The sequence below is a fragment of the Vibrio sp. C8 genome (genome assembly GCF_054051265.1).
The window spans coordinates 115344-230686 of sequence record NZ_JBPAOE010000044.1 but is presented as its reverse complement, the minus strand read 5'-3'; the positions used below and the strand labels follow the sequence as shown (position 1 = coordinate 230686).

At 43.4% G+C, this 115343-nt stretch carries 92 protein-coding genes, 2 tRNA genes and 1 riboswitch (2 of these 95 cut by a window edge); of the genes, 36 read left to right on the top strand and 58 right to left on the bottom strand.

Annotated features, from left to right (window positions below):
- A protein-coding gene (locus tag ACRQQK_RS16510) for a transglycosylase SLT domain-containing protein (RefSeq protein WP_457513173.1) crosses the window boundary here: on the bottom strand, positions 1 to 18 show its start. It extends 1926 nt beyond the left edge of the window; only the first 18 of its 1944 coding nucleotides appear in the window; the start codon lies at positions 16 to 18; its stop codon lies off the left edge, out of view.
- A 263-nt stretch (positions 19 to 281) separates the two neighbouring features.
- Here ACRQQK_RS16510 and ettA point away from each other — a divergent pair, with 263 nt between their 5' ends.
- Positions 282 to 1949, top strand: a complete 1668-nt coding sequence (gene ettA / locus ACRQQK_RS16505; RefSeq protein WP_457513171.1) for an energy-dependent translational throttle protein EttA — start codon at positions 282 to 284, stop codon at positions 1947 to 1949.
- Positions 1950 to 2058: 109 nt separating this feature from the next.
- A complete protein-coding gene (locus tag ACRQQK_RS16500; RefSeq protein WP_457513169.1) occupies positions 2059 to 2433 on the top strand; it encodes a PilZ domain-containing protein in 375 nt (124 codons plus the stop codon).
- A 79-nt stretch (positions 2434 to 2512) separates the two neighbouring features.
- Here the strand turns inward: ACRQQK_RS16500 and tyrA are convergent, their stop codons facing one another.
- Both tyrA and ACRQQK_RS16490 read right to left on the bottom strand, forming a co-directional pair.
- Entirely contained in the window at positions 2513 to 3649 is a 1137-nt protein-coding gene (tyrA, locus tag ACRQQK_RS16495; RefSeq protein ID WP_457513167.1) for a bifunctional chorismate mutase/prephenate dehydrogenase, read from the bottom strand.
- A gap of 12 nt (positions 3650 to 3661) precedes the next feature.
- Positions 3662 to 4735: a 3-deoxy-7-phosphoheptulonate synthase gene (locus ACRQQK_RS16490; RefSeq protein WP_457513165.1), complete on the bottom strand. Its 1074-nt coding sequence runs from the start codon at positions 4733 to 4735 to the stop codon at positions 3662 to 3664.
- 243 nt (positions 4736 to 4978) lie between these two features.
- Between ACRQQK_RS16490 and ACRQQK_RS16485 the strand changes: the two genes are divergently transcribed.
- Positions 4979 to 6655: a LytS/YhcK type 5TM receptor domain-containing protein gene (locus ACRQQK_RS16485; RefSeq protein WP_457513163.1), complete on the top strand. Its 1677-nt coding sequence runs from the start codon at positions 4979 to 4981 to the stop codon at positions 6653 to 6655.
- 26 nt (positions 6656 to 6681) lie between these two features.
- A complete protein-coding gene (gene btsR, locus ACRQQK_RS16480) occupies positions 6682 to 7398 on the top strand; it encodes a two-component system response regulator BtsR (RefSeq protein WP_457513161.1) in 717 nt (238 codons plus the stop codon).
- A gap of 49 nt (positions 7399 to 7447) precedes the next feature.
- Here the strand turns inward: btsR and nagZ are convergent, their stop codons facing one another.
- Positions 7448 to 8437, bottom strand: a complete 990-nt coding sequence (gene nagZ / locus ACRQQK_RS16475; RefSeq protein WP_457513159.1) for a beta-N-acetylhexosaminidase — start codon at positions 8435 to 8437, stop codon at positions 7448 to 7450.
- A 99-nt stretch (positions 8438 to 8536) separates the two neighbouring features.
- Here nagZ and ACRQQK_RS16470 point away from each other — a divergent pair, with 99 nt between their 5' ends.
- The gene (locus ACRQQK_RS16470) at positions 8537 to 9649 is read left to right on the top strand and encodes an anhydro-N-acetylmuramic acid kinase (protein WP_457513157.1); all 1113 of its coding nucleotides are present in this window, start codon (positions 8537 to 8539) and stop codon (positions 9647 to 9649) included.
- 62 nt (positions 9650 to 9711) lie between these two features.
- Positions 9712 to 10035, top strand: a complete 324-nt coding sequence (locus ACRQQK_RS16465; RefSeq protein ID WP_457513155.1) for a hypothetical protein — start codon at positions 9712 to 9714, stop codon at positions 10033 to 10035.
- Positions 10036 to 10104: 69 nt separating this feature from the next.
- Here the strand turns inward: ACRQQK_RS16465 and ACRQQK_RS16460 are convergent, their stop codons facing one another.
- Together ACRQQK_RS16460 and ACRQQK_RS16455 are read right to left on the bottom strand one after the other, a co-directional pair.
- Positions 10105 to 11895 (bottom strand): cation:proton antiporter, encoded by a 1791-nt coding sequence (locus ACRQQK_RS16460; protein ID WP_457513153.1) that lies wholly within the window; start codon positions 11893 to 11895, stop codon positions 10105 to 10107.
- Between the two features lie 60 nt (positions 11896 to 11955).
- Positions 11956 to 12297 carry a DUF2799 domain-containing protein gene (locus ACRQQK_RS16455; RefSeq protein WP_457513151.1) on the bottom strand — a complete coding sequence of 114 codons (342 nt, stop codon included), beginning with the start codon at positions 12295 to 12297 and terminating at the stop codon, positions 11956 to 11958.
- Between the two features lie 268 nt (positions 12298 to 12565).
- Here ACRQQK_RS16455 and ACRQQK_RS16450 point away from each other — a divergent pair, with 268 nt between their 5' ends.
- A complete protein-coding gene (locus ACRQQK_RS16450; RefSeq protein ID WP_457513149.1) occupies positions 12566 to 14050 on the top strand; it encodes a carbon starvation CstA family protein in 1485 nt (494 codons plus the stop codon).
- 80 nt (positions 14051 to 14130) lie between these two features.
- Here the strand turns inward: ACRQQK_RS16450 and ispH are convergent, their stop codons facing one another.
- From ispH to murJ, 6 genes are all read right to left on the bottom strand, one after another.
- Complete coding sequence (ispH, locus tag ACRQQK_RS16445; RefSeq protein ID WP_457513147.1) at positions 14131 to 15093, bottom strand: 4-hydroxy-3-methylbut-2-enyl diphosphate reductase; 963 nt, start codon at positions 15091 to 15093, stop codon at positions 14131 to 14133.
- A 22-nt stretch (positions 15094 to 15115) separates the two neighbouring features.
- Positions 15116 to 15547 carry an FKBP-type peptidyl-prolyl cis-trans isomerase gene (gene fkpB / locus ACRQQK_RS16440; RefSeq protein WP_042484279.1) on the bottom strand — a complete coding sequence of 144 codons (432 nt, stop codon included), beginning with the start codon at positions 15545 to 15547 and terminating at the stop codon, positions 15116 to 15118.
- Positions 15548 to 15690: 143 nt separating this feature from the next.
- Positions 15691 to 16197, bottom strand: a complete 507-nt coding sequence (gene lspA, locus ACRQQK_RS16435) for a signal peptidase II (protein ID WP_457513145.1) — start codon at positions 16195 to 16197, stop codon at positions 15691 to 15693.
- 14 nt (positions 16198 to 16211) lie between these two features.
- The gene (gene ileS, locus ACRQQK_RS16430; RefSeq protein ID WP_457513143.1) at positions 16212 to 19073 is read right to left on the bottom strand and encodes an isoleucine--tRNA ligase; all 2862 of its coding nucleotides are present in this window, start codon (positions 19071 to 19073) and stop codon (positions 16212 to 16214) included.
- A gap of 63 nt (positions 19074 to 19136) precedes the next feature.
- Positions 19137 to 20072: a bifunctional riboflavin kinase/FAD synthetase gene (ribF, locus tag ACRQQK_RS16425; RefSeq protein WP_457513142.1), complete on the bottom strand. Its 936-nt coding sequence runs from the start codon at positions 20070 to 20072 to the stop codon at positions 19137 to 19139.
- A gap of 71 nt (positions 20073 to 20143) precedes the next feature.
- Positions 20144 to 21706: a murein biosynthesis integral membrane protein MurJ gene (gene murJ, locus ACRQQK_RS16420; RefSeq protein WP_457513140.1), complete on the bottom strand. Its 1563-nt coding sequence runs from the start codon at positions 21704 to 21706 to the stop codon at positions 20144 to 20146.
- A 259-nt stretch (positions 21707 to 21965) separates the two neighbouring features.
- Between murJ and rpsT the strand changes: the two genes are divergently transcribed.
- Positions 21966 to 22226: a 30S ribosomal protein S20 gene (gene rpsT / locus ACRQQK_RS16415; protein ID WP_042484294.1), complete on the top strand. Its 261-nt coding sequence runs from the start codon at positions 21966 to 21968 to the stop codon at positions 22224 to 22226.
- Positions 22227 to 22309: 83 nt separating this feature from the next.
- Here the strand turns inward: rpsT and ACRQQK_RS16410 are convergent, their stop codons facing one another.
- Both ACRQQK_RS16410 and nhaR read right to left on the bottom strand, forming a co-directional pair.
- Positions 22310 to 22603, bottom strand: a complete 294-nt coding sequence (locus tag ACRQQK_RS16410; RefSeq protein WP_167410844.1) for an ArsR/SmtB family transcription factor — start codon at positions 22601 to 22603, stop codon at positions 22310 to 22312.
- A 256-nt stretch (positions 22604 to 22859) separates the two neighbouring features.
- Complete coding sequence (gene nhaR, locus ACRQQK_RS16405) at positions 22860 to 23750, bottom strand: transcriptional activator NhaR (RefSeq protein WP_167410845.1); 891 nt, start codon at positions 23748 to 23750, stop codon at positions 22860 to 22862.
- 397 nt (positions 23751 to 24147) lie between these two features.
- Here nhaR and ACRQQK_RS16400 point away from each other — a divergent pair, with 397 nt between their 5' ends.
- Together ACRQQK_RS16400 and ACRQQK_RS16395 are read left to right on the top strand one after the other, a co-directional pair.
- Positions 24148 to 25293, top strand: coding sequence for a Na/Pi symporter (locus tag ACRQQK_RS16400; RefSeq protein ID WP_457513137.1), 1146 nt, complete (start codon positions 24148 to 24150; stop codon positions 25291 to 25293).
- Positions 25294 to 25474: 181 nt separating this feature from the next.
- A riboswitch (purine riboswitch) is annotated at positions 25475 to 25574 on the top strand.
- A gap of 113 nt (positions 25575 to 25687) precedes the next feature.
- Entirely contained in the window at positions 25688 to 26695 is a 1008-nt protein-coding gene (locus ACRQQK_RS16395) for an adenosine deaminase (RefSeq protein ID WP_457513135.1), read from the top strand.
- 61 nt (positions 26696 to 26756) lie between these two features.
- On the opposite strand, the gene ACRQQK_RS16390 is transcribed toward ACRQQK_RS16395, so the two are convergent.
- Positions 26757 to 27851, bottom strand: a complete 1095-nt coding sequence (locus ACRQQK_RS16390) for a GNAT family N-acetyltransferase/peptidase C39 family protein (protein WP_457513133.1) — start codon at positions 27849 to 27851, stop codon at positions 26757 to 26759.
- 475 nt (positions 27852 to 28326) lie between these two features.
- On the opposite strand from ACRQQK_RS16390, the gene ACRQQK_RS16385 reads away from it, so the two are divergent.
- The 4 genes from ACRQQK_RS16385 (at position 28327) to ACRQQK_RS16370 (ending at position 32809) form a co-directional block, all read left to right on the top strand.
- Positions 28327 to 29778, top strand: coding sequence for a RimK family protein (locus ACRQQK_RS16385; RefSeq protein ID WP_457513131.1), 1452 nt, complete (start codon positions 28327 to 28329; stop codon positions 29776 to 29778).
- Positions 29779 to 29924: 146 nt separating this feature from the next.
- Positions 29925 to 30863, top strand: coding sequence for a zinc transporter ZntB (locus ACRQQK_RS16380; protein ID WP_457513129.1), 939 nt, complete (start codon positions 29925 to 29927; stop codon positions 30861 to 30863).
- Positions 30864 to 31055: 192 nt separating this feature from the next.
- Positions 31056 to 31607, top strand: coding sequence for a gamma-glutamylcyclotransferase family protein (locus tag ACRQQK_RS16375; RefSeq protein WP_457513127.1), 552 nt, complete (start codon positions 31056 to 31058; stop codon positions 31605 to 31607).
- Between the two features lie 182 nt (positions 31608 to 31789).
- A complete protein-coding gene (locus tag ACRQQK_RS16370) occupies positions 31790 to 32809 on the top strand; it encodes a substrate-binding domain-containing protein (RefSeq protein ID WP_457513125.1) in 1020 nt (339 codons plus the stop codon).
- A gap of 105 nt (positions 32810 to 32914) precedes the next feature.
- Here ACRQQK_RS16370 and galM read toward each other — a convergent pair whose 3' ends face one another.
- The 4 genes from galM to galE are packed head-to-tail and all read right to left on the bottom strand — an operon-like array spanning position 32915 to position 37239.
- Positions 32915 to 33979 carry a galactose-1-epimerase gene (galM, locus tag ACRQQK_RS16365; protein WP_457513123.1) on the bottom strand — a complete coding sequence of 355 codons (1065 nt, stop codon included), beginning with the start codon at positions 33977 to 33979 and terminating at the stop codon, positions 32915 to 32917.
- A gap of 12 nt (positions 33980 to 33991) precedes the next feature.
- Positions 33992 to 35143 (bottom strand): galactokinase, encoded by a 1152-nt coding sequence (gene galK / locus ACRQQK_RS16360; RefSeq protein ID WP_457513121.1) that lies wholly within the window; start codon positions 35141 to 35143, stop codon positions 33992 to 33994.
- Between the two features lie 11 nt (positions 35144 to 35154).
- Positions 35155 to 36207, bottom strand: coding sequence for a galactose-1-phosphate uridylyltransferase (gene galT / locus ACRQQK_RS16355; RefSeq protein ID WP_457513119.1), 1053 nt, complete (start codon positions 36205 to 36207; stop codon positions 35155 to 35157).
- A gap of 21 nt (positions 36208 to 36228) precedes the next feature.
- Entirely contained in the window at positions 36229 to 37239 is a 1011-nt protein-coding gene (gene galE / locus ACRQQK_RS16350) for a UDP-glucose 4-epimerase GalE (protein ID WP_457513117.1), read from the bottom strand.
- Between the two features lie 337 nt (positions 37240 to 37576).
- On the opposite strand from galE, the gene ACRQQK_RS16345 reads away from it, so the two are divergent.
- Complete coding sequence (locus ACRQQK_RS16345) at positions 37577 to 38731, top strand: HD domain-containing phosphohydrolase (RefSeq protein WP_457513115.1); 1155 nt, start codon at positions 37577 to 37579, stop codon at positions 38729 to 38731.
- Positions 38732 to 38748: 17 nt separating this feature from the next.
- Here the strand turns inward: ACRQQK_RS16345 and ACRQQK_RS16340 are convergent, their stop codons facing one another.
- The 14 genes from ACRQQK_RS16340 to ACRQQK_RS16275 are packed head-to-tail and all read right to left on the bottom strand — an operon-like array spanning position 38749 to position 51358.
- Positions 38749 to 39747 (bottom strand): tetratricopeptide repeat protein, encoded by a 999-nt coding sequence (locus tag ACRQQK_RS16340; protein WP_457513113.1) that lies wholly within the window; start codon positions 39745 to 39747, stop codon positions 38749 to 38751.
- 13 nt (positions 39748 to 39760) lie between these two features.
- The gene (locus tag ACRQQK_RS16335; protein ID WP_457513111.1) at positions 39761 to 40708 is read right to left on the bottom strand and encodes a type II secretion system F family protein; all 948 of its coding nucleotides are present in this window, start codon (positions 40706 to 40708) and stop codon (positions 39761 to 39763) included.
- Positions 40709 to 40710: 2 nt separating this feature from the next.
- On the bottom strand, positions 40711 to 41679 hold the full coding sequence (locus ACRQQK_RS16330) for a type II secretion system F family protein (protein WP_457513109.1): 969 nt from the start codon (positions 41677 to 41679) through the stop codon (positions 40711 to 40713).
- 10 nt (positions 41680 to 41689) lie between these two features.
- Complete coding sequence (locus tag ACRQQK_RS16325; protein WP_457513107.1) at positions 41690 to 43180, bottom strand: CpaF family protein; 1491 nt, start codon at positions 43178 to 43180, stop codon at positions 41690 to 41692.
- 17 nt (positions 43181 to 43197) lie between these two features.
- Positions 43198 to 44418, bottom strand: a complete 1221-nt coding sequence (locus ACRQQK_RS16320; protein WP_457513105.1) for an AAA family ATPase — start codon at positions 44416 to 44418, stop codon at positions 43198 to 43200.
- Between the two features lie 16 nt (positions 44419 to 44434).
- On the bottom strand, positions 44435 to 44923 hold the full coding sequence (locus tag ACRQQK_RS16315; RefSeq protein WP_457513103.1) for a TadE/TadG family type IV pilus assembly protein: 489 nt from the start codon (positions 44921 to 44923) through the stop codon (positions 44435 to 44437).
- Positions 44920 to 45360 carry a TadE/TadG family type IV pilus assembly protein gene (locus tag ACRQQK_RS16310; protein WP_457513101.1) on the bottom strand — a complete coding sequence of 147 codons (441 nt, stop codon included), beginning with the start codon at positions 45358 to 45360 and terminating at the stop codon, positions 44920 to 44922. The genes ACRQQK_RS16315 and ACRQQK_RS16310 overlap by 4 nt, the downstream gene beginning before the upstream one ends.
- Before the next feature lies 1 nt (position 45361).
- Positions 45362 to 46762, bottom strand: a complete 1401-nt coding sequence (locus ACRQQK_RS16305) for a TadE/TadG family type IV pilus assembly protein (RefSeq protein WP_457513099.1) — start codon at positions 46760 to 46762, stop codon at positions 45362 to 45364.
- 12 nt (positions 46763 to 46774) lie between these two features.
- The gene (locus ACRQQK_RS16300; RefSeq protein ID WP_457513097.1) at positions 46775 to 47029 is read right to left on the bottom strand and encodes a hypothetical protein; all 255 of its coding nucleotides are present in this window, start codon (positions 47027 to 47029) and stop codon (positions 46775 to 46777) included.
- A 12-nt stretch (positions 47030 to 47041) separates the two neighbouring features.
- Positions 47042 to 48496, bottom strand: coding sequence for a type II and III secretion system protein family protein (locus ACRQQK_RS16295; protein WP_457513216.1), 1455 nt, complete (start codon positions 48494 to 48496; stop codon positions 47042 to 47044).
- Between the two features lie 8 nt (positions 48497 to 48504).
- Positions 48505 to 49236, bottom strand: a complete 732-nt coding sequence (gene cpaB / locus ACRQQK_RS16290; protein ID WP_457513095.1) for a Flp pilus assembly protein CpaB — start codon at positions 49234 to 49236, stop codon at positions 48505 to 48507.
- Entirely contained in the window at positions 49233 to 50585 is a 1353-nt protein-coding gene (locus tag ACRQQK_RS16285) for an AAA family ATPase (RefSeq protein ID WP_457513093.1), read from the bottom strand. The genes cpaB and ACRQQK_RS16285 overlap by 4 nt, the downstream gene beginning before the upstream one ends.
- A gap of 30 nt (positions 50586 to 50615) precedes the next feature.
- Positions 50616 to 51146, bottom strand: a complete 531-nt coding sequence (locus tag ACRQQK_RS16280) for an A24 family peptidase (RefSeq protein WP_457513091.1) — start codon at positions 51144 to 51146, stop codon at positions 50616 to 50618.
- 35 nt (positions 51147 to 51181) lie between these two features.
- A complete protein-coding gene (locus tag ACRQQK_RS16275) occupies positions 51182 to 51358 on the bottom strand; it encodes a Flp family type IVb pilin (RefSeq protein ID WP_457513089.1) in 177 nt (58 codons plus the stop codon).
- Between the two features lie 514 nt (positions 51359 to 51872).
- On the opposite strand from ACRQQK_RS16275, the gene ACRQQK_RS16270 reads away from it, so the two are divergent.
- Together ACRQQK_RS16270 and ACRQQK_RS16265 are read left to right on the top strand one after the other, a co-directional pair.
- Entirely contained in the window at positions 51873 to 52619 is a 747-nt protein-coding gene (locus ACRQQK_RS16270) for a helix-turn-helix transcriptional regulator (protein ID WP_457513087.1), read from the top strand.
- A 124-nt stretch (positions 52620 to 52743) separates the two neighbouring features.
- Positions 52744 to 54429, top strand: coding sequence for an AMP-binding protein (locus ACRQQK_RS16265; protein WP_457513085.1), 1686 nt, complete (start codon positions 52744 to 52746; stop codon positions 54427 to 54429).
- Between the two features lie 213 nt (positions 54430 to 54642).
- Here ACRQQK_RS16265 and fusA read toward each other — a convergent pair whose 3' ends face one another.
- On the bottom strand, positions 54643 to 56730 hold the full coding sequence (fusA, locus tag ACRQQK_RS16260) for an elongation factor G (protein ID WP_457513083.1): 2088 nt from the start codon (positions 56728 to 56730) through the stop codon (positions 54643 to 54645).
- A gap of 198 nt (positions 56731 to 56928) precedes the next feature.
- Entirely contained in the window at positions 56929 to 58308 is a 1380-nt protein-coding gene (gene radA / locus ACRQQK_RS16255) for a DNA repair protein RadA (protein ID WP_457513081.1), read from the bottom strand.
- A 128-nt stretch (positions 58309 to 58436) separates the two neighbouring features.
- Here radA and ACRQQK_RS16250 point away from each other — a divergent pair, with 128 nt between their 5' ends.
- Complete coding sequence (locus ACRQQK_RS16250) at positions 58437 to 60785, top strand: PilZ domain-containing protein (RefSeq protein WP_457513079.1); 2349 nt, start codon at positions 58437 to 58439, stop codon at positions 60783 to 60785.
- Positions 60786 to 60864: 79 nt separating this feature from the next.
- Here the strand turns inward: ACRQQK_RS16250 and nlpI are convergent, their stop codons facing one another.
- The 15 genes from nlpI to rlmE form a co-directional block, all read right to left on the bottom strand.
- Positions 60865 to 61788: a lipoprotein NlpI gene (nlpI, locus tag ACRQQK_RS16245; RefSeq protein ID WP_457513077.1), complete on the bottom strand. Its 924-nt coding sequence runs from the start codon at positions 61786 to 61788 to the stop codon at positions 60865 to 60867.
- A 117-nt stretch (positions 61789 to 61905) separates the two neighbouring features.
- Positions 61906 to 64038, bottom strand: a complete 2133-nt coding sequence (gene pnp, locus ACRQQK_RS16240) for a polyribonucleotide nucleotidyltransferase (RefSeq protein WP_457513075.1) — start codon at positions 64036 to 64038, stop codon at positions 61906 to 61908.
- Between the two features lie 467 nt (positions 64039 to 64505).
- On the bottom strand, positions 64506 to 64775 hold the full coding sequence (gene rpsO, locus ACRQQK_RS16235; protein WP_093273742.1) for a 30S ribosomal protein S15: 270 nt from the start codon (positions 64773 to 64775) through the stop codon (positions 64506 to 64508).
- Between the two features lie 164 nt (positions 64776 to 64939).
- The gene (gene truB / locus ACRQQK_RS16230) at positions 64940 to 65884 is read right to left on the bottom strand and encodes a tRNA pseudouridine(55) synthase TruB (protein ID WP_457513072.1); all 945 of its coding nucleotides are present in this window, start codon (positions 65882 to 65884) and stop codon (positions 64940 to 64942) included.
- On the bottom strand, positions 65884 to 66279 hold the full coding sequence (gene rbfA / locus ACRQQK_RS16225) for a 30S ribosome-binding factor RbfA (RefSeq protein WP_042484387.1): 396 nt from the start codon (positions 66277 to 66279) through the stop codon (positions 65884 to 65886). Before rbfA ends, truB begins: the two co-directional genes overlap by 1 nt.
- Positions 66280 to 66421: 142 nt before the next feature.
- A complete protein-coding gene (gene infB, locus ACRQQK_RS16220; protein WP_457513070.1) occupies positions 66422 to 69127 on the bottom strand; it encodes a translation initiation factor IF-2 in 2706 nt (901 codons plus the stop codon).
- A gap of 22 nt (positions 69128 to 69149) precedes the next feature.
- Positions 69150 to 70637, bottom strand: coding sequence for a transcription termination factor NusA (nusA, locus tag ACRQQK_RS16215; RefSeq protein ID WP_457513068.1), 1488 nt, complete (start codon positions 70635 to 70637; stop codon positions 69150 to 69152).
- A 34-nt stretch (positions 70638 to 70671) separates the two neighbouring features.
- Complete coding sequence (rimP, locus tag ACRQQK_RS16210) at positions 70672 to 71127, bottom strand: ribosome maturation factor RimP (protein WP_457513066.1); 456 nt, start codon at positions 71125 to 71127, stop codon at positions 70672 to 70674.
- A 216-nt stretch (positions 71128 to 71343) separates the two neighbouring features.
- Positions 71344 to 71420 (bottom strand) — tRNA-Met (locus ACRQQK_RS16205).
- Between the two features lie 54 nt (positions 71421 to 71474).
- Positions 71475 to 71557, bottom strand: a tRNA-Leu gene (locus tag ACRQQK_RS16200).
- Between the two features lie 27 nt (positions 71558 to 71584).
- Positions 71585 to 71923, bottom strand: coding sequence for a preprotein translocase subunit SecG (gene secG / locus ACRQQK_RS16195; protein ID WP_457513064.1), 339 nt, complete (start codon positions 71921 to 71923; stop codon positions 71585 to 71587).
- A 258-nt stretch (positions 71924 to 72181) separates the two neighbouring features.
- Positions 72182 to 73522 carry a phosphoglucosamine mutase gene (gene glmM, locus ACRQQK_RS16190; RefSeq protein WP_457513062.1) on the bottom strand — a complete coding sequence of 447 codons (1341 nt, stop codon included), beginning with the start codon at positions 73520 to 73522 and terminating at the stop codon, positions 72182 to 72184.
- Between the two features lie 37 nt (positions 73523 to 73559).
- Positions 73560 to 74393 (bottom strand): dihydropteroate synthase, encoded by an 834-nt coding sequence (folP, locus tag ACRQQK_RS16185; protein ID WP_457513060.1) that lies wholly within the window; start codon positions 74391 to 74393, stop codon positions 73560 to 73562.
- 86 nt (positions 74394 to 74479) lie between these two features.
- Complete coding sequence (gene ftsH / locus ACRQQK_RS16180; protein ID WP_457513058.1) at positions 74480 to 76444, bottom strand: ATP-dependent zinc metalloprotease FtsH; 1965 nt, start codon at positions 76442 to 76444, stop codon at positions 74480 to 74482.
- 98 nt (positions 76445 to 76542) lie between these two features.
- Positions 76543 to 77172, bottom strand: coding sequence for a 23S rRNA (uridine(2552)-2'-O)-methyltransferase RlmE (gene rlmE / locus ACRQQK_RS16175; RefSeq protein ID WP_457513056.1), 630 nt, complete (start codon positions 77170 to 77172; stop codon positions 76543 to 76545).
- 119 nt (positions 77173 to 77291) lie between these two features.
- On the opposite strand from rlmE, the gene yhbY reads away from it, so the two are divergent.
- A complete protein-coding gene (gene yhbY, locus ACRQQK_RS16170; RefSeq protein WP_042484407.1) occupies positions 77292 to 77588 on the top strand; it encodes a ribosome assembly RNA-binding protein YhbY in 297 nt (98 codons plus the stop codon).
- Positions 77589 to 77677: 89 nt separating this feature from the next.
- Here yhbY and greA read toward each other — a convergent pair whose 3' ends face one another.
- Complete coding sequence (gene greA / locus ACRQQK_RS16165; protein WP_457513054.1) at positions 77678 to 78151, bottom strand: transcription elongation factor GreA; 474 nt, start codon at positions 78149 to 78151, stop codon at positions 77678 to 77680.
- A gap of 565 nt (positions 78152 to 78716) precedes the next feature.
- On the opposite strand from greA, the gene ACRQQK_RS16160 reads away from it, so the two are divergent.
- Both ACRQQK_RS16160 and dacB read left to right on the top strand, forming a co-directional pair.
- Entirely contained in the window at positions 78717 to 79739 is a 1023-nt protein-coding gene (locus tag ACRQQK_RS16160) for a porin (protein ID WP_457513052.1), read from the top strand.
- Between the two features lie 180 nt (positions 79740 to 79919).
- Positions 79920 to 81320 carry a serine-type D-Ala-D-Ala carboxypeptidase gene (gene dacB / locus ACRQQK_RS16155; RefSeq protein ID WP_457513214.1) on the top strand — a complete coding sequence of 467 codons (1401 nt, stop codon included), beginning with the start codon at positions 79920 to 79922 and terminating at the stop codon, positions 81318 to 81320.
- A 92-nt stretch (positions 81321 to 81412) separates the two neighbouring features.
- Here the strand turns inward: dacB and tyrS are convergent, their stop codons facing one another.
- On the bottom strand, positions 81413 to 82600 hold the full coding sequence (gene tyrS, locus ACRQQK_RS16150; protein WP_457513050.1) for a tyrosine--tRNA ligase: 1188 nt from the start codon (positions 82598 to 82600) through the stop codon (positions 81413 to 81415).
- Between the two features lie 130 nt (positions 82601 to 82730).
- Here tyrS and ACRQQK_RS16145 point away from each other — a divergent pair, with 130 nt between their 5' ends.
- A complete protein-coding gene (locus tag ACRQQK_RS16145) occupies positions 82731 to 84020 on the top strand; it encodes a peptidoglycan DD-metalloendopeptidase family protein (RefSeq protein WP_457513048.1) in 1290 nt (429 codons plus the stop codon).
- A gap of 99 nt (positions 84021 to 84119) precedes the next feature.
- Here the strand turns inward: ACRQQK_RS16145 and ACRQQK_RS16140 are convergent, their stop codons facing one another.
- From ACRQQK_RS16140 to erpA, 3 genes are all read right to left on the bottom strand, one after another.
- The gene (locus tag ACRQQK_RS16140) at positions 84120 to 87206 is read right to left on the bottom strand and encodes an efflux RND transporter permease subunit (RefSeq protein WP_457513046.1); all 3087 of its coding nucleotides are present in this window, start codon (positions 87204 to 87206) and stop codon (positions 84120 to 84122) included.
- 8 nt (positions 87207 to 87214) lie between these two features.
- Positions 87215 to 88348: an efflux RND transporter periplasmic adaptor subunit gene (locus ACRQQK_RS16135; RefSeq protein WP_457513044.1), complete on the bottom strand. Its 1134-nt coding sequence runs from the start codon at positions 88346 to 88348 to the stop codon at positions 87215 to 87217.
- A gap of 104 nt (positions 88349 to 88452) precedes the next feature.
- Positions 88453 to 88794, bottom strand: a complete 342-nt coding sequence (erpA, locus tag ACRQQK_RS16130) for an iron-sulfur cluster insertion protein ErpA (RefSeq protein ID WP_042484430.1) — start codon at positions 88792 to 88794, stop codon at positions 88453 to 88455.
- A gap of 292 nt (positions 88795 to 89086) precedes the next feature.
- Here erpA and hemL point away from each other — a divergent pair, with 292 nt between their 5' ends.
- The 14 genes from hemL to ACRQQK_RS16060 all read left to right on the top strand — a co-directional run bounded on the left by hemL (position 89087) and on the right by ACRQQK_RS16060 (position 111826).
- Complete coding sequence (hemL, locus tag ACRQQK_RS16125) at positions 89087 to 90382, top strand: glutamate-1-semialdehyde 2,1-aminomutase (protein WP_457513042.1); 1296 nt, start codon at positions 89087 to 89089, stop codon at positions 90380 to 90382.
- A 240-nt stretch (positions 90383 to 90622) separates the two neighbouring features.
- Positions 90623 to 91708, top strand: a complete 1086-nt coding sequence (locus ACRQQK_RS16120) for an AI-2E family transporter (protein WP_457513040.1) — start codon at positions 90623 to 90625, stop codon at positions 91706 to 91708.
- Positions 91709 to 91795: 87 nt separating this feature from the next.
- Entirely contained in the window at positions 91796 to 92821 is a 1026-nt protein-coding gene (rsmC, locus tag ACRQQK_RS16115) for a 16S rRNA (guanine(1207)-N(2))-methyltransferase RsmC (RefSeq protein WP_457513038.1), read from the top strand.
- 162 nt (positions 92822 to 92983) lie between these two features.
- A complete protein-coding gene (locus ACRQQK_RS16110; RefSeq protein WP_457513036.1) occupies positions 92984 to 96370 on the top strand; it encodes an ATP-binding protein in 3387 nt (1128 codons plus the stop codon).
- A gap of 794 nt (positions 96371 to 97164) precedes the next feature.
- Positions 97165 to 98835 carry an ABC transporter substrate-binding protein gene (locus ACRQQK_RS16105; RefSeq protein WP_457513034.1) on the top strand — a complete coding sequence of 557 codons (1671 nt, stop codon included), beginning with the start codon at positions 97165 to 97167 and terminating at the stop codon, positions 98833 to 98835.
- A 145-nt stretch (positions 98836 to 98980) separates the two neighbouring features.
- Positions 98981 to 99967 carry an ABC transporter permease gene (locus ACRQQK_RS16100; RefSeq protein ID WP_102968084.1) on the top strand — a complete coding sequence of 329 codons (987 nt, stop codon included), beginning with the start codon at positions 98981 to 98983 and terminating at the stop codon, positions 99965 to 99967.
- A 2-nt stretch (positions 99968 to 99969) separates the two neighbouring features.
- A complete protein-coding gene (locus tag ACRQQK_RS16095) occupies positions 99970 to 100995 on the top strand; it encodes an ABC transporter permease (protein WP_102968083.1) in 1026 nt (341 codons plus the stop codon).
- 1 nt (position 100996) lies between these two features.
- Complete coding sequence (locus tag ACRQQK_RS16090) at positions 100997 to 101980, top strand: ABC transporter ATP-binding protein (RefSeq protein ID WP_457513031.1); 984 nt, start codon at positions 100997 to 100999, stop codon at positions 101978 to 101980.
- Between the two features lie 50 nt (positions 101981 to 102030).
- Complete coding sequence (locus tag ACRQQK_RS16085; protein ID WP_042484453.1) at positions 102031 to 103026, top strand: ABC transporter ATP-binding protein; 996 nt, start codon at positions 102031 to 102033, stop codon at positions 103024 to 103026.
- A gap of 125 nt (positions 103027 to 103151) precedes the next feature.
- A complete protein-coding gene (locus tag ACRQQK_RS16080; RefSeq protein ID WP_457513029.1) occupies positions 103152 to 104915 on the top strand; it encodes a glycoside hydrolase family 9 protein in 1764 nt (587 codons plus the stop codon).
- Positions 104908 to 105783 carry an N-acetylglucosamine kinase gene (locus ACRQQK_RS16075; RefSeq protein WP_171138233.1) on the top strand — a complete coding sequence of 292 codons (876 nt, stop codon included), beginning with the start codon at positions 104908 to 104910 and terminating at the stop codon, positions 105781 to 105783. Before ACRQQK_RS16080 ends, ACRQQK_RS16075 begins: the two co-directional genes overlap by 8 nt.
- Before the next feature lie 24 nt (positions 105784 to 105807).
- Positions 105808 to 107721, top strand: coding sequence for a beta-N-acetylhexosaminidase (locus ACRQQK_RS16070; RefSeq protein WP_457513027.1), 1914 nt, complete (start codon positions 105808 to 105810; stop codon positions 107719 to 107721).
- A gap of 118 nt (positions 107722 to 107839) precedes the next feature.
- Positions 107840 to 110242 (top strand): GH36-type glycosyl hydrolase domain-containing protein, encoded by a 2403-nt coding sequence (locus tag ACRQQK_RS16065; protein WP_457513025.1) that lies wholly within the window; start codon positions 107840 to 107842, stop codon positions 110240 to 110242.
- A 171-nt stretch (positions 110243 to 110413) separates the two neighbouring features.
- Positions 110414 to 111826 carry a phosphoglucomutase/phosphomannomutase family protein gene (locus tag ACRQQK_RS16060; protein ID WP_457513023.1) on the top strand — a complete coding sequence of 471 codons (1413 nt, stop codon included), beginning with the start codon at positions 110414 to 110416 and terminating at the stop codon, positions 111824 to 111826.
- Between the two features lie 165 nt (positions 111827 to 111991).
- Here the strand turns inward: ACRQQK_RS16060 and ACRQQK_RS16055 are convergent, their stop codons facing one another.
- The 3 genes from ACRQQK_RS16055 to ACRQQK_RS16045 all read right to left on the bottom strand — a co-directional run.
- Positions 111992 to 113020: an ABC transporter ATP-binding protein gene (locus ACRQQK_RS16055; RefSeq protein ID WP_457513021.1), complete on the bottom strand. Its 1029-nt coding sequence runs from the start codon at positions 113018 to 113020 to the stop codon at positions 111992 to 111994.
- Positions 113020 to 114645, bottom strand: a complete 1626-nt coding sequence (locus tag ACRQQK_RS16050) for an ABC transporter permease (RefSeq protein WP_457513019.1) — start codon at positions 114643 to 114645, stop codon at positions 113020 to 113022. Before ACRQQK_RS16050 ends, ACRQQK_RS16055 begins: the two co-directional genes overlap by 1 nt.
- Positions 114646 to 114741: 96 nt before the next feature.
- On the bottom strand, positions 114742 to 115343 hold the 3' portion of the coding sequence (locus tag ACRQQK_RS16045; protein WP_457513017.1) for a Fe(3+) ABC transporter substrate-binding protein. The gene runs 412 nt beyond the window's last position; only the last 602 of its 1014 coding nucleotides appear in the window; its start codon lies beyond the right edge, outside the window; the stop codon is at positions 114742 to 114744.

Below are 115343 nucleotides of genomic sequence, written 5' to 3'. Positions count from 1 at the left end.
GGAATGCAGGGGCGCCATGAACTCTAATCCTTTACTGAGTGCTACTTACCAACCATTACGCTAATTCTAGTGGTAAATGTAAAGAGGGTGGATGTAAAGTTGATGTGAATAATGTGACAAAAACACTAATTGGCCAATATATACATTCACACACTGAATAATTAGCACTCTATTACCTGAGACATCGAATAACAAAGGTCAACAGCCCCTAGTAACAAATGAGATAACTTTGGTATAGAATAGCGACTTTATTCTGAACGATAGATTAGGAACAATCGGCAATGGCTGAATACGTATATAGCATGTCGCGGGTAAGCAAAATCGTCCCGCCTAAGCGTCAAATTCTAAAAGACATCTCTCTAAGTTTCTTCCCAGGTGCCAAAATTGGTGTTTTAGGTCTAAACGGTGCGGGTAAATCTACCCTACTACGTATCATGGCCGGTATCGATAAAGACATTGATGGCGAAGCACGTCCACAACCAGGCCTAAAAGTGGGGTACCTGCCTCAGGAGCCTGTTCTTGACGAATCAAAAACGGTACGTGAAGTAGTTGAAGAAGCAGTAGCCGATGTCGCTGGTGCTTTAACTCGTCTAGACGAAGTTTACGCCGCTTACGCGGAAGAAGATGCAGACTTCGACGCACTTGCGAAAGAGCAAGGTGAGCTGGAAGCACTGATTCAAGCTAAAGATGGTCACAATCTGGAGAACGCTTTAGAGCGTGCTGCAAACGCACTTCGTCTACCGGACTGGAATGCAAAAATTGCTGTACTTTCTGGTGGTGAACGTCGCCGTGTTGCTATTTGTCGTCTGCTTCTTGAAAAACCAGACATGCTGCTACTTGACGAACCAACCAACCACTTAGACGCAGAGTCAGTAGCTTGGTTAGAGCGCTTCCTTGTGGATTACACAGGGACAGTAGTGGCTATCACGCACGACCGTTACTTCCTAGATAACGCAGCGGGCTGGATTCTGGAACTTGACCGTGGTGAAGGTATTCCATGGCAAGGTAACTACACCTCTTGGCTAGAGCAAAAAGATGAGCGTCTAAAGCAAGAATCTTCTCAAGAGAGTGCTCGTCAGAAAACTATCGAGAAAGAACTGGAATGGGTACGTAAGAACCCTAAAGGTCGTCAGGCGAAATCTAAAGCTCGTATGGCACGCTTTGAAGAGCTACAAAGTGGCGAACACCAGAAGCGTAACGAAACTAACGAACTGTTCATCCCGCCAGGTGAGCGTTTAGGTGATAAAGTTCTTGAAGTTCGCAACCTGACGAAATCTTTTGATGATCGCGTACTGATCGATAACCTATCTTTCAGCATGCCGAAAGGTGCTATCGTCGGCATTATCGGTGCCAACGGTGCGGGTAAATCTACCCTATTCAAGATGTTAAGCGGTGTTGAGAAGCCAGATTCAGGTGAAATTGAATTGGGTACTACGGTTAAACTGGCGTCTGTTGATCAGTTCCGTGACAGCATGAACGACAAAAACACTGTGTTCCAAGAGATTTCTGAGGGTGCTGACATCATTAAGATCAACAACTTCGAAATTCCTGCACGTGCTTACTGTTCTCGCTTTAACTTCAAAGGCGTGGATCAACAGAAAGTGATTGGTGAGTTGTCTGGTGGTGAGCGTAACCGTGTTCACCTAGCTAAACTGCTAAAAGCAGGCGGTAACGTACTGCTACTCGACGAACCAACCAACGACCTAGACGTTGAAACGCTACGTGCTCTTGAAGAAGCGCTACTAGAGTTCCCAGGTTGTGCAATGGTTATCTCGCACGACCGTTGGTTCCTAGACCGTATTGCAACGCATATTCTGGATTACCGTGATGAGGGCCAAGTGAACTTCTACGAAGGTAACTACACCGAATACATGGATTGGTTGAAGCAAACGCTTGGCGCACAAGCTGCAGAACCACACCGTATTAAATACAAACGTATTTCTAAGTAACCGCTAAATGATTCAAGGCCGCTTTTATAGCGGCCTTTTTAATCTATGTATCTGTTTAATAGCCTAACCTTTGCTATGCTTTTGAATATGCTTAACGAGAGATACATTTATGATTGAACGCCGACGTTTTTCACGCATCATTTATCAAGCACCTGCTACGCTCACTCAAGGCGATTATCAGTTGGTCACTTGCATTCAAGATTTATCATTAAAAGGGCTTTTGCTGTGGGCGGTTGATGAACCAGAACTGGATAAAAACAACATTATAGACGTCACTTTCACACTCCCCGATAGCGATATCACCATCAATCTCTCCGCAACACTTATCATGCAAAATGAACGTATATTGCATCTCAAAATCGACCATATCGATATAGAAAGCATTGGCCACTTGCGCCGTCTGGTTGAACTCAATGTCGGCAATGATGAACTACTGCATCGCGAGCTGGAACACTTAGTGGATTTAGCTGACTACGCTGAGTAGCAAGAGTTTAAGTTTCATTAACACCAACAAAAAAGCGCTAACCAACAGGCAGCGCTTTTAGGTATTAGTGGTTATCACTTTAACTTGAATGAGGGCGATGAATTGAATCGTTCGCTTGTTTCAAAAGATTCTGGCTTTCCGTCATAAACTGCTGAGAGTAATCGCCAAACCACTCACTCACCTGTTCGAAACTTGCTACAAATCCGGCCTTATCGCGACTTTCAATCAGACTAACCGCCTCCCCAAAACTACGCTGGAAACGCTGGATCATCTCAATGTTTTCGTCAGACGACAGAATGATATCGCCGTACAGATTTGGGTCCTGACCAAACAAACGTCCAACCATTGCCAGTTCAAGGCGATAAATTGGCGAACTCAATTTCAGCAGTTGAGCAATATTGGGTTTTACTTTCGATAAGTGGTAACCGTAAGCAAACGATGTAAAGTGACGCAACGCCTGAATCAGTGTCATGCCATGATCGTGCTCTTCAGCATCAATATTGCACAGACTCGCTCCCCAAATAGAGAACTGCTTTAGCAGCCATTCATACTGCTCTTTTCCACGACCATCACAATGAACAATCACCTGTTTCGCCAAGCTCGGTACATCAGGACCAAACATTGGGTGCAAACCTACCACTGGGCCTTTGTGCACGGCCATCATCGCTTTTAGAGGCTTACACTTGATCGAAGTTAAATCACACAGAATGCAATCTTCAGGTAGATTATTAAGCTTATCAATTACACCAATGGTTTTGTGAATTGGCACCGTGACCACGACAAGACCCGCATCTTTCAGCAGTTCATCTGCGTTGCCCCAATCTTGGCTGCCGAGTAGTTTCACTTGGTAGCCTGACAGTCTGAACATGCGACCAAACAAGCCGCCTAACTGACCTTTACCACCAATAATAACCACTGAACGTAGTTCCGGATTCAAACACTTAAAACCGGAATCTTTTTCGCTGGCATAAGATTCACGCATGGTGCGACGAAGAATGTCTTCAATTAATTGCGGAGGTACGCCTCTTTTCTCAGCTTCTTCACGACGAGAAGCTAACATTGCCGCTTCGCGATCTGGAGCATAAATTGGAAGGCCATGTTGGCTTTTAACTTCACCCACTTTTTCCACTAATGCCAGTCGACGAGCAAGCAGCTCTACCATCTGCTTATCAACCGCATCAATTTGATCACGCAATTCATTCAATTCAACAGCCATGGTTTATCCTTTTTATCCTTTCAGGCGGTTTTCGAGAAACGGAGTCAGCTCTTTGTGAGCCTTACGCAATAGTGCCTCAGTTGCATCCCAATTAATACATGCGTCTGTAATAGAAACGCCGTACTTCATCTCACAAATTGGTAGATCTGAAGACTGGTTACCTTCATTAATATGGCTTTCGATCATCAAACCAATGATTGATCGGTTACCTTCACGAATTTGGTGGATTGCATCTTCGGCTACCAGCGGCTGACGGCGGTAATCTTTGCGTGAGTTCGCATGGCTACAGTCGATCATCAGAGCCGCGTCTAAGCCCACTTTAGCTAAATCTTCTTCACACTCAGCCACAGAGACTGAATCGTAGTTGGTTTGCTTACCACCACGAAGAATCACGTGACCATTACCATTACCTTGAGTCGTCAATAGCGCCACTTGCCCTTCACGATTTATACCCATGAAGCGGTGGCTTGATGATGCAGCTTGCATTGCATTAATTGCGGTAGAAAGGCTGCCATCGGTACCATTTTTAAAACCGATCGGCATTGAAAGACCACTCGCCATTTCGCGGTGAGTTTGAGATTCCGTGGTACGTGCACCAATAGCAGCCCAGCTAAAGGTATCTGCTAGGTATTGAGGGCTGATAGGATCAAGCGCTTCTGTCGCTAGAGGGATATTCATTTCAGCCAGATCCACCAGCAGTTCACGCCCCACATGCAAACCGTGTTCAATATCGAAAGTGCCATCCAGATGCGGATCGTTAATCAAGCCTTTCCAGCCAACCGTAGTGCGCGGTTTTTCAAAGTAAACTCGCATGACAATGTAAAGCTGATCTTTCAACTCTTCTGACAATGTTTTCAAACGCTTAGCGTACTCTTTAGCTGCTTCAACATCATGGATAGAACAAGGACCACAAACCACAAGTAAGCGATGATCGCGTTTATGAATAATATCTGCGATAGTCTGACGAGATTCACGGATGAAACGACGGCTATCATCACTTAATGGTAATTTCTCTTTTAGCGCGTCTGGTGTGATCAATACCTGTTCATCAATAATATTGATATCACTTAATTCACTTTTTTTCATCTCATCACCTGTATTAAAAAATTTACACTAAACTTATACATTGAAGCTCAAACTCAATAGAACACAACTTATCAGGCTATAAAAAGATTTCAAGTGTAAATTTAAAAAAACACATATGTACAAAATTATTTACACAAATATAAATACAGGCTTTAGGTCACTGAATGCGATTAAATCGTGTTTTATTGTCGATAACTTTCATAAAATACTCCCATTCTTCAACATTTGCTTGCTGGCTGAACTATGGATTTGATCCTTTCATTATTACAACAGATGTGTGTCTACTTAGTTTTAGCTTACATGTTGAGTAAGACACCGTTGTTTCTCCCGCTGCTTAATATTTCCAGCCGTCTTGATCATAAGTTAAGTGTCTATACCCTGTTTTCACTGTTCTGCATAATGGGAACCTATTTCGGTCTACAAATTGATGATGCCATAGCCAATACTCGTGCAATCGGAGCAGTAATGGGTGGCTTATTCGGTGGTCCTGTGGTTGGTTTTTTCGTTGGCCTAACGGGCGGGATTCACCGTTACACTCTAGGTGGTTTTACCGATTTAGCCTGTGCTATTTCCACAACTGCGGAAGGTCTCATCGGCGGGTTACTGCACACTTACCTGCTGAGAAACAGTAAAGGACGACTGGTTTTCAGCCCTAGTATCGTTTTTGCGATCACTCTGTTTGCTGAAATCGTGCAAATGCTACTGATTCTACTTGTAGCCAAACCGTTTGAGGAAGCTTATGACTTAGTTTCCACCATCGCAGCACCAATGATCATTGCCAACTCAGTAGGTGCAGCGCTGTTTATGAGTATTCTGCAAGACAGAAAAACCATATTTGAAGAGTATTCCGCGACCTTTTCTCGCCGTGCGTTAAATATCGCCGAGCGCTCTGTCGGTATTCTTGCTCAAGGCTTTAACCCTAAAAATGCAGACAAAATTGCACGTATTGTTTACGAACTCACCAACGTTGGCGCAGTCTCCATTACCGATAGAGAAAAAATTCTCGCTTTCGTTGGAATCGGCGATGATCACCACAAACCGAATACTCCAATATCTTCTCAAAGCACGCTTGATGCGATTTCAGGAAACGCCATTATCTATCTCGATGGTAAAGAACAACCTTATCAATGTTCGTTATCGCCAACCTGTAAGCTAGGTTCTGCGTTAATTATTCCACTTAGAGCGGGTGACAGAGTGATTGGCACCATTAAGTTGTATGAACCGAAGCGCAAGCTGTTCTCGACCATTAATATGTCAATGGCACAAGGTATCGCTCAGTTACTTTCCAGTCAGATTTTGTATGGTGAGTATCAACAGAAACAAATCCTGCTCTCCAGAGCTGAAATTAAGCTGTTACAAGCTCAGATTAACCCTCACTTTCTGTTTAACGCTCTCAATACCATCAGTGCCGTTATCCGCAGGGATCCGACAAAAGCACGCGAATTAATTCAGCACCTATCGCAGTTTTTCCGCAGTAACTTGAAGCAGAATATCGAAACCGTGACACTCCGCGACGAGATCGCTCATGTCAACGCATACCTGACGATAGAAAAAGCCCGTTTCAGTGACCGACTCGATGTCGAGATCGATATCGATAACTCATTATTGGAACGCAATGTGCCCACTTTCACCTTACAACCTTTGGTGGAGAATGCGATAAAACACGGTACATCCAACCTGCTTGAAGATGGCAAAGTTCGTATATACAGCGAACCAGTGGAAAGCGGCTACCGAGTAGTGGTTGAGGACAATGCTGGCAGCTATCAACCTCCAAGTGATGATCATGATGGGCTGGGTATGCAGATAGTGGCGAAACGGCTAACCAATAAATTCGGCGACAACTCCGCTTTGAAAATCGAAGTTGAACCGGGCCAATACACACGAATGAGCTTCCTCATTCCTAATCTAGAAAATTCTTAATTTAGAAAAGAAGTAAGGGTTTAGAAATGCTTTCAGCACTTGTGATTGACGACGAACTATTCGCGCGTGAAGAACTGATGGAATTGCTTGAAGAAAGTGGCGAAATCAACGTAATTGGCCAAGCGAACAACGCGATTGAAGGTCTTAAAAAAATAAACCAACTCAAACCCGATGTTGTCTTTCTCGATATTCAAATGCCACAGATCACTGGTATTGAAATGTTAAGCATGCTCGATCCAGAAACCATGCCCAAGGTTGTGTTTGTCACCGCCTATGACCAATATGCGTTACAGGCATTTGAAGACAATGCGTTTGACTACTTACTTAAACCGATTGAAATTGCACGTTTGAATAAGACCATCCAACGCCTACAGCGCAGCACGACACAGAAACAGGACTATTCTTCGATTGCGCCGGCTATGCTCGACCAAGTGCCTTGTATCGGTTTGAACCGCATCATGATCATTCCCACCACTGAGGTAGAATACGCGTTTACTGATATCAGTGGCGTACATGTTCAAACCCATAACCAAAGAGCCACCAGCCAGCTTACGCTCAAGGTTCTGGAAGAGAAAACTCAGCTTCTGCGTTGTCATCGCCAGTATTTAATTAATCTCAAAGCGATTAAAGAGATAAAGCTGCTTGAAAATGGTTTAGCGGAAATCATTACCCGTTCAGAGCATAAAGTACCGGTCAGCCGTCGCTATCTGAAAGAACTGAAAGAAAAACTCGGATTTCATTAAAAAAGGCTCCTTATGGAGCCTTTTCTTTACCACACTGATCGCATGCTGATTAGCTGTGTTGCTCTATGATTCTTTGCATTGCCGAAACCGCTTGTTTCCACTCCTGCATCGCTTTTAAGTCTTGATAGCTAAAGTTTTTCTTCTTCAATAACTGAAGTGCTTGAGGAACGTCAACAATCGCCAAGTTATCCAGCACTTCAATCGCAGCTTCACGCTTATTGCACATCAGAATCATGTCACACCCTGCATCCAGCGCTTGTTGTGAACGCTCTGCTGGCGATCCCATGATTGCCGCGCCTTCCATACTTAAATCGTCAGAGAAGACAATGCCTTTAAACCCCATCTCTTGGCGCAATACCTTTTTCAACCAGTAAGGAGAACCACTGGCAGGTTGGTTATCGAAATGCGGGTAAATAACGTGAGCAGGCATCATGGCATCAAGAATATCAGCCTCAATCTGCGCTTTAAAAATCGAGATATCATCACTGATGACTTCACGTTCATCGTAAGGGGTTTCTAAATGAGAATCTGCAATCACCGCTCCATGACCAGGAAAGTGTTTTCCTGTTGTTGCCATCCCTACCGATTTCATTCCCTGCATAAAGGCACTGCTGTATTTCAACACAGTCGAGACATCATCACCGAATGCACGGTTGCCAATTGCGCGACATTCAAAGCCTTTATCTAGTACTGGCGCAAAGCTCAAATCGACATCGTGAGCAATCAACTCCGCTGCCATTAGCCATCCACCTTGCTTTGCCAGCTCAACTCCGTTGTCACTCTTTGCATACAACTGAGCAGCCGGAATCTTGCTAAAACCTTCGCGAAAACGCTGAACTCGGCCGCCCTCCTGATCAACACCAATTAAGATAGGACGCTTTGCCGCTTGGCGAATCGCTTTGTTTAACGCCAACAACTGTTGGTTATCATGATAATTGCGAGCAAACAATATGACGCCACCAACCGTAGGGTGCTGCAAAATCTCGCGATCTTCTGCGGTTAATTCATAGCCTTCCACATCAAGCCATAACGGTCCCATTATTTCTCCTAATTTCAAAATTTGTCACTGCGGGTGAGGTTATTCAGTTTATTTTTCAATTACAATGAGTTTGTTTAGATCTGACGGCGAGATTACATAATGAGTGAGCGTGAACTGTACATAGGAATTATGTCTGGAACGAGTCTGGATGGCGTGGATACCGCTTTGGTGGCGATACAAGACGATAAAATAGAACTCATCGACCACGATTTCTTTCCTTTTCCCTCTGAGCTCAAATCGCGCGTTTTGAATATTTGTATTGGTCAGGCAACCCATTTACCTGAAATTGGCGAAATCGATCATGAGCTTGGTCACCTGTTTGCTGACGCAGCTTTAGCTCTGATAAATAAATCAAATATTGATAAACAACAGATTCGTGCCATTGGCAGTCATGGACAAACAGTGTTCCACCAACCTAATGGTGCGAAACCATTTACGATGCAGTTAGGCGACAGCAACATAATTGCTGCCAAAACGGGCATTACCACCGTTGCCGATTTCAGACGAAAAGACATGGCATTGGGCGGTCAAGGCGCGCCTTTGGTTCCTGCTTTTCACCACACGATTTTCCAAGTCAAAGACTCCTGTGTTTTAGTACTCAACATTGGTGGCATCTCAAACATCTCGGTTCTTAAGCCTAATGGTGAAGTTATGGGATATGACACAGGTCCGGGCAACATGCTGATGGATGCTTGGTGCCAAGTGAACTGGAATGAAAGCTATGACAAAGATGCTTCCAGAGCCAAACAAGGCAAAGTTATACCTGAGTTGCTTTCACGTTTTTGTCAGGAGCCCTATTTGTCTGAACCCGCTCCGAAAAGCACAGGACGTGAGCTGTTCAACATGCCTTGGTTAGAACAACATCTTGAAAACACCCATTACTCACCAGAAGACGTTCTTCGTACTTTGTGTGAATTTACCGCTGTGACTATCTGTGACGAAGTGGCTAAGTTCGCGATTGGATCACAACCCGAATTGTTAGTCTGTGGCGGGGGCGCGCAAAACCCTCTGCTGATGGAAAGAATCCAATCTCTTCTGCCAAATTGGGGCGTTGCTCCAACGATTAGCAAAGGAGTAGACAGTGACTATATGGAAGCCATGGCCTTTGCTTGGCTTGCCCAGCGCAGAATGCATAATTTGCCAAGTAATTTGCCTGCAGTTACTGGAGCCTCTCGCCTTGCAAGCTTAGGCGTCGTATACTTTTCGAATTAATATTCGAACTCAAAAATAGCAGTAACCATCACGGCTTAAATTAGAGGTTATTGAGGTGATTCATGGCTAACGACGCACTTTTATCCGCGCTTTCTCATATTGTGTCAAAAGAACAAGAGCTCAATGATTTAGAGCAACATTTTCAGTCTCCAAAACCTCACCACAGAGCTGAAAATGAACAAGAAAAATTAAAAAAACGTGCCGTGCGAATCGTCATGCAAGCCACAGACTGTGATACCCAAACCGCACAGTCTCTGTTACAGGAATGCGGATATAGCGCCAAGGTGGCGATTTTGATGTTGCTGACTGGTGTTGATGCGGATCTGGCAAAAGAAAAGCTCTCTGAATCTGACGGTGTTCTGCACAAAGTAATCAAAGATCAGTAGCAACTTGCTACTCTGAAGAATCGAAAGCGAGCCTAATATTAGGCTCGCCTTTTATCAATGCTGTTCGTCCTAAGACTGGGCTTTAATCAGCGACACCACGGTTTCACCTTCTTTCGGCTCGAACGCGTTGAGATCAGAGCAGATCTGCACTCTATTGCGAGCATTAACCAAGAAAAGCGGTAGCACATAACTCTCCTGATGTTTCTTCAAGTAATCATCATAAGTGAAGTTTTCGCTCAGTTTGGTGTGCTTGATCTCTCCCCCCTGATTGATCAGACTTGCCAGTTTCTTATAGCTGACATCAGCGCCTAGAAATGACAAACCATGGTATTCCTGCGCCACCACGTGTTTATCTTTGGTATTACCGTTAACCTTATCATGCAGGCAAAAAACTCGTTTCTCACCAAAGTCTGATAAGAACTGCATACACGCCATGATATTAAAGTGCTTATCTGGGCTGAGAGCCACGACATGCCCAATACCAATTAAGTTCAGATACTCATCTGCATGACTTGAAATTGGATTGCCATAATAGTTCTCCAATCCAGCCATCCTAGCTTGGCGGATATAGTCCCAGTTCGAATCGGTGAGCACAACACGGCAATCGTACTTCATGATCGCCAAGCCCAACTGACGAGCCACATCATTCGCCCCAATAATAAGAAAGCCTTTAGGAGCCGGCTCAGCCACTTTTAGCGCTAATGCCATCGGTCGTGCAGTGGCACTTTGCAAAACAACAGTACCAATAATCACCATAAAGGTCAGCGGCACCAGCAATTCGGCCTCAGTCATACCAATAGAACTAAGTTTAATGGCAAACAATGATGATATAGACGCTGCAACAATGCCTCGCGGCGCTACCCATGCAAGAAAGAGCTTCTCCTTGAAGGCTAGATTGCTGCGCAAAGTAGAAAGCAAGATAGATACAGGTCGAGAGATAAGCTGCATGACAACAAACAGTAATAACGCACTCCAACCCAATGTCATGAAGTCACTCAATTGAATGCGCGCCGCCAACAAAATGAATAAACCTGTTATCAGCAAGATAGTCAGGTTTTCTTTAAAGTGCAGTATGTGGCGGATATTGACGTCTTTAGCATTGGCAAGCCACATCCCCATCACAGTCACCGTCAACAAACCGGATTCGGATTCAATGTGATTTGAGAGTGCAAAAATCCCCAACACCACACTCAAGACACCAAAAGGTTGGAGATATTCCGGTATCAGCCCTTTGCGTAACACGTAAGCAACCGCGGCTCCCGACAAGACGCCAAACGCTAAGCCGACTGCGATGATAAGAGCAAAGACGTGTAGGCTATGCGCTTCACTGCTGGAGACAATAAATTCATACACCATCACTACGAACAATGCGCCTAGAGGGTCAATCAGAATGCCCTCCCAGCGCAGTATGTTCGACAACCTTGTATTTGGCCTTACCGTCCTGAGCAGTGGAACAATAACGGTAGGTCCCGTCACCACAGTCAAACTGCCGAATAGAAATGCGAGCGTCCAATCAAACCCAAGTAACAGATGAACCGCAACAGAAGTGATAGCCCAAGAAATCACAGCCCCGATGGAAACTATGCTCCATACGGTGTTACTGACTCCGCGTATCTCTTTGAAGTTAAGCGTTAAACTACCTTCAAACAGAATAACGGCGACGGCTAACGAAACGAGTGGGAATAACAGATCACCAAGCAGTTGTTGAGGAACAAGAACGCCCGTGAGAGGGCCTGCAATGATGCCTGCTAGTAGCAAAAATAAAATCGCTGGTAAACGTAAGCGCCAAGCTAACCACTGACAAAACAGACCAACAACACCGACACTGGCAAACACTAATGCGAGTGATTCATCGTGCATAGTAGCACCTCAACATCCTGCAACTGACGAGTAATAAAAGGGGAAAGCAAAACATTTCAGTTAGTTATTGTACTCATTCCAGCCACGTTGCCATTCCATCCGAAATCGCTGCGCTTGATCAGTTCCTTCACAAACACCTTCGTAATACTGACCATTCACGCCAATCTGGTAAGCGACGTTAGGGTTGCAATACTCCACGATGCCTTGCGAGTAGCCATTTTCATAATCCGATTCTTGAACATCCCCAAGCTCTGACAATATTTTGTATGAGCGTTGTGAGTGTCCTACCATGCCATCTTGATAGCCTATTTGATACCAGTTGCCCTCTTTCGCCAATTCGCTGTCCGTTGCCGCACATCCCAAAAGCCCTAACACCATTACCACTATTATTGTTTTTTTCATTATTTACCTTCAACTTAGCTAATAATCTTTAGCTCTTTAGGTATACCACTGATTGTTCATTCTTTCCTGCTAAATCCTCAAATCCATCAGCAGAACCGCTTACTTTCTCTGACTACCACTGAACAATATCAGAGACCGCTTATTTACTTCAGAAACCACTTAATTCTCTATTCGACCACTCACTAGGAAAGCGAATGTTTCTAGCCTAGCAACCGTTTACTATGCAAATTGAGCTTATTTCATAATCCAATAACAAAGGACAATCGCTATGTTGTGGTTCCTAACTTGTGTAGCAGCACTGCTAGCTGGATATTTCATCTACGGTGCTATCGTAGAGAAAATCTTCGGCATCAACGAAAGCCGTAAAACGCCTGCCCATACAAAAGCTGACGGTGTCGACTACGTTCGCATGTCAACACCTAAAGTTTACCTAGTTCAACTTCTTAACATCGCTGGTGTTGGCCCAATCTTCGGTCCAATCATGGGTGCTCTATACGGCCCAGCGGCAATGCTATGGATTGTTGTTGGCTGTATCTTTGCTGGTGCAGTTCACGACTACTTCTCAGGCATGCTATCGATTCGTAACGGTGGTGCATCTGTTCCAACAATGACAGGTCGTTACTTAGGCAATGGCGCAAAACACTTTATGAACATTTTTGCCATTGTTCTTCTACTGCTTGTTGGTGTGGTATTCGTATCAGCGCCTGCAGGCATGATTACTAACCTAATCAATGAACAAACTAGCCTTACGGTAAGTATGAGCACTATGGTTGTAATCATTTTTGCTTACTACATCATCGCAACTATCGTTCCTGTAGATAAAATCATCGGCCGCTTCTACCCACTGTTTGGTGCACTGTTGATTTTCATGTCTGTTGGTCTGATCACAGCTATCGCATTCTCTAGCGAACACCAAATCCTAGGTGGCTTTGAACCAAGCGACATGTTCAGCAACTTGAACCCGAAAGATATGCCTTTGTGGCCAGCACTATTCATCACCATTGCTTGTGGTGCTATCTCTGGTTTCCACGCAACTCAGTCTCCACTAATGGCTCGTTGTATTGAAAACGAAACCAATGGTCGTTTCGTATTCTACGGAGCAATGATTGGTGAAGGTATCATCGCGCTAATCTGGTGTGCTATCGCTCTATCGTTCTTCGACTCACTTGAAGGTCTTCAAGCAGCAGTGGCTAACGGTGGTCCAGGTAACGTAGTTTACAGCGCTTCATTCGGTCTACTAGGCGTATTCGGTGGCATCATCGCATTCCTAGGTGTGGTTATCCTGCCAATCACTTCTGGCGACACTGCATTCCGTTCAAGCCGTCTGATCCTTGCTGAGTACTTCAACATGGAACAGAAAACAATGCGTAACCGTCTGCTAATGGCTATTCCACTATTCATTATCGGTGGCGTGCTGACTCAAGTAGATTTCGGTATCATCTGGCGTTACTTCGGTTTTGCAAACCAAACAACAGCAGTAATGATGTTGTGGACTGCTTCTGCATACCTACTACGTCACAACAAGTTCCACTGGATTACAACGGTTCCAGCGGCATTCATGACTTCAGTTTGTATTACCTTTATCCTAAATAACGGTACTTTGGGCTTCGGTCAGCCAATGCAACTATCTACTATCATTGGTGTTGTTGCGGCACTAGCTATCACAGCTTACGTAATCAAAATATCTAAAGGCAAAGGCGACACTGAGCTTGCTGACGAAGAGAAACCAACAGGTGTAACTGAAACGGTTTAATCTGTATTAATAAAATCATACAGATAACAAAAGGGCTCCAATCGGAGCCCTTCTTATATTTTCGGAGAAGCGAAAAACAATTAATCAACCTGCTTGATTTGCAGTTCTTTTGGTACTTCGAAGAACATGTTCTCTTCGCGGCCTAGCACTTCTTCTACTGAGGTAGCGCCAAGTTCTTTAATACGATTAATAATTTGGTTCACTAACTCTTCAGGTGCTGAAGCTCCCGCCGTTACACCCACTTTAGTCTTACCATCAACCCATTCCGGTCGCACATCTTCAGAGCAATCAGTTAGATAACCCGGTGTTCCTAACTTCTCCGCCAACTCTTTCAATCGCGTAGAGTTAGATGAATTTTTAGAGCCGACCACAATCATCACGTCTACTTCACTCGCAAGGATACGAACTGCATCCTGACGGTTCTGTGTCGCATAGCAAATATCATCCTTACGCGGGCCTTGAATTTCAGGGAACACTTCGCGCAATTTATCGATCACATCGGCCGTTTCATCCACAGACAAGGTGGTTTGGCTAACATAATGCAGATGACTTGGATCTTTCACTTTCTCTACCAGAGCAATCACGTCATCTGGTTTCTCTACCAGATACATACCGCCTTTATCGCTGGCGTATTGCCCCATAGTGCCTTCAACTTCAGGATGCCCTGCGTGACCGATAAGAACCACTTCCATATGCTTGCGGCTTGCACGAGCCACTTCCATATGTACTTTAGTCACTAACGGACAGGTTGCATCGAAGACGGTTAAGTCGCGTTCTCTCGCTTCCTGACGCACAGCTTGAGAAACACCATGAGCAGAGAAGATCACAATGTTGTTATCTGGAACTTCATGTAGTTCTTCGACAAAAACCGCTCCACGTTGTTTTAGCCCTTCAACCACAAAACGGTTGTGTACGACTTCATGACGAACATAGATAGGCGGCTTATACATTTCTAATGCACGTTCTACAATGCTGATGGCACGATCAACACCAGCGCAGAAGCCGCGAGGGTTAGCTAACAGTATTTTCATGTTGTTGCTCATGGATGTATTAATAAGTAATCAGTTATTCGACAGACAAGATTTCGACATCAAAGATAACATCTTGTCCGGCTAGCGGGTGGTTAAAATCCACCGTCACGGAATCACCGACAATCTCGGTAATGATCCCCGGAATTTCCATACCGTCAGGACCACTAAACGCCATAATGGTACCCACCTCCACCTCAGTTTCACCGATAAATTTCGCTCGGTCCATATGGTGGATGTTATCTGGGTTTGGCTGTCCAAAAGCATCTTCAGCAATCAATTCGATCGCTTGGCTTTGTCCCGCAGTCATTCCGATAAGGCATTTTTCAAAGTTTTCACTCAGGCTGCCATCGCCAATCACAAACTTAGCTGGCTTGCCTAAATTATGTGTACTGTCGGCCACAGAACCATCTTTTAATTTGATAGTAAAATGCAGAGTTACAGCAGAGTTCTGATTAATTGTTGTCACGTTGGGCTTCCTTTAGATTGTTCGAGATCTTTTTCGTCTCGTTTATTTCTTTTCTTAGAATTTAAAATATTGGCTGTTCTTCTAACAAAAAGCGCTCTCCGAATCAACGGACAGCGCTTAGGGTTATTAGGCTTTGATAGAACTTACGCCGCTTTTTTACTGCTACGGAAACTATCTAAGATAATCATCGCAGCACCAATACAAATTGCGCTATCAGCTAAATTGAAGGCCGGCCAGTGGTAATTACCCCAGTAAAAATCAAGATAATCAACAACAAATCCGTGAACAACGCGGTCAAACACGTTACCCACAGCGCCACCAATAATCAGCGCATAAGCGATGTTATTCCATTTATCACTAGCAGGTAAACGTCTCATCCAAAATGCGAGTAGACCTGTTACAACAAATGCAATTGCAGTAAAGAACCAACGCTGCCAGCCCGCTTGATCGCTCAAAAAGCTAAAAGCCGCGCCATAGTTATGAACATATAGCAGGTTGAAGAAAGGTAGAATCTCAATACGATTTTCCCAACCATAGCCCATGCTATTCATCACAACTAATTTAATGCCGATGTCTGCTACAAACACCAAGAGGGCCAGCCATAGCCAGCGCACTCCTGATTGTTTCAGCGTTAATGTTTGTTGTGTCATGTAAACGCCTTTGGTTATGCGAATTTACGAACTTCGCCTTCGCCGTCAACGTTCGACACACAACGACCGCAAATTTTCTCGTGACCAGCAATAGTGCCAACGTCTGCAGTATGGTGCCAACAACGGTCACACTTCTCTGCTTCAGTTTTGCTAACTTGAACGAACAAACCTTCGATCTCAGTTTCATGTGCAGCTTCTGTCTTCTCAGATACTGGTTTAACCGCAGCTTTAGAAGTCAGTAGTACAAAGCGAAGTTCATCTTCAAGCTTGTTGAGTTTCACTGCTAGTGCGTCATCAGCAAACAGAGTCACTTCAGCTTGCAGTGAACCACCGATGGTTTTCTCGTTACGTGCATTTTCAAGCAGTTTGTTCACCGCACCGCGAATCTCTTGGATTTCAGTCCAGAACTCGTTGTTAAGCTCTTCGCCTTCAGCAAGACCAAACAGACCTTGGTACCATTCGCCAGTGAACACAAACTTGCTGCGCTCTTCACCGTTTTGTTGCTTAGCTGGCATTTCGTTCCAGATTTCATCCGATGTGAACGACATGATTGGCGCCATCCAACGAACCAAAGCTTCTACGATGTAGTAAAGCGCTGTTTGACAGCTACGTTGAGCGTGGCCGCCTTTCTTCGCTGTGTACTGACGGTCTTTAATCACGTCTAGGTAGAAAGAACCCATTTCTACAGAACAGAAATGCATTAGGCGTTGAACAACCGCGTGAGTGTTGTACTCATCATAGGCTTTCACAATTTCTTGTTGTGCAGCAAAGGCACGCGCCACAGCCCAACGATCCAGAGCAACCATGTCTTCCGCAGCAACCATATCCGTTGCTGGATTGAAGCCGTTTAGGTTAGCTAGGAAGAAACGAGCCGTGTTACGAATACGACGGTATGAGTCTGCACTACGTTTCAGAATTTCATCAGAAACCGCAACTTCACCGGTGTAGTCGGTTGAAGCAACCCACAGACGAAGAATGTCTGCGCCAAGTCTATTGGTCACATCTTTTGGAGCAACCACGTTACCGATAGATTTAGACATCTTACGGCCTTGACCATCAACCACGAAACCGTGAGTCAATACTTCTTTGTACGGTGCTTTGCCTTTCATCGCGATTGATGAAATAAGAGAAGACTGGAACCAGCCACGGTGTTGGTCAGAACCTTCTAGGTACATGTCTGCTTCCGCACCGTTGAACTCTTCACGGTTATCAACCACTGCGTAGTGAGTAACACCAGAGTCGAACCATACGTCTAATGTGTCTAATACTTTCTCGTATTTCTCAGCGTCCGCACCAAGCAGTTCAGCAGGTTCAACGTCCCACCATGCTTGAATGCCTTTCTCTTCAACAAGCTTCGCAACGTTTTCAATCAGTTCAGGGCTGTTTGGATGCAGTTCAGAGGTTTCTTTATGAACGAACAGAGCAATTGGCACACCCCAAGTACGTTGACGAGATACACACCACTCTGGACGACCTTCGATCATGCCTTCAATACGGCTTTGACCCCATTCAGGCATCCATTGCACGCTCTTGATTGATTTCAGAGCTTGTGCACGAAGACCTGCTTGATCCATTGAAACGAACCATTGTGGGGTCGCACGGAAAATGATTGGAGTTTTATGACGCCAGCAGTGTGGGTAGCTGTGCTCATAAGCGTGATGGTGCAGTAAAGCGCCTTTCTCTTTTAGCAACTCAACAACAGCATCGTTTGCTTTAAATACGTGTTGACCAGCAAAGAACTCAGTATCAGGAAGGTATACACCGTTTGAGCCTACTGGGTTCGCCACTTCTAGACCGTATTTCTGACCAACTGCAAAGTCTTCTTGACCGTGTCCAGGTGCTGTGTGAACCACACCAGTACCTGAATCAGTTGTAACGTGATCACCAAGGATCGCAGGAACAGTGAAGTCATAGAATGGGTGTTGGAACTGAGCCAGTTCTAAGTCACTGCCTTTCGCAAAACCTAGATTATGGAAATGTTCGATACCTGCACGATCCATTACTTCTTTAGCAAGTTCAGAAGCAACAATAATACGTTCAGGCTGCTGTTCTTTTTCAGAATTAGCTTCAATTTGGATTAGAACGTACTCAAGATCGTCACGCAGACACACTGCACGGTTCGCTGGAAGCGTCCATGGTGTTGTTGTCCAGATTACGATTGAAACATCACCGTCACCAGCATGATCAGATTTCAGATCAAACTTAGATAGTAGTGCCGCTTCATCAGCTGCTTTGAATCGAACATCGATAGATGGAGAAACTTTGTCTTTGTACTCAACTTCTGCTTCGGCTAGTGCTGAACCACAATCCGTACACCAGTGAACAGGTTTGAAACCTTTCAGTAAGTGGCCGTTATCGGCAATTTTACCTAGCGCACGGATGATGTTTGCTTCAGTTGCAAAATCCATAGTGCGGTAAGGCTTGTCCCACTCACCAAGAATACCAAGACGTTTGAAGCCTTCTTTTTGGCCTTCAACTTGACCCGCAGCGTATTCGCGACATTTTTCACGGAACTCTGCAGCAGTCACTTTTTGTCCTGGTTTGCCCACTTTCTTTTCGACCATTAATTCAATTGGTAGGCCGTGACAGTCCCAACCTGGAATATATGGTGAGTCAAAACCAGAAAGCGTTTTAGATTTAATAATAATGTCTTTAAGAATCTTATTAAGTGCGTGACCAATATGAATATCACCGTTGGCATATGGAGGGCCATCATGCAGGATGAAAGATTTTTTGCCTTTTTTAGCTTTACGGATTTCACCGTATAGATCTTCTTGGTACCAACGCTCTAACATTGCTGGCTCACGTTTGGCCAGATCACCGCGCATTGGGAACCCTGTCTCTGGTAAGTTCAGGGTATTTTTATAGTCACTCATCGATTCTTAATTCCGTTATATTGGGCGAAGTTAGACATTATTTTAACCAGTGGAATCAACTGGTTAATTCTTAAACTGAAGCAACCACACCCTAGCCGCTTCAGCATCCAATTCTATTTGTTGTTTAAGCGCATCAAACGACTCAAACTTCTTTTCATCTCTTAGCTTATGCAAAAGTGCTACTTCTAACTGCTTTCCATACAAATTACCTTGGAAGTCAAATAAGTGCACTTCTAGCTGCTGACGAACACCATTTACTGTTGGTCGTTGGCCAATATTCGCCACACCACCAATAGGTTGTTCACCAAGCCCATAAGCTTCGACAACATACACACCAGACACAGGTGAAACACAGCGTTTTAGTGGAATATTTGCCGTAGGAAATCCGATAGTACGACCAAGTTTTCGGCCATGGGAAACTCGGCCGCTAATACTATAGTTTCTTCCCAGCATCTCTGACGTTCCCGTCAGATCGTTTTCGGCCAACGATTCTCGAATCGCCGTACTACTCACTCTAAGCTCTTCTAAGCAGAAACTTTCCGTGCTAACGACTTCAAACCCATATTTTTGCCCAGCTTCTTTTAGCATAGCAAAATTGCCTTTGCGCTCTCGGCCAAAACAAAAATCGTCGCCAACAACCAGAAACTTAACACCCAAACGTTTTACCAACAAGTCATGGATAAAACTGTCCGCGTTTAGACTGGCAAAATGATGGTTGAAATTCACACACAACAGTCGGTCAATATCCAGTTTACTCAGTTGAACAAACTTATCTCTCAAACGAGTTAACCGAGCTGGTGCTTTGTCTTTTAAGAAAAGCTCCATAGGCTGCGGTTCAAATGTCATTACGACTGAAGGTAAATTCAGCTTTTTGGCTTGTTCAGAGACTTTCTGCAGAACTTGCTGATGTCCTAAGTGAACACCGTCAAAATTACCAATCGTCAACACACAACCATTGTGTTGTGCTTTGATATTATGAATACCGCGTATTAATTCCATTGGAATACGTTTAAAACCTATAGTTCTCAGTTATATTGGCGCGAAACTGGCGGATTATACCCTAATTAACATTATTCTGTCGCCGCTTTTAAATCCTTTAAGCGTAAGCCTAGAATCAATGCGGTGAACAAATAAACAATTGCACCTAAAGCAATCAGCGCAGCCAGCATTAATGCGCGATGATGGAAGCTCCATTCCAACCAAACAGACATCTCTTCCAGTTGCCATAAAATAGCGGCAACCATTGCTCCACCAGCAACGATCAAGCGAGCAAAAAACAGCACTGTTTTACGTGAAAGCTTGTAAACACCTTGCTGATGCAAACCGTTATAAAGCAAAGCCATATTAATGAAAGCAGATAATGCCGTTGCCGCAGCCAAACCTACGAAGCCATAGAACCAAGCAAAGATGGCGTTAAACACCATGTTACTTACCATGGCGATAATGCCGTAGCGAACGGGCGTCTTAGTATCTTGGCGCGAGTAATACCCCGGAGCGAGTACCTTGATCAGCATAAAGTTCAGCAGACCGGCAGCATAAGCCAGCAGAGACATCGAAGCTTGGTCAACGTCATTAGCTGAAAACTCTCCACGCATGAAAAGTACCATCAGCATTGGTTTCGCCAACACCATCAAACCCAGCATGGCAGGTACACCTAGCAGAGTGACCATGCGCACGCCCCAGTCCATGGTCTGAGAAAAGCCTTCACTGTGCGCATCAACGTGTTTGCGTGAAAGTGCCGGCAGAATAACAGTTGCAATCGCAATACCGAACAAACCTAACGGGAATTCCAGTAAGCGATCAGAGTAATAAAGCCAACTGATAGAACCCGTTTGCAAGAAACTAGCGACAAAGGAATCAAATAGAAGGTTAATTTGGCTCACTGACACACCAAACAAAGCCGGTATCATCAAAGTGCGAATTTTGACCACTCCAGGATCTTTCCATCCCCATTTTGGTTTAACTAAGGCTCCAGCTTTGATCAAAAATGGCAGTTGGAATAAAAACTGAACTAAACCACCTAAAAATACACCTATTGCTAAACCAATTTCTGGTTGTTCTAAATTTGGCGAAATATACCAAGCGGATAAAATCATCATTACGTTTAGGAACACGGGCGTAAACGAAGAAACCGCGAACTTACCGAGGGTGTTTAATATCGCGCCCGACAAAGCAACAAAAGTAATGAACCATAAATAAGGAAAGGTGATCTTGAGAAGCAGGCTTGCCAGTTCGAATTTTGGCGCTGCGGGCCCATCATTTAGCCAGTCTAGAAACCAACCAGCACCAAACAGTGCAGTAACAACACCAGAGAACACAATACCCAGCACTGTTACAATAGAGACTAGTACCCCTAAAGTTCCCGACGCTTTAGCAATCAGGTCTCGAGTTTTGTTTATATCACCAGAAGCATGATACTCAGTTAACACCGGAACAAAAGCTTGAGAAAAAGCACCTTCAGCAAACAGACGGCGTAAAAAATTGGGAATACGGTTGGCAAAGAAGAACACATCCGCGCTCGCGCCTGCTCCCATAAGATTTGCAACAACGATATCACGCACTAATCCCAGCACGCGGGAGATAAGTGTCATGGCACTGACAATCATGCCAGACTTGAGTAAGCGTTTGCTCACGATAACCTCGAAAAACAAGCTAAAACAACATAGTCGCACACTGAATGCAAAGAATGTCATTCAGAGAGCAGATAAGTATTAGCATTGAAAAAAAAATACTGTTAGAATCCACGCCATCTTAACCGCGAAGACCTTTTTATACCAAACTTGTTTGGTGCAGTTGGGTTTTTGCACAAATCATTTGACATTTTAGAGCAAATAGGGGATATTCCTCGCCCTTAAAATGTTACCTAACGAAAAGTTTTTGGGAGTTAGACCCTTGGCAAATAGTAAATCTGCTAAGAAGCGCGCTATCCAAGCTGAGAAACGTCGCCAGCACAATGCTAGCCGTCGTTCTATGATGCGCACTTACATGAAGAAAACTGTTGCTGCTATCCAAGCAGGCGACAAAGAAACTGCAACTGCTGCTTTCGCTGTAGTTACACCAATCCTAGACCGCATGGCGACTAAAGGCCTTATTCACAAGAATAAAGCAGCTCGTCATAAGTCTCGCTTCGCTGCAGCTATCAAAGCTCTATAATTCTGGCTTGAATTATCAGCGATGAAAAAAACCGGCTTTTGCCGGTTTTTTTATTTTCTGCTTTAACTCATTTTCTGAATAGATTACTCACAATACAAGTTGTGAAGCAACTCAATCATCTTTTTCACATCATCACTACTTAACGTATAAAAGACAGTTTGAGCCGATTTACGCGTGTTTACTAGCCCATCGCGTCTCAACCATGCTAAATGTTGTGAAAGCGCTGATTGGCTTAGTTCGAGTTTTCCGCATAATTCACCAACCGACAACTCTTGGTTGTGAAGCAAGCAAAGAATTTGTAAACGCCTTTCATTTGCCATTGCTTTAAGCAAAACAACAGCTTGAGCGGAGTTTTTTTCCATTTCTTGTAAATTCATGAATAAGTCCCCTAGGAACAACTTCTAAACGCTCTTTAAGTCGACATGATTAACTAATTCAACTAGTTATGCGGCATATTAGCGGGGTAAAGTGTTTTGGTAATATCGGTTAATTTTATTTCTGCGACGCATCTGAATTCTTATTGATTCATAAGTTGCGCTTTTATTACTGCTCGAATTAATTAGCCCTGTGTAATAATTGTTCTTTTTATCAAATTGTGTGAAGTTAATCCAACTGTAAATAATGACAAAAGTCTCATTCAAACAATTTAGTAAAATCTGCGTCACAAATATTTTTTACTGCAGGATGCTGAATCATCCGCTCAGCAAAGATAACGTAATACTCTTCCTTCACCTCTTCGATTGGCGCGATCAGTTGCAGCGAAGAATCATCCGCAACTTCGGTGACATAAAGCAGCGGTGCTAAAAAAATCGCTTCTGGGTGATATCGGGCAAATGCCTTCATTAGAGCTGAATCATCAAACTCGCCAAGAATATTTGGTTGAATACCTTGGTGATCAAACCACTGACGGACTTTTCTTCCCATCGACGTACGACTTCCCGGCATCAACAACTTACGTTCTTCTAAAACCGCGGGGAATGAAACTTTGCCAAGATGATTACGGGCAAAGAATCCCATATGGCTTTCGCCGAGTTTTTTACTAAACAAACCTGGACTTTGGCTCGAATCAACAGGACAGTCAGAAAGAATCATATCCAGTTTATGTTGGGACAACTGCTCAAGCAGAAGCTCGTGGGTAGACTCAAAACAGCGTAAATGGATACTGTTGTCTTCAGGAATCGTAGTCATCAAGATTTTACTGACCAACCTTTTGGAAAGGGCATCAGCCACTCCCACGTCAAACAACACGTTTGATCGTTGGCTGTAGTTAACGATATCCAGCATCTCATAACTCAAACCAAACATTCGGTCAGCATACTTAAACACCAGTTGCCCAAGCTCTGTCGGTTCAATACTTCTGCCATTACGTTTGGTCAGCTTCCCATCCATACGCTCTTCAAACGCTTTGATTTGACCTGTTACCGTTTGAGGCGTGAGAAATAAGGCATCTGCCGCTTTGGTCACCGACCCCTGCTTGCAGACCATCCAAAAGTAATAAAGGTGGTTATAGTTTAAGTGAGACATAGTTGCCGAGACTCAATAGCCAAATAATCGGTAAGGTTAAACCAAACACCCGTCACCAATCAATTAATTCGAAAAAAACGAACTAAATAAGGATTAACTATACTTTTTCCTACATAAGTTATTTACTTTGTGACTTTTGCGTCATGTTTAGCTCATAGATGAACAAAAAAATGGCATTTTACCTACTGTTAATCAAATCCAAAACACATAGAAATACTCTTATTATTCATATAGATAAAAACACATCTAAAAGTTCACATGCTCCAAATTGAATCTAATTAACAAAAATATCGATTTATTACATAACTGTCATATTACTGAAATATTCGAGTTCTACTATCGCCGACAGATTCAACAACAGACCAAATGTAGTTAATTAAGGTCAATGGAGAAAACAATGATAAACCAAGCAGCTTCAACAGCAGCTCCGATTTCGTCAACGACTCGTACGCTTCGCTGGACAAACTTGGCTTTCATGATTTATTTGCTATTACTTGCCGTAACAATGGTAGGAGATGGCTTTAAATGGGCTGCAGCTGAACAAGCAAAAGTGCTTTTTGAGTTTGCTTCACACCCAGTTGCAGGATTAATGATTGGCTTAGTGGCGACCGCCTTGATCCAATCTTCAAGTACAGTAACTTCTATCATCGTAGGTCTAGTTGCCGGTGGCTTACCTATCGAAACTGCAATTCCTATGGTGATGGGCGCTAATATTGGTACAACAGTAACCAATACAATTGTTAGCCTTGGTCATATCCGTAACAAAGAAGAGTTCAAACGCGCATTTGCAAGTGCAACTATTCACGACTTTTTCAACTTGCTCGCAGTGTTGATCTTCCTTCCTTTAGAGATCATGTTCGGTCTACTAGAGAAAATTTCTCACTGGTTAGTATCACCATTCCTTGCTGGCGGTGATATGAGCATGAAAGGTCTCAACTTTATTAAGCCAATCACTAGTCCTGTAGTGGGCGCTCTGAAGCACCAATTGGCTATTCTTGGTGATATGTTTGGTGGTATTGCATTAGTGGTTCTTGGTATTGCGACCATCTTTGTTGCGATTACCGTGATAGGCAAACTGATGAAAAGTTTAATGGTTGGTCGTGCTCGTGACATTCTGCAACACGCTATTGGTCGCGGCCCTCTACACGGCATTGCATCTGGTACTGTTGTGACCGTGTTGGTTCAGTCTTCTTCAACAACCACCAGTTTGATGGTTCCGCTTGTAGGTTCTGGTGTACTAAAAGTTCGCGAAGTGTACCCATTTACCCTTGGTGCTAACATCGGTACCTGTATTACAGCTCTGCTGGCTGCAACAGCAGTTTCAGGTGAGTTTGCAGTGTTTGCACTACAGATTGCTCTGGTACACCTATCGTTCAACGTACTGGCGACAATCTTGATTTACGGTGTTCCGTTCTTACGCGAAATTCCGTTGAAAGGCGCCGATTACATTTCAGACATGGCGGTGAAAAGTAAGTCTGTGGTTGCAGGATACTTACTCTCAGTATTCATCGTTATCCCAAGCGTAATTCTTGCTTTGTCTTAAATAGAATCACTTCAAGAAGCTCTCCAACAAGGGGAGCTTTTTTTATATCTGGTTTTTATATCAGAAGTAAAACCAGAATCTTTGCTTATTGTTTAAAGTGGCAATTACAAATAATTGCGTTATCATTTGTTTAAAGTTTCTTATTTTCAAATCTAACAGTAAAACTTACTGATTATAGATTTGAAAATAGTAAAAGTTGCTTCGTATAACCCCACTGATACGGTGTGGGGGTCTCTACCAGAATCCGTAAAATTCTGATTACGAAGAGTTAAGCGAATAGGTTATCGCTTTCTCTTTGTATGGGCCCCATTTACCTCACATACCTATAAGGTAATAAAGGTAAAACACCACTCAAGATGAAAAGCGATTAATCACATGAGGATTAAGAGCATATATGAAACGATTTATCCAACAATTGCCAAAAGTCGAACTTCATTTACACATTGAAGGTTCTCTAGAGCCTGAGTTGATGTTTGAACTAGCGAAACGCAACAACATCGACATTCCCTTCTCTTCTCCAGAAGAAGTACGCGCGGCCTACCAATTTTCCAATCTTCAGTCTTTTCTCGATATCTATTATCAGGGCGCGAATGTTCTCATCCATGAACAAGACTTCTTTGACCTGACTTGGGCTTATATGCTTCGTTGCAAGCAAGACAACGTTATCCATACTGAGATTTTCTTTGACCCACAAACTCATACCGACCGTGGCATCGCGTTTGAAACCGTGATCAATGGTATTAGCCGTGCACTGGATAAAGCACAGCAAGAGTTAGGTATTTCTAGTCAGATCATTATGTGTTTCTTACGCCATCTGAGCGAACCCGCTGCGATGGAAACCTTGCTTAAGGCATTGCCATTTAAAGATAAAATAATTGGTATTGGATTGGATTCCTCCGAGCAAGGTCACCCGCCTGAGAAGTTTGAAAATGTATTCCGTAAAGCAAGAAACGCAGGTTTTATTACGGTCGCTCATGCTGGTGAAGAAGGTCCTGCTTTGAATATTCGCAACGCTATCGACCTTTTGGGCGTACAGCGCATCGACCACGGTGTGCGTTGTGTTGAAGATGCAGCATTAGTCGAAGAACTTAAACAAACACGTATGCCTTTGACGGTATGCCCGCTTTCGAACTTGAAACTGAAAGTTTTTCAGCAGATGGAGCAACACAACATTGTACAACTGTTGCGTCAGGGGCTTTGTGTCACCATTAATTCTGACGACCCAGCGTATTTTGGCGGTTACATGACAGATAACTTCAACGCGGTTGCGGATGCCCACCCTATGACTTACCAAGAGTTAGCGCAATTCACTTTGAATGCGATTGAAGCGAGCTTTATTTCCGACCAAGAAAAAGCGCGTATGGTGGAACAAACGCAAGCGTACTTGGCTCAATACGTATAGTCACGAAAACAATCTGCCTCTCTGATTCCAAAAGAATCGAGAGAGGCAGAAGACGAATGAATTAAGACGTTGTAGGAGTAATGACTACGCACGCGGTATGTTTTTGCTTCCCAAAACCTAAAATCTGACACAGCGCCTTTTTACCCAGTGGCACAAACGCTGAGGCAATCGCGTGTTCCTCGCCTTCAGCATGCGGATCATGGAAGAAGAAAAACTTCTCACTCATACCACTTAATACAATCCAGTGAGGTTCCTTCTTTCCATCAAAGCGATACGTACTGATAAGCAGCAGTACACATGCACCTTGTCTTACCCATTCTTCCAACTGATCTTGGCTTGGCGGTGCATCAATGGTCGTCACATCTTGTGTTTCTAATTGCTGACAAAAATCCTGATGAACCAGCTCGATCACCGCTTTCTTATTGGCATCACGTACACTATCAATGAACGGAGTGCTCTTAGACTGGCTCCATAGCTCAACATGAAAACCGCGTCGCGTCGCAGCTAGTGCTAAGCCTTGTCCGCTACAACCACCATGCCCAGCAGCCATGAAAATGGTCGTCGCTTCACGCCACAGTTGCATCTCCTGAATTCGTGTCGGTTCAAAGGTTTTATCCAGATAAGAAAAACTCATTAGCAAACAGGCGGCACCACAAGTAAACGGCGTGGTTTGAACATACAACGGCATAGGTAACTGCACTTTCGGACCGTGCGGTGTAAGACGTTTCTGTAAGCGGCGGCCGTTGCACAAATCATCGTAATAATGAATCAGGACTTTCAGTGTTTTATAGCCCATTTTTTCATATAAATTTATTGCTGCCGTATTGTCTTCGCGAACTTCTAGCCTTAATGTAGTGGAACCTTGATCAAGAGCTGCACGCTCACATTGCTCAACCAAATTCTGAGCAATTCTCCGTCCTCTGAAATCAGGTTTAACGGCAATTGAATACAACCTTGATAGCTGTGTACCTTGATGAAATAGTAGCAATGCATATCCAGCCAATTCCTCACCAGAATCTGCCACAAAAATGACAGCTTGGTTGGAGTGTAAAAAACGCTTCATTTGACGAGGAGAAATTTTATCTCCTTCAAATAGCTGTTGTTCTAACGCATTAAGCGCAGAGAGATCAGCACTTTTCGCAAGACGAAAGTCCATACGATGTCCTTATGGTTGTAGGGGCTGCTGGCCGTTCAAGATTGTTTTTGCAGTATTTTGTAAGTTCTTTATACAAGGCAGCGCTTATGCAATGTAGTCATCTACATAAATAAGCGATAACGCTGTAGAAAGGGCTTACAAAAACTGCCCAAAGGGTTCGGTTAAAAACGCTTTACTCTTCGTTGTAAGTTCGTCTCTTAGAATGACTAAGCTTCCTAACTTACGCCTCGATTAAAACGTTTTTAACTCGAACAAAATGCAATGTTGAAAGGTCAGCAGCCCCTAATAGATTGCAACTCAATAATACACCCAAAGCAACTAAGCATGCAGCTAGGTAATGAACAATAAAATTCGAACGATTGTCTACACTTAATCGTATCGAACCGTTGGGAGTGATGAGCAGTAAAGCTGTTTACTGTGATGCGGGAATCTAATTTTAGCGTATATAGACTCTAGCAATAGGAATCAAAATAATATGGCAAACCTTTTAATCGTGACAGACCAAGCAAGCGACTGGCAACAATACTTCCCTTCAGAACAAGTTGTCAGCGTCGCCCAATACCTTGATGCAGACTGGAAAAACAACTTCCGTAGCGTTCAAGTGGTCAATTTGTGTCGTGATTATGATTATATGAGCAACGGCTACTACTGCTCATTGATGGCAGAAGCTCGTGGACATCGCGTTATTCCGCGCGTTATGGCAATTAACGACATCAACCAGCCATTTCTGCTCTCTTCCGGTTTATTAAAACTCAATAAACTGTGCAAAAACACCGATTCTATTCACTGTAAAATCTACTTCGGGCGCACGCCAGAGCCGGGGTTGGATAAGCTTGCTCGTCGCCTGTTCGAGCAGTTCATGGTGCCCGTTATTGAACTGAAAATGCACAAGTACCAAGGGCAATGGCAGATTAACCGAATTGCACCATACCCATTCCAAGATTTGGAAGATCAAGAGCAAGACTTCTTTATTGAGTCTCTGGAGATGTTCTCTACTAAGGTTTGGCGTAAACCAAAACAAGAGAAAAAATACCGCTACGATGTGGCGATGTTGGTTGATCCTGAAGAGAAAATGCCTCCTTCAGATGCTTCAGCGCTGAAACGCTTTGTTCGTGCAGCAAACCGTTTGGGTATGAACTTAGAGACCATTTCACCTGACGACCTATCACGTTTAGGCGAGTTTGACGGCTTGTTCATCCGTGCAACCACCAACATCAGTAACTACACCTATCGTTTTGCCAAAACCGCTGAAAAGATGGGTTTAGTGGTTATGGACGATTCTGAGTCAATCATGAAGTGCACTAACAAGGTATTTTTGACTGAGCTATTACAACGCAACAACGTTCCGGCTCCTAAAGGTGTGATTGTAAAAAGCTTCGACAGTGACTGGAAAGAGAAGCTGCTTTCGCAGCTCGAATTACCAATGGTATTGAAGATTCCAGATGGCGCTTTCTCTCGTGGAGTGGTGAAAGTGCGCACGGAAGAAGAGTTGGAAAAAGAGGCTTCCGCTCTATTTGAAAAGAGCGCACTGATTTTGGCTCAAGCCTTTATGCCGACTGATTTTGACTGGCGTATTGGTGTGATGAATCGCCAACCTATCTTCGCCTGTAAATATATGATGAGTCGCGGCCACTGGCAGATTTATCAACACCACAATAGCGGCCGAGTTTCGTCTGGTGGTTTTGAAACACTAGACTTAAAACAAGTACCGAAAAATGTGGTGGATGTCGCCGTTAAAGCCGCCAACCTTATCGGTAGCGGATTGTATGGTGTTGACCTAAAAGAGATTGACGGCCAAGTCTATGTGATCGAAGTGAACGACAACCCAAGTATTGACCATCATGTTGAAGATGCTTTCTTGGGCGACTTACTTTACGACCGAGTAATGACTGAGTTCCTGCGCCGCATTCAAATGCGCGGCTTCTAATCGCACTCACCCGTAGCCCAAGATCATCTTGGGCTACTTTTTATAAAAAACATAAGCTTTACCAAAGCCATTTTCAGCTCTAGTTTCAAAACAGAGGCTTTCAAAAAGCACGATTTGAAAGAGACAAATGCTTCAAAAGGATCACTATGGATTTTTTAATCGATCACTGGCAGTTTTCAGGACAGCAAGCAACTCAACCAACGGATAAATCAACCTCGCTAGAGGCTCATCATTGGTATCATTGCCAACGAGATGTTCCGGGAGTTCGTGAGTGGCTTCTAGAGAACGCTATCCCCGCATCGATTGTCGACAGCTTGTTAGCTGAAGATACGCGCCCTTTGTTTGAGCAATATGACGAACAAAATTTCTTGCTGATTCTAAGAGGCGTCAATCTCAACGACAATGCCGACCCAGCAGATATGCTCAGTGTTCGCATTCTGTATTATCAAGGTGCATTGATCTCTACTCGCAAGATTCCATCCAAAACGATCAATGCGATCCGTGAATCTCTTCGCCAAGGCCAAGGTCCCAAAACGCTTGCTGATCTTGTATTAAATATTATTGATGGCCTGAACAAAAACATCGATAACTATCTCGATACCGTTGAAGACAAAATTGAAGCCTTTGACAGCGAGTTAGAACTGAGTGATGAATTGATGGACACCCATAAAGCGCTGCTCAAAATCAAACGCTTTATCAAACCTCAGCAATACGCGATTGATGACTATTTGTCTTCTGACGTACCTTTGGCAAACTTCAAAAACATGCGTTTGCGCCACAGTGTGAACACCATTACTCGCATTAACGAAACGCTCGACTTTTTCCTCAGTGAGTTAGACATTATTAAAGGTGAACTACGCCAATATCACGCCGAAAAAATGAACCAGAACACTTATCTGTTCTCTGTGATTGCAGCGATTTTTTTACCGACCAGTTTCTTAACCGGTCTATTAGGTGTTAACGTAGGAGGCATTCCGGGAACCGAATCTCCTATTGCCTTTGCCATGTTCTGCATCGGATTAGTGGGCATATTCGCTGTCGAGTTTTGGATACTCAAACGCTTGCAGTTTTTCTCGAAAAATTAAAACTGATTAATTTAAGAAAGCCGTAAACACCGCTACAGATTCGAATAGCCATTGATACTATAACTATTTGGATTTGTAGCAAGGCGACAAATGAGTGAAGCCCTATGAGCATAGCTAACCAAGTTATTAGTGTAAGTGATTAGGGTGAATGAATGCAGTCAACGCAGTTACAGATTCAAATAGGACGAGTACATGTATATTTTTGGCTACGGAAGCCTAATGAATTCACACTCCAGACAGCTAACTGGACAAACCGGAAGCGCCATTCCAGTGATTGCGCACGGACTAGTTCGCTCTTGGGGGAAAATTGATGACACTTACACTATATCCCCACTAGTAGTGAACACTGGTGAAGGTCAGGTTAACGGTGTGCTGTTGGAAATTGATGACGCGGCACTGGTTGAGTTTGATCGCCGTGAAAGTGGTTACCAACGCGTTGCGCTTCACCCTGATCAAATTGAAACTGATATTGAGTTCGACAGAAACAAAGCGATCTGGGTGTATGTCACCGAGCAACATCTTCAGCCTTGCGAGAAAAGTCCGATTGTTCAAAGCTATGTGGATACCGTTATTTGTGGTTGTTTAGAAGTCTCTGAAGCTTTTGCCAAACACTTCGTTCAGCATACTGTTGGATGGCATCATCCACTGCTCAATGACCGCCATAACCCTATCTATGTAAGACTTGCTGGCGTTTGCCAATCGAAACACGATTTGATTGATGATCTAGTTGCCAGCGTCCGTTAAATCTCTGTCCTCCTTCTATTTTCGGATAGGAGGAGAGAACGTTTACTAAAAACGTTTACACACTCTGTTATCCCTTCTCAAATCTAAGCTTAATCTCTCATATCTGTACATTACTTAACGGATTCGTTGCCATATTTTCACTCACATTGTTAAATAACGTTTCTTATGTAGCGAGGTCTCTCATGGCAACCATAAAAGACGTAGCACGTGAAGCTGGCGTTTCAGTGGCAACGGTTTCACGCGTGATCAATAAATCTCCCAAAGCTAGTAAAGCTTCGATCGAATCAGTAACGAAAGCGATGAAAGATCTTGGCTACCGACCGAATGCTGCTGCTCGTGCTTTAGTAAGCCAAAGTACAAACACAATTGGTGTTTTAGTGAGTGATGTGTCCGATCCTTTCTTTGGTACGTTAGTCAAAGCGGTTGATAATGTTGCTCATCAAGCGGGTAAACACTTGCTGATAGGTAATGGTTACCATGAAGCAGAAGAAGAGCGCCAAGCTATCGATCTGCTGATAAACAGTCGCTGTGATGCTTTGGTCATTCACTCAAAAGCGCTTTCTGATGAAGAACTGATTGCCTATGCTCACGAGATCAAAGCGTTGGTACTGATCAACCGCCATATTCCAGAACTCGCTGATCGTTGTATCTCTCTAGATAACTACAAAGGCGCTTACTTAGCGACTGAGTTTCTGATCCGCCACGGACATGAAAAGATCGCTTGTATCAGCTCTTCTCATCACATTGAAGATGCTGATCAGCGCATTGAAGGCTATAAAGACGCTCTCGCTGCACACAACATTTCCCTACCAGCAAGCTATTTGGAACTCGCCTCTCCAGACAGTGAAGGTGGTGAAGAAGCCATGACCAACTTACTGACCAAGTCTTTGGATATTACCGGTGTTGTTGCCTACAACGACAATATGGCAGCAGGCGCACTTTCGGTACTGGAAGAAAATGGTGTGAAGACACCACAAGATGTTTCGGTTATCGGATTCGATGACGGTTTAATTGCACGCTATGTGCGCCCTCGCCTCACAACGATTCGCTACCCTATTCAAATGATGGCAGAAAAGGCGGCAAAACTCGCACTGCAACTGGCTAAAGATGAAGAGTTGGAACAAGAGCCAATGTGTTTCTCGCCAACGTTAGTACGCCGAGATTCTGTAGACAAAGCACCGTCCAAAAGCACGCCTCAATAAGAAAAAAAAGCCCCCACTTCTTCAGAAGTGAGGGCAAAATCGCTTTCCCCCAAGAACTGTAAACCTTATCCCCCCAGCCCTTGGGTTCACTATGTCCCCTACGGGTTAGCTCGCCAAAACGTTGAACTTATACACAGTGGTAAAAGCGTATTCTTCGCCGGGAAGAGTCATGCAACTCTCCTGAGGCCAATCTGCATGATTCGGTGAATCCGGTAAATACTGAGTTTCTAAAGCAAGACCTTGATACTGTTTGTATGTGGAACCTTTTCGGTTAGGCGTTCCTTCTAAGAAGTTGCCACCATAAAACTGAATCGCTGGTTTATCGGTCAACACCTGCATAGACAGAGAACCGTCAGGCGCTTCAACGGTTGCGACTGGTTGTCTCGTTTTACCGCTGTCATCAAGTAAGAAGCTGTGGTCATAACCTTTGCAGTTTTTCTGCTGTTCATCTGTTAATAGATCTTGCTTGACCGCTTTCGCTGTACGGAAATCGAAACTGGTACTTTCAACGCTCGCAAGTTCTCCCAGAGGGATACCTTCAGACGTTGTTGGCAGATAGTAGTCAGCATTAACTTGCAGTTTATGCTCTAGAATATCTGCGCCAGATTCTGCACCAAGTAAATTGAAATAAGCATGGTTAGTCAGATTCAGCGGTGTCGCTTTATCGGTTGATGCTTTGTAGCTAATCACAACCTGGTTATCGTCTGTTAACTCATAAGTCACCGATGCGGTCGCATTACCCGGAAATCCTTGATCACCATCAGCAGAGAAAATTGAGAATTCAACTTTCTGTTTGCTTTGATTGACGATTTGCCAGCGACGATGACTCCAACCGTCTTTACCACCATGCAAACAATGCGCACCTTGATTCGCCGCTAACGTATAAGTTTGGCCTTGCCAAGAGTATTGGGAGTTTGCAATGCGGTTTGCATAGCGACCAACCGTTACTCCTAAGAAGCTGCCATGCTGCTTGAAGTCTTCCATAGTGCTTAAGCCAAGCAAGACTTCGCGCATTTCGCCTGCGACAGGTATTTGGCAACTCAACCACGTTGCACCAATATCCATAAACACAACTTGCACACCACTCGCATTAGTCAGCTCTACCAGCATTGCAGGCTTGCCATCGTAAGCGGGTGATTGAGTCATTGTTTCAAATAAAGAATGGGTCATCATTAACGCCCTCTAGTGAATCAAACCAGCGCCAGCTTTTGCCTGACACACATAAAAGGTTGCAGTAAGACCACTTTGTTGTGGGTAAAGGGTTTCAACCGCTTTTTCCACATCATCAACCAATGATGGCGGAACCAGCGCGACAATACAGCCACCAAAACCACCGCCTGTCATACGTACGCCGCCTTGAACGCCAATCACATCTTTTACGATGTCTACTAGGGCATCGATTTCTTTTACTGTGATTTCAAAATCGTCACGCATAGACGCATGAGATTGCTCCATAAGTTCTCCCATGCGTTTTAAGTCACCAGCGCTTAAAGCATCGGCCGCTTGCAGCGTACGTTCATTTTCTGTGATTACGTGGCGAGCGCGTTTAGCAACTACAGGATCGAGCTGCTCTACTTTGTCGTTAAACATTTCGATAGAAACATCGCGAAGCGCTTTCACACCAAAGATTTGTGCTGCCTCTTCACATTGCTGGCGGCGAGTGTTGTATTCACTGTCGACTAAGCCGCGTTGCTTGTTCGAGTTGATGATGACGACCGCCATATCTTCAGGCATTGAAACCGCTTTGGTTTCTAGACTGCGACAGTCGATAAGAAGCGCAGAATTCGCTTGGCCTTCAGCAGAGATCAGTTGATCCATGATGCCGCAGTTACAACCGACAAACTGGTTTTCAGCTTGCTGACCATTTAAGGCAATTTCAGCTTGGCTAATAGGTAAGCTGTAAAGTTCTTTAAATGTCTGACCAATAACAACTTCTAATGCAGCAGAAGAACTTAAACCCGCGCCTTGAGGTACATTACCGCTGACAGCGATATCGGCACCGTTAAATGAGTAACCGCGTTCCATCAAGTACTTCACTACACCGCGAATGTAGTTAGCCCACATTTTGTTTTCGACAAAGGTAATTGGCTGAGTTAAATCGAACTCGTCAATCGCATTACCATAATCCACAGCAACTACTTTAACCTTCGAATCAGAACGAGGAGAGGCCGCAACCACAGTTTGGTAGTTAATCGCACAAGGCAAAACGAAACCATCGTTGTAATCAGTATGTTCACCAATCAGATTTACACGGCCAGGAGCCTGAATAAGATGGCTTGCCTTATAACCCAGTACTGCTTCAAATGCAGCTTCAACACTATTAATTAAGCTCATAATTGTTCCACTTATTGTTCTTTGTAATGTACGTCTGATAGCGATCGTAGTCGCTCTGCGGCTTGTTCTGCGGTTAAATCTCGCTGAGTTTCCGCCAACATTTCATAACCAACCATAAATTTGCGAATACTTGCGCTACGCAACAGTGGTGGGTAGAACAAAGCATGTAATTGCCAATGTTCAACACTCTGACCATCTGTAAAAAACGGTGCGTAATGCCAACCCATTGAATATGGGAATGAGCACTCGAACAGGTTGTCATAACGACTGGTTAATTTTTTAATCGCAATAGCAAGATCATCGCGCATTTCATCACTAAGCTCGCTCATGCGGCGGATGTGGGTTTTCGGCAATAACATGGTTTCAAATGGCCATGCCGCCCAATAAGGCACTAGCGCGACCCAATGTTCTGTTTCAACGACAATTCTGGAACCGTCTTTTAACTCTGCTTGTACATAATCCACCAGCAGGTTTGAATTATTCTCTTTGTAATACGCACGTAAGTTATTGTCTTTACGTTCGATTTCATTAGGTAAAAAGCTATTTGCCCAAATTTGTCCGTGTGGATGCGGTTGAGAACATCCCATGGTTTCGCCCTTATTTTCAAAAGCCTGAACCCAGAGATACTCTTTGCCTAGCTCTTCAATCTGCTCATTCCATGTATCAATCACACCACGAATGGCTTGAGCAGATAATTCAGGCAAAGTCTTGTTGTGGTCCGGCGAAAAACAGATAACCCGACTTAAACCGCGAACGCCTTGCACCTTAAATAGGGGATGTTCATTTTCAGGTGCATCAGGAGAATCAGCCATTAACGCGGCAAAGTCGTTGTTAAAAACATAAGTACCTTTGTAGTCTGGGTTCTTATCGCCAGAAATTCGCTCATTGGTTGGACACAGGAAGCACTTCGCATCATAAGCAGGCAGTTCAGCGACAGATGGCTTTTCATCCTGACCACTCCAAGGGCGCTTGGCTCGATGAGGAGACACAAGCACCCATTGCCCAGTTAATGGGTTATAGCGACGATGCGGATGATCTACAGGGTTAAATTCAGTATTTGACATAACTTTTATTCATCTCTCAAACTAGTAACCTTGCGGGTTAGCAACTTGCCAACGCCAAGTATCTTCTGTCATTTCTTTTACGCTGCGAGTTGCTTTCCAGCCCAGTTCGCGTTCGGCTTTTTCAGTACTCGCCCAACATTCAGCAATATCACCAGCACGACGAGGGCAAACCTCATAAGCCACATTTTTGCCGCAAGCTTGGCTGAATGCGTCTACCATATCGAGCACACTAGAGCCTTTACCAGTGCCTAAATTATAGATATGTAAACCACTCTTCTGACCAACGTGAGTTAATGCTGCAAGGTGGCCGTCAGCTAAATCCATCACATGAATGTAGTCGCGAACTCCCGTACCATCAGGTGTTGGGTAATCATTCCCGTACACCGAAAGTTTTTCTCTGCGCCCTACTGCCACTTGTGCGATATACGGCATAAGGTTGTTTGGAATACCTTGCGGATCTTCGCCCATCAAGCCTGATGGATGCGCGCCAACAGGGTTAAAGTAGCGCAGTAAAGTAATACTCCAGCTCGGATCTGCGTTGAAAAGATCCGATAAGCATTCTTCCACCATGTACTTGCTGCGGCCATAAGGGTTGGTCGTTGCGCCTGTCGGGAAAGACTCGGTAATTGGCACTGAAGCTGGGTCACCATACACAGTGGCAGACGAACTAAAGATGATATTCTTCACTCCCGCTTTACGCATAGAACGCGCAAGAACTAAAGAGCCGTTAACGTTGTTATCATAGTATTCGAGAGGCTTAGCCACCGACTCACCCACAGCTTTCAAGCCAGCAAAATGAATTACAGCTTTGATATCATGCTCAGCAAAAATGGAATCGAGCAGCGCTTCATCACGAATATCGCCGTGATAAAAAACTGGAGCTACGCCAGAAATCATCTTAATTCTGTCCAACACCTTCTCTTTGGCATTGCACAGGTTATCGAGAATGATGGGCTCCATCCCAGCGTCAATCATTTGCACGCAAGTATGACTACCTATGTATCCCATACCGCCAGTGACCAAAACTTTCACTTCACTTACCTCAAACAACATCTCATTTAATGTGCAAGAGTGTAGCAGGCTATATCGTCAGCATTCTGTGATCACTGCTGCAGAGTGGAAACGTTTACACAAATTACACCAAATTGTCATAAACACAGGGGAAGTTTAGATAACAACTGTCTATCAGTGAGTGAAAATTTTAGAAAAAATCCTTTTTCAACAATGGGTAAACGATTTCACGTGAATATTTTTAAGTCTATTTTCTGGTTATTAATTAAACAGAAAAAAGCAATATCAACTAAACTTATTAAGTAGCTATAGGCGAATGAATTAAGTCAACATTGAGTGAAGAATCAGGGGGAAGACAATGGACACGCACAGCAAACATAGCGTTCACAGCTATTTCGCTTCCACTGGAACGCTGAATAATCAGCTTGCTGATATTCATCAGCGTATGCTTGTGTCGGTCCCAGAAATCGATCGTATTTCTTTTGCGCTTTATGATGAAGAGAACGATCACCTAAAAACCTATGCTGATAGCACTTTTCATGGCTTCGAACTCTTACATTACGAATTCCCTTTATCAGAATTACCCGCATTAAAAATCTGTTCTGAAACAGGAGAAAGTCGCTGTTTGGGCGACATTCCAAATCAGCTCAATGCCAAGTATCCCCATTCCAAATGGCTTATCGAGCAAGGCTATCGCTCATCGCTTGCCGTTCCCGTTTTCCAAAATAAGAAATTTATCGGTTTCATTTTCTTAAATTCGTTTCAAAAAGACTTATTCAACGAGTCCATTACTGAATCACTTAAACCTTTCTTAGAAATTATTCGTTTTATTGTGACTTCTGAGTATGACGTGGTGCATTCACTACTGGACTCAGCCAGTCATGTTCATTCGCAATCTCAAGAACACTGGCAAGAGTCTTCTGAACACAAAGAAAGAATCTGTCGATATGCCAAAGTGATAGCACTTGAAGTTGCACACACCTACGAATTGGACGATGAAACCATTGAAAACATTACCCTGTTTTCTAAATGTCACGATATTGGAAAGCTGTCTATTCCAGTAAGCTTGTTAACTAAGTCAAGCTCGCTAGGACATGAAGAGCGAGATCAGTTAAAAGATCATGTGGAAAAAGGCGTAGAGATCATCAATAAGATCATTGATGAAATGGGCTCACCGGATCACCCTTGTGTAGCCGTACTAAAAGAGATCGTGGCTTATCATCATGAGTTTTTAGATGGTAGCGGTTACCCCTATGGGTTAACCCAAGAAGATATCCCAATATCTGCCCGCATTATTACCGTTGCCAATGTATTCGATGCTTTAACCAGCCACCGCCCATATAAACAAGCTTGGTCTGTTCCATTTGCGTTACTTGAATTAGAAAAAATGGTCGCTAACGGCAAGTTGGATAAACACTGCGTAAATGGGTTGAGATATCATCAAGAATATTTGAAGAGAGTGATTGAAGCCTATCCTGAGCCAGATCCCAAAGATAGGCTTGACCATCATTGAGAGAACATTTCTCTTTTTTATGGCGTTCTTGCCCGCACTTCTGCCAAGGCACGTTCTAGATTTTCATTAGCAATCTTGTAATAAGAAGGCTTTTTGTCGATGGCTTGCTGTAAATATGGGATAGCTTCTTCTGGTTTGCCCTGAAGCATCAAGAAATAGCCAACATTATTCAACGCTTCTGGTGGATCCATTCGTCGCATAAACACATTTAATGCGCGCTGAGTTTCACCTTTGGCTAAATAAATGAGTGCCAAGTTGTTTAACGCCTTCTCATTATCTGGTTCTTGCTCAAGAGCAGCTAAGGTAAAACGCGTCGCATCGGTGTAATTTCCACTCATATAATGGGAATACCCCATGTTCATTAGCGCCTTACTTGATTTAGGCTGAATTTTTAAAGCATGTTTGTAAAACGCCTGTGCTACTTCATGTTGCGCTTTAACATCATCGAGAATGCCTAATCCCATATAGGCACTGGCCGGAGAAAGGCTGTCGCTGCTTAACGCTTCAATCTCTGAAACACTCGCATCATCGTCCAGTTTTAATCTTGAATTCAAGCGCAATTGATCGGCATTAATAGCTCGTAAAAAGTAACTTCGACCTTCATCAACTTTACCTTGTTTACTGTAATTCGAACCCAATTGTTCCAAAACCTGAACGTTATTAGGGTTGTGCTCTAACGCCAATAAATAGGCTCTTTCTGCAAGTTCATAATTGCCACGAGACTGATGTATACGACCGATGGTGTACAAGGTTTTGTCGCTATATTGTGAATCGGGAAAATCTAAAGAACGAATATATTCGTACAGGGCCAAATCAGAATTGTTTTGCCTTAACGCATAGTCGCCACGCTTTATCGCTTCCGTTTCGGTTAGAGGCGCAGCGTCTGTACTAAAGGTTTCTACGGGCCTTCCATCATAAAGTTCACTATCAAACTTAGATTGTTTATCAGAATCACTTGCACAGCCGGCTAATACTGAGATCAGTAAAAGAGTGACATAGTTATATTTCTTTTTCATCGCATTTCCCCTTTTACATCTTTTCGAATACATCCATCAGGTTGATCATTGCAGGTCCGATCACTACAATAAAGAAACAAGGCCAAATACAAACTAGGAGAGGAAATATCATTTTCGTTGGTATTTTGGCTGCTATTTCTTCCACTTCCTGTGTTCGTTTGTCTCGAAAATCTTCAGTATAGTCCCTTAGCGTTTGTGACAAGCTGCCACCAATTCGTGCGGCATGAGAAAGCATACTGATTAAACCAGCCAACTCATTAACCCCGGTTCTTTCAACAAATCCTTGAAAAGCCTCTGACATTTCGTAACCCGCTTTGATTTTCAGACATACCGTATCAAGCTCGTCGGCCAAATCAGGATGAGACATTCCAAGCTCTTTCGACACCCGCATCAAAGCGGCATTCAAACCCAGCCCTGATTCAGTACACACCACCAATAAATCCAGCATGTCTGGTACGCCAGATTTGATTCGAGACTTTCTCTTTTTCACCAATCGATCTAATAAGATATTCGGTATAAACAACCCAACACCAAGTCCAAATGAGATGCTTATCAATGGGTTAGAGTCACTTTCAGAAAATACAGAGTAAATTAATGCACCAAACAGCCCCAACAAAGTCGACAGCGCTTTCAACACATAAAAGAAAGTCAACGCAGTTTCGTTGTGAAATCCAGCGTGCATTAACTGATGACGCACACTCTCTTTCTCTTTAGAGCTTCCGGCAGCAAAAATAGGAGACAAAGACTCAAGAGCATTGTCGATTTTTGTGGCTCTTCTCGGTAATTCTGCTGTATTTTCAGCTTTATAAGTCTGTAAACGGTTGCGCACTACGGATTTACTGCCCGATACCACCAAGAATATCGTTATCACGATCAATACCGTAGAGAACATCACCATCATCAAAATTAGGTTTTCTTGCGTCAACTGAAAATTTTCAAAATAAGCTAAAATTGCATCCATAATTAAACCTCAAAATTGATGATTTTTCGGATCCACATAGCCCCAATAAACAGCCCAACGCCACCTATCATTACAAGTTTTGTTCCCCTTGGATCGGTATACAAAGGATCCAAGTACCCTGGGCTAATAAAACTCAACATCACAAAAATTGCAAAAGGTGCTAAAACCAATATCCAAGCCGAGAGTTTACTTTCAGCGGATAAGGTTTTAATTTTTCGCTGCAACTTAAATCGAGCACGTAATACCTTTGACACTTTATCTAAGTTTTCAGATAAATCCCCCCCTGTCTCTTTCTGCAATAAAACCGCACTAGAGAAAGCAAACATAGAAACCGTTGGATTACGTTCTACCATTTGCATCATCGCTAGACGGATATCATACCCATAGTTCAATAAGTTAAAGGTGGTTTTAAACTCGCTTCCTAGCGGGTCCGGCATCTCTTTACCCACTTCACTAAAAGCGTAAGTTATCGGATGACCAGCAGATAGCATTCGCTTCATGACATCTAGTGCATCAGGAAAAAGTTCTTCAAATTTGCCTAGTCGCTGAGAAATTTTGCTCGAAATAATGAAGTAAAGTACCAACCAGACAAAAAAACTGACCAAAAAGGCGATATAAAAGCGAGCCCCAAGGAAAAAGAACACAATAAACAAAGCAATTTGACTCAAAGAGGTGATGGTCACGACTTGAGTTAGAGAAGAGCCTATACCAGCAAGCTCCAAGCTTTTTTTCATGTTCGAAAAAGCGGCAAAGCTAACGAGTTTCTGGTCGATAGGTGAAAGGCTGCGAAGATAATGTTCATTCAACAGTGAACGACTTTGCTCATCAACTAAAGACTGGCTCTCTTTCAGCCTTTTGCTGATCGTTTTATGTTTGGCTTTATTTCCGGCAGCAGGTAATAGAAACGCCTGCGATATTAAGAAGACGGCAAAAAATAGAAAACCGAAGAAATATAGGCTGTCCTGTTGCATGCGTTACCTCCTATTCAAACGTTTCGTTGAAAATTTCATAAGGTAAATGCCAACCACGTTTAGACAATGAATCATGACACTGTGGAATGACGCCTGTTGCCGTAAAATAGCCAATAACATTTCCCTCTTCATCCATACCTTGTCGTTGGAATTTGAAAATTTCAGACATGGTAATAATGTCACCTTCCATGCCATTGATCTCTGCAATACTAACCATTCGCCGTTTACCGTCTTCTTGGCGCTCCATCTGCACAACCAAATGAATAGCGGAAGCGATTTGTGCACGTAAATTCTTAGTCGATATATTCCAACCAGCCATAGCAAACATATTTTCAACCCGGCTCAATGCATCACGAGGGGTATTGGCGTGAATGGTTGCCAACGAGCCGTCATGCCCTGTGTTCATTGCAGCCAACATATCTACTGCTTCACTGCCACGTACCTCACCGAGCACTATTCGGTCAGGTCGCATACGTAATGAGTTTTTAACCAGATCCCTTTGGGTAATCTCACCTTTCCCTTCGAGGTTTGCTGGGCGAGTTTCTAAACGAACAACATGGGGTTGTTGTAATTGCAATTCAGCGGAGTCTTCTATAGTGATGATCCGGTCGTCGCTTGGTATAAAACCAGAGAAAATGTTTAACGTGGTGGTTTTACCTGAACCAGTACCACCTGAAATAAGGATATTGAGTTCGCCTTTAACGGCTGCTTCGACAAACTTTGCCATCTGTTCTGAAATAGAGTTAAATGACAGCAAGTTATCCATTGTAAGCTTATCGACAGCAAAACGACGAATGGAAACAGAAGGCCCATCAAGAGCCAACGGTGGGATAATGGCATTAACACGCGAACCGTCAGCTAAGCGAGCATCGACCATAGGCGACGATTCATCGATACGACGGCCAACTTGACTAACAATTCGGTCGATAATGCTACGCAAATGCCTATCATCAAGAAACGTATAAGGGGTTCTTTCTAACTTACCTTTACGCTCGACAAAAACACTTTTCGCACCATTGACGAGAATATCTGACACGGTGGAATCGTTTAAAAGAGGCTCTAGTGGGCCTAAACCAAACACTTCATCTTCTATCTGCTTAATGACACGCTTACGTCCCTCCGCACTCAAAGCATGGCTTTGATCTTCAGCCATTAACTGAACCACAGCATCATGGAGATCTTTCTTAGCTCTGTCTTTTTCTAAGCTAGACAGTAATGCTAAGTCCAGAGTTTCTAGTAAACGACGATGATAATAGTGTTTGGTAGCCTGCTCTTGCTCTAACTGCTTCCGAGTATCATCGATTGCCTTATTTTTAGCTTCAGCTTCTCTAAGTTTACGCTGAAGAGGACTCTCATCTTGTTTGGGTGCCTCACTCTTTTCAATTTTTCCTTGAATCGGAGTCGTTTTGGGCTTTATTTGTGTATTAGTATTTCGAGAATGTTCCTCCTTTAAGAGATCATCCTGAAAATCAGAACTAATACTTTTACGTTTAAAAAACATATAAACTCCCTAATCCATCAGGAAAACAATCGCTTCAACCAACCTTTCTTAATTTTAACTGGAGCTAATGTTTGAGACAGCTCGGCTACCGATTTGGTTATCGAACTATTCTTGCGAGACTCGACGAAAGGCTTACCTAAATTTGCACTCTCAATTGCAGCTTTGAAATCGTTAGGTATAACGTGACTTTTAATGCCTGTTAATGTCTGCTCAATATCTTTCAATCTTATTTGTTGACGCTTTTCATAGCGATTTACGATTAACTCTATCTGCTCCTTAGCTATCCCATATTCCAGAGTTAATGCTTTCGTAATTCTAGATGCGTTCTTTATTGCAACAAGATTTTGCTGAGTAACCAAGAATACTTTGCTTGCCTGAGACAAAACAGGAGCAAACATTCTGTCCACTCCAGAAGATAAATCGACAAATACGTAAGGATAAAACTCCAGCAATGTTGGTAATAACCTGCCCATTTGCATTGCTTTATCAAAGTTCTCATTGTGATTTTCATGTTTAAAACTTAAAACATGAAGACCTGAAGGATGCTTAGAAACCAAAGAGTGTAAAGATATTTCGTCCAAATCCTTAACATTTGCTATAGCATCATTAATGCTATACGCAGGATTAATATTTAGATAATCCATCACAACACCAAAGTGAATGTCTAAGTCAAGCAGGAGTACCTTATCTTTATTTTGCAACGCTACTTCTACAGCTGTATTTAACGCTATCGTTGTTGCCCCCGAGCCACCTTTTGTATTAAGAAAAGCAAACAGTTGACCAAGTTTTCTTGCTGATATTTTTTCCTCAGCAACATTTTTTAATAGCGGAACAAGATCATTAATGGTTGAACTATCAGAAATAAAGTCGGCAGCACCTAATCTCAATGCAATCTTGAGAGCTCCATTATCACTTTCATCGCCAAATATAATTAAAGAAGTACTAACCTCTGACGCTTCTAGCATTGGACCATCATAATTTTGCAACTCGACAACTTTTTGAGCCCAGTTGGGGCCTGTTTCAACAAAAATAAGGTCTGGTGGTGTGAAGTTTTTGAAACTGTCCGCCATAACTCCATGCAAAGATATAACTTCAAAACTAAGGCTAGGACACAATGACAGCTCATTCATCATATGCAGTTTAAACGCGTCACTGGAGTACAAAACCCAAACAGATAAACTAGTTTTCAACCTTATATTATTACTGTCACTACGAGACAATTTTACTGCTTCCCCCATAAAAATTCCTTTATAGTTATTTTTTACAATCCGTATAACGTTCTTCGCCATCACTACTTAGTCTTTCAACACCTAAAGATTCCGCGGCTAAAATTGTTTCAAATTTAGGTGTAGTTATTACTCCATTGTCACCTAAAAAATTCAAAACACCTGAAAATCCATAGTTATAATTTTCAACTCTTGCTCTTACATAATAGATATCATCGTAATTATTAGTAGGGTCTAAAACCGAACCTCCGTTTTTATCTAAGTAATCAATAACGATATTCCCAGCAGTTAAACCTTGAGGCTCTCGCTCACTTAGCGCAAGATCCTTTATTTCTGGATCGTTTACTTGGCAAACAGCAGCTATACGGGCAGTTCGACGAGTTAAGTCATTAATAGACTGCAAGTTAAATATAAAAACGCCAAGTTCAAGTATCGCAAAAATAATCAACAGAACAGTTGAGCCAACGATAGTAAACTCCACTAACGTGATACCTTTCTGTTTATTGTAGGTATTCATGGTTCTGTCCTCAAAAGTGCTGAGGAGCTAAATGTTAAATCTAACAAGGAATCTAATGGTAAAAAGTTGAGTATTGGCGAGTAAGTATACGAGGCGGTTACAACAACATATTTACCATCAATCGTAACCTGAACATTTGACGTTTCTAAACCATCAAGAACAACGGGGGGATTGTCACCTGCCGGTTGTGTTTTATTACCATACACAACCATATTTTTTATCGACTCAAAATCAGCTACTGCATAAGGATCAGCAGTGCCATAAACATCACGAACAGAATAACGAGCTGCGTTCTGAACAGTTTTACTCAATGTATTATAGCTAATAAAAGCGTTACCAAATTCTACAATAATAGTTAGTATCAGTAGCAACACTGGTAAGGTAATAAGAAATTCAACGGCTGCAATACCTGATTGCCTCGGCTTTAAAATACTCATACTAAGACCCATTACTATAAGGGTCTTTATAGAGCACTATTCTATAACTACCGTCATTATTACTAGTAGCATTGGCAAGGGTACTGGAAGTCGGACAGGATTCTATATATTCACCATAAACTTCTTCTTTAGAACCATTACTTGTAGGAGCTGGTTGCAAAAGATAAAAACAACCTAAACCCGTTACTCTAAATGTGCTTTTACCAGTAGGGGTAGGATCGTTGTTACTTGAATCTTTTGAGCAATCCAGAATAGGGACTGACATTATCCTACGTCCACTACCTTGACTTAATGAATACAATGAATTTGTGTCATTAATTAACGTTGCATAATTTTCATAAAAACTATCATTAAGTTCATCAGCGGATAATTGACTATAATTTTCTTTCAACGCAACTAGGGCCTCATATTCACTTTCTGAAACCGACTTATTGTCGTCAGGACCATTAGTTTCATAGTAGGTAATTTCTTCTTCCGCAGTAGATAAACGATCAAATACATCTGAAATGGTAGTAATTCCCAACGCAATGAATGTATCGATGTCATCCTTTAATGAAGCTGGGGTATCGTAGTCTTCTTGGGTAAAAGTTCCTTTAATACTACCGCTGATTTCGTTAAATCTGGTATTCAACCCCTTACCAACGGGACCAATAGTATTCCCTGTTTTGGTTTCCACTTCACCGCCAACAGTCGCACAAGTATTATTGTTTAAACCAACGCCTGTAACCCCAGCTAACTGTTCTGATAACTTATCATCAGAGTCAAAGTCTAGAAGCTGAAAATTACCTGGGCCCATAACTGAACGATTGGTTACCAACTTCAAAGCATAAACATTTTGAGCGACATACCCACGGTTTGCATCAGATTCATCAGCACTAGGATCTTCACAAACGGCAATGGGTACAATATTACAAGTACCACCACCTGTACTTCTTCCAGCAACTGCACTATTTGATAATTTTTTATCACTAATCCCTAGTACTTGAATAAAAAAGCTTTCCAACGTCAAATTAGAGACCGCTACACGTACATATCGGTCATACATCGTAGATGCCGAGCCGCTGGAAAAATCAGAAGGGTCATTGGAAAACATTACAGATATATCCACTCCTTCATCAAAAAACCTTAACTCACTATTTCCGCCTGCTTGCGCCATTTCGGTTAAAGTATCAGTGACTGCCGTTCTTGCATCATCTTCACTCCCGCCTCGGTCAAGTACCAAAGCAGCAGCTAGTGCTGCGGCATCAACACTGTTTTGAAGCCGAGTTCTGTTCATAAAAGCATGATTGATATCGATAGCTAATGCCGTAACGCCTAGAAAAGCAAACAAGGCGATAGTCACCATCACAGCAACCAGACCTCGCTGTTTCCGCATTCCGCGAACTGGGTGATGTGCTTTCATATAAGCCTCAACTTAGTTGGCAAAACCTGTTAAAACTTGGCTATTAGCACTTTGTAATGATTCGCCTTTCTTTCCTGTATAAGTGCTATAAATGCCTTCCATTTTTTCACCGTTACCGGTAGGAAGAACCTCCAAGTTTTCCATCGTAGCATTCGGGTTATAAACTTGCTCCTGCCTCACCTGAGCCATATAAGTCCCCAATGGAGCAGGGTTGGAACAGCCAGTAAGTACTAAAACTGAAACCAACATAAAAAATACGTATTTCATTCCATGCACTCCTTACATCTCATGCCCAAACGAACCTTCACTACCACCTTTTTCAGACTGTTCCAATCCTTGCGGTGCATCCGATTCTACTTGGTGAGTTTTATCAGGGTTTTTAAGATAAGCCCCCTTACCTAACAGGTAATATTTAACATCATTCGGCTCAACGAAAGCATCAGTAGGTAATTTAATTTTAGAACGATCGATAGGTTTCGCCAGCCGAGGAGTAACAAGTATCACAAGTTCAGTTTCACCAGATATGTACTCTTTGCTACCAAATAGTTGCCCTAATACAGGAACATCGCCAAGCCCCGGGACTTTTGATGCTGAATCTCGAACATTTTCACTAAGTAAACCTGCGATACCAATGGTTTGCCCATCAGCTAACTCAAGAGTTGAAGAGGCGCTTCTTCGAGTTATAGGTGGTATATAGTAAGTAGCATTGGTACCTGAAGTGCTCAGAGATAAACTGGTTGATGCAGCTATTTCACTTACATCTACTGCTAAATTGAGGTTGATTTTTTTATCACTTAACACAGTTGGCGTAAATTTTACCCCAACACCATACTCTTTGTACTCGACGGTAATACCATCTTGATTAGGTACGGGGATAGGGAACTCGCCACCAGCTAAAAACTCAGCATTTGAACCACTTAATGCGGTTAAATTTGGCTCAGCCAGTACTTTTGCAACGCCGGTTTCTTTCGCTATGTCCAAAGCCAAGGTAAACAAAGTATTACTGTCAATAAAAGAGCTTAAAATCCCTGTACTATCTACACCAACAGTACTCAAAACTGGACCTATAGAGTTAATTCCACCTCCAACAGTAGTACCGCCGATTGAAAACTTTCCATTGTTTTGAAAGAAGTTGAAATTGGTACCAAAACGGCGAACCAGACTGCGTTGAACTTCAGCAACGGTTACTTCAAGCATCACTTGTTGCGCGCCACCAATACTCATTAAGTTGACAACACCAGTACTACTGGCTAGAGAATTTCGTGATCCAGTAGCTCCGTCAGCAGCTTGACCAGCAGCATAAGTTTCAGCCAAACGCAGAGCTAAATTCATTTTCTCTAAAGAACTTACTTGTCCACTTAAAATCAACCGGTTTTGAGCACTTTGTACGTTGATAGTCTCATCGGGCATAAGTTCGAAGAGCTTCGATTTGAGATTGTTTACATCATGAGTAACCTCAATATTGATTGACTCAATGAGTTCACCTCTACTGTTCCATGCCATTAGGTTCGTTGAACCGAGTTTTTTACCTATTAAAAACAACTCATCAGCTTTTAACATCACAATATCGAGAACCTCTGGATCCCCTAAAGAAACCCGAGTCGCTTTTCCTGCTAACTCAACAAATGTGGATTTATGATGTGGAACATTTACTGTTTTACCACTTTGAGTAGCAGCTAGGACTGCGTGACTTAACGCGAAACACAGTGTCAGTGCTGTTATTATTCTTTTCATCACTCACCTCACTCCTTGACACGAACACTGGAAGAATTCGTTCCTTTTATGATTGTTACTCTCGGAGCCACATACTGTTTGACAACTTTAGGCTCTACAGCATTCGGATTGCGCAGTGCCAATTGAATAGAACCTTTGCTGTTAGCACTTAATAATTTCTCCGCTTCTTTTGGGGACACTTCCAAAGTCACAGCTCGTACAATAATGGGTTTGTTCTCTTTTGTTCTTGCTGTCTGATCGACTGCTAATACCTTGATGTCTTTCAATACTGTGGTGGTGTATGCGTTGACGGTGTTTAATATATCGACTCGGTTGCCTGGGAGTAGAAAACCAGCGACCCCAATAACGTCATTAACTCTTATGGTCAACGCCCGCTTGTCCTCAGGTATTAAGGTCGCTAAAGTCGCACCTTGACCTGGCGCGCTAATATGCTCTGCAATCACAATTTCATCGGGATACATATTGTCCGTTGCGACCATACCGACAAGAGTCGATACATCAGTAAACTGGTTTTCTGCACGCCAAGCTTTCTCAAGCTGTTTGGTAGTGAAATGTTGTTCATCAAGAACCGTCCCTGCTGCAATTTCAATCGCAGCTACGATAACTGGCTCCCGCTCAACAACTTCAACTTTAGTCTGGGGTTGTGCTTGCCGATCCATCCACTGCTTAGCAAAAAAAACGGCTCCTAGACCAAAAATGATCGACAGCAAAAACAGTAAAATGATCTGATTGCGACTCATCGAGCGCCTCCTCCTTTTCCATCCGCCGTGAAGTAAACTTCCCATGCACGCTCAAGTATTTCTGGCGTAATAATCGGTTCAGCTTCTTCAAATGCAATGATGTCTCGACTGATTCCTATAATGTCTTTTGGTAAACAAGGATAAAAGCCCACACCATGTAAACGGTGTAAGTTATATAAGCTTTCAAAAGACGCTTGCTGTACTGATAGCGAACGACCACTCGCCATGCTTTCCCATAGCGCGTGGTATTCAGATTGATGTAAAGGGTGGAACTGAATTTTATAACCCAAACGGCGAAGAAATGCAGGATCGCTGATTTTCTCAGGATCCAAGTTAGTCGAAAACGCTAAGGTCAAAATAAAAGGGATCGTAATTTGTTGACCGTTAGGCAAAGAAAGATGGTCAAAAAAGTACTCCATCGGCACGATCCAACGGTTGAGAATGGTGTCCACAGGCATAGGCTGACGGCCTAAGTCATCGATAACCAAAATTCCGTTATTCGCCATCATTTGCAGTGGTGCCATCCATACTCTGTTGTGTTCGGTATGGTTAACCTCAAGCATATCCATGGTGAGCTCACCACCTACTTGAATACTTGGGCGCTCACACAATACCCAACGACGATCATATTGATCTTTGTAAGTAATGCTTTGAGATTGTGCATCTTTGTCGATTACCGGTTTATGATGCTGCTGTGAAAGTACTTTTATAATGTTACCTGCAGCATAAACCGCGTAGGGAACGTAGACCGAGGTGTTGAGCGAATTGAGCAGCCGAGTCGCGACATAAGTTTTACCGGTACCCGCATCACCATACAGTAATAACGCACGCCCAGAATTGATGGCAGGGCCCAAGACCGAAATCATCCTCTCGGCACCAAATACGTCACTCATAGCACGAGTAACATCAGGCCGAGTGACCAGTTTGGCGCGAACATCCTGAGCCTTAACCATAACGTTATAGTCTTGTAATGAAACAGGGGCGGGTCCTAAATAGGCATCTCGTTGAAAAGCATTATCCGCCTCTTGCATACCTGTTTCTGATAAACCATAGCGCACATGTCCCGACGACTGAGCTAAATAAGAGTTAGACTCAGCTTGATAGACTTCCACCAGCGATTTTTTACGTAACACAGCGATGAGTTCTTCAATCATATGGCTGCTAATAGCCATTAAACGAGTTAATTGTAAGATGTCGGATTTAGGATAAGCAGCTAACTGCTTAAGTAACAAATTTTCAAGTACCGCTTGAGGAATATGCAACTCATCAAAAGTAGTGGGCACTTTGGGCGCTGAAGCTTGGGGAGACAGCACTGTTTTAGGGACTTCCTTTTGTAATGCTTCAGCCATAGCTTCATCCTAGGTTCGATAAGAAATTAATTAGTGTTTAAAATACTGATACATAGCTAATGCAATAATGAGTACTGGTGCGAATGGCATATATGTTAAGTTTTGTTTCAATTTGAAATCTTCTTTTATTTGCTCAATATATATCGGTACATAATTACAGAAATTAAAACCTGCCTTACTAAAAAACATAACTCTCGAACTACATTTTTTATTAGTTAAATGATTAAGTGACCAATACATAAATCCGATAAAACAACAGCTAAACGCTATAAACAAAGAGATACTGAACAATTCTTTAAAACCAAAAATAAAACCAACTACACCAAAGAGTTTCACATCTCCTGCTGCCATGATTTTTAATACGTAAAATACTAAACTAACTGAAAAGGCAACTATAAACCCAAGAATATGGGGGATAAATAGTTCTAAGTCATACGAACTCGAAGAATAAATGTTGAAGAAACTATATGCTAAAAGTATCAAAAGCAAATAGTTGGGTATTCGATACTCTCTAGCATCGAATACCCCAATGACTACTAGCACACTCCATATGACTATCATCAAAATATACTTTAGTTTCGATACTGTTTTTGAGGTTAAGAACTAATAGAACTAGTAATTTTAGTTACTCCTGAGATTATTTTCTCACCTAGACTGCCAAAAGCTGTAGCCAAACCAGCAACAATCAACGAACCAGCAACAACATATTCAACAGCACTAAGACCGTCTTCGTCTTGCCAAAAGGTTTTGACTTGCTCAATAAACTTATTCATTAGAGGCCTCCTTAATAAATGGCTCATTTCTAATGTAGTGAGTTCTTAAATTAGCGGTTAGGACTTTTTTGTTCTCTTTTGGCACTTTTTTAAACTAAAAGGCAGTCAAGACTAGAAAATGCAGTTAAAACTTTAGGGCGAATTTGTACTAATCATTAAGTATTAATCCGGCACAAACCCTTTACGAAACAAGTTTCAAATAAACGGAGACAAACAGTTAGAACTGAGCATATTCCCTATATTTCAAGACCACATACTAATACTTGCACTTTCTCATTATTGAAATTAATGAAAAAAATTACATCCACACTATGAAGTAACATCACTATTGCTATTCCCATCCACTCACCATTTCTGAAGAAAAATTCTGCAACTTTTAGATGAGGACTTGCACTTTCCTGCCATAACTCTACTCTTACTTTGTCATGACAAAAAACTGACAAAACTGACATTTTCCTGACAGAACAAAATTTAAAATCTAGTTGTTTATCTACGGAAGGATAAAAACTCACTTATGGCAACAAAACATGTCGCTCACTGGCTAGGAAGCCCAGTAAGGCAATTACCAACACGAGTACAAGATGCATGTAACTCTGTCTTTACCGTGATTGAACACGGCAATGATGTCTCTGTTTTGAGCGAACCCAACATTAATTATGCTGTATTTTTTCTTCACAGAGATAAATGCCAAGAGTTATTACTCACTGCACTGAGGATTTGTACCAATCTGAATAAGTATTTAATTGTTATTCACGAAGGTAACTTTTTGAATTCAATTAATAAAAATGACGCGATATTTGCCATTGTGGATATATCTAAAGAAGACCCACATATCGCAGCAAACTTAATTAGCGAAAAGCTTAGTCTAAGTTTTTCCTCCGGTAGAAGAGCCTTTGACCACAGGCTGCAACACACACCAGTGGCCCCTCACACAATGAGCAAAGAAATGTTGGATATTTTGCGTCACATTGATCTCAACCTCACTCAAGAAATTCGAGAAGAAGATGTGGCCAGTTATTGTCATTATTCCATCTCATATTTCTCCAAACTGTTCAAAAGAGTCGTTGGAGTGAGCTTTAGAGATTACATTTGCAGTAAGCGAATCACGCTCGCAAAGCGTCTTTTACTTGAAGAACCCAATGCGAAAATCGCCTTTGTTGCCTATCAATGTGGATATCACGACGTATCCTATTTCTCTCGTATTTTTAAGAAGAAGACGGGGATCAGCCCAGGGGTGTTTAGACAAATAAATGCTCGCTAAATTTACAAATTTTCACGTTTTGATCTTTTTCGAACCAACAAACCCATGCTAATGTTAGGTTGAATTAACATTTTTATAACAACTATTATTTTTATAACCAAGCGCTGTTGTATGGAGTTCGAACATGATTCTGCCAAATGAGTCACATCAACCTTACTGCTCTCTCCCACCACCAAACGAAATGATTTTGAAATGGGCTGACGAGCGTCCTAATGACGTTTATCTGAAACAGATAATCGACCGAAAATTCATCGAATTTACTTATTCTGAGGTTGCTGACAAGGCTTTACGCCTAGTCTCAGCTTTAAGAGCTCTCGGTGCTAACCCCGGCGATAAAGTCGCCCTTATTTCTAAAAACTGTGCAGAGTGGTTTATTTGCGATTTAGCGATGATGCTCGGTGATTATGTCAGTGTACCTATTTTTCCAACTGCCGGTTCAGACACTATTGAATACTGTCTGAACCATAGTGGTAGTCAGCATTTAATCATAGGCAAATTAGATGATAGTGAAGCCGTCACAACCGCTTTAAAAGCGACACCCAACATCATCAGCATAGCTTTACCTTACAGTTCAGCGCCGAAATGCCAATACGAGTACAAAGAGCTAATTAAACAATACCCACCAAGCTCTGAAAGAGTACAGCACCACGATGACAAGCTAATGTCATTGGTCTATACATCAGGAACATCAGGGCAACCAAAAGGTGCTATGCTCACCTACGGAGCTTTTACGTGGTCTGTTCAACAACTGATAGATCTTATACAGATCGAAGACAATGATCGTTTGTTCTCTTATCTACCTTTGGCACATATTACTGAGCGTGTTTATATTTTCGGTACCTCAATACAAGGAGGGGTTCAAACGGCCTTTCCTGAATCACTTGATACGTTTATTGAAGATGTCAGGATGCAGCGTCCGACCTTCTTTATTTCGGTACCACGTTTATGGACCCTATTCCAACAAAGAATTCTAGATAAACTTCCTCAGCGAAAACTGAACTTATTGCTGAAGATTCCATTTGTAAACTCAATAGTCAAACGCAAGATAGCCGATGGTTTAGGGTTAGATAAGGCGAGAATATTAGGTTGTGGTTCTGCACCAGTCTCCCCTTCTTTGCTTAGCTGGTACCATCAGGTAGGGTTAAACGTCACCGAGGCTTGGGGAATGACCGAGTCGTTTGCCTATAGCACCATAAACTACCCTTTCCGTGCAGATAAAATCGGTACCGTCGGTAATGCAGGGCCTGGAGTAAAAATAAAGATTGCTCAAGATGGTGAGATTCTTGTTCTCAGCAAAGGGCTTTTCTCTGGTTACTACAACAACGATATTGCGACTAAAGAGTCGTTTGATAATGATGGATGGCTTCATACTGGTGATATTGGTTCGATAGATAGCGATGGCTATCTGAGTATTCAAGGTCGCAAGAAAGACACTTTCAAAACAGCAAAAGGCAAATTCGTAGCACCCGTACCTATTGAAAAGAAACTGTTTGAATATTCACGTGTAGAAATGATGTGCATGATTGGCTTAGGCCTACCAGCACCAATACTGTTGGTGGTTCCTCACGCATTTCCTAATTTTGACCGTTCGCGTTACGAAAGAACGACAGAGAAAATCATTAAACGCATTAACTCTGAGGTAGAAACTCACGAGCAAATCAAAGGTGTTTTGATGATAAAAGAACCATGGTCAATAGCTAACGGAATCCTAACTCCGACATTGAAAATTAAGCGTCATGTCTTAGAGAAGAAGTACCACGAGATAGGACAAAACTGGCCCAAAGATCAATTGATCGTCTGGGAAAAATAGTCACTTAACGAACCGTCTATAATCCAGCTCCTAGAAAATGCAATGCATTATTCTGGGGCTGGCATCTTGTCCCACCTGAATGAACTTGTTCATAGTTATTAAATTCCAACTTTCAATCGAGTGACAAAAATAACACCAATAAAACAAAAGCCCCAATCGCTTTCACGAATGGGGCTTAAATACTCAGTTAACTAATTATTAGTTAATTAGGCATTATTTCTTAGCGTTACGCTCTTTAACTTCAGCGATAACTTTTTCTGCTACGTTAGCAGGACATGGTGCGTAGTGTGCGAACTCCATAGAGAACTGACCACGACCAGAAGTCATTGTACGTAGTGTACCGATGTAGCCGAACATTTCAGATAGTGGAACGTCTGCTTTGATACGTACGCCAGTAGCACCAGCTTGTTGGTCTTTGATCATACCACGACGACGGTTAAGGTCACCGATTACGTCACCAACGTGATCTTCTGGAGTGAACACGTCAACTTTCATGATTGGCTCAAGAAGTTGCGCGCCAGCTTTTGGCATAGATTGACGGAATGCGCCTTTCGCTGCGATTTCAAATGCGATAGCAGATGAGTCAACTGCGTGGAAGCCACCGTCGAACAGTTCAACTTCAACATCTAGCGTAGGGAAGCCAGCAAGAACACCGTGCTCCATCATGCTTTCGAAGCCTTTTTCTACTGCAGGCCAGAATTCTTTAGGTACGTTACCACCAACAACTGTTGACTTGAACGTGAAGCCAGAGTTTGGCTCACCTGGTTTGATACGGTAGTCGATCTTACCGAACTGACCTGAACCACCAGACTGTTTCTTGTGCGTGTAGCTATCTTCAACAGCTTTAGTGATTGTTTCACGGTAAGCAACTTGAGGAGCACCAACAGTTAGTTCAACACCGTAAGTACGCTTAAGGATGTCAACTTTAATATCTAGGTGTAGTTCGCCCATACCTTTAAGGATGGTTTCACCTGAATCTTCATCTGTTTCAACTTGGAAAGATGGATCTTCTGCAACCATTTTACCGATCGCGATACCCATTTTCTCAGTAGAACCTTTATCTTTAGGTGCTACAGCAATTGAGATTACTGGTACAGGGAAAATCATTGGCTCTAGAGTACATTCATGCTTAGGATCACATAGAGTGTGACCAGTTTGCACGTTCTTCATACCAACGATAGCGATGATATCGCCCGCTTGAGCTTCTGTAATTTCATTACGGTCATTCGCTTGCATCTCAACCATACGGCCGATACGCTCAGTTTTGCCCGTTGCTGAGTTAAGGATAGTGTCACCCTTCTTCAAGCGGCCTGAGTAGATACGTACGAACGTTAGAGCACCAAAACGGTCATCCATGATCTTAAACGCAAGCGCTTTTAGCGGTTGATCTGCATCAACAATTGCTTTTTCGCCTGTTGGCTCACCAGTTTGTGGGTCAGTCAGATCTTGTGGGTCAACTTCTGTTGGTGCTGGTAGATAATCTACTACTGCATCAAGAACAAGTTGCATACCTTTGTTTTTGAATGCTGAACCACAGAATGTTGGGAAGAACGCTAGATCACGAGTACCTTTACGGATACAACGCTTAATGTCTTCGATAGAAGGTTCTTCGCCTTCCATGTAAGCCATCATTAGCTCGTCATCTTGCTCAACTGCCGTTTCGATCAACATTTCACGGTATTCTTCCAATTGGTCAACCATGTCTGCTGGAACTTCTTTAACTTCGTAGTTTTCTGGTAGACCTGACTCATCCCAAACGTACGCTTGACGAGTTAAGATATCTACAACACCAACGAAATCATCTTCACGACCGATTGGAAGAGTCATTACTAGTGGGTTAGCAGCCAGTACATTCTTCACTTGTTCAACAACATTGAAGAAGTCAGCACCCATACGGTCTAGTTTGTTAACGAAAATGACACGTGCAACTTCAGATTCGTTAGCGTAACGCCAGTTAGTTTCTGACTGAGGTTCAACACCGCCAGAACCACAGAATACACCGATACCGCCATCTAGAACTTTAAGTGAACGGTATACTTCAACTGTAAAGTCAACGTGTCCAGGAGTATCGATAACGTTTAGACGGTGATTTTTCCACTCACACGTTACAGCTGCTGACTGGATAGTAATACCGCGCTCTGCTTCTTGTTCCATGAAGTCTGTAGTAGATTCACCATCGTGAACCTCACCAGTTTTATGGATTTTACCAGTAAGCTTAAGAATACGCTCAGTGGTAGTGGTTTTACCCGCGTCAACGTGCGCGAAAATACCAATGTTTCTGTATTTCGATAAATCTGCCATTGTCTTACTCTGTTAATAGGATATAAAATGCGCGCAGAGTATATCACAATCTGTCAAGACTGATACCCCCGCAAACCGCTGCCCTTAAAAAATATTTAACTACAGCTAATGATCGTGAAATATAGGCGATTCCATCCCAAGACGCGAGCTAATTCAAAAATATTTTCTCGACTTATTTTCTTTGGGAGTAACACGCCCCTAGAGTTCATCAAATGCTTCAATTGCCTCCGAAAGCTTCTTCACGCCGTGTATCTGCATTCCGGCAATGCCACCTTTAGGCATATTCGAAGCTGGAACAATAGCTCTTTTGAAGCCATGTTTGAACGCTTCGTTCAATCGCTCTTGTCCACTTGGCACTGGGCGAATCTCTCCCGCAAGCCCCACTTCTCCAAAAATTACTACATCTTTAGGTAGCGGCTTATCACGAAAGCTCGATAAAAGTGCCATGAGCAATGCCAAATCTGCGCTCGTCTCAGTGACTTTCACCCCACCAACCACATTGACAAACACATCTTGGTCAGCCATTTGTAGGCCACCGTGTTTGTGTAAAACTGCGAGTAATAGTGACAAACGGTTCTGTTCCAGACCAACGGCTACTCGCCTTGGGTTCGCCAACTGAGAATAATCCACCAGCGCTTGAATTTCGACCAACAATGGGCGCGTACCTTCCCAAACCACCATCACAGAGCTTCCGGATGTATCTTCTTCACCACGAGAAAGGAAAATGGCAGATGGGTTACTCACTTCACGCAGCCCTTGGCCTGTCATAGCAAATACACCAAGCTCATTCACAGCTCCAAAGCGGTTTTTATGACTGCGTAGAGTTCGGAATCGTGTATCTGAACCACCATCAAGTAATACTGAGCAGTCAATAATGTGCTCCAGTACTTTCGGTCCGGCTAATGTGCCATCTTTCGTTACATGACCAACAATAAATACCGCCACATTGTTTTGTTTTGCATAACGTGTCAATGCAGTGGCAGATTCTCGTACCTGAGCCACAGTTCCAGGAGACGACTGAACATCAGCAACATGCATCACTTGAATTGAGTCAATAACCATAATTCTTGGCTGCTCTTTTTCAGCGACCTGACAAATCTTATCAACGTTGGTTTCAGAGAGCATTTTCAGATGCTCTTTAGGCAAGCCAAGCCGAGAGGCTCGCATTGCGACCTGCTGAAGTGATTCTTCGCCTGTAACATAAAGCGTAGGCATTTGAGGAGAAAGCAAACACATGGTTTGTAACAAAAGTGTAGATTTACCTGCACCAGGGTTACCACCGATTAAAATTGCAGCTCCAGGCACCACTCCACCACCAAGTACTCGGTCCAGTTCTTTAAAGCCACTACTAAAACGAGGAACTTCCTGTAGATTGATTTCTGAAAGTATTTGAACCTGTGATTCTGTAGCACTTCCCGCATAACCACTGAGTCGCTCATTACGTGCAACCTGTGGTGAAGCAGCTAGCCTTACTTCAGATATGGTATTCCATGCGCCACAAGCGTTACACTGACCTTGCCAACGGGGAAAATCTGCGCCGCAATCGTTACATACGTAAGCGCGTTTTGCTTTTACCATGCTTCCTCAAATTCATCTAAGTTGTGACATAGAGACTTTAATAATATGTTGAATCAATGCAACATATTGCTAAAGAAATCATTATCAATGCCGATTTTATTAAGTGGACATTACTCTAACAGAAAACTATGCAGCAATCTGAAATTCTCTCCCTCGCTGAACGGCTAATTCCCGCTTATAAGTCAGCCGATTTTGAGCAACTCCTGAATAAATTCACGGGGGGACAACCGCCGTCTGTCAAACTTCTGGTAAAGATGGAATTGAATCGTGTTATGGCTCCATGCACCAAAAGCATTGATTTACGCGGGCGAGTTCAAGGAGAATGTAGAGAATATGAGTTAGACGGCAAGAAGCATTGGCTGGATGATGTTGCCTTCAATACCTATCATAAGAGTGTTAAGAAGTTTGGAGCTTATACTGAAGGGGTTTGGGAGAACTTAACTAATACTCGCAATAACTTTCGCGTAATGAAGCAGCAAGGCACATTAAACAAAGGTAAAGGTGCCGCTGCAGAAGGTAGTTTTGATGTCGAACCGGTTAAATTAGGTTATGACCTTAAACGCTTAGAAAATCGGTTAAAGATTAATACTCAGGTCAAAATTCATCTACCGAGCAATGAACAAGTTGTTCATGGTTTGAGTGTCGATTTATCGGCTTCTGGTGCTAAGTTCAAAGTCCCCTCTGCGTTCAACTACAAACTTGGCGATACCATTTGGGTTCAATTTACCGAACTCACTAAAAGCAGTAAGCTGGAAGAACTCAACAAACCGATAGAGTATCGTATTCTTGGCGTCGATGAATCTTACGATAATGACTCGGTAAAGTATTTACGTGCTTTGAAATTGTCTGAGAGTCTAATTATTGAAAAGGTGATTGAAGAGTCACTAAAAAATAACAGCCAGAAAGCCCGTCACGATAACCAAGATAAAATTATCCGAGCTCGAACTCGCGGTTACGAACACAGCTATCTTAAACATACCTGTAACTTGCCTGTATTTTTCAGCGGTAGCGAACTGAAGTTAGCTTTATTAACCGAGCACAACCACCCGCTTTGGCAATACTGGCACGATGAACGTAACCAACAATCGTTAAGTAGTTTGTTCAACCAGGCTCGCATGGACATGCTGACCAAACCTGGCGTAAGCGGCAGTAATAATGTGCTTTATGCGTTTAAACACGAACATCAAGATAAGACATTTTTCTTTTCAATGATGATGCCAGAAGCCACAAGCGACCAACGAAAACTTTTCTGGCATGTAGGTGCGCGCAAAGAGAGTTGGAAGGCTTTCCGTTTATCAGTTTTTGAGCTTTCTCAGGCGGAGAGAGAAGAACTGGCTAATCATTCCAGCGAGCTCGCTAATCAATCACAAAAACTCACTCACTGCGGTGTATTACAAGAAATCAGTGATTTCAGCTCAGCCAAAGACTATTTATTAGTCGACAAACCCCAACTGCCAACCAGTGAACTCAACCCGTTTCGTCATCCTCGTAAGGTTATTGGATCACCGACAGGTATCTATTTTGATGCCCGCTCGCGCCGTAAAGAGCCACGCTACACACTGAAAACACCCGTGAATGTCATTTTCAACGATCAAGTGTTAGGTGAAGGAGCATCTCTTGATCTTTCCAAACGCGGATTGAATGTGATAGTGAATGCCCCTGTGCAATTGAAAGCGGGCGACATGATCAGCATTGATTATCTCGAGCTGAAGCTGTACGACAAAAACTTGCCTCTCAATCAAGTGCCATACCGGGTAATTAGAATCAGTCCTGAAGGGCAACGTCTGCATTTGATGATCGATGAAAACGCACAAACTATGAAAACCATAGCGTTTTTCAATAGCATCATAGAAAGCAATCAAGACAAGTTAATACCAAAAGAAGAGATTCTGCCTAGCCCACACTTACTTGAAGGCTTGCACAATATTTTGTTGGATAAAATTGTCAGCGCACCCATTTTCGTAGAAAAAAACGGTCCTAGTCTTAAGCCTAAAGTGATTGGGGTAAATTACCCACTTCCGCCTCACTTGGCTTTGTTAGCGAAACTGGGCCAAGAAGGTCAGATATCACTAGAGCCAATCTTTAAAGGTCACACCAACACCTTACTGGCAACACCAATGAAGCGAATTGATGGTGCCGAAGCTCAATATCATGAAGTGTATATTGCGGCAATCAAATTTGGCTCTCGCATCCAGTCAATTGAAACCCGATTGTTATCGGATTTCACCAATACGAAAGAACGTATTAAGTTCATTCAGAAGGCACAATTGATGGGCGAAATATATATTCTGCGACTATGTGGCGCTCCAGTGTTTGACCCATTCACGGTTCTACTAAGGCGCGATATTGATGAACTGGCACAAATCAGCCTCCATCAAGCAAAAAACTTGGAGAAAGAAATCAACAACATTGTTGGCTACGGCGAGATTATCGATATTACTGAAGAAGTTCTTATCCGGTTAGAATTAACCAACTAACATTCTTCTGTTTAGTAAAAATAAAAATCCAGTGCCTCAGACACTGGATTTTTTTATTCATTACAAAACTTAACTTGCTCTATTCGCTAGCCGTAAGATCCGCTTTCTCTTTAGCTTGCTGAGCTTCTCTAACATCTTTGTAGATACGGCCCATCTCAATAAACGAGTAACGATGTTCTACGTACTCATAAACATTGAACGAGATTGCTAACTTATAAAGCGACACTGCATGCGCATAATCACCTTGCATGTGGTAACGCTTGCCGAGATAGAAATAGGCTTCTGTTAGGCGCTGCGCTAATAAATTGTTGTCACGCGTGCTAGCCAGTATCACTTTAAATAGCTGCTCTTCAGATATTTCATCCAACATCATAGCAACCAACAACCACCCCCAATCTTCATTGTGAGATTTGAACTGCTGGCTAAGCTCTGCTTTTGCCGCATTCGGCTCGAGATCCATTTTGATGATGTAGCGCCAAAGGGCGCGAAACGGATCATTAGGATCCATTTGATAATGTTTGTCAGCTTCATCGAATGCAAGCTGAGGACGCTCACCGTAATAAAGTGCAACCGCTCTATTACGCATTGCATATTCATTACTCGGATCAAGCTCTAATGTTGAATCAAAAGATTCGTAAGCTGCGTCGAATTCACCTGTTTCAGTGTAATAAACACCAAGCAGATTAAAGATATCTGGTTGTGCTGGATTTAAAGCTAATGACTGAGTGAAGTCTAATCGAGCCAAATCACGTAAGCCGACGCTGTCATAAGCGTTACCACGTTCAAAAAGCATTTTTGCTCGAACTTCGTCAGTTAGATCAGGGCGTTGCAATAGCTGAGTCAAACGCGCTATTTGAACTTCCTGCTGCACACTTGCCTGTAAAGGAATAGCCATTGGTGGATAAACCCATGGTAAGGGTTGTTCCGATTCTGATGAATTGCTCGCACATCCAGCTAGCAACATTAATGCTGCACTGGCCGCTGCGGTTTTGAACCATTTCACTAATAGATACTCCTGTATACCCCAAACGCATGAAAAAGGGAGCGAATTACGCTCCCTTTATAACACGCTTTCTAGATAAAATGCGAAAACAGTTCGCATTCCATCTTTTGCGTAAACTTATTCCGCTTCTGGAGCAGAATCAGTTGCAGCTGCTTCAACTGGCTTTTCTACTGCTTCTTTCATGCTCAAACGAACACGACCTTGGCGGTCGATTTCAAGTACTTTAACTTGAACTTCTTGGCCTTCAGTTAGGAAGTCAGATACTTTCTCTACACGCTGGTCAGCGATTTGAGAAATGTGTACAAGACCATCTTTACCTGGAAGAACAGTTACGAATGCACCGAAGTCAGCTAGACGTGCAACTTTACCTGTGTAGATCTTACCGACTTCAACTTCAGCTGTGATTTGCTCAATACGACGAATAGCCTCTTTCGCTTGTTCACCAGAAGTTGCAGCAATCTTGATTGTGCCATCATCTTCGATTTCGATCGTTGTACCCGTTTCTTCAGTTAGCATACGGATAACTGCGCCGCCTTTACCGATAACATCTTTGATCTTATCTGAGCTAATCTTCATTGTGTGGATACGTGGAGCGAATTGAGAAATATCGTCACGAGCACCAGAGATCGCTTCATCCATCACAGATAGGATGTGCTTACGTGCACCTTGCGCTTGGTTAAGAGCAATTTGCATGATCTCTTTAGTGATACCTTCGATCTTGATATCCATCTGTAGTGCAGTAATACCAGTGTTAGTACCTGCAACTTTAAAGTCCATGTCACCTAGGTGATCTTCGTCGCCAAGGATGTCAGAAAGAACAACGAAATCGTCGCCTTCTTTAACCAGACCCATTGCGATACCTGCAACAGAAGACTTGATTGGTACACCAGCATCCATAAGCGCTAGAGAAGTACCACATACAGAAGCCATTGAAGAAGAGCCGTTTGATTCAGTGATTTCTGAAACAACACGTACTGTGTACGGGAATTCTTCTGCAGAAGGCATTACTGCTGCAATACCGCGTTTAGCCAATTTACCGTGGCCGATTTCGCGACGCTTAGGAGAACCTACAAAACCAGTTTCACCTACACAGTATGGAGGGAAGTTGTAGTGTAGTAGGAAGTAATCTTTCTTCTCACCAGTTAGCTCATCAATGATTTGAGCATCACGTTGAGTACCTAGAGTAGCCGTTACTAGAGCCTGAGTTTCACCACGAGTGAATAGCGCAGAACCGTGGGTGCGTGGAAGAACACCAGTACGTACATCAAGTGCACGAACCATGTCTTTCTCACGACCATCAATACGAGGGTTGCCCGCGATGATGCTACGACGTACAACCGTTTTCTCTAGATCGTGGAAAATAGTGTGTACTTCTTTTAGGTTTAGTTCTTCGTTTTCAGCCAGTAGCTTCTCGTTCACTTCAGCACTGATTTCGTGGATACGGTCATAACGCGCCATTTTTTCAGTGATTTGGTAAGCTTCAACAAGTTTTGTCTCAGCTAGCTCAGCGATTTTCGCTTTAAGCTCTGTGTTTTCTGCTGGAGCTGTCCAGTTCCAAGAAGGAGTAGCAACTTCTGCTGCAAATTCGTTGATAGCATTGATAACTGTTTGTTGTTGGTCGTGACCAAATACAACAGCAGAAAGCATTTCTTCTTCAGTTAGATTGTCTGCTTCTGACTCAACCATCAATACTGCTGATGAAGTACCAGCAACAACAAGGTCAAGCTTAGACGCCGCAAGTTCAGTGTTACTTGGGTTAAGTACTAATTGACCATCAATGTGACCAACGCGAGCTGCACCGATAGGACCATTGAATGGGATACCAGAAATAGCAAGCGCTGCTGAAGTACCGATCATAGTTACGATATCTGGTTGTACATCTGGGTTAACAGAAACAACAGTAGCGATAACTTGAACTTCATTTTTGAATGCATCTGGGAATAGAGGGCGAATAGGACGGTCGATTAGACGAGCAGTCAGTGTTTCGCCTTCAGAAGGACGTCCTTCACGCTTGAAGAAGCCACCAGGGATTTTACCAGCAGCGTAAGTACGCTCTTGATAGTTTACTGTTAGAGGGAAGAAATCTTGACCTTCTACCGCTTCTTTTTTACCAACAACAGATACGAATACTGCGGTGTCATCCATAGTAACCATAACTGCAGCTGTTGCTTGACGTGCAATAACACCTGTTTCTAGCGTTACAGTGTGGTTGCCGTACTGAAACGTTTTAACAACTGGTTTTTCGAACATGTAAATATTCCTTGCTCTGAGCACATGCTCAGATTTATTAAACGAATCTCACACATTACGAATCGCGACTAGTGAAAACGCGCTTAGTTCTTGATTACAAGAAGCGTCCGCAAACACGCTTTGAATAGCCGCGACCGTTTGGTCGACGTGGTTGACTGTAATGTAGTGAGTATTGATTGGAAATCCTTACATAGGATTTCGCCGTGCGTAGTATATACCCGCTTGCTTCAAGATGCTAATTTCAGGAGATAATTGGTGTGTATTTCCCAGCATTCCAGATGCCTTATCCTTCATCAAAACATAGGCTGAAATCTCGCTACAGCCTCCGACTAAATTAGATTCTGGATATATAGAGGCGAAGTTCCAGAATGGCTCAGCTAAGTAACTGAGTGCACACTCTCAAATCGCAGACACAAAAAAGGGGCTAAAAAGCCCCTTTTTCTTCAAACCTGCTTGGCAGACGCTAATTAGCGACGTAGGCCTAGGCGTTTGATTAGGTCGTGGTAACGATCTAGATCTTTACCTTTAAGGTAATCTAGAAGCTTACGACGGCTAGAAACCATGCGTAGTAGACCACGACGGCTGTGGTGATCGCCTTTGTGAGCTTTAAAGTGACCTTGAAGGTGGTTGATAGAAGCTGTAAGTAGAGCTACTTGAACTTCTGGTGAACCAGTGTCGCCTTCAGCACGTGCATATTCTGCTACGATTGCTGCTTTAGTTTCTGCATTCAGAGACATAATTCTCTCCTAAAGAGTTAAGTTTATATTTGTGTCAGCCAATCTCTGATTCAGCCGACACGTGAGGGGCGGATTATAGGGAATAACCTGTAATCACACAAGCGCTATTTCACGGAATAGAATCTGTAACTTTGCGCTATAAATCAGGCATTGACGTTGTAGCATCAAGTACGCGGTGGATAAACCACTAAACGCTTCGGTGCTACTTTCCCATCGTTATCGATTTCGGCAACGCCAAGGAATAGCTTCTCTTCACCACCCGTCATGCGAACAATACCGTCTGTTGGCACACCAAAGACTTGAACAGCCTGTCCATGTTGAACCAAATCAACCAGTTCAGCGACAAGATTTACTTCAGGTAAATCTTGTACTGCGGTATCCATAGGCAACAACAGAGCATCAAGAACATCATAAGGAGATCGCTCTTCACGATGGGCCAGTTCAACGAGTTCGTTAAGCTGTTCAAGCGTCACCATATTTTCATATGGATACTTAGCTACACCAGTACGACGCAACATAGTGACGTGTGCACCACAGCCCAGCATTTCACCTAAATCATCAACGATAGTGCGGATGTAGGTGCCTTTTGAGCAGTGCACTTCCATCTCGACTTCATCGTTTTCAAAACGATGAAGAACAATATCGTAAACGGTGATTTTGCGAGCTTCGCGAGGTACTTCGATTCCCTGACGAGCATATTCATACAATGGACGACCTTGGTATTTCAATGCCGAAAACATTGAAGGCACCTGATCAGTTTCGCCTCTGAACTTTTCGATACAGCTGTTCAAAGTTTCAAGATCTACATTCACTTCACGAGTTTCAACCACTTCACCGTCTGAATCAGAGGTGTCAGTACGTTCACCCAACTTTGCGATTACACGATAACGCTTATCGGAATCGAGCAGAAACTGAGAGAACTTGGTTGCTTCACCGAGACAGATCGGCAGCATACCGGTTGCAAGAGGATCCAACGCGCCGGTATGGCCCGCCTTTTCTGCGAAGAAAAGACGCTTAACTTTTTGCAGGGTATCATTTGATGAGATGCCGGTTGGTTTATCAATCAGCACCACACCATTTATCGGACGCCCTTTACGACGACGAGCCATTACTCTTCGTCCTCTCGACCTGCATCTTTTTGCTTACGCTTATCTGTACTTACTACTTCAGAAACAAGGTTCGACATACGCATACCTTCTACTAAGGTACTGTCATAGTGGAAACGGATTTCAGGAGTCAAACGTAAGCGGATACGCTTACCAAGCATCATACGAATATGAGCTTCGTGTTCACGCAGAGCTTTAAGACAAGACTCTGGCGTTTGTTCACCAACACACAAGAAGGTCACAAACACTTTTGCGTATGCAAGATCACGAGAAACTTCCACATCAGAAATGGTCACCATTCCTAGACGAGAATCACGAACTTCGCGTTGAAGGATCATCGCAAGTTCTTTTTGTAATTGCTGAGCCACACGCTGGGTACGGCTAAATTCTTTTGGCATAATTTTCTCACTAATAGAAAGAATGGGGGAATGGTCAACCCACTCCCCCATGGCGTATTCAACAACCGAACATTGCCGTTTGTTCTGATTGATGATCCATAATGATTACGATTAATCATCACATCTCATCAATTTTAGCGAATTAATCGATGGTACGTTGAATTTCAACCGTTTCGAATACTTCGATTTGGTCGCCTACGCGAACATCGTTGTAGTTCTTAACGCCGATACCACACTCATAACCGTTCTTAACTTCTTGCATGTCGTCTTTAAAGCGACGTAATGACTCAAGCTCACCTTCGTAAATAACCACGTTATCACGTAGTACACGAATTGGAGCATTACGCTTGATAAGACCTTCAGTAACCATACAACCAGCGATTGCGCCAAGTTTTGGAGACTTAAAGACGTCACGAACTTCAGCAAGACCAATGATTTCTTGCTTGAATTCTGGAGCAAGCATGCCGCTCATTGCCGCTTTAACTTCATCAATCAATTGGTAAATGATTGAGTAGTAGCGTAAGTCAACACTTTCAACTTCAACTGCACGACGAGCTGATGCATCAGCACGAACGTTAAAGCCAACAACGATAGCGTTTGAAGCTGCAGCTAGTACTACGTCAGTTTCAGTAATACCACCAACACCAGAACCCACGATGTTTACTTTCACTTCGTCAGTAGATAGCTTCACTAATGAATCAGAGATAGCTTCTACCGAACCCTGTACGTCAGCTTTCAGTACGATGTTAAGTTCAGACACATCACCAGCAGTCATGTTAGAGAACATGTTCTCTAGTTTAGATTTCTGCTGACGAGCTAGTTTAACTTCACGGAACTTACCTTGACGATAGTTCGCAACTTCACGCGCTTTACGCTCATCACGTACAACTGTCGCTTCGTCACCCGCAGCAGGAACACCAGAAAGACCTAGAATTTCTACCGGGATAGAAGGACCAGCTTCACTAACTTCGTTACCAACTTCATCACGCATTGCGCGAACACGGCCATATTCCTGACCACAAAGTACGATATCACCTCTGTTCAAAGTACCTGACTGTACAAGAACAGTAGCAACTGGACCACGACCTTTATCTAGGCGTGATTCAATCACAACACCAGAAGCCATGCCGTCTTTCACAGCAGTCAGTTCAAGAACTTCTGCTTGTAGAAGAATAGACTCTAGAAGTGAATCAATGTTAGTACCCTGTTTTGCAGAGATATGAACGAAGATGTTCTCACCGCCCCACTCTTCAGGAATAACGTCATACTGAGCTAGCTCATTCTTAACGTTATCTGGGTTAGCATCTTCTTTGTCGATCTTGTTCACAGCGATAATCAAAGGTACACCTGCCGCTTTTGCGTGCTGGATAGCTTCAACTGTTTGTGGCATTACGCCATCATCTGCTGCAACAACAAGAACAACGATATCTGTCGCTTGAGCACCACGAGCACGCATTGACGTAAACGCCGCGTGTCCAGGAGTATCAAGGAACGTAATCATGCCGTTTGGTGTTTCTACGTGGTATGCACCAATGTGCTGTGTAATACCACCAGCTTCACCTGATGCAACGTGCGTACGACGAATGTAATCAAGTGTAGATGTTTTACCATGGTCAACGTGCCCCATAATGGTAACAACTGGCGCACGAGATACTTTCTCGAACTCGTTGTCGCGGTCTTGCATTACTGCTTCTTCAAGTTCGTTTTCTTTGCGAAGAATAACTTTGTGACCCATTTCTTCAGCAACAAGTTGTGCTGTTTCTTGGTCAATCACTTGGTTAATCGTCGCCATCGCACCCATCTTCATCATCACTTTGATGACTTCAGTCCCTTTTACCGACATTTTGCTTGCCAGTTCAGAAACTACGATAGTTTCACCAATCACAACATCTGATTTAGCTACAACTGCGCTCTTATCGAAGCCGTGTTGCATTGACGATGGCTTAGCAATTTTGCCAGCTTTACGACCTTTACCACCACGGCGAGTATCGCGCTCTTGCTTATCGTCGCGATTAGACATTTTCGTCTTTTTCGTCTTGGCGGAAGCACTACGGCGACGAGCACCTTCTTCACGACGGTCTGCTTCATCTTCTGCCGCACGAGCGTAGCTCGATGTGGTCACATGGTAATCTGTATTCTCTTCCATTTTACCCTTTTTCTCTTCTTCAGCAGACCAACGCTCATTATTCTGTTCAGCCAATTCACGTGCTTTCTCAAGCTGACGAAGACTCTCTTCCTCAGCTTTACGCTTAGCTTCTTCTTCCTGACGACGCTTCAGTGCTTCGGCTTCTTTTCGCGCTGCTTCTTGCTTCGTTTTATCTTCAGCAGAACGTTCACGTTTCGCCCCACCCTGTGCATCACGCGTAGTATCTTCCACTTCGCGTTTTGCTTTTTCATTTGCTTCACGTTGCGCTTTTTCTTCTGCTTCACGTTTCGCCTTTTCTTCGGCTTCACGTTTTGCAGCTTCTTCAGCTTCACGTTTCGCTAATTCTTCAGCTTCACGCTGAGCAGCTTCTTCTGCTTCGCGTTTTGCTTCATCTTCAACTGCACTGCGCTTAACATACGTTCGTTTTTTGCGCACTTCAACTTGAACATCCTTACTTTTACCGCCACCAGCACTTACGCTTAGTGTACTACGGGTTTTACGCTGGAGCGTTAAACGAGTTGGCTCAGATCCTGAGCCCTCTCCATGTTCCTTACGTAAGTGATTCAGAAGTTTGCTTTTTTCATCTTCTGATACGCTGTCTGAACTCGTTTTTTTCATGCCAGCATCAGCAAGTTGTTCTAATAAGCGGTCAACTGGAGTACCAATTTCTTCACTCAGTGCTTTAACTGTAAGTTGTGTCATGCCGCTTCCTCCCTTGCTGAAATTATGCGTCTTCACCGAACCAACAAATGTTACGAGCTGCCATAATTAGCTCGCCTGCGCGTTCTTCGGTTAGACCTTCAATACCTTCAAGATCGTCGATGCCTTGGTCTGCTAAGTCTTCTAGTGTTACTACACCTTTAGCAGCAAGTTTAAATGCCATATCACGCTCAAGACCTGCTAGCGATAGTAGGTCTTCTGCTGGCTCTAAGCCTTCGAACGATTCTTCTTGTGCCAATGCAATTGTTGTCAATGCATCTTTTGCACGGTTACGCAGTTCTTCAACTAGGTCTTCATCGAGACCATCTACTTCAAGTAGTTCGTTTACTGGAACGTACGCAACTTCTTCTAATGTAGAGAAACCTTCTTCAACCAACAGCTCAGCGAAATCTTGCTCAATATCGAGATACTTCATGAAGCGCTCGATAGCTGCCATTGATTCTTCTTGGTGTTTCTTGTTTAGATCAGCAACTGTCATTACGTTCAGTTCCCAACCAGAAAGTTGAGACGCTAGACGTACGTTTTGACCGTTACGACCGATAGCTTGAGCTAAGTTATCTGCTTCAACAGCGATATCCATTGAGTGTGCATCTTCATCAACGATGATAGAAGCCACATCAGCTGGAGCCATTGCGTTGATAACGAACTGCGCTGGGTTATCATCCCAAAGAACGATATCAATACGCTCACCGCCAAGCTCACTAGATACAGCCTGTACACGCGCTCCACGCATACCAACACACGCACCAACAGGGTCAATACGACGATCGTTGGTCTTCACCGCAATTTTAGCGCGAGAACCAGGATCACGAGCTGCACCTTTCAGTTCGATCATCTCTTCGCCAATTTCTGGCACTTCCACACGGAACAGTTCAGCCAACATTTCTGGCTTAGAACGAGTTACGAATAGTTGGAAACCACGCGCTTCTGGAGCCACTTTGTAAAGTAGACCACGAACACGGTCGCCAGGACGGAAGTTTTCACGTGGTAGTTGGTCTTCACGTAAGATTACCGCTTCAGCGTTATTACCAAGATCTAGAATAACAGTCTCACGGTTAACCTTTTTAACCACACCTGTTACTAGCTCACCTTCGTTGTCGATGAACTGTTCTACGATTTGCGCACGTTCAGCTTCACGTACTTTCTGTACGATAACTTGCTTCGCTGTTTGTGTTGTGATGCGGTCAAATGTTACTGATTCGATTTGCTCTTCATAGTAGTGACCTAACTCAACTGAATCATCATCATAAGATGCAGCGTCTAGAGACATCTCTTTAGTTGGGTTTTCCACTTCATCTACGACTAACCAACGGCGGAAAGTTTCAAACTCACCCGTTTTGCGGTCGATAGCAACACGAACATCTACGTCAATTTCGTATTTTTTCTTAGTCGATGTTGCTAGCGCAATTTCAAGCGCTTCAAAGATACGCTCACGAGGTACTGCTTTCTCGTTCGAAACAGCCTCTACAACCGCTAAAATTTCTTTACTCATTTTATAGCCTCTTAAGCTCTTTTCTCTAGGAGAACTAAAATTTAGGGATCAGGTTAGCTTTTGAAATGTTGCTAATCGCAAAATGTTCTTCTTGACCATCTACAGTCAAGGCAACTGTTTCACCTTCAACTGAGTGAATGATGCCTTTCCATTTACGACGGTTTGCAACTGCCATTTTCAAAACGATGCTGACCTCGTGACCGATAAACTGATCATAATGAGCAGCTTTAAAGAGTGGTCTTTCCATACCTGGCGAAGACACTTCTAAGTTGTAAGCCACAGTAATTGGATCTTCAACATCCAATACAGCACTCACTTGGTGACTTACTTCTGCACAATCGTCAACGTTAATACCGTTTTCATGATCAATGTAGATACGTAGTGTTGAGTGTTGTCCTGCACGAACAAACTCTAATCCAACTAACTCATAGCCTGATGCAGCTACAGGCGCATCAAGCATTTCTGTTAATTGTCTTTCTAAACCAGTCATTTAAACCACTCCAGAAACAAAAAAAGGGCATAGAGCCCAATTTAAATTCCAAGCAAAGCATCTGCATTTCACATTAAGAAACACAGATAACAAAAAACCCCGAAAGTCGGGGTTTTTGCTGCTGGACCCTGATAAATTGAGAATTTCTTCTCAACTGCAGTGAGGTAAACACTGCCAAACTTGCAACAATTAACTCTCTATAAAATAGAAAATAATTGGTTGCGGGGGCCGGATTTGAACCGACGACCTTCGGGTTATGAGCCCGACGAGCTACCAAGCTGCTCCACCCCGCGTCCGACTTGTGAGCAATTATACGCTCAACAAGGTGTTTTACAAGTTTGTAAACATGGTGCCGAGAGAGGGACTCGAACCCTCACACCGAAGCGCTAGCACCTCATGCTAGTGTGTCTACCAATTTCACCATCTCGGCATAACCTTTTCTTACTTTACAGTAAGATTATTGAGGAATTTCGTCGCCTGTTGGGGCTGGAGTTTCACTCAATGTACCTTCAGTAGTTTGCTCAATCACTTGACCTTTAGCTGGGTCAACCCATTGTGATTCAGTTTTATGTGTAGACATATTGCCTAGCACAAGACTAAAGATAAAAAATATTGTTGCAAAAATTGCAGTCATTCGGGTTAAGAAATTTCCTGAGCCGCTCGCGCCAAACACTGTGTTTGAAGCACCAGCACCGAATGAGGCTCCCATATCTGCGCCTTTACCTTGCTGGATCAACACTAGGCCAATGATACCAACCGCTGCCAACAGGTAAATCACAAGTAGAACTGTAAACATCGCTTCCACCTATGTTCCAAATTGTTGAGCCAGCGCCGTTCCAATCATTTCTAATCATCGACAAGAACAAGGCTAGCGACCTCCTAACAGAAGGCGGACGCAATACTATCGAATGCTAGTATGACTGACAAGGGATATTTGTTAAAAACATCCCATTTGCTTATCAAACGGTCAAAAAAGGCTCAAAGTGATATTAGTTTAAACTTGGCTCCAAAATTTTAACTCGGTTAAAAACTTAGGAGCCAACAAAAACAAGACTTAACAGTTAGCTTTTACAGCTTCTGCAATTTTTAAAGCGGAAGATTTAACCAATTCAGCATCTTCACCTTCCACCATTACTCGAAGTAAAGGTTCAGTGCCTGACTTACGCAACAGCACTCGGCCTTTAGCGCCAAGTTGGGCTTCAACTTCTTTAACACTCGCAATCACAGCATCGGCTTCTAACGGATTAGAATCACCACTAAAACGTACGTTTTCCAACACTTGAGGATAGAGTGTCATTCCTTTAGACAGCTCGCCTAATGACATTTCACTACCAACAACTGAAGCTAAAACTTGCAGAGCAGCAACAATCGCATCACCAGTTGTGACTTTATCCAACAGGATAATATGACCTGAGTTCTCAGCACCAATTTTCCAACCTTTAGCCTGCAGTTGCTCCATAACGTATCGATCACCAACGGCTGCACGAACAAATGGAATACCGAGTTGTTTCAGACCATTTTCCATACCTAGGTTGGTCATTAGCGTACCGACAACACCACCTTTTAATTCTCCGCGGCGTAATGCATCGCGGGCAATGATATAGGCAATTTGGTCGCCGTCGACCTTATTACCATTCTCATCGACCATAATTAAACGGTCACCATCACCATCAAAAGCCAGACCTAGATGAGCTTGCTCTTCCACAACGCGTTTTTGTAGAGCAGCGACATCCGTTGCACCGACTTTATCGTTGATATTTGTACCATTAGGTTCAATACCCATAGCAATAACATCAGCCCCCAGCTCTTTAAACACATTCGGAGCAATGTGGTATGTAGCGCCATGTGCACAATCCACTACAATTTTCAGCCCTGCCAAACTTAATTTATTTGGAAAAGTGCTTTTGCAGAATTCGATATAACGGCCAGCAGCATCAACTAAACGTGAAGCTTTACCTAGTAGAGCAGATTCAACACACGTGATCTCTTTGTCTAACTCAGCTTCAATAGCCAACTCCACATCATCTGGTAGCTTTGTACCATCAGATGAAAAGAACTTAATACCGTTGTCGTAATACGGGTTGTGTGATGCTGAGATAACAATCCCCGCTTCTGCGCGAAATGTTTGAGTCAAATACGCTACCGCAGGTGTTGGCATTGGGCCTGTTAATACAGCTTTTAATCCCGCAGCTGCAAGCCCCGCTTCTAGAGCAGACTCCAACATGTAACCAGAAATGCGGGTATCTTTACCGATAATCACTTGCTTAGTACCTTGTTTAGCAAGTACTCGCCCTGCAGCCCAGCCCAGCTTAAGTACAAAATCAGGAGTAATCGGGTATTGACCTACCTTGCCACGCACACCGTCAGTACCAAAATAACGTCTTTCGTCAGACATAATGTATCCTTAACTAATTCTTATCACTTATTGTTACTTATAAATTGTTGTTCGTTGTTTGGATGATTTTCATCGCTTCCAATGTCTCTTCGACATCATGAACGCGAATAATCTGCGCGCCTTTTATAGCGGCAATCGTTGCACAAGTCACACTTGCAACCATACATTCAGCAGGTTTCTTCTCAAGAAGTTTAAACACCATTGATTTCCGCGACATACCAGCAAGTATCGGTAATCCAAATCGATGTAGTTTTTCTAAGTTGGCGAGTAAATGATAGTTGTGCTCAATTGATTTACCAAAGCCAAAACCTGGATCAAGAATAATGTTCTCGCGAGCGATACCTGCACTTTCACACATTGCTAATTTTTCGAGAAGGAAGGCCTCTACTTCGAGCTGAACATTATCGTATTCTGGATTGATTTGCATCGTTTTCGGTTGCCCTTTCATATGCATGATACAGACAGGCACTTGAGCTTTAGCTGCAACTTCCAGTGCACCCGGTTCTTGCAAAGAACGAACATCATTGATTAGGTCTGCGCCAGCTTCTATCGATTGGCGCATCACTTCAGCTTTACTGGTATCCACTGAAATCCAAACGTCTTGGTTAAACTCTCGAATCGCTTTGATAGCAGGTATAACACGGTGAAGTTCTTCCTCAAGACTTACATCTGGCGCTCCCGGCCTGGTCGATTCTCCACCAATATCGATAATGCTGACACCTGCTTCTATCATTTGTTTAGCACGAACAATGACATTATCTATCGACGTATAACTACCGCCATCTGAGAATGAGTCTGGCGTTGTGTTTAGGATCCCCATAACGTGAGGACGGTCAAGAATGAGTTCTTTAGTTGCGTTTGTTAATTTCATAAACGATGAGTCTTTCCATAACCATGTTTCCATAAGCCGGAAACAGAAAACCCCGAACTAGTCGGGGTTTTAAAGATAACAAAAGATTATTCTGAATCTTTTTTCTCAGTTGATGAGTCAGTAGAAGTCTCTTCTACTTTAGGTTCTTCCTTTGACTCTTCAGCAGAAGCCGCCGCATTAGATGCTTCAGCTTTTTTCTCATCTTGAGCTTTAGCTTGATCAGCCCAACCTGCAGGTTCACGAATCTCTGATTTACGCGCCATCAGATCATCTATTTGGCCTGCGTCGATCGTTTCATATTTCATCAATGCATCTTTCATAGAGTGCATGATGTCCATGTTCTCTTGCAGTATCTTACGAGCACGCTCGTAGTTACGGTCGATGAGAATACGGATTTCATCATCAATCAACTTAGCCGTATCATCCGACATATGTTTGGTTTGCGTTACGCTACGGCCAAGGAATACTTCGCCCTCTTCTTCCGCATAAAGCATTGGGCCTAACTTCTCAGAGAAGCCCCACTGAGTCACCATCTTACGAGCAATATCAGTAGCACGTTCAATATCGTTAGATGCACCTGTTGATACTTTCTCAACACCGTAAATCAACTCTTCAGCAAGGCGACCGCCGTACAAACTTGAGATCATCGACTCTAGATGTTGTTTTGACATACTTACGCGATCTTGTTCAGGCAAGTACATAGTCACACCAAGAGCTCGGCCACGAGGAATGATCGACACTTTATAAACAGGATCATGTTCAGGCACTAAACGCCCTACGATAGCATGGCCTGCTTCATGGTAAGCGGTTGATTCTTTTGTTTCTTCTGACATCACCATTGAACGACGCTCTGCGCCCATCATAATTTTGTCTTTAGCCAGTTCAAACTCAACCATTGAAACGTTACGTTTGTTACCACGAGCAGCAAACAGTGCAGCTTCGTTAACCAAGTTTGCTAGGTCAGCGCCAGAGAAACCTGGTGTACCACGAGCAATCAATGATGGTTCTACATCACCGGCTAGCGGAACTTTACGCATGTGAACTTTAAGAATCTGCTCACGACCACGTACGTCTGGTAAACCAACAACAACTTGGCGGTCAAAACGACCAGGGCGAAGAAGTGCAGGGTCAAGTACGTCAGGACGGTTAGTTGCTGCGATAACAATGATACCTTCGTTACCTTCGAAACCATCCATTTCAACCAGCATTTGGTTTAGTGTTTGCTCACGTTCATCGTGACCACCACCAACACCAGCACCACGTTGACGACCTACGGCATCGATCTCATCAATGAAGATAATACAAGGCGCCGCTTTCTTCGCTTGTTCAAACATGTCACGTACACGAGATGCACCGACACCAACAAACATTTCAACGAAGTCAGAACCAGAGATAGTAAAGAAAGGTACCTTGGCTTCACCAGCAATTGCCTTAGCAAGCAATGTCTTACCTGTACCCGGAGGACCAACCATCAACACACCCGTTGGAATCTTGCCGCCCAGCTTTTGGAAACGACTTGGGTCTCGCAGGTAGTCAACCAACTCTTTCACATCTTCTTTTGCTTCATCACAGCCCGCGACATCGCCGAATGTGGTTTTAATTTGTTCTTCGCTCATCATGCGGGCTTTGCTCTTACCAAAGGACATCGCGCCTTTGCCACCGCCACCTTGCATCTGACGCATGAAGAAAATCCACACACCAACGAGCAGAATCATTGGGAACCAAGAAATGAAGATAGTTCCAAGTAGGCTTTGCTCTTCTGGAGCAGTACCTTGAACTTTCACATTTTGGTTGATCAAGTCATCAAGCAATTTTTCATCATAAACAGGCATATAAGTAACGTAACGTGCACTACTGCCTCTACGAGTAAAGCTTATCTCACTGTTATTGAATTGAGCTTCTTGAATCTGGCCTTGACCAACTTCTTGTACAAAGGTCGTGTAATCGATAGTTCTACCGTTGTTATCACCTGGACCAAAACTTTGGAATACAGACATCAACACAACAGCGATTACAAGCCACAGAATTAAATTTTTTGCCATGTCACTCAAGGTGTAAGCCTCTCGATAACTAGTTGTAATTAAAGGTAGGGTACTACAGTTTCTAGGCTGTAGCCATAGTGTTAACTTTTCTCATTAAAGTAAAATAGTTAACCTTTGTAACCAGTGGCGACGATATAAACTTCTCTAGAGCGAGCCCTTGAAGAATCTGGTTTACGAATTTTCACAACGCTAAACATGTCACGGACATCTTTAACGTATTGATCAAACCCTTCGCCCTGAAACACTTTGACAACAAAACTACCATTAGGCGCAAGAACTTGTCGACACATATCTAATGCTAATTCCACCAGATACATCGCCCTAGGTTGGTCAACAGAAAGGTTACCAGCCATATTAGGTGCCATGTCAGACATTACGACATCGACCATATCAGGCTGAATTCTTTCTAAAAGCGCTTCCAAAACCGCTTCTTCACGAAAATCACCTTGAAGAAACGATACACCAGCAATTGAGTCCATCGGCAGAATATCACAAGCAATTACTTGCCCGCTGTCACCGACAATACCAGCAGCATATTGTGACCAACCACCAGGAGCAGCTCCTAAGTCAACCACTGTCATACCGGACTTCAATAATTTGTCTTTTTCTTGAATCTCTTCAATTTTAAAGATAGCACGTGAACGATAACCTTTCTTTTTAGCTTCATTCACATACTTGTCGTCAAAATGTTCTTTCAACCAGCGGCCAGAGCTCGCTGAATGTTTTTGTTTACTCATTCTAATCCTAATCAAACAGCGTCTATCTGAGAAAGTATGGTAGAAAATATAGTCTTCAAAGATAGATGGCGCTAAAATAGCTTTTTTCAACCCTGATAATAAAGAAATTTGGGCGCGTAATGAACCTAAGCAACAAACAAAAGCAGCACCTAAAAGGTCTAGCACACCATTTAAACCCAGTCGTTCTAATGGGCGCTAACGGGCTGACCGAAGCTGTTCTGGCAGAAATCGAAATTGCGCTTGACCACCATGAACTGATTAAAGTGAAAGTGGTATCTGAAGATCGCGAAACAAAACAACTGATTGTTGACGCGATCGTTAGAGAGACTAAAGCAGAGAAAGTACAAGTTATTGGTAAAGTACTTGTTCTGTATCGTCCTTCAGAGCAACGTAAGATTGAACTACCTCGTAAGTAATAACTGCTCTGCAGTAAAATTGTTACTTAAGATTACAAAAAGGTCGCCTTAGCGACCTTTTATATTTTAAGCGAGCTAAAATTCTACTGTTAGATGTAATCTACGCTATCAATTTCAAATACTTTTTCGCCGCCAGGTGTCACGATAGTAACTTCGTCACCTTCACTTTTTGCAATCAGTCCACGAGCAATAGGTGAACTAACAGAAATTCGACCAGCTTTGATATCAGCTTCATCATCACCAACAATTTGGTAAGTTTTCTCTTCATCAGTATCTACATCAATCAGTGTCACTGTAGAACCAAAAATAACCTTACCGGTCTTATCCATTTTCGTTACATCGATAACTTGAGCCACAGATAGCTTGTATTCGATATCACGAATTTGAGCTTCACAAATTCCTTGCTCTTCACGAGCAGCGTGATATTCCGCATTCTCTTTCAAGTCACCGAGTTCACGAGCTTCTGCAATAGCTTGAGAAATTTGTGGGCGCAATTTCAATAATCTTTCAAGTTCATCACGCAGTAATTTCTCACCACGTACTGTCATAGGAACTTTTTCCATTTTATACCTCTACGCCAAAGCTGCCTTTGGACAAAACGAAACAGCCTAACCTCCCTAGAGAGATAGGCTGTATTAGATAAATATATTTTGTCTAAGTGTAAACAAAGTTTCTGCCGAAATCATCCAAATTAAAAATTAGATACAAGAATTGGCTTTCTGCGCACAAACCTATATCTCACAGAGATCTAGGTCACATTTCATTCAGTTCACATTCCCACCATTAAAATAAAAAAACATAAATACTCGCACTTAACATTCGATTAAAAAAAGATTAGAAAAACAAAAAAAACGTTTAAATACATTGAATTGATATTTTTTATATTCAATAAAACACCGTTCAATTGTGTTTTTTACATCATTTTACTAACAAGCGCAGGAACTTTGCGGTTTAAATCTAACTACGCAATATCCGTAAGGTTTCTAAACTTGTTTATGCAACTTTCACATAAACATGACATAGGGCTCTTGATCGGCTTAAGTATTCAAACGACGATAGATATGTGCGTTGTGGTATATCCACACTCTATATATTTTCTATTTATGGACAGTAAATTAGGATTAAAAAATGAAAAAGACTCTAATTGCTCTAGCAGTGGCAGGCGCAGCAGTGGCAACAGGCGCAAATGCTAACGAACTATACAACAAAGATGGCGATACTCTAACTATGGGTGGCCGTGCAGAAGCACGTCTATCTCTTAAAGATGGCAAAGCAGACGACCTATCTCGCGTTCGTCTAAACTTCCTTGGTAAAAGCATGATCACCGACAGCCTATACGGTGTTGGTTTCTACGAAGGTGAGTTTACTACAGCTGATAACGGTGATGGCTCTGATCTTGACAACCGTTATGCGTATGCTGGTATTGGTGGTAACTTCGGCGAAGTCACTTACGGTAAAAATGATGGTGCGCTAGGTGTTATCACAGACTTTACCGATATCATGGCTTTCCACGGTAACTCAGCAGCTGACAAATTGGCTGCAGCTGACCGTACTGACAACATGATCTCATATAAAGGCGCATTCTCAGACCTTTCACTAAAAGCTAGCTACCGCTTTGCTGATCGTACAGATTCTACTGTAGATACTGGTTACGATGATAACGGCCAAGACGGTTACTCTCTATCTGCAATCTATGCATTAGGTGATACTGGCCTAAAACTAGGTGGTGGTTACGCTGCACAAGATGAAGCCAATGAATACATGTTAGCTGCATCTTACAGAATCTCAGACTTCTACTTAGCTGGTACTTTCACTGACGGTGAAAAACAAGTTAGTAACACAGATAAATCTACATTTGACTACACTGGTTATGAGTTCGCTGCGGCTTACACACTAGGCCAAACAGTATTCACCACCACATACAACAATGCTGAGTCAGATAACAAAACATCAACAGACAACCTTGCAATTGATGCATCTTACTTCTTCAAACCTAACTTCCGCGCTTACGTATCATACAACTTCAACTTAATTGATGAAGGCGATGCGGTTGTGAAATACAGCAGTTCAAGTAAAGCTTATGTCTCTCGCAATGCTACAAAAGCGGATGCTGAAGACGAAGTTGTGCTAGGTATGCGTTACGACTTCTAATCGTAAACAATGCCTTTTCTTAAAACGCCTGCTTTGCAGGCGTTTTTGTTTTTAGCACATAAAAGTTTAACCAAAACGGCAATGAAACTTGCTGCTTAACACATTATACTGGCTGCACTTTTAAGCAATTTTGTAATCCGTATGCAGCGTATCTTTTTAGCCAAACTCACCTTTGAAAAAATCGTTTTTAGTTTTCTCGTTGGACTGACGATTACCCTATTTTCTTTTCAGGCGCAGGCGAACCAAGTTTCTACCCAGCTTCCCCCTGCTACTCGTTACGCACTTATTGCTAAAAAGCTTACTGACAAGATTGAAACAGACGCTCAATCGACAAAGCAATACTTTCCTCCTGCCAGTACGTTAAAAATCGTAACCGCGCTTGCAGCAAAACTGGAGTTGGGCGATGAATTTCGTTTCCAAACAGCATTAACACAGTCAGGTAATAGCTATGCACTGGTATTTTCTGGAGACCCAACTTTATCTTCAGAAAACATCAAGCAACTGCTGGGCAATATAAAAGCGACAAACTCGGGTTTAATCTCTGGAGATATTTGGTTAGATAACACAGCATTCACCGGATATGACAAAGCCGTAGGTTGGCCTTGGGATATTGTGGGTGTCTGTTATAGCGCACCAGCAAGTGCGATCAATATCGATGGTAACTGTATTCAATCTTCGATCTATACAGAGAAAGATGGAACCACTCGTGTTTACGTACCTGAACAATATCCGGTTTATGTGATGACGGATGCAGACGCGGTTTCTGAACAACAACAAGAATCACTATACTGTGATTTAGAACTCTATCCGACACAAGAAAACCACTATCAACTATCTGGATGTTTGGCTGAACGAGCAAAGCCACTTCCCCTGAAATTCGCTGTTCAGAATACCAATCTTTATGCACAAAGAGTCGTGTATAAATTGCTCAATCAATTGGGACTTCAGCTTAAAGGTGAAATAAAAATAGGAAAGATGCCAAAGACAGGAAAAGTCATCGCAACTCATCAATCAGAGCCTCTGCCTGTCCTGCTAGATACTATGCTCAAAGATTCTGACAACCTGATAGCGGATACGTTAACAAAATCTATAGGCCGACATTATTACCAGCAAGCCGGTAGCTTCAACAACGGCACTGAAGCCATAAAAGAAGTGATTAGCAAACAAACAGGTATCTCGCTAAAAGATGAGCAACTGGTCGATGGTTCAGGTTTATCTCGCAATAACCGACTTCAAGCATCAAGCATGCTTCAGATTCTGCATTACATTTGGAAGCACGACAAAACCTTGGGTTTAATCAACCTGCTACCGAGTTCAGGAGAATCTGGAACACTGCAGTACCGCCGTAGCATGCGAGAAGATATGATTAAAGGAAGAATCAGAGCCAAAAGCGGCTCTCTCTACGGGACACGTAATATGGCTGGATATGGTTTAGATGAAAAAGGGAAACCGAGCGCTGTCTTCATCCAGTTCGTTACGGATTACTTCCCACCAGAAGTCGAGAGCGAAGTCCCTGTAGAAGCCCCCCTGGTAACGTTTGAAAAAAACTTTTATCGACAAGTTGTTGAGTTAAGCAAATAGCTTTAATCTAAAAACTACGTTTATTAAACAAACACATCCTTAAAATACAAAAAGCGCCTACAGGCGCTTTTTGATATTCGATATGTAGCAAATTACTTCACGGTTACACGTGCAAATTTACGCTTACCAACTTGGTAAACATAAGTGCCCGCTGTTGGAACTAGCTTAGCATCTTCGATTTTTTCACCGTCTTGCTTAGCCGCGCCTTGCTTGATCATTCGCATTGCATCAGATGTTGAGTTAACAAGACCAGCATCTTTAAGTAGGTTAGAGATTGCAATACCAGAGTCAAACTCGAATTCTGGCATCTCATCTGGCATCGCGCCTTTTTGGAAACGATTGATAAACTCTTGTTCTGCAGCATCAGCATCTGCATCAGTGTGGAAACGAGCAATGATCTCTTTAGCCAAAAGAATCTTAGCGTCACGAGGGTTAGCACCATTCGCTACGTCTAATTTCAGTTTTTCAAGCTCAGCAAGAGGACGGAATGACAATAGCTCGTAGTAGCTCCACATCAAATCGTCAGATATAGACATGATCTTACCGAACATCTCACTTGGAGATTCACTTACACCAATATAGTTGTGTGCTGATTTAGACATTTTCTTTTCACCGTCTAAACCAACCAATAGTGGCATCATCAGTACAACTTGAGGTTTTTGACCGTTAGATTTTTGCAGCTCACGCCCCATCAATAGGTTGAATTTTTGGTCCGTACCGCCAAGCTCAACGTCAGTTTCCATTGCAACTGAATCATAACCTTGTAGCAGTGGGTACATGAACTCATGAATTGCAATCGGTTGACCACCAGCATAACGCTTTTTAAAGTCATCACGTTCTAACATACGAGCGACAGTTTGGTTTGCCGCCAGACGAATCATACCTTCTGCACCAAGCTCAGATAACCATTCAGAGTTAAACTGAATTTTGGTCTTAGCTGGGTCTAGGATCTTAAATACTTGTTGTTTGTATGTTTCGGCATTACGTAACACGTCTTCGCGCGTTAATGGCGGACGCGTTGTGTTTTTACCTGTCGGGTCACCAACCATACCGGTAAAGTCACCGATAAGGAAAGTAACGTCATGGCCTAAGTCTTGGAATGTACGCAATTTATTTAGAATCACAGTGTGACCTAAATGAATATCGGGTGCAGTTGGATCGGCACCTAATTTAATACGTAAAGGACGGCCTTCTTTAAGCTTAGCAATCAGCTCTTCTTCAGGAATCAGTTCCTCAACACCACGTTTAATTTCAGCTAAAGCCGCTTCAATACTCGCCATTCTTGTTCACTCCCACAGATTTGGCAAAATTTAATAGTTCGACATATTACTTGAATAGCGATGCATTTTGAAACCAGTTAGACTACGTAACTGGATTTTTTATTAATTATTGACTGAATGACCTCCGAGTATGCTTTCTATTTTCACTCGTCTTCCATGGATTCATCGAACTTTAATCGCCTTATGCAGTGCGCTGATTGTTTTTGCCCTTTTATTTTTGCCTAGCCCAGAGTCTTTGCAAAAGAATCCAAACAAATTACAAGTAGGTCGCCACTACCCACTTGCTATCAATAGCGAAGCTCTCTCTCCGGGCTCGACAATTCTTCCTTCTGCCATTTTGCGCTGGGAAAAATACAAAGTTCGTTCGGGAGAAAGCGCCGCGGTCTTATTCCAACGTATTGGACTCAGTGCAAGGCAGCTATATAGCTTAACGTCTAGCAACAACGAGATTAATAATCAGCTAAGTCGTTTACGTCCTGGAGATGAATTACAGTTCGGCTTTAATGACAATAATGAGTTGATTCAACTCAAACGCAAACTGAGTGCTTACGAAACCTTTGTCATTACTCAATCTGAAAATGGCTACACCTCAGAAATTGACAAGAAAGAAGTCTTCTTCCAATACAACTATGCAGAAGCGGAGATCACATCAAACTTCTGGAATGCGGCAATGTCAGCAGGCTTAAGTGCAAACCAGATTATGGAGTTAGCGGGAATTTTTGGCTGGGATATCGACTTTGCTTTGGATATTCGCTCTGGTGACAGTTTCAAACTGCTCTATCAAGAAAAGATTGTTGAAGGGGAAGTGGTTGATCGCGGAAACATCATCGCTGCTAGCTTTATCAACCAAGGTACAAACTTTACTGCGGTACTTGATGACAACACTGGGAACTACTATGACCCAAGTGGACGTGCTATGAAGAAAGCCTTCTTGCGCTCACCGCTTGATTTTCGTCGGGTATCTTCCAACTTTAACCCAAGACGCTTACACCCAGTAACTGGACAAGTGAAAGCACACCGAGGTACCGATTATGTCGCGCCTATCGGTACACCAATTTGGGCTGCAGGCGATGGCGTGGTGGAAAAATCGAGCTATAACCAGTTCAATGGTAACTATGTATTCATCCGTCACAGCAACACCTACATTACTAAATATCTGCATCTAACTAAACGAACCGTCAAAACCGGTCAAAGAGTAAAGCAAGGACAAGTCATTGGTACCTTAGGCAGAACAGGTCGAGTAACGGGTGCTCATCTGCATTACGAATTTTTGGTCAATGGCGTTCATAAAAACCCACGAACGGTTTCATTACCGCAATCTCAATCATTAACGGGTAAAGCCAAGCAAACTTTCATTGCCAATGCAGAAATTAGATTGCAGCGTTTAGATAGATACAGCCAGTTACTTTATGCCAATTAGCGAGCTATCTGTTTCTCTATAACACAATGAAGATGTCTACCTAAACAAAAGGGCCGAGTATAAATACTCAGCCCTTTGTTTTATAAGCTTTTTAAACCGCTATTCCTGATACTTGTTCCGTCCCAGCATCAATAGACACGGCGTCAATACAAGAGTCAAAACCGTTGCAAATGCTAAGCCGCCAGCAACAGCTGTGGCTAATTGTGACCACCACTGAGTGCTTGGCGCACCAAACTCAATTTTTTGATTGATTAAGTCGATGTTCATTTCCAGAACCATAGGCAATAAGCCAAGAATCGTGGTTATAGTGGTAAGCAGTACTGGACGTAAACGTTGAACACCCGTTCGAAGTATCGCTTCTCTCTTATCCATACCGCGTTTTATCAGCTGATTATAAGTATCGATTAAAACAATATTATTGTTTACCACAATACCAGCCAGGGAAATAACGCCAATGCCAGACATAATCACACCAAACGGCTTCTGAAAAATTAGCAAACCAGCGAAAACCCCAACCGTCGAGAATAGTACCGCACTCAAGATTAAAAAGGCTTGATAGAAGCTGTTGAACTGAGTAATCAGTATCACTGCCATAGCCACTAACGCAACTAAAAACGCCTTTTCTAAGAAAGCCGCTGAATGCTCTTGTTCCTCATTCTGGCCTCTCATTCTAAATTCAACGCTTGATGGTAATCCTAATTCAGCTAAAGCTTGTTCGATTTTCGGTAACTCTAGCGCTAAGTTATAGCCTTCGTTTAAATCGGCCATCACGTTGATAACTCTGCGTCCATCAATTCGTTCTATCGTATCTTGCTTATGATCTGGCTTAATTTCAGCAAAATTGGTAATCGGTACTAAACCCGCTGGTGTTTTTACTCGAAGTTGATCAAATCGCCCAATATCGCGCTTATCTTCAGGATAACGAACCAGAATATCGACTTCTTCATTGGCATCATCAGGTAAGTAATCTCCAATTTTGAGACCATTAGTAACGAACTGAACCGTGTTACCCACCAAAGTCGCATCAGCAGCAAAGCGAGAAGCATCGTCGCGACGAATATCAATTCGCCAATCGATACCCGGCTTTGACGATGAATCGCTAATATTGGTAAACGCTGTATTACTGTCAGCCCAGTGGCGAACTGTCTTAGCCGCCAACTCTAGATCTTGAGCATTATTACCGGAAAGCTCCATTACCACATCATGATCAACTGGTGGCCCCGCGTCCGGAAACTTATACTCAATTTCTACACCAGAGAACTTATCTGTGGTCTGTTTAAGCTCATCAATGATTGCCATGACTTTACGACGATACTGCCATTCCACCGGCTTAACTTGAATTTGGCCAATAACGTCATCTCCACCCGTTCGAGTGTAAACACTTTCAAATTCATCATGACCTAGCATTACTTGCTCAATTTCGCGCATGATGGTGTCTTTTTCGTTGATAGACAGATCACCGTAAGAACGAACTTTCACATTGAAATATGGAGGATCAACCTCAGGGAAAAATTCCACTCCATTACCAGCTTTCACATAGGCGAAACCTATTGCCACAGACATGACGATCGCACTCAAAAGGATTTTCAGCGGATGATGTAATGCAATAGAAAGCGTTTGGTAATAGAGCTTGGTGATTCCCGTTGCTTTATCAAACTCGCCTTCATGTAACGCCACCATATTGGCGCGGGCTTCGGGAGTGACATTTTGAGGACGCCCCATTACGCTACCTAAAACAGGTACAAACAGCATCGCCATAATTAATGAAGCGGTCAACGTAGCAATCAGAGTCAAAGGCAGATATCGCATGAACTCCCCTGTCACGTCAGGCCAGAAAAGCAAAGGAGCAAACGCCGCTAGAGTAGTGGCTGTTGAAGCCGTAATAGGCCAAGCCATGCGTTTCGCCGCATCGCGATACGCTTCTCCTCTTGGCATTCCTTCTTGCATTCGCCTATCAGCAAACTCGGTCACAACGATCGCGCCATCCACCAGCATACCGACCGCCATAATGAGCGCGAACAATACGATAATGTTGACGGTTAATCCAAATACAGAAAGTGTCAGCAAGCCAATTAAGAATGAACCTGGGATAGAAACACCAACCAACAATGCTGTTCTCACACCGAGTACGGCGATGATAACGATAACGACAAGAATAATGGCTGATAACACATTGTTCTGCAGATCATTAAGCATCATCTCAACATCTTGAGATTCATCCCATGTGTATTTGACCAATAAGTTGGATGGCCAATCTTCTCTCTTTTGCGCTTCACGTATAACAGTTTTAACGAGTTCTACCGTTTCAATGATGTTCTCGCCCGCTCGCTTCTTAACATCTAAAACAATGGCGGATTTACCATCTAGTCTGGCGAACGAACTCGGATCTCTGAAAGCACGTCTTACTGTTGCAATGTCTCCGAATGTAACAACTTGCTTGCCATCCACTTTCACAGGTAACTCTAAGACATCTTTTATTGAATCAAACACTGAAGGGACTTTGACAGAAAAACGACCATACCCCGTATCTACAAAGCCTGCTGCGACAACGCGGTTATTTAACGCTATCAGATTGTAAATATCGCCCTGATCTAATCCATAACTTTCCATGAGCAGTGGATCGACAATGATCTCAACAATGTCGTCTCTGTCACCGGCAATATCTACTTCTAGAACTTGACGGAAACTCTCTAGCTTATCTCGCAATAGACGAGCGATTTGTACAATGCCACGTTCAGGTACTGTGCCGTATAACACTACGGATAATACCGGCTGGGCATTTGCCAACGTCACTTCGTTTACGGTTGGTTCATCACTGTCGGCAGGCAATTTCGGCTTGGCTAAATCAACCGCATCTCGTACATCCGCCATTGCCTTATCAAGATCGACACCAACATTGAATTCCAGAACAACAGAAGCATGGCCTTCAGAAGAATTAGACGTCATCTCCTTAATGCCTTCGATGGAACGCAATTCTTGCTCTAATGGACGGGCAATCAAGCGCTCCGCATCTCCCGGTGAAATACCTTGGTGAGAAACAGAAACATAGATGATTGGGATAGTAATATCTGGACTCGATTCTTTAGGAATCGTGACATAAGTTAATGCACCCGCTACAAGAATAAACACCAATAGCACGAGCATAGTTCGAGTACGCGACAGTGCCGCGTCAATTAACGCAAACATGTCGCCTCCTAAGGCTTACTATTCTGTAACGGTTGAGTTTCTATATCTGCTGTGTGCTTAACTGCTGCAACTTTATCACCATCACGTACAAAACCTTGACCACGAGTAATGATGTCAACTTCTTCACCTAAGCCAGTTAGCCAAACACCGTCTTGCTCCGCTTTAACCAGTTGAATAGGAACGAAATGAACCCTTTCTTCAACCAAAGTTTTCACCCCTAAATTTCCTTGATCATCAAGCGCAAGCATGGCTGGAGTAATTTTCACTGCCATTTGCGTTTCTAAATTCAGTTCAACTTGAGTGCTTACCCCTGCTGGGATCTGCTGATTCGGATTGGGAACTTCCACCTCAATAGCGAAAGTATTGGTAGAAGGAGAAGAAAGCTGAGACAAATACCGCACAGTTCCCTGAGTTTGAGAACCTTGAATAAAGTGAATGGTTGCGGGTTGACCTTTAGTAATACTCTGAATGTGGCGTTCACTTACATTCGCTTCTATCACTAATTTATTAAGATCAATCAAAGTTGCTACTGGGTCACCAACACCAACAAAATCGCCCTGCTCAATAAACAAGTTTTCAACTACGCCATCGAAAGGTGCAACAATTGAAGTGTGCGCTAAGTGCATTTCGACCGTTTTTACACTGGATTTGGCATCGGTGAGTTCTGCAAGAGCATTTGTATAAGCGATTTCCCCTTGCAATCCACGATTCTTAAGTGATTCTGCCGCTTTGAACTCTTGACGTTTTACCGACAAAACAGCCTTTGCTCGATCAAGCTGAGATTGAAGATCTCCTTGATCAATAAGCGCAATCACTTGCCCTTTAGAGACTTTGTCACCTTTGTCGATTTTAGTGAGTAAGATCTTACCAGCGATTTCCGCAGATAAGCGAGCTTGCTTATCTGGCGCTGTGCGGCCATAAAGATCGATTTTCTTTTCAGTAGATTCAGCATGGAAGGTTTGATACATCACTTTAGCAAGTGGGATGGTATCTGCAGACTTCTCTGGGGCTTGCTCTTGTGCGTTAAGTGAACCAAGACTCAGCCAGAGGGTTAATAATATGATCAGTATGAAAGAAACGAGCCAGGGCTTTTGTGTAAAATATCGCCCCCCAAGTAAGCTTCTCAATGAGACATGAGACATGGACAATCCTTTATATATATGTCCCTGCACGACAACTCAAATATGCAAGGAGAGTGAATCAGCTAAAATTTCATTTAGATAGCTAATCCACTCTGCATCATTAGTTAAACACTAAACGATGCACCGCAACCACATGTGGTTGTTGCGTTTGGATTGTTTACAAAAAAGCGGGAACCTTCCAGCCCTTCAGTATAATCAACCACTCCGCCAATCAGATATTGCAGACTCATAGGGTCAACCACTAGGGTTACTCCGCTATTTTCGATTGTGGTGTCTCCATCATTTACATTCTCGTCAAATGTGAATCCGTATTGGAAGCCACTACAACCACCACCTGTAATATACACACGTAGTTTCAGTGCCGGGTTTTCTTCTTCAGCAATCAACGCTCTAACACGTGTTGCTGCTGCATCCGAAAAGGATAACGGTACATTTACATCACTCACAATGACCTCTCTCAGTCGCGTAAATGTACACCAGATATTATTCACTATATCAATCTGATGGACATGACTCTTTTTTGATAATGCGGCGATTATCTAATACCTGACCTATACGTTCAAGTATTCACCGATACTTAGTTCAGTGTCTTCAGAAATGATGTGCTCCATTTTTGCTGATTAAACAATATAACTCAGTGAGAAGAGTCAGAAATTTAGTTAAAACATTTCACCTCTGCATTCACAAGCGTACAATGCACAGCAACTTGGTCCGAGACATAATAAAGAGGAAGATTCCATGACCAAATCAGCTGATCTCTATAACAAAGCTCAATCAAAGATTCCTGGCGGCGTTAACTCTCCTGTTCGTGCGTTTAACGGCGTTGGTGGCTCTCCAATTTTTATTGAGCGAGCAGACGGCGCATTCATCTTTGATGCTGATGGTAAGGCATACATTGATTACGTAGGTTCTTGGGGACCTATGATTCTTGGTCATAACCACGCAGTTATCCGTGAAGCAGTGATCAACGCGGCAAACCGTGGTCTGAGTTTCGGCGCCCCAACTGAAATAGAAATCACGATGGCTGAACTAGTATCGGAGTTAGTTCCTTCAATGGAACAACTACGTATGGTGAGCTCTGGTACAGAAGCGACCATGAGTGCGATTCGCCTAGCGCGAGGTTTCACTGGTCGTGACAAGATCATCAAGTTTGAAGGTTGTTACCACGGTCATGCTGACAGCTTATTAGTAAAAGCGGGCTCAGGTGCATTGACGCTGGGTCAACCAAGCTCCCCTGGTGTTCCTGCTGATTTTGCAAAACACACATTAACTGCACGCTTTAATGATCTTGAATCAGTTCGCGAACTGTTCACTGCAAATAAAGGTGAAATTGCATGTATCATCGTTGAACCTGTTGCGGGCAACATGAACTGTATTCCACCAGTGGAAGGCTTCCACGAAGGTCTACGTGAAATCTGTGACCAAGAAGGCGCATTGTTGATTTTTGATGAAGTAATGACAGGCTTCCGCGTTGCATTAGGTGGCGCTCAAGCTCATTACAATATCAAGCCTGATTTAACAACTTTAGGTAAAGTAATTGGTGGCGGTATGCCTGTCGGCGCATTTGGTGGTCGTAAAGATGTAATGCAATTCATCGCACCAACAGGCCCTGTATACCAAGCTGGTACTTTGTCGGGTAACCCAGTGGCAATGGCTGCGGGTCTTGCGTGTCTAAGTCTGTTAAAAGAAGAAGGTAACGAGAAACGCCTTGCGTTTAAAACTAAGCAATTGGCTGACGGTTTTAAATACCTTGCAGATAAACATGGAATCCCAATGGTTGTGAACCAAGTGGGTGGTATGTTTGGCTTCTTCTTCACTGACCAGGAAAGCATTACTTGCTACGAAGACGTGACTAAATGTGATATCGAACGTTTTAAGCGCTTCTTCCACTTAATGCTGGATAAAGGTGTTTACCTTGCACCATCTGCATTTGAAGCAAGCTTTACTTCTTTGGCTCACGGTTCAAGAGAAATCGAAGCGACACTTGAAGCAGCGGATCACTGTTTAGCAGTTATTGCAGCTGAAGCAAAATAACGCATAACCCGTTTGAAAAATAAGGCTGCTTTGGCAGCCTTATTTTATTTCCAGTTGGCAATAACAAGTACAACTAGAACGGTGACAACAACGCCAATCCATGAAATTCTGCGACGTCTTACATTCTTAGTTTCGCAACACTTCTCATCATTGCAACATCCCATATAACCCTCTTCATTGCTAACTGACTGAATTACAGCCATTATAAACATACTTATTTGATTCCAAGGACAGCCAAAAGTGCCAGAAAAAATCAAAATTTCATCCAGTCATTGGGTTCTTGTTATTGCCCTGCTTGTCGCTGGCTTCGCTTGTTACTTACTCGTAGAACCCTATATCAATTCAATTGTGATGGCATTCATTATTTCCATGCTCATGCTTCCACTGCATGAAAAATTAGACAACATGATGCCCACACATAGAAACATCTCATCATTGCTTTCCTGCATTATTCTGACATTTATTATTGTCATTCCGCTGCTTTTCGTATTTGCGGCGATCGTTCAGCAAGGATCCAAGTTTTCTCAGAATGTTTATCAGTGGGTCACCCATGGCGGCATTCAGACTCTATTTAACCATCCTTTGGTGATTAAAGGACTCGCTTTCGCTAATCAGTATTTACCTTTTGATGGTATTAACCCACAACAAATCGCGCAGAAAATTGCACAGTTCGCCACCAGCTTTGGCACTAATCTGGTTGGTATCAGCGCCAAAATTTTAGGTGATGCGACAAGTTTTATTATGAGCTTCTTCTTGATGCTATTTGTTCTGTTCTTCTTGCTAAGAGACAGAGAAAAGATCATCTCAACCATTCGTCACATATTACCGTTGTCTCGCAGCCAAGAAGATCGCTTGCTGGATGAGATTGAAAGCGTGTCCAAATCAGCAGTTATGGGATCTTTCCTTACAGCGATCGCTCAGGGCGTTGCTGGTGGTATTGGTATGTGGTTAGCAGGTTTTCCGGGGTTATTCTGGGGAACAATGATGGGGTTTGCGTCGTTTATTCCTGTTGTCGGTACCGCGCTCATCTGGATCCCAACCGCGACGTATCTATTCCTTACGGGTGAGACTACTTGGGCTATCTTCCTTACGGTATGGAGCGTTGCCATTGTCGGCTCTATCGACAACTTACTCAGACCTTTCCTGATGCAAGGCAGTGCGGGAATGAACACTCTGATGATCTTCTTCTCTCTACTGGGTGGTATTCAGCTGTTTGGTTTGATTGGTCTTATTTATGGTCCACTGATCTTCGCGATCGCCATCGTACTGTTTAATATTTACGAAGAAGAGTTCCACAACTTCCTCGATAACCAAGACAGCAGCTAAAAAGCTTCATGCTTGGAGCCGACTATGCGAGAATCGGCTCCAAAATTGAACCTAGCTTAATTGAACCTAAAAGATAACAGGCTCTAAATGTCTAATTACATTACCCCAAGCCAAATTGCTCAACGCCAGCTTGCATACTTTGAGAATAAAAAAGTACTTGTAGCAGGTGAAGCTGAAGATCTGTTTCCTGTCGAACTTGCCAAGCACTGTGTTTCAGTTTCTGTGTTTACCACCAACTATGGCTACTATCGTCAGCTTAAATCGAAATCAGCGATTAGCGTCCATTTTGGTGCTGAGCTAGAAGGCGATATCGATGCAGATATGGTGCTTATCTACTGGCCAAAAGCAAAGATGGAAGCGGAATATCTGCTTGCTATGTTGATGGCAAAACTTGGAGTAAATACAGAGATCGTCGTGGTCGGCGAAAACCGCTCTGGTGTAAAAAGCATCGAGAAGATGTTTGCAGATTATGGCAGTGTGACAAAGTTCGATTCTGCCCGCCGTTGCTCTTTCTATTGGGGGCAATGTTTAGAACAGCCAAAAGCTTTCCACATCGAAGACTGGTTCAAGTCTTATACCGTTCAATATCAAGAACATGAACTTACCATTCGTAGCTTGCCTGGCGTATTCAGCCATGGTGAGTTTGATCTGGGCAGTCGATTACTGCTGGACACCTTGCCGAATCTCAGTGGTAAAGTGCTTGATTTTGGTTGCGGAGCCGGTGTTCTTGGCTGCGTGATGGCAACTTTGAACAAGGATATTCAACTGGAAATGTGTGATATTAGTGCGTTGGCTGTGCGCTCAAGTGAAGAAACACTGAAAGCCAACCATTTATCCGGTCGTGTATTCGCATCAGATATCTACTCAGATACTGCGTTAGACTATAACTTCATCGTCACTAACCCTCCTTTTCATGCTGGGTTAGACACCAGCTATAACGCAACAGAAACCTTATTAGAGAAAGCACCGAGCTATTTAACCAATAAAGGTGAACTGTTCGTTGTAGCTAATAGTTTCTTGAAATACCAACCGATTATTGAACAATCATTAGGTAATTGCGAGACGTTAAATAAGACCAACAAATTCGCTATTTATCACGCAAAAAAATCCTAACACTTGGTTACAAATTAACTAAAAGTGAGCCTATGTCCACGCTTTAAGTGGGACTTACTTGTCAAAGAAAAAAAACTTGTTAACTTCTGCGTAACCCGTTTTTACTCAATCACACAACTTGCAGGTTTTCCTGCAAGTTTCATTGAAAGAATTCTCTTTGATATGTTCAGGTTTTATCGCAGGCAAAAGTTTAAACGCTTACAAAACACCTTGATGCTGGCCTTTCTGGTGCTCAGCATTACACCACTGACTGTCACGGCTATTTTCTTCCTGAAGTCTCATATTGATGATCTCCAAGAACAAAGTACCTCTCACCTTCTGTCAGTTCGAGACACCAAGCAACAGCAAGTTATCGACTATCTCAACGCTAAAGAGTCCGAGGTTATGGGCTTTGTCCGTTCAGAGCTCGCTTACGCCAGTGGTGGACGATTTTATGGCCTCGTCAATGCTTTTACACGTTTGGGCGAGAACATTGAACAAGCCAGAGAGAATGCTCAACAACGCTATATATTAGGTTCCGGAGATCAAGTTAAAACTTCTGTGTTACCTCAATCCAGCAGTTATGTTGGCAGTGAGCGCTACCGCCTTTTGCATAAACGCTATCATTGGGCATACATGGAATTGCTCAAACGCTCTGATTTCGATGATATTTTACTGGTCGATTTACAAGGTAACGTCACTTATTCGATCAATAAAAATGAAGAGTTCGGTACCAACCTGTTTAGCGGAAAATTCAAAGATGCGAACTTAGGTCAAACCTTTCAGCGCTTGGAAAAATCCGTTTCCGAACACCGAGAAACCAACGAGGATTTTACCCCTGTCATTCAATCCGATTTTATTGAAGAAAACGGACAACAGTACGCTTGGTTTGGCGCACCAATTATCCAGCAAGGCTATCTACATAGCTACGCGATGTTCCGCCTGCCAAACAAAGGGATAACCAAGCTCATAGCGGATAGCAAAAACTCACCAATGCAGACACTTCTTGTTGGCCAGGATCACCGCTCGCGTACACTTTCTTACCTACAAGACGATATAGATAAAAGCCGTGAAGTCATTAGCTTAGCCTTATCTGGCAAGCACGATGTAGGCACTTACACCGATGCCGTTGGTGAGAAGAACATCGCTGCTTATGCTCCAATTAACCTCAATAGCACACATTGGGCTATTGTCGTAGAGCTGCCAGAAAAAGAGGCGTTTGCACGAGTAAACCAGTTAGAAAAACTGTTCATTTTTGCCATGCTTACCGCCATCGTGCTAGTGGTTATCGCGTCACACATGCTTTCAAACTTCATTACTTCACCACTGTTAAGGCTAACGTGGGCAGCTGAACGTGCATCGGCAGGCGATCTCGATGAAAGTATGATTAACACCGAGCGTAAAGATGAAATTGGCCGTCTTGCTGTCAGTTTTGAACGCATGCAGAGGTCTATACGCGAAAAAATTCAACTCATCAAATCGCAAAATAGTGAATTAGAAAAAAACATCCAAATCATTCGCAAGCAAAACGATGAACTGCAGCTTGCAAACAAACTAAAAGATGAGTTTCTTGCTACCACCTCTCACGAGCTGAGAACTCCATTACACGGAATGATTGGTATTGCCGAAGCCTTAATATCTGGTGCTAACGGCCCAATTACTTCTGATCACAAATATCAACTTGATATCATCGCCACCAGCGGACAACGTCTTGCTCGCTTGGTTGATAACTTACTTGATTACCACAAAATGCGTTATGGCAATCTCGATATACAGAGTGATGCGGTAGATCTGTCCAGTTCAACACGTTTAGTGTTAGAACTTTCTAACCACTTGCTCGGTAAGAAGCCTATTCGGATCATCAATCAAATATCAGATAATCAATTCTGGGTCTTCGCCGATCCGCAGCGTTTAGAGCAAGTGCTGTATAACCTGATTGGTAACGCGATCAAATATACGTCGGAAGGCAAAATTGTTATCTCAGCCTCTCAAATTGATGATCAGATTCGTGTCCAAGTTGTTGATACTGGTCAGGGCATTCCAGCAGAACAATTGGAACATATCTTTGAGCCGCTAATTCAAGGAACCGTCGAAACTAACCGCTATCGCCAAGGTTCAGGATTAGGCTTATCAATTAGCCGACAACTGATTGAACTGATGAACGGCACCCTTTATGTCAGCAGCCAGCCACTGGTTGGAACAACATTTAGCTTCACGTTGCCTATTGCTTCTACAAAGGATATTGAGCGCGCGAGACTGACTGAACAGCCTCACTACCAAGTAGTTGAAGTTGGAGAGGTTGAGTTGCCCGATACCAGCAATTTGCCGGAGAACAGTGACGGACCTTTACTGCTGGTTGCCGATGACGAACCTGTAAACCTGAGAATACTGGACAGCTTCTTGCGATTGGAAGGTTATCGCGTACGTACCGTTGCTGATGGTAACGAAGTGCTAAGGGCTGTTGAGAACGAGAGACCAGAGCTACTGCTGCTCGATATTATGATGCCGGGCATGAGCGGTTACCAAGTGTGTGAAAAGCTGAGAGAAAAATACAGCCTCACCGATTTACCTATCATCATGCTTACTGCGCTGAATCAAACAGAAGATCGTTTGAGAGGATTTGCTGCGGGTGCGAATGACTATCTATCTAAGCCGTTTAATAAAAAAGAGTTAGCGGCGCGCATTCATGCTCATATGGCAGCAAGTCAAGCAGAACAAAGACGATTGGAAAATCTTGAACTACAAAACGAACTCAAGCAGAGAAATGTCGTCGAGGCAGATTTGCTCGAAACACAAGAACGATTGTTGGAACAGCTAGAATCTGCACCAGAAGCGATTGTATGTCTCAAAGAAAACAACAAAGTTCTGTTCGCCAACCAAGCAGCATCGAGACTGTTTAAACGAACACAGGAGCAACTAAAACGCTCAAGTGCTGAAGAGCTGTTTTCCCATAAGCATATCAACATTACTCAACAACACTATTGCGGCGAAGTCGATATATTTGTTGGTGATTCGCGTCTTCATTTACCAGCAGATATTCTAAAACTGCCTAAAGGCTCTGGTATGCAGGCAATTTACATTTTAAATGTCGGTGGTGCTCAGAGCGTACAAAGAATACATAACTTGGAAACGGCGATTGATGCTCTATCAAGTTATGCGTTTAGTGGTGATAAGGAAAGACTGCAGCAACTTAAAGAATTGGGCGGAGAGTTCACCAGAATTGCAGATAAAGCAGAAGGCGATAATCAATCCAAGCAAGAGCTTATGCGCTCAGTACTTGTTGATGCGATGACAAACGCACTCAACTACTGGGAGAAAGCTCCCGGCCAAACCAAGTTCACTTTTGCAGAACAAAGCGGACTGTGGCGTGTTTACTTGGACAGAAGTACATTGCAAACACGTACACTCGACAAGTATCTACGTATCGAAACGCTGCCGAAAACACCACGTTGGCGTACCGTACTAAACTCGCTCGATTACATCCTTGAGCATCACAATGAGCCGGGATCAGAACGAATTCACCTTGAAGCCCTGCGTAACAAGTTGCAGAAACTTATCGCTGCCATGTAACACCATTAACCGCGGGAATCATCAACTCTAATAGCCCACTAACGTGGGCTTTTTTGTGCGTGTTAGTTAAAGCTTCCTACCCATTCTCCCCTTCTTTTGTAAGGTTCTGAGCTATGAGTCAACGACTCTGCAAAAGTAGCCTTCAGCGCTATTTAGAGGCGTTCCTGACTCAATGATTGGAAAGTGTTCAAACTTAACCAAGTCATAAACACGTTTCACTTAAGTTAATTTATGAAGAAAATTAATGCGTTTATTTTTAGCTATTGTCGTTAGAACACTCCCACTTACAGCCCGAAAAAGCACCTAATGATAGTTAAAAAAGAACAATTTGTTTGGTCGTGGGATTTGAATCACAACAATTTGCCAGAATTAATTTATGAAGACAAATTAACGGGGGAAAGTGGTAGTGACAATTATCTCACTTTATTGAGAAGTGAAAAATCAATAATAAAATCAAAGCAAGAAAGGTAAGTAAACACTAACAATAAAGCAAAAAAATATGAAATTTATAAGATTTTAACACTGAGAGAAAACGGTTAAAACATCATCAACCACAGCGGGTTTTGACGTTAATGACGGAGAATGAGTGTGTTTTGACGTTTTTAACGAGAAATGGAATTGCTAAATGTTAGAACAAAGTGTTTTCTTACCTCAGCCAACGGTTTACAGGCCACTCATATTCCCCCTGCTCCTCCGCTGGTGGAACTCAATATGAGGTAAACCTTTGGAAATTGTTCATCCCATGATGACATTCATATCCATTCGTGAAATGAAGCAAACAGTAAGGAACAGCTATGCTTGCCAATATTAAAAAGACAGCACTCGCAACAGCCGTTATCGCTGGAGCACTTAGCGTCTCAGCTCCTGCATTAGCACGCAGTGAGCTAACCATAGTCCCTGATTTCTACCCAACTATGGTTCGTAACTTCAACCCGTACTTAGCAACAAACCTACGTACAACCACAGATTTCATCTATGAGCCATTAGTGGTTTTCAACGAGATGAAAGGCAACACTCCGGTGATGCGTCTTGCAGAAAGCTACAAAATGGCTGACGACTTAATGAGCGTGACATTTAACGTTCGTAAAGGCGTGAAATGGTCTGATGGCCAAGCGTTTACTGCAGATGACATCCTATTTTCTTACCAATTACTGAAGAATAAACCGGAGCTTGACCAACGCGGTATCAACAAATGGGTTAAGAGTGTAGAGAAAGTAAATGAATACACCGTACGCTTCGAACTGACTGAAGCGAACTCAAACGTACCATACGAAATTTCGCTTGTTCCGATCGTAGCTGAGCACATCTGGAAAGATGTCAAAGAACCTACCACTTTCACCAATGAAAACCCTGTTGGTACTGGTCCGTTTACTGAAATCGACACCTTCACTCCGCAACTTTACATTCAGTGCCGTAACCCTAACTACTGGGATGCAGCAAACCTAGAAGTTGACTGTTTACGCGTTCCACAAATCGCAAACAACGATCAACTATTAGGTAAAGTCGTGAACTCTGAGCTGGATTGGACTTCATCATTCATTCCTGACATTGATCGCACTTACGCAGCAGCAAGTCCTAACCACCATTACTGGTACCCAGCATCTGGTACTCAAGCGTTTGTGGTTAACTTCAAAAACCCAGATCCAGCAAAACAAGAAGCTCTGAACAATGTAGATTTCCGTCGCGCATTCTCTATGGCGATTGACCGTCAAACCATTATCGACATCGCATTCTACGGTGGCGGTACAGTGAACGACTTCGCTTCAGGTTTAGGTTATGCATTTGAAGCTTGGTCTGATGAAGAAGTACACAACAAGTACAAAGGCTTTAACACTTACAATGCTGAAGGTGCAAAAGCGCTATTAGCGAAAGCTGGCTTTAAAGACGTGAACGGTGACGGCTTTGTCGATACACCTTCAGGTAAATCTTTTGAATTGCTGATTCAATCTCCAAATGGTTGGACTGATTTCAACAACACAGTACAACTTGCAGTAGAACAGCTCAATGAAATTGGTATTCAAGCGAAAGCTCGTACACCAGAATTTGCTGTATACAACGAAGCAATGCTGAAAGGTACTTACGATGTAGCGTACACCAACTACTTCCACGGTGCAGATCCTTATACCTACTGGAATGATGGTTACAACTCTGCACGTCAAGTTGGTGAAGGTATGCCTCGCTTTGCGATGCACTTCTACAAAAACGACAAGCTAGACGGACTACTTGATAGCTTCTACAAAACAGCAGATAAGAACAAGCAAGTAGAAATTGCGCACGGTATTCAGAAGATCATCGCTGAAAACCAAGTGACTATCCCTGTATTGTCGGGCGCGTGGATGTACCAGTACAACACTACTCGATTCACTGGTTGGTGGAACGAAGACAACGCGAAAGGTCGTCCAAGTGTATGGGCTGGTATCCCAGAACGTCTACTTCACGTACTGGACCTAAAACCAGTTAAGTAAACGTTAGTTCTTTGCGGCGTACTCTGTACGCCGCCTATTTAAATCCCCCTCTATTTGAAAAACAGATGGCGTCATGCGTCAGGGGATTTCTCGCTCTAAATTTCGCTAGCACGTAAACAAATATCGGGTGAGTAAGGTGTAAGTTATGGGTTATTTTTTAAGACGTTTGTCATTTTATTTCGCCGCGCTACTTGTAGCGGCAACGATCAATTTCATTATTCCACGAGCAATGCCTGGTGACCCAGTTACCATGATGTTTGCTAACGCGACAGTGCAAGTCACGCCTGAACGTATCGCCGCAATGAAGGAGTTACTTGGATTCGTTGGTGGACCTTGGTACGTAGAATACGCCGTTTACATGAAAAGTATCTTTAGCTGGGAGCTAGGTACTTCAATTAAGTTCTATCCTCTGAGCGTTAACGAGCTTTTAGGAGGTGCATTTGGCTGGTCACTTTTCCTTGCCGGTACTGCCGTCATTATCTCTTTCTCAATCGGCTCAGTTCTCGGCATCTTTGCCGCATGGAAACGCGGTAGTCGTTACGACACATTCATCACACCGGGAATGCTCGTCATTCAAGCGGTTCCACAAGTGGTTATCGCCATGCTGGCCATGTTCATTTTTGCTATCGGCTTAAAGTGGTTCCCAACCGGCTATGCCTACACTGCAGGTACCATTCCTGACTGGACAAGCTGGGAGTTCATTAAAGATGTCGGTTACCACGCAATACTTCCACTTATCTGTGCCTCTATCGTTCAAATCGGTGGCTTCTTGGTCAACATGCGTAACAACATGATTAACCTACTTGCTGAAGACTACATCACGATGGCGAAAGGCAAAGGGTTGAGTGAAAACCGCGTTGTATTCAACTACGCCGCTCGCAACGCATTATTGCCAAGTGTCACTGCGCTTTCGATGTCATTAGGTATGGCTATCGGTGGTCAGCTCATTATCGAAATCATTTTCAACTACCCAGGTCTTGGTACGGTGCTGTTTAACGCAATCACAGCTCGTGACTACCAAGTTCTACAAGGCCAACTTCTTATCATGACTCTGTTTATGCTGTTCTTTAACCTGCTCGCAGACATGCTGTATGTCGTACTCGACCCTCGTCTACGTAAGGGAGGTAAATAATCATGAAAGCACTTTGGAAACTGTTATCAGGCAACCGAGTCGCCATGATAGGTGTCGCGATTCTCTCAGTATTCTTATTTATCGCACTTGCTGCACCGCTGATTACCAAACACGCACCAGATAAACGTACAGGCAATCCGCATGAGTACCCTTCGTTTGTTGTGAAAGCCGCTAAAAGTGACCCGAATGGCTGGGTTGCTGAAAATTTGGCGACAGACAGAAGAACTCTGACGATGTCGAAAAAAGCGGATCATACCCTTGGCACAACTCGCATGGGTCGTGACGTATGGTCACAGGTTGCTTACGGCGCACGCGTATCCTTAGCGGTAGGCTTTGGAGCGGGTATCACCGTTTGTTTCCTAGCAACCATCATTGGTGTTTCAGCGGGCTACTTCGGTGGAAAAATCGATGACTTCTTAACCGCCGCAATGAACATCATGTTGGTTATCCCTCAGTACCCGTTGCTGTTCGTGGTTGCCGCTTTCATTGGTGAAGCTGGCCCACTGACCATCTCCCTTATTATCGGGTGTACCTCCTGGGCATGGGGCGCCCGTGTTGTTCGAGCTCAGACACTTGCACTGCGTGAAAAAGAGTTTGTAAAAGCGGCTGAAGTATTAGGTGAGAGTTCATGGCGCATCATCTTCGTTGAAATCCTGCCAAACCTTATCTCAATTGTCGGCGCAAGCTTTATCGGCTCAGTAATGTACGCCGTGATGATGGAAGCCACTATCTCCTTCCTAGGTCTGGGCGATCCGAACACCATCAGTTGGGGCATCATGCTTTACAACGTGCAAACCTCTTCATCTATGTTGGTTGGCGCTTGGTGGGAACTGTTAGCTCCATGTTTATCACTGACGTTACTCGTCACTGGTCTGGCACTGCTTAACTTCGCGGTAGACGAAATCGCTAACCCACAATTGCGTTCTCATAAAGGGATGAAGCGTTGGAAGAAACTCGCTCAACAAGACAAATCACAGCGTGAGCCTAACCTACCACCTCAAAATGCACTATGGAGCGGAGACAAATAACATGACAGCACCACTTATCTCAATCCGCAACTTATGCGTGGACTACATTACTGATGCAGGCGATGTTCGCGCCTGTAACAACGTCAGCTTTGATATCGCACCAGGCGAAGTGTTTGGCTTAGCGGGTGAATCTGGTTGTGGTAAATCAACTGTTGCCTTCTCGTTGATGCGCCTACATAAGCCGCCTGCGTTTATTACTGGTGGCGAAGTGATCTTCAATGGCGAAAACATTCTCCAATACAGCGACGAAAAAATGCAGTCATTTCGCTGGAGCCAGATGTCGATGGTGTTCCAAAGTGCGATGAATGCTCTCAACCCTGTTCTCACCATGGAAGAGCAGTTCTGTGACGTGATTATGCGCCATACCAATTTGACCAGAGAGCAGGCTAAACGTCGCGCCGAAGGCTTGTTGGAAATTGTGGATATTCACCCGAGTCGCTTGAACGACTACCCACACCAATTTTCTGGTGGTATGCGTCAGCGTCTAGTGATTGCGATAGCGTTAGCGCTTAATCCAAAAATGATCATTATGGATGAGCCAACCACAGCGCTTGATGTGGTGGTTCAGCGTGAAATTCTGCAAAAGATCTACGCACTAAAAGAAGAGTTCGGCTTCTCTATTTTGTTTATCACTCATGACTTGTCACTGATGGTCGAGTTCTCAGACCGTATTGGCATCATGTATTCCGGTGAACTAATTGAAGTTGCGCCTTCAAAAGAGATTCTACAAAGCCCATTCCACCCTTACACCAAAGGTCTGGGAAGCTCATTTCCACCACTAACGGGGCCAAAAACCAAACTGACGGGAATTCCAGGTAACCCTCTGAACTTACTTGAAATTCCGCAAGGTTGTCGTTTTCAGGCTCGTTGTGACCGTGTCCATGAAACCTGTACCAAAGTTCCGACTCAGCTGCGTCAAATTGAGCTGGGACGTTTCTCCAATTGCCACCTCTATGGTGAGCCGATTGCTCAGGTAAAGCTATAGCTTGAGACGTGTACAGCAACGCTATTCGAAAGTTAGGGGTGGAAAGAAATATGAATATTCAAAACGAAAATCTATTAATTGAAGGGAAAAATCTGGTTAAAGACTTCCCGATCAACAGCAACACATTAAAGCAACCAATGATGCGTGCTATCAACGACGTGTCATTCAAGATGTACAAAAGCCGTGGACTTTCCGTGGTTGGCGAATCCGGTTCTGGTAAATCCACTACCGCTAAAATGATCGCCAAAATGTACGCTCCGACTTCAGGCAACATTGAGTACAAAGGTCGTGACATTCAAGAGATCAAATCTCGTTCAGACCTCATGCATTACCGCGAAGGCATACAAATGGTTTGGCAAGATCCGTTTGGCTCGCTAAACCCGACTCATACTATTTTCCACCATATAGCCCGCCCACTTTTGATTCATAAGAAAGTGAAATCGGGCAATAAGAAAGAGCTTCAAGAGCGAGTGTATGACCTGTTGGAACAGGTGGGCTTAATTCCACCAAAAGAAACGGCAGCGAAATACCCTCACCAGCTTTCAGGTGGCCAGCGTCAACGTGTCAACTTAGCACGTAACATCGCTGTTGGTGCTGAAGTTGTACTGGCTGATGAGCCAACTTCAATGCTTGACGTATCAATCCGTGCTGGTGTTTTAAACCTGATGGAAGAGATGAAGTTTGAGAAAAAAATGTCGCTTCTATATATCACTCACGACATCGCTACCGCTCGTTATATCGCGGAAGATCTGGCCGTTATGTATGTCGGCCACATGGTGGAATGGGGAGATACCGAGCAGATCATTCACGATCCGCAACACCCTTATACCCAGTTACTTGTATCCGCGGTTCCGGATCCAAAAAAATCGATTCACGAAAAACTAAAAGGCAACAAAGGTGAGATCCCGTTGTGGACACCCGCTTCGGTTGGCTGCCCGTTTGCTGGACGCTGTACTCACGCCACCAGCAAGTGCCGCGAGCAATTACCAGCAATAACCCAACTGGCAGATAACCACTTTGTCCGTTGCTATTTATACGAAAACTAAAAATTTAAGAAAACTAAGCGTTTAACAACAACTAATAGGCTCGCCTTCGTCTTGGGCGGACCTGATGTATTAAGAAGGCTCAGCGCTGCTAAGCAGTGCTGGTCAAAAGGCAACTGGAGACCTAAATGCAGTTACTGATCAACCACATTGGCTATGAAACATTTGGACCAAAGCAGGCGGTACTTTTGAGTGAAACCTCAGAACTACACTCTACTTTTGCTCAACTTGTTTGCAGTTATAGCCATAAAACTGTCGCTCAACTCACCGTTGAGCGACACGGTAAAGTGGCGAATTGGCATCACGGATATTTTCACCGTATCGACTTCTCCCAGTTTACTGGAGAAGGCAGCTTTTACTTACGTGTTGAAAACTCTCAATCTGAAAGTACGCAATCTGAAGTTTTTTCTATTGCTCAGGGTCTTCTGATGCAGCGCACTTTTTCAGACGTGCTGCATTATTTCAAGTCACAACGCTGTGGCGGAATCTTTGACAAGCAAGATAAGTCTGTACCTCTGTTAGGCACATCATCCACTGCCGATGTGCATGGTGGCTGGTACGACGCTTCAGGTGACGTTAGCAAATATTTAAGTCACCTTTCTTACGCTAACTATTTGAATCCACAACAAACCCCCATTGTGGTATGGAACCTATTCAAAGGGTTAGCGATTTTAGACCATCGCTCGGAGTTTGCTGCATTTTCTCGCACTCGCCTTAAGGAAGAGGCGTTGTTTGGTGCTGATTTCTTAGTTCGTATGCAGCACTCCGAGGGATTTTTTTATATGACGGTTTTCGACCAGTGGAGTAAGGACATTAAGCGCAGAGAGATCTGTGCCTATGAGACTCAGCAAGGTCACAAATCCAACGATTATCAAGCCGGCTTTCGTCAAGGTGGCGGAGTGGCAATAGCCGCGCTTGCGGCCGCTGCAAGATGCGATATTGATGGCGAATTCAGTCGTGAACAATATCTGGCTGCCGCAGAGAAAGGTTATTGGCATTTAAAAGAGTGCAATACCCGTTATCTCAATGACGGTGAAGAGAACATCATTGATGAATACTGCGCCCTACTCGCAGCATGCGAGTTGTATCGTTCAAGCAGTTCAAAACAAAAGTATTTGCAAGAAGCTCAAGCATGGGCTGAACGCTTGTGTGCAAGACAACACAACGATGAGAATCATCTTGGTTTCTGGTCTGCCAACAGCGATGGCAGTCGTCCTTACTATCACGCATCAGAAGCAGGGCTTCCTGTCATTGCTTTGTGCGAGTATCTGGATATTGAAACGAGCAAAGAGCAACTAGAAAGGGTTGGTACTGTCGTGGCTCAAGCCTGCCAGTTTGAACTGACAATTACTCAATCCGTTTGCAACCCGTTCGGCTACCCACGTCAATACGTTAAAGACGTGGATGGAGAAAAGCGTAGCTCATTCTTTATTTCACAAAACAACGAATCTGGCTATTGGTGGCAGGGCGAAAATGCCCGTCTGGCTTCGCTGGCAGCAATGGCTTATCAAGTACAACCGTACTTACAAGACCAAAAATTAAAAAACCAGTTGCTCAGCTTTGCACAAAATTCTCTTAACTGGGTTACAGGCTTAAACCCATACGACATGTGTATGCTCGACGGGCATGGACGCAACAATCCTGACTACTTACCTCACCTAGGCTTTTTCAATGCCAAGGGTGGTGTCTGCAATGGCATCACCGCAGGTTTTGATGATCCGCAGGGCATTGCGTTCAATCCTGAAAAACAGAAAGACGACATGATGCAAAACTGGCGCTGGGGAGAACAATGGATCCCACATGGTGCTTGGTACTTAATGGCAATTATGAGCCAGTTTGTGCACTTCAAGACAACCAGCTCTGCTCGGCTAAAGGAGCAAAGCTATGAGTAATTATTTCGTTGGCATTGATGGTGGCGGTACCTCTTGTCGAGCTCGCATTCGCGACATTGACGGCAACCTCATCGGTGAAGGCAAAAGTGGCAGCGCCAACATCCTGCTGGGTGTAGATATTGCGTTGCGTTCAATCACTGAAGCCATTCGCATTGCGGCAAAACAAGGTGGCTTGGATGAAACCTATTTACACAGAATGCATGTCGGCCTTGCTTTAGCGGGAGCGGAACAAAAGTCCGCATGGTTTGCTTTTATGCAGCAGCCTCACCCGTTCGCTTCTATCACCTTGAACACTGATGCCTACGGGGCCTGTCTCGGTGCTCATAACGGCGATGATGGTGCGATTATGATTGCCGGTACTGGCTCTTGTGGAATTTTACTCAAAGACGGCCAACAACATGTGGTTGGAGGCAGAGAATTTCCAATTTCAGACCAAGGCAGCGGTGCCATGATGGGACTGAGCCTGATTCAAAAAGTCATTCTGACTCAAGATGGCATTCGTCCTCATTCTCCTCTAAGTCAGCATGTCATGGAGCATTTTGATAACGATGTAGACCAGATTGTCGAATGGTCTAAATCGGCTTTACCTCGTGATTACGGACAGTTTTCTCCAGCCATTTTTTCTCATGCTCAACAACACGATCCTCTGGCGATTGAACTTCTTCAACAAACCGCTGCAGATATCGAAATGTTCCTCAATGCTTTACACCGCAAAGGGGCAGAGAAAATTTGTCTGATGGGCAGTATTGCAGAACGCATTTTGGATTGGCTATCTCCGCCCGTTCAACAATGGATTGTTACTCCTCAGTTCGACGCTATTGAGGGCGCACTGATGTTTGCTGGCAAACCAGCACACAATTTGTATTAAGAGAATTTGTATTAAGGGTTAATGATGAACTATCGAATTGACTTTGCGGTACTTTCTGAACAGAAAAATGATTGCCGTTTTGGCCTGACGCTACACAACTTAAGTGAGCAAGATCTAAGTGATTGGTCATTGCATTTCATCATGGATCGCTTTATCCAGCCTGACAGTGTCTCTAATGGCGAACTTCATCAGGTAGGCAGCTTCTGCAGTCTATTACCTCATCAAGCGGTATTGCCTGCTAATGGTCACTATTACTGTGAATTTCGCATAAAAACAGCACCGTTCCGCTTTTACAGTGACGGAATTAAAGAGGCGTTTGTACAGCTCAATCATACTGAAGCAACGGTTCGCTACGATGTCGCTGTCACTCCGATTGTTCTGGCTTCTCCGTATCAAGAACGTAGTGAGATCCCAGCGACAGAAGCCGCAGAGTTGTGTTTGATTCCTAAACCGAACAAGGTTGAAAAGCTGGCCGGACATTATGTTTTGGCATCCACCAGCCAGATCACACTGCACTCTGCTAACGCGGAACAAGCTGCCTCGTGGCTGCAACAAGAACTCAAACAGCTTTATGAGTTTGAACCTCAACCTATTGGCAATGCGGATATAGTCTACCAAAGCAACCCAATTCTGGATGAAGAACACTATCACCTGACCGTTAACTCCAAAGGCATACTCTTAGAAGCCAGCGGTCACGTGGGTTTTGTGCACGCTTCGGCGACACTGTTGCAACTCATTAAACGCACACAAGACGGTTTGGTTGTTCCGTGCGTCAAAATCAGCGATGCACCACGATTCAAATATCGCGGCATGATGCTCGACTGCGCTCGTCATTTTCATCCGGTTGAACGCGTAAAGCGTCTGATCAATCAGTTGGCTCACTACAAATTCAGTACTTTTCACTGGCATCTCACCGATGATGAAGGCTGGCGCATTGAGATCAAATCACTGCCTCAGCTTACCAATATCGGCGCTTGGCGTGGTGTAGACAAAGAGATTGGTCCTCAGTTCAGTACTGTCACCGATCAGCACGGTGGCTATTACACCCAAGAAGAGATCAAGCAAGTGATCGCTTTTGCCGAAGAGCGAGGAATCACAGTTATTCCAGAGATCGATATTCCGGGTCACTGTCGCGCTGCGATCCGTTCGCTGTCTGAATGGCTGTTAGATACTGAAGATCGCTCTAAATATCGCAGTATCCAAAACTATAGCGACAACGTTTTATCACCAGCCCTTCCTGAAACGTATCGCTTTTTGGATCTGGTTTTGGAAGAAGTCGCCGCTCTGTTCCCAAGTCACTTTTTCCATATCGGCGCTGATGAAGTCCCTGATGGCGTATGGATTAACAGCCCAAAATGTCAGGCGTTGATGGCAGAACATGGTTATGAAGATGCCAAAGAGCTGCAAGGTCACTTACTGCGCTACGTTGAGAAAAAATTACGTTCTTTAGGCAAACGTATGGTGGGCTGGGAAGAGGCGCAACATGGCAACAAAGTCAGTAAAGACACGGTTATCTATTCTTGGCTTTCGGAGCAAGCAGCACTGGACTGCGCCAAGCAAGGTTTTGATGTCATCTTGCAGCCGGGTCAGTACACCTATCTCGATATTGTTCAGGACTATGCGCCAGAAGAACCCGGTGTTGCCTGGGCTGGTGTCACACCATTGGAACGCGCATACAGCTACGAACCTTTGGCTGAAGTTCCTGCCGACCACCCGATTCGCAAACGCATCTTAGGCATGCAAAGCGCACTGTGGTGCGAAATTATCAATGACCAATCTCGTATGGACTACATGCTCTACCCTCGCCTCACCGCATTAGCGGAAGCTGGATGGACACAGAATTCATTACGTGACTGGCCTGATTATCTGGCTCGCCTCAAAGGGCACTTACCATTGCTGGACAAACAGGAGATCCACTATCGATCTCCTTGGAAATAACGTTATTCATTTTTGCCATTCCCATGCCAAGGCATGAGATGGAAGTAAGTACATATTCAAATTCGCTAGCATCGACATTGACTGCGTTATTCGCAGTGTTTAGAAAAAGGAAATCACCATGAAATACGGCTATTTCGATAACGATAATCGTGAATACGTCATCACAAGTCCAGACGTACCTGCGCCATGGACCAACTATTTGGGAACGGAAAAATTCTGCAGCGTTATCTCTCACAACGCAGGTGGTTACTCGTTTTATCACTCACCTGAGTACAACCGAGTCACCAAATTCCGTCCTAACTTTACCCAAGATCGTCCGGGTCACTATGTTTATCTGCGTGACGACGAAACTGGTGATTTCTGGTCTGTTTCTTGGCAGCCAGTATCAAAGAGTTTAGAACAAGCCAACTACGAAGTTCGCCACGGGTTGTCATACTCAAAATTTAAATGTGATTACAACGGTATTGCCGCAAGCAAAACGCTGTTTGTACCTAAAGGTGAAGATGCGGAAGTTTGGGATGTAGTGATTGAAAACACCTCTGATCGCCCTCGGACTATCAGTGCATTTAACTATGTAGAGTTCTCTTTCAGTCATATCGCTTCGGACAATCAGAACCATCAGATGTCGCTTTACTCTGCTGGTACAGACTACAACGATGGCGTTATTGAATACGATCTTTACTACAACACTGACGACTTCCTTGGTTACTACTACTTAACAGCAACGTTCGATGCTGACAGCTATGACGGCCAACGAGATACCTTCTTAGGCATGTACCGCGACGAAGCTAATCCAATCGCTGTTGAAAAGGGACAGTGCTCTAACCTCACGCAAACCTGCTACAACCACTGTGGTGCTTTGCATAAGCAATTCACACTACAACCGGGCGAAAAAGTACGCTTTGCGGTCATCCTTGGGGTCGGCAAAGGTAATGGCGAGAAACTTAGAGCTAAATATCAAGACCTAAGCGAAGTTGATAAAGCCTTTGCAGGCATCAAACAACACTGGGATGAGCGTTGCAACAAGTTCCAAGTGAAGTCTCCGAATGCAGGCTTAGATACTATGTTGAACGCTTGGACACTCTATCAAGCAGAAACCTGCGTGGTGTGGTCACGCTTCGCCTCTTTCATTGAAGTGGGTGGACGCACTGGCCTTGGCTATCGTGATACTGCGCAAGATGCGATTTCAGTACCGCATACGAACCCAGCGATGACTCGTAAGCGTTTAGTGGATCTTCTGCGTGGGCAAGTGAAAGCGGGCTATGGCTTGCACCTGTTCGATCCAGACTGGTTTGATCCAGAGAAAGCTGATGTAAAACCTTCAAAATCACCTACCGTCGTTCCAACACCTTCTGACGAAGATAAGATCCACGGCATTAAAGATACCTGTTCTGACGATCATCTATGGATAGTGCCAACCATTCTTAACTACGTAAAAGAGACGGGTGATTTCGGCTTTATTGATGAAGTGATCCCTTATGCTGATGGTGGTAACGCAACAGTTTACCAACACATGATGGCAGCTCTGGATTTCTCAGCCGAATACGTCGGACAAACGGGGATTTGTAAAGGCCTGCGCGCTGACTGGAACGACTGTCTGAACTTAGGCGGCGGTGAATCCGCAATGGTTTCTTTCCTTCATTTCTGGGCTTTGGAAGCATTCCTTGAATTAGCCAACTACCGCAACGATAGCGTGGCGCTAAGCAAATACCAAGCAATGGCTGACGGTGTACGCGATGCCTGTGAAACTCACTTATGGGATGGACAAGGAGAATGGTATATCCGTGGTCTCACCAAAGATGGCGACAAGATCGGCACCTTTGAACAGGTAGAAGGCAAAGTGCATCTTGAGTCCAACTCTCTGGCCGTTTTATCAGGCGCAGTTTCTCAAGAGCGCGGTGAAAAAGCCATGGATGCGGTCTACAAATACCTATTCTCACCATACGGCTTACACCTCAATGCGCCATCATTCGCAACGCCGAATGATGATATCGGTTTTGTGACTCGTGTTTATCAAGGCGTAAAAGAAAATGGCGCAATTTTCTCTCATCCAAACCCTTGGGCTTGGGTAGCTGAGGCGAAATTAGGTCGTGGTGACAGAGCGATGGAGTTCTATGACGCTCTTAACCCATATAACCAGAACGATATGATTGAGACTCGCGTTGCTGAGCCTTACTCCTATGTGCAGTTCATTATGGGACGCGATCATCAAGATCATGGTCGAGCAAACCACCCATGGTTAACCGGAACATCAGGCTGGGCTTACTATGCAGCGACCAACTACATCCTTGGTGTACGTACTGGCTTTGATTCTTTAATTGTTGACCCTTGTATTCCAACCTCATGGCCGGAATTTGAAGTGACTCGTCAATGGCGCGGCGCAACTTACCAAATCAAAGTGCTAAACCCGAATGGCGTAAGCAAAGGCGTTAAGTCAACAACGGTAAATGGCGAGCAGGTTGATGCAATCCACGCGCAACCACAAGGCAGCGTTAACCAAATCACTGTGGTAATGGGTTAATAAAAGTTAACTACGGAGAATCAGCGAACCAACATTGAACACAAACACGCCCTTCCTATCCATGGAGCTCCAACCGTGCCATCCATGGCACGTAGGGTTTGTTTATCAATGCTGGTTCACTGCCTTTTCTCTAAGGCGCTGCTTAGAGCGTCAATTCATGGAGAACAGAACATGATTCAATTTGGTACTGGTGGCTGGCGCGCATTTATTGGTGAAGAGTTCACCAAAGACAACGTACGTTTAGTAGCCCAAGCATTAGCCAACATCATCAATAGTGAAAATGTGGCAAATGAAGGTTTTGTAATTGGCTATGACCGCCGTTTCCTTTCCGACAAAGCCGCAAAATGGTTTGCAGAAGTGTTGGCAGGCAACGGAATTACCGTCAGTTTTATTGGCAAATTCGTGCCGACACCTGTGGTTATGTATAAGGCAAAGCAGCTCGACTGTGCTTACTCTGCGTGTATTACCGCCTCTCATAACCCAGCCGACTACAATGGTGTAAAAGTGTTTATTCGTGGTGGCCGCGATGCCGATGAAATCATCACGAAGAAGATAGAACAGCAGATCGCGACACTGATGTTAAGTGACGTTACATCCGTTGAATTTGATCAGGCAATTCTGGATAAACAGATTATTGCGATCAACCCAATGAATGAATTTGTCGATTCGATCATCGACTTTATTGACATTGAAGCGATCAAAAAAGCCAATTTACGCGTTTTAATCGATCCTATGTTTGGCGTGGCGAAAAATGCGCTGCAAACAGTATTGATCAATGGCCGCTGTGACGTGGATGTGATCAACGATGGCAAAAACCCAGATTTCGGTGGCTTGATGCCATCTCCAAACGCAACGACCTTGTATCGCTTGCAGCATCTGGTTAAAGATGAAGGCTACGATATTGGTATCGGCACAGATGGTGATGCTGACCGCCTTGGCATCATTGATGAGAAAGGTAACTTCATTCACCCTAATGAAGTACTGATGCTGCTGTATTACTACCTGCTTGAATACAAAGGCTGGAAAGGATCAGTGGTACGTAATATCGCCACTACACATCTGCTAGATAAAATCGCATCTGACCACAACGAAAAGAGCTTCGAGGTTCCCGTAGGCTTTAAGCATATTAGCTCACAAATGGAAGCCGATGATTCTCTGCTAGGCGGTGAAAGTTCCGGTGGTTTAACCATTCGCGGTCATATCAAAGGCAAAGATGGTGTATTTGCTTCCAGCTTACTGGTCGAAATGATCAGTGTAACCGGCAAGAAACTGTCTGAAATGCTGGACGAAATCTACGCTCGTTATGGCTACGCCTATACAGCTGAAGGTGACTGCAAATTTAGAGCTTCAGAGAAGCAAGCACTGTACAACAAGATTTATGTTGAAAAACAATTGCCAGATTTTGAATTTGAAATTGAAAAAGTCAGTTACGAAGATGGTGCGAAGGTTTACTTCAAAAATGGCGGTTGGGTCATTGCCCGCTTCTCAGGTACAGAACCTTTGCTGCGTATTTTCGCAGAGATGGAAGACAAACCTACCGCTGAGCGTGTTCTGCTACAAATGAAGACGTTTTTGTCTTTGTAAGAAATCCTAAAATAATCAAAGTGGTTATGATGAAGCAAACAGACAAGGGCATGAATGCCCTTGTCTAAGCGCACAGGAAGTCTTGAGCGGTTTGCGTAATCATATCCACTTTCATTCACCGCACATCTACAGTCAACAACACTACAACGTCAAATACGAAGAGGATCAGAAAGCGAGAATACCCTGCTCATCAATCTCCACTATTACTGTCTGCCCTACCGAAATAGCCTGAACTGAAGTCGCTAGAAGTTTAGTACCGTGCACATCAATCACGTAACGACAGTGGTCACCCATAAATTGCTGCTCTAGAACCGTTACTTCACCTTTATCTGAAGACCGAATCAATACTTGTTGAGGACGTAGCAATAGTTCACAGCCGCCGCCAACCTCAATTTCAGTCTGAACTTGCGCTTCCAAAGTTCCAAGAGCCGTATCAAACAGACCTTGTGTATTTCGAGTCGCTGGCAGATAGCTACCACCACCAAGAAAATCCGCAACAAACTTGCTTGAGGGCTGATAGTAGAGTTCTGAGGCGGTACCAAATTGTTCAATAACACCATGATTCATCACGGCCATTTTATCGGCAAAGGCAAAAGCTTCCTCTCTAGAGTGAGTGACGAAAATCGCTGTCACGCCCTGCTTTTTGAAGATTTTACGAATCTCTGCGATCAAATCGTGTCGTACTTGAGTATCGATATTGGAAAACGGTTCATCAAGTAAAAGAAGATCCGGCTTGTAAGCCAACGAACGCGCAATGGCAACGCGTTGCTGTTGTCCACCAGAAAGCTGATGAGGGTAACGATCACCAAATGAGCTAAGATGAACCAGTTCCAACATTTCCTGAACTTTGCTGTTACGTTCAGCCGCAGATAAAGTTCGCAACCCAAAGCCAACATTCTCTTCAACGGTTAGATGTGGAAATAGCGCGTAATCTTGGAAAATCATACCGATATTGCGTTTTTCCGGCGCAAGCCAGTTTGCTCCGTCATCAATAGTGACGCAATTCAAGCTCATGTACCCTGAAGTTAAAGGCAGTAGTCCAGCAATTGCTTTAAGCAGGGTTGTTTTGCCACAACCACTCGCCCCAAGTAGGCAAACAATCTCACCTTTATCGACTTCAAGCGATAGAGACTCCAGTACCGTTTGAGTGTCGTACTGACAAGTGAGGTCTTGGATGGAAAGTGCACAGCTCATCAGTGATTTTGCTCCAGAGAACGGTTAACAATTACAAGCGGGATTAAACCAACCAAAACCAATAATACGGCTGGCAATGCGGCAAGTTCTAAATGCTCATCAGAAGCATAGTTATAAACATAGGTAGCCAGTGTTTCAAAGTTAAATGGGCGTAGTAGCAGTGAAGCATTGAGTTCTTTCATCGACTCGATAAATACCAACAAACCAGCAATCAGAGCACCGCGGCGCACCAGTGGAAAATGCACACGCCACAACATGCTGTTTGCTTGACATCCCATTGTACGGGCAGCCATATCCAGCGATGGGGAGACTTTGTTTAGACTGCTTTCAATGCTGCCAATCGCAACCGCAGAGAAACGCACCAGCATGGCGAAAATAATCGCAAACATAGTGCCAGAGAATATCAGCCCCGGTCTGCCCCACTGCATCGCTTTAGCGATATCGTTGACTGTGTGGTCTAGCGTTAATACCGGAACCATTACGCCGATAGCGAGTACCGTTCCCGGAACCGCATATCCCATAGAAGATAAACGCATCAAAGCAACACTGACTCGATTCTGTTTTAGGCGAGTATAGAAATTAAGAACCAAAGCAACGGCAACAGCCACAATCGCCGCCGTTAGCGACACTTTCAAACTGTTAAACGCATATTGGCGAAATTCTTCAGTCCAGCTTTGCTCAAAGTAGGTATAAGCGTAACTGATCAGCTGCATTAGAGGAAAAATGAAAGCTGTTGCAACTAATCCCCAGCACCAGAACAGAGCAAGCCATTTTTTCCATCCGCTCAAAGAATAACGGAAATCTTCATGGCTATTAAACTGGGTTTGGTAGAGCTTCTGCTTGCGTCGGCTATAACGTTCAGCGCTAAGTAATAGCAACACTATCACCAACATAATGGCTGAAATTTTAGCGGCTGCATTAAGGTTGGAGTAGTTTAACCAAGTGTCATACACCGCAGTGGTCAGTGTACTGATAGCAAAGTAATTTACCGTACCGAAATCACCAATGGTCTCCATTGCCACCAGCGATAACGCGACTGCAATAGAAGGGCGAGCTAGAGGCAGAGATATGCGTCTAAAGCTTTCCCATGGCGTGCATTTGAGCAGTCGCGCCGACTGTAGTAGAGAAACGTTTTGTTCCATAAACGTTGCTCGGCACAATAAATAAACGTAAGGGTAAAGCACTAAAGCCAGCACAACGCTGGCTCCGGTTAAACTGCGGATATCAGGAAACCAATACTCTCCAGCTTGCCAACCGGTTAATTCTCTTAACCATACTTGTACAGGGCCAGCATAGTCAAACCAGCCAGTAAAAATATAACCAACGATATAGCCGGGAATCGCTAAAGGGAGCACTAAAGCCCATTGAAGAACTTTTTCTCCAGGAAGCCTACACATCGCCATAATCCATGCACTGGGTATCCCAAATAGCAGAGATAAAGCCATCACGCTGACGACAAGAACAATGGTATTTTGCGCATACGTAGGCATCACTGTTGTCATAAGATGAGCAAAGACGTCATCGGTGTGACCAACAGCGGTAAAAAATATAGCTAAGATCGGCAAAACCAGTAGTGCTGCCAGAACAACACTACTGGTTTTCCATATAAGATGTTTTTCTTTCATTGCCTATTTACAACAAGACAATTTGAGACGCATAAAAAGGAACAAAGACATCTCATATCGCTTTTAAAAGAAGGGGGAAATATTCCCCCTAACAAACTAAAGATCGAATTTTACTTCATCCAGCAGCTTGATAGCTACCGTATGATTGTCAGCAATTTCTTCTAAAGGTAGAGAATCAGACTTAAATTCACCCCAAGATGCTACAAGTTCAGAACGTTTTACGCCTGGCTTCACAGGGTATTCGAAGTTCACTTCAGCATACATATGCTGAGCTGTTTCACCCGTTAGGAATTCCATCAATTTCACAGCATTGTCACGGTTTGGAGCGTATTTAGCCATAGCCATACCACTCACGTTTACGTGTGTACCTTGTGCATTCTGCCCTGGGAAGTTGATGTATACCGATTCAGCCCAAGCTTTTTGTTCTTTATCTTCCAGCATTTTACCCAAGTAGTAGCTGTTGCCTAAAGAAAGATCGCATAGGCCTTCTTTAATTGCACGAACTTGATCACGGTCATTACCTTGAGGTTTACGAGCAAGGTTCGCTTTCAAACCTTCCAACCAAGTTTTAGTTTCAGCTTCGCCGTAGTTAGCAATCATAGATGCAACCAAAGCAATGTTGTATGGATGCTTACCGCTGCGAGTACAGATTTTACCTTTATACTCAGGCTTTGCTAAATCAAGGTAGTTAAAGTCGT

Excerpts from the sequence above, each read along its gene's own strand:
- ACRQQK_RS16330 (WP_457513109.1), bottom strand. The coding sequence starts at position 41,679 with ATGCAACAGGACAGCCTATATTTCTTCGGTTTTCTATTTTTTGCCGTC.
- cpaB (WP_457513095.1), bottom strand. The coding sequence starts at position 49,236 with ATGAGTCGCAATCAGATCATTTTACTGTTTTTGCTGTCGATCATTTTT.
- nusA (WP_457513068.1), bottom strand. The coding sequence starts at position 70,637 with ATGAGTAAAGAAATTTTAGCGGTTGTAGAGGCTGTTTCGAACGAGAAA.
- truB (WP_457513072.1), bottom strand. The coding sequence starts at position 65,884 with ATGGCTCGTCGTCGTAAAGGGCGTCCGATAAATGGTGTGGTGCTGATT.
- ACRQQK_RS16050 (WP_457513019.1), bottom strand. The coding sequence starts at position 114,645 with ATGAAAGAAAAACATCTTATATGGAAAACCAGTAGTGTTGTTCTGGCA.
- ACRQQK_RS16315 (WP_457513103.1), bottom strand. The coding sequence starts at position 44,923 with ATGAATACCTACAATAAACAGAAAGGTATCACGTTAGTGGAGTTTACT.
- ACRQQK_RS16450 (WP_457513149.1), top strand. The coding sequence starts at position 12,566 with ATGTTGTGGTTCCTAACTTGTGTAGCAGCACTGCTAGCTGGATATTTC.
- infB (WP_457513070.1), bottom strand. The coding sequence starts at position 69,127 with ATGACACAACTTACAGTTAAAGCACTGAGTGAAGAAATTGGTACTCCA.
- ileS (WP_457513143.1), bottom strand. The coding sequence starts at position 19,073 with ATGAGTGACTATAAAAATACCCTGAACTTACCAGAGACAGGGTTCCCA.
- tyrS (WP_457513050.1), bottom strand. The coding sequence starts at position 82,600 with ATGGCGAGTATTGAAGCGGCTTTAGCTGAAATTAAACGTGGTGTTGAG.
- nhaR (WP_167410845.1), bottom strand. The coding sequence starts at position 23,750 with ATGTCTCACTTAAACTATAACCACCTTTATTACTTTTGGATGGTCTGC.
- ACRQQK_RS16160 (WP_457513052.1), top strand. The coding sequence starts at position 78,717 with ATGAAAAAGACTCTAATTGCTCTAGCAGTGGCAGGCGCAGCAGTGGCA.
- ACRQQK_RS16490 (WP_457513165.1), bottom strand. The coding sequence starts at position 4,735 with ATGAAAAAAAGTGAATTAAGTGATATCAATATTATTGATGAACAGGTA.
- rbfA (WP_042484387.1), bottom strand. The coding sequence starts at position 66,279 with ATGCCAAAAGAATTTAGCCGTACCCAGCGTGTGGCTCAGCAATTACAA.
- glmM (WP_457513062.1), bottom strand. The coding sequence starts at position 73,522 with ATGTCTGACGAAAGACGTTATTTTGGTACTGACGGTGTGCGTGGCAAG.
- ACRQQK_RS16485 (WP_457513163.1), top strand. The coding sequence starts at position 4,979 with ATGGATTTGATCCTTTCATTATTACAACAGATGTGTGTCTACTTAGTT.
- ACRQQK_RS16295 (WP_457513216.1), bottom strand. The coding sequence starts at position 48,496 with ATGAAAAGAATAATAACAGCACTGACACTGTGTTTCGCGTTAAGTCAC.
- ACRQQK_RS16070 (WP_457513027.1), top strand. The coding sequence starts at position 105,808 with ATGAACTATCGAATTGACTTTGCGGTACTTTCTGAACAGAAAAATGAT.
- ACRQQK_RS16335 (WP_457513111.1), bottom strand. The coding sequence starts at position 40,708 with ATGGATGCAATTTTAGCTTATTTTGAAAATTTTCAGTTGACGCAAGAA.
- ACRQQK_RS16300 (WP_457513097.1), bottom strand. The coding sequence starts at position 47,029 with ATGAAATACGTATTTTTTATGTTGGTTTCAGTTTTAGTACTTACTGGC.
- ACRQQK_RS16265 (WP_457513085.1), top strand. The coding sequence starts at position 52,744 with ATGATTCTGCCAAATGAGTCACATCAACCTTACTGCTCTCTCCCACCA.
- ribF (WP_457513142.1), bottom strand. The coding sequence starts at position 20,072 with ATGGAATTAATACGCGGTATTCATAATATCAAAGCACAACACAATGGT.
- ACRQQK_RS16465 (WP_457513155.1), top strand. The coding sequence starts at position 9,712 with ATGGCTAACGACGCACTTTTATCCGCGCTTTCTCATATTGTGTCAAAA.
- secG (WP_457513064.1), bottom strand. The coding sequence starts at position 71,923 with ATGTTTACAGTTCTACTTGTGATTTACCTGTTGGCAGCGGTTGGTATC.
- ACRQQK_RS16455 (WP_457513151.1), bottom strand. The coding sequence starts at position 12,297 with ATGAAAAAAACAATAATAGTGGTAATGGTGTTAGGGCTTTTGGGATGT.
- hemL (WP_457513042.1), top strand. The coding sequence starts at position 89,087 with ATGACCAAATCAGCTGATCTCTATAACAAAGCTCAATCAAAGATTCCT.
- ACRQQK_RS16100 (WP_102968084.1), top strand. The coding sequence starts at position 98,981 with ATGGGTTATTTTTTAAGACGTTTGTCATTTTATTTCGCCGCGCTACTT.
- rlmE (WP_457513056.1), bottom strand. The coding sequence starts at position 77,172 with ATGAGTAAACAAAAACATTCAGCGAGCTCTGGCCGCTGGTTGAAAGAA.
- ACRQQK_RS16410 (WP_167410844.1), bottom strand. The coding sequence starts at position 22,603 with ATGAATTTACAAGAAATGGAAAAAAACTCCGCTCAAGCTGTTGTTTTG.
- ACRQQK_RS16375 (WP_457513127.1), top strand. The coding sequence starts at position 31,056 with ATGTATATTTTTGGCTACGGAAGCCTAATGAATTCACACTCCAGACAG.
- ispH (WP_457513147.1), bottom strand. The coding sequence starts at position 15,093 with ATGAGCAACAACATGAAAATACTGTTAGCTAACCCTCGCGGCTTCTGC.
- ACRQQK_RS16470 (WP_457513157.1), top strand. The coding sequence starts at position 8,537 with ATGAGTGAGCGTGAACTGTACATAGGAATTATGTCTGGAACGAGTCTG.
- ACRQQK_RS16105 (WP_457513034.1), top strand. The coding sequence starts at position 97,165 with ATGCTTGCCAATATTAAAAAGACAGCACTCGCAACAGCCGTTATCGCT.
- rsmC (WP_457513038.1), top strand. The coding sequence starts at position 91,796 with ATGTCTAATTACATTACCCCAAGCCAAATTGCTCAACGCCAGCTTGCA.
- galM (WP_457513123.1), bottom strand. The coding sequence starts at position 33,979 with ATGACCCATTCTTTATTTGAAACAATGACTCAATCACCCGCTTACGAT.
- btsR (WP_457513161.1), top strand. The coding sequence starts at position 6,682 with ATGCTTTCAGCACTTGTGATTGACGACGAACTATTCGCGCGTGAAGAA.
- ACRQQK_RS16280 (WP_457513091.1), bottom strand. The coding sequence starts at position 51,146 with ATGATAGTCATATGGAGTGTGCTAGTAGTCATTGGGGTATTCGATGCT.
- ACRQQK_RS16340 (WP_457513113.1), bottom strand. The coding sequence starts at position 39,747 with ATGAAAAAGAAATATAACTATGTCACTCTTTTACTGATCTCAGTATTA.
- galK (WP_457513121.1), bottom strand. The coding sequence starts at position 35,143 with ATGAGCTTAATTAATAGTGTTGAAGCTGCATTTGAAGCAGTACTGGGT.
- ACRQQK_RS16385 (WP_457513131.1), top strand. The coding sequence starts at position 28,327 with ATGGCAAACCTTTTAATCGTGACAGACCAAGCAAGCGACTGGCAACAA.
- ACRQQK_RS16390 (WP_457513133.1), bottom strand. The coding sequence starts at position 27,851 with ATGGACTTTCGTCTTGCGAAAAGTGCTGATCTCTCTGCGCTTAATGCG.
- nagZ (WP_457513159.1), bottom strand. The coding sequence starts at position 8,437 with ATGGGACCGTTATGGCTTGATGTGGAAGGCTATGAATTAACCGCAGAA.
- ACRQQK_RS16270 (WP_457513087.1), top strand. The coding sequence starts at position 51,873 with ATGGCAACAAAACATGTCGCTCACTGGCTAGGAAGCCCAGTAAGGCAA.
- ACRQQK_RS16065 (WP_457513025.1), top strand. The coding sequence starts at position 107,840 with ATGAAATACGGCTATTTCGATAACGATAATCGTGAATACGTCATCACA.
- ACRQQK_RS16325 (WP_457513107.1), bottom strand. The coding sequence starts at position 43,180 with ATGTTTTTTAAACGTAAAAGTATTAGTTCTGATTTTCAGGATGATCTC.
- ACRQQK_RS16310 (WP_457513101.1), bottom strand. The coding sequence starts at position 45,360 with ATGAGTATTTTAAAGCCGAGGCAATCAGGTATTGCAGCCGTTGAATTT.
- pnp (WP_457513075.1), bottom strand. The coding sequence starts at position 64,038 with ATGTTCGAAAAACCAGTTGTTAAAACGTTTCAGTACGGCAACCACACT.
- galT (WP_457513119.1), bottom strand. The coding sequence starts at position 36,207 with ATGTCAAATACTGAATTTAACCCTGTAGATCATCCGCATCGTCGCTAT.
- fusA (WP_457513083.1), bottom strand. The coding sequence starts at position 56,730 with ATGGCAGATTTATCGAAATACAGAAACATTGGTATTTTCGCGCACGTT.
- ACRQQK_RS16285 (WP_457513093.1), bottom strand. The coding sequence starts at position 50,585 with ATGGCTGAAGCATTACAAAAGGAAGTCCCTAAAACAGTGCTGTCTCCC.
- ACRQQK_RS16110 (WP_457513036.1), top strand. The coding sequence starts at position 92,984 with ATGTTCAGGTTTTATCGCAGGCAAAAGTTTAAACGCTTACAAAACACC.
- greA (WP_457513054.1), bottom strand. The coding sequence starts at position 78,151 with ATGGAAAAAGTTCCTATGACAGTACGTGGTGAGAAATTACTGCGTGAT.
- ACRQQK_RS16345 (WP_457513115.1), top strand. The coding sequence starts at position 37,577 with ATGGACACGCACAGCAAACATAGCGTTCACAGCTATTTCGCTTCCACT.
- folP (WP_457513060.1), bottom strand. The coding sequence starts at position 74,393 with ATGAAATTAACAAACGCAACTAAAGAACTCATTCTTGACCGTCCTCAC.
- ACRQQK_RS16135 (WP_457513044.1), bottom strand. The coding sequence starts at position 88,348 with ATGTCTCATGTCTCATTGAGAAGCTTACTTGGGGGGCGATATTTTACA.
- ACRQQK_RS16075 (WP_171138233.1), top strand. The coding sequence starts at position 104,908 with ATGAGTAATTATTTCGTTGGCATTGATGGTGGCGGTACCTCTTGTCGA.
- ACRQQK_RS16145 (WP_457513048.1), top strand. The coding sequence starts at position 82,731 with ATGCTTTCTATTTTCACTCGTCTTCCATGGATTCATCGAACTTTAATC.
- tyrA (WP_457513167.1), bottom strand. The coding sequence starts at position 3,649 with ATGGCTGTTGAATTGAATGAATTGCGTGATCAAATTGATGCGGTTGAT.
- rimP (WP_457513066.1), bottom strand. The coding sequence starts at position 71,127 with ATGACTGGTTTAGAAAGACAATTAACAGAAATGCTTGATGCGCCTGTA.
- ACRQQK_RS16395 (WP_457513135.1), top strand. The coding sequence starts at position 25,688 with ATGAAACGATTTATCCAACAATTGCCAAAAGTCGAACTTCATTTACAC.
- lspA (WP_457513145.1), bottom strand. The coding sequence starts at position 16,197 with ATGACACAACAAACATTAACGCTGAAACAATCAGGAGTGCGCTGGCTA.
- ACRQQK_RS16055 (WP_457513021.1), bottom strand. The coding sequence starts at position 113,020 with ATGAGCTGTGCACTTTCCATCCAAGACCTCACTTGTCAGTACGACACT.
- ACRQQK_RS16275 (WP_457513089.1), bottom strand. The coding sequence starts at position 51,358 with ATGAATAAGTTTATTGAGCAAGTCAAAACCTTTTGGCAAGACGAAGAC.
- ettA (WP_457513171.1), top strand. The coding sequence starts at position 282 with ATGGCTGAATACGTATATAGCATGTCGCGGGTAAGCAAAATCGTCCCG.
- ACRQQK_RS16140 (WP_457513046.1), bottom strand. The coding sequence starts at position 87,206 with ATGTTTGCGTTAATTGACGCGGCACTGTCGCGTACTCGAACTATGCTC.
- ACRQQK_RS16320 (WP_457513105.1), bottom strand. The coding sequence starts at position 44,418 with ATGGGGGAAGCAGTAAAATTGTCTCGTAGTGACAGTAATAATATAAGG.
- ACRQQK_RS16305 (WP_457513099.1), bottom strand. The coding sequence starts at position 46,762 with ATGAAAGCACATCACCCAGTTCGCGGAATGCGGAAACAGCGAGGTCTG.
- ACRQQK_RS16060 (WP_457513023.1), top strand. The coding sequence starts at position 110,414 with ATGATTCAATTTGGTACTGGTGGCTGGCGCGCATTTATTGGTGAAGAG.
- ACRQQK_RS16380 (WP_457513129.1), top strand. The coding sequence starts at position 29,925 with ATGGATTTTTTAATCGATCACTGGCAGTTTTCAGGACAGCAAGCAACT.
- ACRQQK_RS16250 (WP_457513079.1), top strand. The coding sequence starts at position 58,437 with ATGCAGCAATCTGAAATTCTCTCCCTCGCTGAACGGCTAATTCCCGCT.
- ACRQQK_RS16080 (WP_457513029.1), top strand. The coding sequence starts at position 103,152 with ATGCAGTTACTGATCAACCACATTGGCTATGAAACATTTGGACCAAAG.
- ACRQQK_RS16370 (WP_457513125.1), top strand. The coding sequence starts at position 31,790 with ATGGCAACCATAAAAGACGTAGCACGTGAAGCTGGCGTTTCAGTGGCA.
- yhbY (WP_042484407.1), top strand. The coding sequence starts at position 77,292 with ATGAACCTAAGCAACAAACAAAAGCAGCACCTAAAAGGTCTAGCACAC.
- ACRQQK_RS16090 (WP_457513031.1), top strand. The coding sequence starts at position 100,997 with ATGACAGCACCACTTATCTCAATCCGCAACTTATGCGTGGACTACATT.
- ACRQQK_RS16500 (WP_457513169.1), top strand. The coding sequence starts at position 2,059 with ATGATTGAACGCCGACGTTTTTCACGCATCATTTATCAAGCACCTGCT.
- ACRQQK_RS16460 (WP_457513153.1), bottom strand. The coding sequence starts at position 11,895 with ATGCACGATGAATCACTCGCATTAGTGTTTGCCAGTGTCGGTGTTGTT.
- ACRQQK_RS16095 (WP_102968083.1), top strand. The coding sequence starts at position 99,970 with ATGAAAGCACTTTGGAAACTGTTATCAGGCAACCGAGTCGCCATGATA.
- ACRQQK_RS16400 (WP_457513137.1), top strand. The coding sequence starts at position 24,148 with ATGATAAACCAAGCAGCTTCAACAGCAGCTCCGATTTCGTCAACGACT.
- radA (WP_457513081.1), bottom strand. The coding sequence starts at position 58,308 with ATGGTAAAAGCAAAACGCGCTTACGTATGTAACGATTGCGGCGCAGAT.
- rpsO (WP_093273742.1), bottom strand. The coding sequence starts at position 64,775 with ATGTCTCTGAATGCAGAAACTAAAGCAGCAATCGTAGCAGAATATGCA.
- ACRQQK_RS16085 (WP_042484453.1), top strand. The coding sequence starts at position 102,031 with ATGAATATTCAAAACGAAAATCTATTAATTGAAGGGAAAAATCTGGTT.